General features: G+C 69.8%; 104 protein-coding genes, 6 tRNA genes and 1 other RNA gene (2 of these 111 running past the window's edge). 70 read left to right on the top strand and 41 right to left on the bottom strand.

The window, feature by feature from the left end; genetic code table 11:
- The 13 genes in view from BJ991_RS12725 to BJ991_RS12665 are tightly spaced (at most 21 nt apart) and all read left to right on the top strand, a layout consistent with a single transcriptional unit that may run on beyond the window.
- A protein-coding gene (locus tag BJ991_RS12725) for a hypothetical protein (protein ID WP_179490546.1) crosses the window boundary here: on the top strand, positions 1 to 192 show its final stretch. Its footprint begins 906 nt before the window's first position; only the last 192 of its 1,098 coding nucleotides appear in the window; its start codon lies off the left edge, out of view; it ends in the stop codon at positions 190 to 192.
- A gap of 2 nt (positions 193 to 194) precedes the next feature.
- Entirely contained in the window at positions 195 to 1,931 is a 1,737-nt protein-coding gene (locus BJ991_RS12720) for an HK97 family phage prohead protease (protein ID WP_179490544.1), read from the top strand.
- A gap of 21 nt (positions 1,932 to 1,952) precedes the next feature.
- On the top strand, positions 1,953 to 2,396 hold the full coding sequence (locus BJ991_RS12715) for a hypothetical protein (protein ID WP_179490542.1): 444 nt from the start codon (positions 1,953 to 1,955) through the stop codon (positions 2,394 to 2,396).
- Entirely contained in the window at positions 2,386 to 2,772 is a 387-nt protein-coding gene (locus BJ991_RS12710; protein WP_179490541.1) for a hypothetical protein, read from the top strand. Before BJ991_RS12715 ends, BJ991_RS12710 begins: the two co-directional genes overlap by 11 nt.
- Positions 2,765 to 3,166, top strand: coding sequence for a hypothetical protein (locus BJ991_RS12705; protein WP_179490539.1), 402 nt, complete (start codon positions 2,765 to 2,767; stop codon positions 3,164 to 3,166). Before BJ991_RS12710 ends, BJ991_RS12705 begins: the two co-directional genes overlap by 8 nt.
- A 2-nt stretch (positions 3,167 to 3,168) precedes the next feature.
- The gene (locus BJ991_RS12700; protein ID WP_179490537.1) at positions 3,169 to 3,690 is read left to right on the top strand and encodes a hypothetical protein; all 522 of its coding nucleotides are present in this window, start codon (positions 3,169 to 3,171) and stop codon (positions 3,688 to 3,690) included.
- A complete protein-coding gene (locus tag BJ991_RS12695; RefSeq protein ID WP_179490535.1) occupies positions 3,690 to 4,778 on the top strand; it encodes a hypothetical protein in 1,089 nt (362 codons plus the stop codon). The genes BJ991_RS12700 and BJ991_RS12695 overlap by 1 nt, the downstream gene beginning before the upstream one ends.
- The gene (locus BJ991_RS12690) at positions 4,775 to 5,140 is read left to right on the top strand and encodes a hypothetical protein (protein ID WP_179490533.1); all 366 of its coding nucleotides are present in this window, start codon (positions 4,775 to 4,777) and stop codon (positions 5,138 to 5,140) included. Before BJ991_RS12695 ends, BJ991_RS12690 begins: the two co-directional genes overlap by 4 nt.
- Positions 5,137 to 6,807, top strand: coding sequence for a hypothetical protein (locus BJ991_RS12685; RefSeq protein ID WP_179490531.1), 1,671 nt, complete (start codon positions 5,137 to 5,139; stop codon positions 6,805 to 6,807). The genes BJ991_RS12690 and BJ991_RS12685 overlap by 4 nt, the downstream gene beginning before the upstream one ends.
- Before the next feature lie 12 nt (positions 6,808 to 6,819).
- Entirely contained in the window at positions 6,820 to 7,629 is an 810-nt protein-coding gene (locus tag BJ991_RS12680; protein WP_179490529.1) for a hypothetical protein, read from the top strand.
- Positions 7,626 to 8,306 (top strand): M23 family metallopeptidase, encoded by a 681-nt coding sequence (locus BJ991_RS12675; protein ID WP_179490527.1) that lies wholly within the window; start codon positions 7,626 to 7,628, stop codon positions 8,304 to 8,306. The genes BJ991_RS12680 and BJ991_RS12675 overlap by 4 nt, the downstream gene beginning before the upstream one ends.
- Positions 8,303 to 8,641 (top strand): hypothetical protein, encoded by a 339-nt coding sequence (locus tag BJ991_RS12670; protein ID WP_179490524.1) that lies wholly within the window; start codon positions 8,303 to 8,305, stop codon positions 8,639 to 8,641. The genes BJ991_RS12675 and BJ991_RS12670 overlap by 4 nt, the downstream gene beginning before the upstream one ends.
- On the top strand, positions 8,638 to 8,925 hold the full coding sequence (locus BJ991_RS12665) for a hypothetical protein (RefSeq protein WP_179490522.1): 288 nt from the start codon (positions 8,638 to 8,640) through the stop codon (positions 8,923 to 8,925). Before BJ991_RS12670 ends, BJ991_RS12665 begins: the two co-directional genes overlap by 4 nt.
- Here BJ991_RS12665 and BJ991_RS12660 read toward each other — a convergent pair.
- Both BJ991_RS12660 and BJ991_RS12655 read right to left on the bottom strand, forming a co-directional pair.
- Positions 8,922 to 9,092 (bottom strand): hypothetical protein, encoded by a 171-nt coding sequence (locus BJ991_RS12660; RefSeq protein WP_179490520.1) that lies wholly within the window; start codon positions 9,090 to 9,092, stop codon positions 8,922 to 8,924. The two genes, BJ991_RS12665 and BJ991_RS12660, sit on opposite strands and share 4 nt — an antisense overlap.
- A gap of 9 nt (positions 9,093 to 9,101) precedes the next feature.
- A complete protein-coding gene (locus tag BJ991_RS12655; protein WP_179490518.1) occupies positions 9,102 to 9,917 on the bottom strand; it encodes a tyrosine-type recombinase/integrase in 816 nt (271 codons plus the stop codon).
- A gap of 231 nt (positions 9,918 to 10,148) precedes the next feature.
- On the opposite strand from BJ991_RS12655, the gene BJ991_RS12650 reads away from it, so the two are divergent.
- A complete protein-coding gene (locus BJ991_RS12650) occupies positions 10,149 to 10,754 on the top strand; it encodes a GyrI-like domain-containing protein (protein WP_179492776.1) in 606 nt (201 codons plus the stop codon).
- Positions 10,755 to 10,797: 43 nt separating this feature from the next.
- On the opposite strand, the gene def is transcribed toward BJ991_RS12650, so the two are convergent.
- Positions 10,798 to 11,364 carry a peptide deformylase gene (gene def, locus BJ991_RS12645; protein WP_179490516.1) on the bottom strand — a complete coding sequence of 189 codons (567 nt, stop codon included), beginning with the start codon at positions 11,362 to 11,364 and terminating at the stop codon, positions 10,798 to 10,800.
- A gap of 43 nt (positions 11,365 to 11,407) precedes the next feature.
- Between def and BJ991_RS12640 the strand changes: the two genes are divergently transcribed.
- Positions 11,408 to 12,484, top strand: coding sequence for a DMT family transporter (locus BJ991_RS12640; RefSeq protein WP_179490514.1), 1,077 nt, complete (start codon positions 11,408 to 11,410; stop codon positions 12,482 to 12,484).
- A gap of 1 nt (position 12,485) precedes the next feature.
- On the opposite strand, the gene BJ991_RS12635 is transcribed toward BJ991_RS12640, so the two are convergent.
- Entirely contained in the window at positions 12,486 to 12,782 is a 297-nt protein-coding gene (locus BJ991_RS12635; RefSeq protein ID WP_179490512.1) for a hypothetical protein, read from the bottom strand.
- A gap of 57 nt (positions 12,783 to 12,839) precedes the next feature.
- Here BJ991_RS12635 and BJ991_RS12630 point away from each other — a divergent pair.
- Positions 12,840 to 12,913: transfer RNA gene (locus BJ991_RS12630), tRNA-Ile, on the top strand.
- 111 nt (positions 12,914 to 13,024) lie between these two features.
- Here the strand turns inward: BJ991_RS12630 and BJ991_RS12625 are convergent.
- Together BJ991_RS12625 and BJ991_RS12620 are read right to left on the bottom strand one after the other, a co-directional pair.
- Positions 13,025 to 13,210, bottom strand: a complete 186-nt coding sequence (locus tag BJ991_RS12625) for a hypothetical protein (RefSeq protein WP_179490510.1) — start codon at positions 13,208 to 13,210, stop codon at positions 13,025 to 13,027.
- 128 nt (positions 13,211 to 13,338) lie between these two features.
- On the bottom strand, positions 13,339 to 15,342 hold the full coding sequence (locus BJ991_RS12620) for a DUF262 domain-containing protein (protein WP_179490508.1): 2,004 nt from the start codon (positions 15,340 to 15,342) through the stop codon (positions 13,339 to 13,341).
- Between the two features lie 213 nt (positions 15,343 to 15,555).
- Here BJ991_RS12620 and BJ991_RS12615 point away from each other — a divergent pair, with 213 nt between their 5' ends.
- Entirely contained in the window at positions 15,556 to 16,329 is a 774-nt protein-coding gene (locus tag BJ991_RS12615; RefSeq protein WP_179490506.1) for a hypothetical protein, read from the top strand.
- A gap of 212 nt (positions 16,330 to 16,541) precedes the next feature.
- On the top strand, positions 16,542 to 17,045 hold the full coding sequence (locus BJ991_RS12610; protein ID WP_179490504.1) for a DUF3145 domain-containing protein: 504 nt from the start codon (positions 16,542 to 16,544) through the stop codon (positions 17,043 to 17,045).
- Between the two features lie 177 nt (positions 17,046 to 17,222).
- On the opposite strand, the gene BJ991_RS12605 is transcribed toward BJ991_RS12610, so the two are convergent.
- The 6 genes from BJ991_RS12605 to aceE form a co-directional block, all read right to left on the bottom strand.
- Entirely contained in the window at positions 17,223 to 18,461 is a 1,239-nt protein-coding gene (locus BJ991_RS12605; protein ID WP_179490502.1) for a beta-ketoacyl-[acyl-carrier-protein] synthase family protein, read from the bottom strand.
- A gap of 76 nt (positions 18,462 to 18,537) precedes the next feature.
- On the bottom strand, positions 18,538 to 18,786 hold the full coding sequence (locus tag BJ991_RS12600) for an acyl carrier protein (protein WP_179490500.1): 249 nt from the start codon (positions 18,784 to 18,786) through the stop codon (positions 18,538 to 18,540).
- Positions 18,787 to 18,852: 66 nt separating this feature from the next.
- A complete protein-coding gene (locus BJ991_RS12595) occupies positions 18,853 to 19,854 on the bottom strand; it encodes a beta-ketoacyl-ACP synthase III (protein WP_179490499.1) in 1,002 nt (333 codons plus the stop codon).
- Positions 19,851 to 20,783: an acyltransferase domain-containing protein gene (locus BJ991_RS12590; RefSeq protein ID WP_179492774.1), complete on the bottom strand. Its 933-nt coding sequence runs from the start codon at positions 20,781 to 20,783 to the stop codon at positions 19,851 to 19,853. Before BJ991_RS12590 ends, BJ991_RS12595 begins: the two co-directional genes overlap by 4 nt.
- Positions 20,784 to 20,887: 104 nt before the next feature.
- Positions 20,888 to 22,105: a PucR family transcriptional regulator gene (locus tag BJ991_RS12585; protein ID WP_179490498.1), complete on the bottom strand. Its 1,218-nt coding sequence runs from the start codon at positions 22,103 to 22,105 to the stop codon at positions 20,888 to 20,890.
- An 8-nt stretch (positions 22,106 to 22,113) separates the two neighbouring features.
- Positions 22,114 to 24,843 carry a pyruvate dehydrogenase (acetyl-transferring), homodimeric type gene (gene aceE / locus BJ991_RS12580; RefSeq protein ID WP_179490497.1) on the bottom strand — a complete coding sequence of 910 codons (2,730 nt, stop codon included), beginning with the start codon at positions 24,841 to 24,843 and terminating at the stop codon, positions 22,114 to 22,116.
- 179 nt (positions 24,844 to 25,022) lie between these two features.
- Here aceE and BJ991_RS12575 point away from each other — a divergent pair.
- Positions 25,023 to 25,098 (top strand) — tRNA-Val (locus tag BJ991_RS12575).
- A 57-nt stretch (positions 25,099 to 25,155) separates the two neighbouring features.
- Here the strand turns inward: BJ991_RS12575 and BJ991_RS12570 are convergent.
- The gene (locus BJ991_RS12570; RefSeq protein ID WP_179490496.1) at positions 25,156 to 25,785 is read right to left on the bottom strand and encodes a hypothetical protein; all 630 of its coding nucleotides are present in this window, start codon (positions 25,783 to 25,785) and stop codon (positions 25,156 to 25,158) included.
- A gap of 193 nt (positions 25,786 to 25,978) precedes the next feature.
- Between BJ991_RS12570 and BJ991_RS12565 the strand changes: the two genes are divergently transcribed.
- The 5 genes from BJ991_RS12565 to BJ991_RS12545 all read left to right on the top strand — a co-directional run bounded on the left by BJ991_RS12565 (position 25,979) and on the right by BJ991_RS12545 (position 30,780).
- Complete coding sequence (locus tag BJ991_RS12565; RefSeq protein WP_179490495.1) at positions 25,979 to 27,148, top strand: sensor histidine kinase; 1,170 nt, start codon at positions 25,979 to 25,981, stop codon at positions 27,146 to 27,148.
- Entirely contained in the window at positions 27,141 to 27,818 is a 678-nt protein-coding gene (locus BJ991_RS12560; protein ID WP_179490494.1) for a response regulator, read from the top strand. Before BJ991_RS12565 ends, BJ991_RS12560 begins: the two co-directional genes overlap by 8 nt.
- A gap of 64 nt (positions 27,819 to 27,882) precedes the next feature.
- A complete protein-coding gene (locus BJ991_RS12555; RefSeq protein WP_179490492.1) occupies positions 27,883 to 28,614 on the top strand; it encodes a CT398-like coiled coil hairpin domain-containing protein in 732 nt (243 codons plus the stop codon).
- Positions 28,611 to 29,063, top strand: a complete 453-nt coding sequence (locus BJ991_RS12550; protein WP_179490490.1) for a reverse transcriptase-like protein — start codon at positions 28,611 to 28,613, stop codon at positions 29,061 to 29,063. Before BJ991_RS12555 ends, BJ991_RS12550 begins: the two co-directional genes overlap by 4 nt.
- Entirely contained in the window at positions 29,050 to 30,780 is a 1,731-nt protein-coding gene (locus BJ991_RS12545) for a bifunctional 3'-5' exonuclease/DNA polymerase (RefSeq protein WP_179490488.1), read from the top strand. The genes BJ991_RS12550 and BJ991_RS12545 overlap by 14 nt, the downstream gene beginning before the upstream one ends.
- Positions 30,781 to 30,786: 6 nt before the next feature.
- On the opposite strand, the gene BJ991_RS12540 is transcribed toward BJ991_RS12545, so the two are convergent.
- Complete coding sequence (locus tag BJ991_RS12540) at positions 30,787 to 32,517, bottom strand: DUF4012 domain-containing protein (RefSeq protein ID WP_179490486.1); 1,731 nt, start codon at positions 32,515 to 32,517, stop codon at positions 30,787 to 30,789.
- 56 nt (positions 32,518 to 32,573) lie between these two features.
- Positions 32,574 to 33,242: a cell wall protein gene (locus BJ991_RS12535; protein WP_179490484.1), complete on the bottom strand. Its 669-nt coding sequence runs from the start codon at positions 33,240 to 33,242 to the stop codon at positions 32,574 to 32,576.
- 157 nt (positions 33,243 to 33,399) lie between these two features.
- On the opposite strand from BJ991_RS12535, the gene rnpB reads away from it, so the two are divergent.
- An RNA gene (gene rnpB / locus BJ991_RS12530) (RNase P RNA component class A) lies at positions 33,400 to 33,769 on the top strand.
- Between the two features lie 38 nt (positions 33,770 to 33,807).
- Here the strand turns inward: rnpB and ppgK are convergent.
- Entirely contained in the window at positions 33,808 to 34,575 is a 768-nt protein-coding gene (gene ppgK, locus BJ991_RS12525; protein WP_179490482.1) for a polyphosphate--glucose phosphotransferase, read from the bottom strand.
- Positions 34,576 to 34,661: 86 nt separating this feature from the next.
- On the opposite strand from ppgK, the gene BJ991_RS12520 reads away from it, so the two are divergent.
- The 3 genes from BJ991_RS12520 to BJ991_RS12510 are packed head-to-tail and all read left to right on the top strand — an operon-like array spanning position 34,662 to position 39,291.
- Positions 34,662 to 34,907, top strand: coding sequence for an SPOR domain-containing protein (locus tag BJ991_RS12520; protein WP_179490480.1), 246 nt, complete (start codon positions 34,662 to 34,664; stop codon positions 34,905 to 34,907).
- Positions 34,908 to 34,943: 36 nt separating this feature from the next.
- Complete coding sequence (glnA, locus tag BJ991_RS12515; protein WP_179490478.1) at positions 34,944 to 36,281, top strand: type I glutamate--ammonia ligase; 1,338 nt, start codon at positions 34,944 to 34,946, stop codon at positions 36,279 to 36,281.
- Between the two features lie 10 nt (positions 36,282 to 36,291).
- Complete coding sequence (locus BJ991_RS12510) at positions 36,292 to 39,291, top strand: bifunctional [glutamine synthetase] adenylyltransferase/[glutamine synthetase]-adenylyl-L-tyrosine phosphorylase (RefSeq protein WP_179490476.1); 3,000 nt, start codon at positions 36,292 to 36,294, stop codon at positions 39,289 to 39,291.
- A 92-nt stretch (positions 39,292 to 39,383) separates the two neighbouring features.
- On the opposite strand, the gene glnA (BJ991_RS12505) is transcribed toward BJ991_RS12510, so the two are convergent.
- Entirely contained in the window at positions 39,384 to 40,808 is a 1,425-nt protein-coding gene (gene glnA / locus BJ991_RS12505; protein WP_179490474.1) for a type I glutamate--ammonia ligase, read from the bottom strand.
- 182 nt (positions 40,809 to 40,990) lie between these two features.
- On the opposite strand from glnA (BJ991_RS12505), the gene BJ991_RS12500 reads away from it, so the two are divergent.
- Complete coding sequence (locus BJ991_RS12500; protein ID WP_179490472.1) at positions 40,991 to 41,389, top strand: RDD family protein; 399 nt, start codon at positions 40,991 to 40,993, stop codon at positions 41,387 to 41,389.
- 29 nt (positions 41,390 to 41,418) lie between these two features.
- On the opposite strand, the gene BJ991_RS12495 is transcribed toward BJ991_RS12500, so the two are convergent.
- Positions 41,419 to 42,129, bottom strand: a complete 711-nt coding sequence (locus BJ991_RS12495) for a DUF4191 family protein (protein WP_179490470.1) — start codon at positions 42,127 to 42,129, stop codon at positions 41,419 to 41,421.
- A gap of 124 nt (positions 42,130 to 42,253) precedes the next feature.
- Between BJ991_RS12495 and BJ991_RS12490 the strand changes: the two genes are divergently transcribed.
- Entirely contained in the window at positions 42,254 to 43,663 is a 1,410-nt protein-coding gene (locus BJ991_RS12490) for a hypothetical protein (RefSeq protein WP_179490468.1), read from the top strand.
- A 46-nt stretch (positions 43,664 to 43,709) separates the two neighbouring features.
- Here the strand turns inward: BJ991_RS12490 and sucB are convergent, their stop codons facing one another.
- The 3 genes from sucB to BJ991_RS12475 all read right to left on the bottom strand — a co-directional run bounded on the left by sucB (position 43,710) and on the right by BJ991_RS12475 (position 48,514).
- Positions 43,710 to 45,605 (bottom strand): 2-oxoglutarate dehydrogenase, E2 component, dihydrolipoamide succinyltransferase, encoded by a 1,896-nt coding sequence (sucB, locus tag BJ991_RS12485; RefSeq protein WP_179490466.1) that lies wholly within the window; start codon positions 45,603 to 45,605, stop codon positions 43,710 to 43,712.
- Between the two features lie 63 nt (positions 45,606 to 45,668).
- A complete protein-coding gene (gene lpdA / locus BJ991_RS12480) occupies positions 45,669 to 47,042 on the bottom strand; it encodes a dihydrolipoyl dehydrogenase (protein WP_179490464.1) in 1,374 nt (457 codons plus the stop codon).
- Entirely contained in the window at positions 47,042 to 48,514 is a 1,473-nt protein-coding gene (locus BJ991_RS12475; protein WP_179490462.1) for a leucyl aminopeptidase, read from the bottom strand. Before BJ991_RS12475 ends, lpdA begins: the two co-directional genes overlap by 1 nt.
- Positions 48,515 to 48,619: 105 nt before the next feature.
- Here BJ991_RS12475 and BJ991_RS12470 point away from each other — a divergent pair, with 105 nt between their 5' ends.
- The 3 genes from BJ991_RS12470 to BJ991_RS12460 all read left to right on the top strand — a co-directional run bounded on the left by BJ991_RS12470 (position 48,620) and on the right by BJ991_RS12460 (position 51,978).
- Entirely contained in the window at positions 48,620 to 49,537 is a 918-nt protein-coding gene (locus BJ991_RS12470) for a proteasome assembly chaperone family protein (protein WP_179490460.1), read from the top strand.
- A 252-nt stretch (positions 49,538 to 49,789) separates the two neighbouring features.
- Positions 49,790 to 51,283 carry an RNA polymerase sigma factor gene (locus tag BJ991_RS12465; RefSeq protein WP_179490458.1) on the top strand — a complete coding sequence of 498 codons (1,494 nt, stop codon included), beginning with the start codon at positions 49,790 to 49,792 and terminating at the stop codon, positions 51,281 to 51,283.
- On the top strand, positions 51,280 to 51,978 hold the full coding sequence (locus BJ991_RS12460) for a coenzyme F420-0:L-glutamate ligase (RefSeq protein ID WP_179490456.1): 699 nt from the start codon (positions 51,280 to 51,282) through the stop codon (positions 51,976 to 51,978). Before BJ991_RS12465 ends, BJ991_RS12460 begins: the two co-directional genes overlap by 4 nt.
- A gap of 62 nt (positions 51,979 to 52,040) precedes the next feature.
- Here the strand turns inward: BJ991_RS12460 and BJ991_RS12455 are convergent, their stop codons facing one another.
- On the bottom strand, positions 52,041 to 53,063 hold the full coding sequence (locus tag BJ991_RS12455) for a sugar-transfer associated ATP-grasp domain-containing protein (RefSeq protein ID WP_179490454.1): 1,023 nt from the start codon (positions 53,061 to 53,063) through the stop codon (positions 52,041 to 52,043).
- 44 nt (positions 53,064 to 53,107) lie between these two features.
- On the opposite strand from BJ991_RS12455, the gene BJ991_RS18850 reads away from it, so the two are divergent.
- Together BJ991_RS18850 and BJ991_RS12445 are read left to right on the top strand one after the other, a co-directional pair.
- A complete protein-coding gene (locus tag BJ991_RS18850; protein WP_343048748.1) occupies positions 53,108 to 53,830 on the top strand; it encodes an alanine racemase C-terminal domain-containing protein in 723 nt (240 codons plus the stop codon).
- A complete protein-coding gene (locus BJ991_RS12445) occupies positions 53,827 to 54,861 on the top strand; it encodes an alanine racemase (RefSeq protein ID WP_343048747.1) in 1,035 nt (344 codons plus the stop codon). The genes BJ991_RS18850 and BJ991_RS12445 overlap by 4 nt, the downstream gene beginning before the upstream one ends.
- Position 54,862: 1 nt before the next feature.
- Here the strand turns inward: BJ991_RS12445 and BJ991_RS12440 are convergent, their stop codons facing one another.
- Positions 54,863 to 55,084, bottom strand: coding sequence for a DUF7455 domain-containing protein (locus tag BJ991_RS12440; RefSeq protein ID WP_179490452.1), 222 nt, complete (start codon positions 55,082 to 55,084; stop codon positions 54,863 to 54,865).
- A gap of 168 nt (positions 55,085 to 55,252) precedes the next feature.
- Here BJ991_RS12440 and BJ991_RS12435 point away from each other — a divergent pair, with 168 nt between their 5' ends.
- The gene (locus tag BJ991_RS12435) at positions 55,253 to 57,334 is read left to right on the top strand and encodes a DNA gyrase/topoisomerase IV subunit B (protein WP_484502630.1); all 2,082 of its coding nucleotides are present in this window, start codon (positions 55,253 to 55,255) and stop codon (positions 57,332 to 57,334) included.
- 4 nt (positions 57,335 to 57,338) lie between these two features.
- The gene (locus BJ991_RS12430; protein ID WP_179490448.1) at positions 57,339 to 58,211 is read left to right on the top strand and encodes an SAM-dependent methyltransferase; all 873 of its coding nucleotides are present in this window, start codon (positions 57,339 to 57,341) and stop codon (positions 58,209 to 58,211) included.
- Positions 58,212 to 58,246: 35 nt separating this feature from the next.
- Here the strand turns inward: BJ991_RS12430 and BJ991_RS12425 are convergent, their stop codons facing one another.
- Positions 58,247 to 60,715 carry a DNA gyrase/topoisomerase IV subunit A gene (locus BJ991_RS12425; protein ID WP_179490446.1) on the bottom strand — a complete coding sequence of 823 codons (2,469 nt, stop codon included), beginning with the start codon at positions 60,713 to 60,715 and terminating at the stop codon, positions 58,247 to 58,249.
- A gap of 62 nt (positions 60,716 to 60,777) precedes the next feature.
- Between BJ991_RS12425 and BJ991_RS12420 the strand changes: the two genes are divergently transcribed.
- Positions 60,778 to 61,950, top strand: a complete 1,173-nt coding sequence (locus BJ991_RS12420; RefSeq protein WP_179490444.1) for an alkaline phosphatase family protein — start codon at positions 60,778 to 60,780, stop codon at positions 61,948 to 61,950.
- A gap of 49 nt (positions 61,951 to 61,999) precedes the next feature.
- Here the strand turns inward: BJ991_RS12420 and sepH are convergent, their stop codons facing one another.
- Entirely contained in the window at positions 62,000 to 63,064 is a 1,065-nt protein-coding gene (sepH, locus tag BJ991_RS12415) for a septation protein SepH (RefSeq protein ID WP_179490442.1), read from the bottom strand.
- A gap of 201 nt (positions 63,065 to 63,265) precedes the next feature.
- Between sepH and BJ991_RS12410 the strand changes: the two genes are divergently transcribed.
- A complete protein-coding gene (locus BJ991_RS12410; RefSeq protein ID WP_179490440.1) occupies positions 63,266 to 63,559 on the top strand; it encodes a DUF4193 domain-containing protein in 294 nt (97 codons plus the stop codon).
- Here BJ991_RS12410 and BJ991_RS12405 read toward each other — a convergent pair.
- Entirely contained in the window at positions 63,534 to 64,034 is a 501-nt protein-coding gene (locus BJ991_RS12405; protein WP_179490438.1) for a DUF3093 domain-containing protein, read from the bottom strand. The two genes, BJ991_RS12410 and BJ991_RS12405, sit on opposite strands and share 26 nt — an antisense overlap.
- A gap of 12 nt (positions 64,035 to 64,046) precedes the next feature.
- On the opposite strand from BJ991_RS12405, the gene dut reads away from it, so the two are divergent.
- The 6 genes from dut (at position 64,047) to pepN (ending at position 73,708) form a co-directional block, all read left to right on the top strand.
- Positions 64,047 to 64,493, top strand: coding sequence for a dUTP diphosphatase (gene dut / locus BJ991_RS12400; protein ID WP_179490436.1), 447 nt, complete (start codon positions 64,047 to 64,049; stop codon positions 64,491 to 64,493).
- A gap of 72 nt (positions 64,494 to 64,565) precedes the next feature.
- The gene (locus tag BJ991_RS12395; protein WP_179490434.1) at positions 64,566 to 65,162 is read left to right on the top strand and encodes a DUF3710 domain-containing protein; all 597 of its coding nucleotides are present in this window, start codon (positions 64,566 to 64,568) and stop codon (positions 65,160 to 65,162) included.
- The gene (locus BJ991_RS12390) at positions 65,159 to 65,959 is read left to right on the top strand and encodes a DUF3159 domain-containing protein (protein ID WP_425487535.1); all 801 of its coding nucleotides are present in this window, start codon (positions 65,159 to 65,161) and stop codon (positions 65,957 to 65,959) included. The genes BJ991_RS12395 and BJ991_RS12390 overlap by 4 nt, the downstream gene beginning before the upstream one ends.
- Before the next feature lie 134 nt (positions 65,960 to 66,093).
- Positions 66,094 to 68,928 carry an aconitate hydratase AcnA gene (locus tag BJ991_RS12385; RefSeq protein ID WP_179490432.1) on the top strand — a complete coding sequence of 945 codons (2,835 nt, stop codon included), beginning with the start codon at positions 66,094 to 66,096 and terminating at the stop codon, positions 68,926 to 68,928.
- 236 nt (positions 68,929 to 69,164) lie between these two features.
- Positions 69,165 to 71,126 carry a 1-deoxy-D-xylulose-5-phosphate synthase gene (gene dxs / locus BJ991_RS12380; protein ID WP_179490430.1) on the top strand — a complete coding sequence of 654 codons (1,962 nt, stop codon included), beginning with the start codon at positions 69,165 to 69,167 and terminating at the stop codon, positions 71,124 to 71,126.
- A 65-nt stretch (positions 71,127 to 71,191) separates the two neighbouring features.
- A complete protein-coding gene (gene pepN / locus BJ991_RS12375; RefSeq protein WP_179490428.1) occupies positions 71,192 to 73,708 on the top strand; it encodes an aminopeptidase N in 2,517 nt (838 codons plus the stop codon).
- An 81-nt stretch (positions 73,709 to 73,789) separates the two neighbouring features.
- Here the strand turns inward: pepN and BJ991_RS12370 are convergent, their stop codons facing one another.
- The 4 genes from BJ991_RS12370 to BJ991_RS12355 form a co-directional block, all read right to left on the bottom strand.
- The gene (locus BJ991_RS12370; RefSeq protein ID WP_179490426.1) at positions 73,790 to 75,934 is read right to left on the bottom strand and encodes a 3-hydroxyacyl-CoA dehydrogenase NAD-binding domain-containing protein; all 2,145 of its coding nucleotides are present in this window, start codon (positions 75,932 to 75,934) and stop codon (positions 73,790 to 73,792) included.
- A gap of 18 nt (positions 75,935 to 75,952) precedes the next feature.
- On the bottom strand, positions 75,953 to 77,161 hold the full coding sequence (locus BJ991_RS12365; protein ID WP_179490424.1) for an acetyl-CoA C-acyltransferase: 1,209 nt from the start codon (positions 77,159 to 77,161) through the stop codon (positions 75,953 to 75,955).
- A gap of 71 nt (positions 77,162 to 77,232) precedes the next feature.
- Positions 77,233 to 78,432, bottom strand: a complete 1,200-nt coding sequence (locus BJ991_RS12360) for an HRDC domain-containing protein (RefSeq protein ID WP_179490422.1) — start codon at positions 78,430 to 78,432, stop codon at positions 77,233 to 77,235.
- Complete coding sequence (locus BJ991_RS12355) at positions 78,425 to 79,012, bottom strand: DUF3000 family protein (protein ID WP_179490420.1); 588 nt, start codon at positions 79,010 to 79,012, stop codon at positions 78,425 to 78,427. Before BJ991_RS12355 ends, BJ991_RS12360 begins: the two co-directional genes overlap by 8 nt.
- 25 nt (positions 79,013 to 79,037) lie before the next feature.
- Here BJ991_RS12355 and BJ991_RS12350 point away from each other — a divergent pair, with 25 nt between their 5' ends.
- Entirely contained in the window at positions 79,038 to 80,258 is a 1,221-nt protein-coding gene (locus BJ991_RS12350) for an alpha/beta hydrolase family protein (protein ID WP_179490417.1), read from the top strand.
- Here BJ991_RS12350 and BJ991_RS12345 read toward each other — a convergent pair.
- Genes BJ991_RS12345 through BJ991_RS12335 form a run of 3 tightly spaced genes read right to left on the bottom strand, consistent with a single transcriptional unit; the run spans position 80,227 to position 82,328 of the window.
- Positions 80,227 to 80,940 (bottom strand): dihydrofolate reductase family protein, encoded by a 714-nt coding sequence (locus BJ991_RS12345; RefSeq protein ID WP_179490415.1) that lies wholly within the window; start codon positions 80,938 to 80,940, stop codon positions 80,227 to 80,229. The two genes, BJ991_RS12350 and BJ991_RS12345, sit on opposite strands and share 32 nt — an antisense overlap.
- Positions 80,940 to 81,383, bottom strand: a complete 444-nt coding sequence (locus BJ991_RS12340) for a SufE family protein (RefSeq protein ID WP_179490413.1) — start codon at positions 81,381 to 81,383, stop codon at positions 80,940 to 80,942. Before BJ991_RS12340 ends, BJ991_RS12345 begins: the two co-directional genes overlap by 1 nt.
- Before the next feature lie 39 nt (positions 81,384 to 81,422).
- Positions 81,423 to 82,328, bottom strand: coding sequence for a rhodanese-like domain-containing protein (locus tag BJ991_RS12335; RefSeq protein WP_179490411.1), 906 nt, complete (start codon positions 82,326 to 82,328; stop codon positions 81,423 to 81,425).
- Positions 82,329 to 82,487: 159 nt separating this feature from the next.
- Between BJ991_RS12335 and zapE the strand changes: the two genes are divergently transcribed.
- The 3 genes from zapE to BJ991_RS12320 all read left to right on the top strand — a co-directional run bounded on the left by zapE (position 82,488) and on the right by BJ991_RS12320 (position 85,626).
- Positions 82,488 to 83,522 (top strand): cell division protein ZapE, encoded by a 1,035-nt coding sequence (gene zapE, locus BJ991_RS12330; protein WP_179490409.1) that lies wholly within the window; start codon positions 82,488 to 82,490, stop codon positions 83,520 to 83,522.
- A gap of 219 nt (positions 83,523 to 83,741) precedes the next feature.
- On the top strand, positions 83,742 to 84,968 hold the full coding sequence (locus BJ991_RS12325) for an ammonium transporter (protein ID WP_179490407.1): 1,227 nt from the start codon (positions 83,742 to 83,744) through the stop codon (positions 84,966 to 84,968).
- Between the two features lie 139 nt (positions 84,969 to 85,107).
- Positions 85,108 to 85,626, top strand: coding sequence for a type II toxin-antitoxin system PemK/MazF family toxin (locus BJ991_RS12320; RefSeq protein WP_343048746.1), 519 nt, complete (start codon positions 85,108 to 85,110; stop codon positions 85,624 to 85,626).
- Between the two features lie 600 nt (positions 85,627 to 86,226).
- Here BJ991_RS12320 and BJ991_RS12315 read toward each other — a convergent pair.
- Positions 86,227 to 86,302 (bottom strand) — tRNA-Val (locus BJ991_RS12315).
- A 157-nt stretch (positions 86,303 to 86,459) separates the two neighbouring features.
- Here BJ991_RS12315 and BJ991_RS12310 point away from each other — a divergent pair.
- From BJ991_RS12310 to BJ991_RS12300, 3 genes are all read left to right on the top strand, one after another.
- Positions 86,460 to 86,532, top strand: a tRNA-Gly gene (locus BJ991_RS12310).
- A 70-nt stretch (positions 86,533 to 86,602) separates the two neighbouring features.
- A tRNA-Cys gene (locus BJ991_RS12305) sits at positions 86,603 to 86,676 on the top strand.
- A 27-nt stretch (positions 86,677 to 86,703) separates the two neighbouring features.
- Positions 86,704 to 86,778 (top strand) — tRNA-Val (locus BJ991_RS12300).
- Positions 86,779 to 86,946: 168 nt separating this feature from the next.
- Here BJ991_RS12300 and BJ991_RS12295 read toward each other — a convergent pair.
- Positions 86,947 to 88,059, bottom strand: coding sequence for a Fic family protein (locus BJ991_RS12295; RefSeq protein WP_179490405.1), 1,113 nt, complete (start codon positions 88,057 to 88,059; stop codon positions 86,947 to 86,949).
- Positions 88,060 to 88,222: 163 nt separating this feature from the next.
- A complete protein-coding gene (locus tag BJ991_RS12290) occupies positions 88,223 to 88,435 on the bottom strand; it encodes a KTSC domain-containing protein (RefSeq protein WP_179490403.1) in 213 nt (70 codons plus the stop codon).
- 43 nt (positions 88,436 to 88,478) lie between these two features.
- Here BJ991_RS12290 and BJ991_RS12285 point away from each other — a divergent pair, with 43 nt between their 5' ends.
- Positions 88,479 to 89,135 (top strand): DNA alkylation repair protein, encoded by a 657-nt coding sequence (locus BJ991_RS12285; RefSeq protein ID WP_179490401.1) that lies wholly within the window; start codon positions 88,479 to 88,481, stop codon positions 89,133 to 89,135.
- 37 nt (positions 89,136 to 89,172) lie between these two features.
- On the opposite strand, the gene BJ991_RS12280 is transcribed toward BJ991_RS12285, so the two are convergent.
- A complete protein-coding gene (locus BJ991_RS12280) occupies positions 89,173 to 90,225 on the bottom strand; it encodes an alpha/beta fold hydrolase (protein ID WP_179490399.1) in 1,053 nt (350 codons plus the stop codon).
- Positions 90,222 to 92,657, bottom strand: a complete 2,436-nt coding sequence (locus tag BJ991_RS12275; RefSeq protein ID WP_179490397.1) for a GMC oxidoreductase — start codon at positions 92,655 to 92,657, stop codon at positions 90,222 to 90,224. The genes BJ991_RS12280 and BJ991_RS12275 overlap by 4 nt, the downstream gene beginning before the upstream one ends.
- A gap of 335 nt (positions 92,658 to 92,992) precedes the next feature.
- On the opposite strand from BJ991_RS12275, the gene BJ991_RS12270 reads away from it, so the two are divergent.
- From BJ991_RS12270 to BJ991_RS12260, 3 genes are read left to right on the top strand one after another with little or no spacing between them, the layout of a single operon-like run.
- Positions 92,993 to 94,873, top strand: coding sequence for a peroxidase family protein (locus tag BJ991_RS12270; RefSeq protein WP_179490395.1), 1,881 nt, complete (start codon positions 92,993 to 92,995; stop codon positions 94,871 to 94,873).
- A 51-nt stretch (positions 94,874 to 94,924) separates the two neighbouring features.
- On the top strand, positions 94,925 to 96,262 hold the full coding sequence (locus tag BJ991_RS12265) for a cytochrome P450 (protein ID WP_179490393.1): 1,338 nt from the start codon (positions 94,925 to 94,927) through the stop codon (positions 96,260 to 96,262).
- Positions 96,263 to 96,275: 13 nt separating this feature from the next.
- On the top strand, positions 96,276 to 97,142 hold the full coding sequence (locus tag BJ991_RS12260; protein WP_179490391.1) for an alpha/beta hydrolase: 867 nt from the start codon (positions 96,276 to 96,278) through the stop codon (positions 97,140 to 97,142).
- A 52-nt stretch (positions 97,143 to 97,194) separates the two neighbouring features.
- Here BJ991_RS12260 and BJ991_RS12255 read toward each other — a convergent pair whose 3' ends face one another.
- A complete protein-coding gene (locus BJ991_RS12255) occupies positions 97,195 to 98,658 on the bottom strand; it encodes a hypothetical protein (RefSeq protein WP_179490389.1) in 1,464 nt (487 codons plus the stop codon).
- Positions 98,659 to 98,679: 21 nt separating this feature from the next.
- Positions 98,680 to 99,753 (bottom strand): alpha/beta hydrolase, encoded by a 1,074-nt coding sequence (locus BJ991_RS12250; protein WP_179490386.1) that lies wholly within the window; start codon positions 99,751 to 99,753, stop codon positions 98,680 to 98,682.
- Positions 99,754 to 99,907: 154 nt separating this feature from the next.
- Between BJ991_RS12250 and thrS the strand changes: the two genes are divergently transcribed.
- Both thrS and BJ991_RS12240 read left to right on the top strand, forming a co-directional pair.
- The gene (gene thrS / locus BJ991_RS12245; protein WP_179490384.1) at positions 99,908 to 101,935 is read left to right on the top strand and encodes a threonine--tRNA ligase; all 2,028 of its coding nucleotides are present in this window, start codon (positions 99,908 to 99,910) and stop codon (positions 101,933 to 101,935) included.
- A 53-nt stretch (positions 101,936 to 101,988) separates the two neighbouring features.
- Positions 101,989 to 102,552: an HIT family protein gene (locus tag BJ991_RS12240; RefSeq protein ID WP_218853257.1), complete on the top strand. Its 564-nt coding sequence runs from the start codon at positions 101,989 to 101,991 to the stop codon at positions 102,550 to 102,552.
- 29 nt (positions 102,553 to 102,581) lie between these two features.
- Here the strand turns inward: BJ991_RS12240 and pdxY are convergent, their stop codons facing one another.
- Positions 102,582 to 103,433, bottom strand: a complete 852-nt coding sequence (gene pdxY, locus BJ991_RS12235) for a pyridoxal kinase PdxY (RefSeq protein ID WP_179490379.1) — start codon at positions 103,431 to 103,433, stop codon at positions 102,582 to 102,584.
- 104 nt (positions 103,434 to 103,537) lie between these two features.
- Between pdxY and pdxS the strand changes: the two genes are divergently transcribed.
- The 12 genes from pdxS to BJ991_RS12175 form a co-directional block, all read left to right on the top strand.
- Positions 103,538 to 104,434: a pyridoxal 5'-phosphate synthase lyase subunit PdxS gene (gene pdxS / locus BJ991_RS12230; RefSeq protein WP_179490377.1), complete on the top strand. Its 897-nt coding sequence runs from the start codon at positions 103,538 to 103,540 to the stop codon at positions 104,432 to 104,434.
- Positions 104,424 to 105,050 carry a pyridoxal 5'-phosphate synthase glutaminase subunit PdxT gene (pdxT, locus tag BJ991_RS12225; protein ID WP_179490376.1) on the top strand — a complete coding sequence of 209 codons (627 nt, stop codon included), beginning with the start codon at positions 104,424 to 104,426 and terminating at the stop codon, positions 105,048 to 105,050. Before pdxS ends, pdxT begins: the two co-directional genes overlap by 11 nt.
- 30 nt (positions 105,051 to 105,080) lie before the next feature.
- Positions 105,081 to 105,314, top strand: coding sequence for a hypothetical protein (locus tag BJ991_RS12220; RefSeq protein ID WP_179490374.1), 234 nt, complete (start codon positions 105,081 to 105,083; stop codon positions 105,312 to 105,314).
- Positions 105,315 to 105,323: 9 nt separating this feature from the next.
- Positions 105,324 to 105,875 (top strand): DUF1697 domain-containing protein, encoded by a 552-nt coding sequence (locus BJ991_RS12215; RefSeq protein WP_179490372.1) that lies wholly within the window; start codon positions 105,324 to 105,326, stop codon positions 105,873 to 105,875.
- Positions 105,876 to 105,921: 46 nt separating this feature from the next.
- Positions 105,922 to 106,680: a YebC/PmpR family DNA-binding transcriptional regulator gene (locus tag BJ991_RS12210; RefSeq protein WP_179490370.1), complete on the top strand. Its 759-nt coding sequence runs from the start codon at positions 105,922 to 105,924 to the stop codon at positions 106,678 to 106,680.
- A 56-nt stretch (positions 106,681 to 106,736) separates the two neighbouring features.
- On the top strand, positions 106,737 to 107,300 hold the full coding sequence (gene ruvC / locus BJ991_RS12205; protein WP_179490368.1) for a crossover junction endodeoxyribonuclease RuvC: 564 nt from the start codon (positions 106,737 to 106,739) through the stop codon (positions 107,298 to 107,300).
- A gap of 56 nt (positions 107,301 to 107,356) precedes the next feature.
- Positions 107,357 to 107,980 (top strand): Holliday junction branch migration protein RuvA, encoded by a 624-nt coding sequence (ruvA, locus tag BJ991_RS12200; RefSeq protein WP_179490366.1) that lies wholly within the window; start codon positions 107,357 to 107,359, stop codon positions 107,978 to 107,980.
- Positions 107,973 to 109,007, top strand: coding sequence for a Holliday junction branch migration DNA helicase RuvB (ruvB, locus tag BJ991_RS12195; protein ID WP_179490364.1), 1,035 nt, complete (start codon positions 107,973 to 107,975; stop codon positions 109,005 to 109,007). The genes ruvA and ruvB overlap by 8 nt, the downstream gene beginning before the upstream one ends.
- Before the next feature lie 82 nt (positions 109,008 to 109,089).
- Positions 109,090 to 109,554: a preprotein translocase subunit YajC gene (locus BJ991_RS12190; RefSeq protein WP_179490362.1), complete on the top strand. Its 465-nt coding sequence runs from the start codon at positions 109,090 to 109,092 to the stop codon at positions 109,552 to 109,554.
- Positions 109,555 to 109,593: 39 nt separating this feature from the next.
- Positions 109,594 to 111,330, top strand: coding sequence for a protein translocase subunit SecD (gene secD / locus BJ991_RS12185; RefSeq protein WP_179490360.1), 1,737 nt, complete (start codon positions 109,594 to 109,596; stop codon positions 111,328 to 111,330).
- Positions 111,330 to 112,319: a protein translocase subunit SecF gene (secF, locus tag BJ991_RS12180; protein WP_179490358.1), complete on the top strand. Its 990-nt coding sequence runs from the start codon at positions 111,330 to 111,332 to the stop codon at positions 112,317 to 112,319. Before secD ends, secF begins: the two co-directional genes overlap by 1 nt.
- A 66-nt stretch (positions 112,320 to 112,385) precedes the next feature.
- Positions 112,386 to 113,848, top strand: partial view of a RelA/SpoT family protein gene (locus BJ991_RS12175; RefSeq protein WP_179490356.1) — the 5' portion only. The gene runs 790 nt beyond the window's last position; the window shows 1,463 of its 2,253 coding nt (coding positions 1-1,463); its start codon is at positions 112,386 to 112,388; the stop codon falls past the right edge of the window.

Genomic DNA, 113,848 nt, shown 5'->3' with positions numbered 1-113,848 from the left:
CGCTACAGCGGCGTCGCGAACGGCGCGGGCCGCAACGAGCTGTGGGACTACGGGCTCGACAAGTACTCGAGCTCGTGGGAGGGGCGTCTGTCGCTCGACGATGTGTGCCCGCCCGGCGAATACATCCGCGTCGACACCTCCCGATTCCTGGCGGCTCCCAATCCGACCGACCCCGAGGCAAGCGAGGACTGATCATGGACCCCGATCTGATCGAATACGAAGGCGGCGAGGTTCTCGCGAACCTCGACGAGCGCACCGTGACCGGGCTGCTCGTACCGTTCAACGAGCTCGGGCACACCAACGCCGGCCGGTTCATGGTCGAGGCGGGCGCGCTGGCGCTCCCATCCGACCCGGCCGTGATCAGCCTGAACCTCGACCACGACCGCTCGCAGAACATCGGCCGGGCATCCCGCGTGTGGGAAGAGCCGGTCGGGATCATGGCCACCTTCGCGATCGCGAACACGCCCGAGGGCGACGCCTACCTCGCCGACGTCGCGAGCGCGACCCCCAAGCGCAAGTGCCTGTCGGGCGAGTTCCACACCGCGATCAAGGCGGGCAAGGCGGTCCCCGGCAGCGGACGACTGTGGGGCGCCGGGGCAGTCCCGGCCGGCGCGTTCCCGTCCGCGATGGTGCTCGCCGCTGACACCGACGAGTCGAAGAGCTCGAGCCGCTACGTCACCGAGTACACGGACGAGAACGGCGTGACGTGGCGGCGCGTCGAAGAGACGACGACCGCGACGACCGCGACCGAGAACGGCCGCGAGACGACCTCGACGACGACCGTCGTCGAGGAAACCGAAGGAGAACAGGAGGGGGCCATGCCCACCGAAGAGACGACCACCGTCGAGGCCGGGGCAGTCCCCGTGACCGAGGCCAACGCGCCGGCGCGCACGCTCGAGCGTGGACCGTCGCTCGCCACGATCTTCGCGTCGATCGCGACGATGAAGAACAAGATGACGCCGAAGGCCGACCGCGACGCGGCCGAGGCCGTGCTGGCCTCTCTGCCCGACGTGCACACCGTGCTCGCCGCGCTCGAGGACATCACGCCCGGCGGTGCGACCCCGCTCACGAGCGCCGGCGTGGTCCAGCCCAACTGGGTCGGACTCATCGCGCAGGGCGTGCCCTACTCGCGCGAGTACATCGGCCTCTGCAACCACGGCACCGACATCTCGCTCGGCGGCAAGAAGGGCTTCAAGGTCAAGCGAGGCACCGCGGGCGCGCCGGTCACCGGCAACTTCGACGGCACCTACACCGGCAACAAGAGCGAGGTGAAGAGCTACAAGGGCTTCACCACGACGCACGAGTCGGTGCTCGACCAGTTCGCGATCGCCGAGGACATCGCGCGCGCGTTCTACGACCTGCCCGGCGGCGCCGAGGCGGTCGCCGCGTTCCTCGCGCTGATCGTCGAGGACCACCTCGTCTGGTCCGACGAGACCGCGCTCGAGTACATCGTCGAGACGGCGGGCGCGCCGGTCGCGCCGAACACGGCCGCGTTCCCGACCAACTACCCCGACGCGCTCGGGCAGCTCATCCAGGGCATCCTGGCCGTGCGCAAGCGCAAGGCGGACGGTCGCCGCGACGTGCCCACGTTCGCGATCGCGAACGACGCCGCGTTCGAAGAGCTGATCTACGCCGCGGGCGGCGAGCAGAACCTGCCCGCGTTCGTCAACATCGCGCTCTCGACGAGCGGGCAGGGGACCGTCGACGGCGGAATCACCGTCGTCAACGGCGATGTCGGCATCGAGGACACCGCCGCGGTTCTCGTCGGCGCGAAGGGCGGCATCGACTTCGACGAGCCCGCCGGCGGGCCGCTGCTCATCGATGCGGTCGACATCGCGAAGGGCGGCATCGACAAGGCCGTGCACGGATACCTGCAGACGTTCGTGAAGCGTCCCGAGGCGTTCGTGCTCGTCGGCACCGCCGACGTCTGATCGGCCCAGGGAGCGTAGGCAATGACCGAGTGGTACACCACCACGGGGGGAACACCCGAGGAACAGGAGGCCGCCCAGGGTCGCCTGTTGGGCGAGTGGCCGGATGCGCCGCTCGACCGGCCCGAGACGTGCGAGATGCTGCTCGAGGTCGCCCGGGAACAGGTCGTTGTCTACGCTCCCGATCCGGGTACGGCCGAGGCCGCGGTCGCGGCCGTGCTCGAGCGGTTCGGGCTCACGCACAAGCTCGTCGACGTGCTCGCCGTGCTCGAGCTCGACGACCTGACGGACCCGCCGCGCCGCTACGTGTACGCGCAGCTGCAACAGGCCGTGAACCTGTGGAACGCGGGCCGCGTGTCCAGCGACGGGAACCTCGGCGACGGCGCTTTCACCTTCACACCGCGACCGCTCGACCGGACGATCAAGTCGATCATCCGCCCGATCGACGGGAAGCCCCATGTCCTCTAGCGTCCGCGCGCAGGTCGCCGCCATGCTCGCCCCGTTCGTCTCCGACGAGTGGACGGTGAAGCCACACACCGTGAAGCAGGTCGACACGCTCGCGCGGCCGACGCTGTTCATCGAGCACACGGGCATCGACCCGCTCGAGGTGTCGCCGTTCGGGCACGTGCAGAGCACGGTCGTCGTGACGGTGCTGTCTCACCTGACCGACTACTCGAAAGCCGAGGATGCGCTCGACGTGCCGGTGCTCGAGCTCATCACCGACCTCGACACCGACGACCGGCTCGAGTTCCGAAACGCACGCAAGACATCTGTTCACGACACCTACCTCGGGTGGGCTATCGAGCTCACCGTGATCACCGCAAAGGAGACCGGCGATGCCTGAGATCGCAGCAAACCCGCATCTGTTCAAGGCCACATTCACGCTCGGCGAGGACTCATTCACCGCGCATCTGAGCAAGGCCGAGTACGTGCCCACCCAGCCCACCGGGCAGTACGTCGACCTCAGCGGCAAGGCCGTGAACTTCGGCGGCGAATCGTCGTGGATCCTCGACCTTGCCGGATGCCAGGACTGGTCGACCGCCAACAGCCTCAGCGCGTACCTCGACGCGCACGAGGGCGAAGAGGTCGAGGCGACGATCACCGAGCCCTCGGGCGCGACCCACGTCGGAACCGTCGTGTGCGCGGCCGTCAACAAGGGCGGCACCGCGAACTCGCCGGCGCTGTGGGCGAAGCAGTTGCAGGCCAACGGCAAGCCCCAGACGACGTACCCGGTCTGATCATGGCCGGCGTCGGTCGCATCTCGCTGCTGATCGACTCCCCGCTGCGCACCGTCTGGCTCGCGTTCCGGGGGCTCGAGCCCGAGGTGCGCAAGCAGATCACGAGCCACACCAAGCGGATCGCCGAGCCGGTGTGGCAGGAGACGACCCGCGAGCACGCGCTCTCACGCCTCCAACAGCGCGTGCTCGCGGGAACCAGCCGCGTCGGCGTCTCCGGCCTGTCGGTCACGCTGCGCGCCGGCGGCGGCGGGCGGCTGTCGTCGGGCACCCCGACCTCGCAGCTCTCGCATGCTGTCGCGTTCGGCGCGTCGCCGAACAAGCAGCAGCGGGTTCCCGCGCACTCCCGCAAGGGGCACCCTGTGCGCGCGCACACTCGTCGTCTCGGCACCCGGTTCAACCCGCCCCGCCGCGGCGGCTACGTCGTATTCCCGGCCGCGCGTGAGGTGATCCCGCGCATGGCGTCGCTCGTCGTGCAGACCACGATTCGCACCGTGCACGAGCTCAGAGAGAAGGTGGGCAGGTAGTGGCCGCCGGCGACATCAGCATCGTCATCAACTCCGAGACGAAGGCGTTCAAGATGGGCGTCGAGCGGGGCATCATCGACCCGCTCGAGGACGCCGAGAAGGCGCTCGACGAGCTCGGCCGCTCACGCGGTCCCGATGAGCTCGAGCGCGAGCTGCGCACCGCGCAGCGCACAACGGAGAACCTCAAGGATGAGACGGAGCGCACGGCGCGCGCGATCGAGCGCGAGTATCGCGACTCGTACCGCTCGGCCGGTGACGCGGCGGGCCGGTTCAAGGTCGACGCGGGCGAGAACATGAAGGGCTTCCGCGACGAGGCCGTGCAGAACCTCTCAGAAGTGGCGTCGTCGTTCGACGGCGACCTCTCGCAAATGGCCGAGGGTGTGCAGGGTCTCACCGGCGGGCTCGCGTCCTCGCTCACACCCGGCATCGGCATTCCTGTCGCGATCCTCGGCGCGACGGCCGCGGCGTTCTTCGCGGCGTGGCATCAGGCGGCCGAGGACTCCGAGGCGCGCGTCAAGGCGATGTACGACGACTTCACCGAGAGCGGTCGCACGTTCGTCACCGAAGAGTTCGTCGGTGAGGCGATCCGCGAGATTCAGGGTGACGCCGGCAAGTGGGCGGATGCCCAGCAGCGCGTGAAGGACACCGGCGTCGAAATCGGCACGGTGCTGCGGGCCATGGCCGGCGACCAGCTGGCGATATCCGAGGTGCACGCCGCCTACGTCAAGCAGCGCGACGACGAACTCGAGAAGATCCGTGAGGCCGGCGGGAGCATCAGCGAGCAGGCGACCGCCGTCGATGCGGTCAACGCGAAGTTCGGGGAGCAGACGGAATGGATTGCGCAGATTCAGCGGGACACGGGCACCGCCGCGTCGAAGGCCGAAGCTTACCGTGACGCGATGGGCGATGCCGTCGACAACTCGGCGCGCGTGCGCGACATCGTGAACCAGATCAAGGACCGCACCATCACGATCGGCGTGCAGATGAACAACGCCGGCTTCGAGAACTGGTGGCGCACCGTGCAGAACCGCGCCGCGCAGGGCATCACCGTCAACATGCGACCGGGTCAGGGCAGGGCGTGGCAATGAGCAGCACGACGACGATCACGCACGACGCCGGCACGATCACTCCAGACTCGTTCGCCGAGTACCGCGCCGAGCGCACCGCCGGCACGATCGTGCACCCGATCAGCAACAGCGAGAACGTCGATTACACGTTGCGGCCGTTCGATCTGCGCGTCGGCTCGTTCCGGCTCGTGTTCGCGAGCGCGACGGACGCGGATGCCGCCATGGCGGCGCTGACCAAGCCTCAGGCGCTGACGCTCTCGTCGACCGCGCGGCCGGGCGTGGGCATGCAGTTCGTGATCCCCGAGGGCGAGCGGGTGTTGCTCGAGCCCGGCCTCGCCGGCGAGACGACCGTGTTTGTGCCGTTCCGCGAGGTCCAATCGTGACCGGATCAGCGCACGAGTACACCGCGACGCTCGTCGTCGGCGAGGACGAGTACCCGCTCGGCATCCGCCGCGCCGGCAGGATCGTGCTCGACGACGGCCGCGCGCCGCACGTCGAGGCGAACGTCGACATCGCTCTGCCCGACGAGGCTCTGCAGCTCGTGCTCGATCCGCGGCAAGCGGCTCGCGTGCGGCTCGACGTGACGGCGACGTTCCCGACGACGACGCAGACGCGCACGTTCGATCTGTCGCTCAGGTCGCGGCCGATCCGGCACGGCCGCGGCGCGTTCGGTCGCGTCACTCTCGCGTCCGACGAGGCGCTGCTCGAGACGTTCCGCGCCGGCGCCGATGTCGACCTGTTCGACCTCGCCGGCTCGCTCCGAGACGTGATCAACAATGTGCTCGCCGCGGTGATCCCTGGCGCCGCGCTCGAGGCGACTCCCGACGCCGACGCAGACGTTACGCCGTACTGGGAGGTCACCAACCTGATCACCAACCCCTCGGCCGAGGTCAATACGACCGGTTGGGGCGCCGGCACTGGCACGTCTGCCGTCTCGCGGATTACCGGCGCCGTCCCGCCGACCGTCTCGGGCGTGGCTACGTTCCGTTGGACGGCCTCGGCGGCGACCGCGTACATCTCGGGCACGACGAGCTATCCGGTGCGCGCCGGCGAACGGCACGTTTTCAGCGGGTGGGTGCTCGCCGGCAAGGGTGGGTTGAACAAGGACTACCAGCCGATGATTCGGTTCGTCGACGCCGGCGGCGCCACGATCCGCGATGTGTTCGGGCCCGTCGTCGGATCGACGACGGAATGGGAACGGTTCGAGCAGATCGCGGAGGCGCCCGCGGGTGCCCGCTCGGCGACCTTGCATATTCGCTCGTTCGGCAACGCCGTCGGCGAATTCTCATATTGCGATGCGCTCATGTTCCATGAAGGCGACCGGGCGGTGCCCTACTTCGACGGCGCGCAGCCCGACGACGCGAACTACTCGTACGAGTGGTCGGGGGACACCGCGCACGCCTCGCCGAGCGTCCGCGTGCCGTTCGTCGAGCGGCGACCCGAGGCGCTCGTGTGGCGCGCCGGCGACTCGGCTCTCGACTTCCTGCATCCGCTCGTGCAAGCCGCCGGCCTACGGCTCGTCTGTGACGGTGAGCGGCGCTGGACGTTGCGCGGCGAGAACTACAGCGCGCCCGGCACGCTCAGCGTCCGCGAGGGCGTGAACATGATCGAGGGCGAGGACGTGATCGACCTCGATCGCGGGCTATGGTGCGACGCACAGGCGACGATCTACCGCGACCCCGCCCGCGTCCTGCCCGATCAGGTCGACTACTACGAGCTCAACAGCCCGCCGACCGTCGTGAACCGCGTCGTCGTGGATGCCGCATACGTCGGCCCCGGCCGATCCGAATACGCCGTCAGACGGGCGCAAGGCCGCGGCCGAGAGGTCACCGTGACGCTCGTCGCCGACTGGCGCACGCACGCCGAGCAGCCCGCGCGGTTCACGCTCGAGGGCGCGCCGGTGCAGCTTGGCCGCACGTCGCGGGTCGCGTTCGACCTCGCAACTGACCGCATGGACGTGGCAAGCCGCACGTCAGATCTGATCGAGGGCAGCGTCGACGCTCTGCTCGGCACCGTCGACGCTCTCGTCGGCACCGTGAACGACCTGTAAAGGGGGACCAAAATGCCATTCGATCCCGACGATCCCAACATCGGAGTCGACGCCGCGCTTGCCGGCCTCGAGGTCATGACCGGCGGCGAGGCCGCGGCCGACCTCGATGCATGGATCAACTATGTGCTCGACGAGATCGCGCGCCGCACGGCCGCGGTTCTCGGCCTCGATCGTGGCGGCACCGGCGCGACCACCGCCGAGGGCGCACGCCTCAACCTCGGCCTCTCTCTGCCGCTCACCGTCGACAAGCTCGACACCTACACAGACCCGATCCTCGGCGCGAACAAACTGCCGCGCTACAACTCGACCGGCAAGCTCGCGTGCGTCGACCCGACCGCACCCCTGCATACCGCGAACAAGCAGTACGTCGACGGCGCCGTGAGCGCGCGTCTGCCGACGACCGGCGGCACGATCAACGGCAGTCTCGTCGTCTCGGGCGGTCACGTGTTCGTGCCGTCGTCGACGCCGGCGACCAGCGACTACACGGTTGGCTATATCAACAACGACGGCCGCGTCTCGCGCGGCGCATCGTCGGAACGGTACAAGCACGACATCGATCGCGAGCCGAACCTGCCCGACGTGCTCGAGGTTCCGATCGCGCGCTACGTGATGAACGGCGACGCGCGCGAGACGCCGCGCTACGGCCCGATCGCAGAGGACTTGGCAGCGAACCCGACGACCGAGGCGTTCGTCGTCTACGACGCCGAGGGGCGACCGGACTCGTTCGACGTGATCAGCTACCTCATGGCGGCAGTCGGGCGGCTGCACGCGCGCAACGCCGAGCTCGAGGCGCGCCTCGAGCGTCTCGAGGCCGCATCATGACTCGGTATCCTCACGGCGGCACCACCGCTCCCATCGTCGCCTCGCCCTACGGGCCACGGCGAGGCGGCGCGTTCTCGTTCCACTACGGCACCGATTTCGTCGGATACGACGAGCTCAAGTCCGTTCTGCCCGGCACCGTGACGCATGCCGGCTGGCTGAACAGCGCGGCCGGCAACGCGATCGTCGTCGACTCGCGCGACCCGCTATCGGGCCGCACCGTCACCGTCTGCCGATTCCACGTCGGCGCGATCGCCGTGCGCAAAGGTCAGACGGTGCTCGAGGGCCAGACACTCGGCCGGATGGGCTTCACCGGCAACGCGACCGGCCCCTGTGATCACGTCGAAATCCGCTACTGGGCGGGCGGCGCATACACGACCGAGAACCCGACCGAATGGTTCGCGGCGCGCGTCCGACCACCGTCGTCTGCCGGCGGCGGCGCCCAGCCGGTAGTGCCCACGCCCAAGCCACCAGAACAGGAGGACGACCCCATGGCTCGCATCTTCACCAAGCCCAAGGACGGCAGTACCGTCTACGAGCTCAAGGACGGCCGCAAGCGCGGCATCACCAATGTCGAGTGGACCGTGATCAAAGCGGCATATGCCGCGGCCGGTGAGAAGGTGCCTTACGCGCGCAACGTCGTGACCGCGGCCGACCTGGCGCGCATCCCCGACGCATGATCGGCGGCATCGATGTCACGAGCGAGGTCGCGCAGATCAGCGCGGCGCTCATCGCGGCCGTCGCGGCGATCGTCGCCGCGATCGTGACCGCGATCATCGCGCCCCGCATCCGCAGAGACACGCAGGCGACGCGCGCTCAGGTCGAGAACGACCACCCGCGGAACCTTCGCGAAGAGCTCGACGAGCGGCACCACGAAACTCGCGGATGGTTCCGCACGCTCTATCGCATCGTCGGGGGGCTCGCGGTTGCGGTCGCCGGCGTGATAGGCGCCGTGACGCTCAACCACACCCGGCTTGTACGAGTCGAAACCCACCTGAAAGGACACAGACGATGACCAATCCGAACACGCGCGCCGAGCGGCGCGCACGTCTGGCCGCGGCCGGGGCGATCCCCGACGATGCGAGCTCGCTCGAGCAGCCCATCACCGAGCTCGTCGCGGCATCTGACCCGAGCATCCTCCCGCTGTGGGCGCGTCGCATCGCCTACAGCGTGGGCGCGCTCGGCGGTGCCGCGGCGATCATCGTGCAGGGATACGACCCGACGCTCGGCGCGAACATCGCCGGCGCGTCGGCAGTGCTCGTCTCGACGCTCGCACTCGCAAACCCGACGCGCCTCTAGATCCCGTCCGCGTCCATGTGGCTCGGCACCGCCTCGGAGGGCCGAGCCCTAGGCGTGCGCTCGGCGAGCGCGTGGCGCACCGCGAGCCGAACGATCCAGTACAGCAGCACGATGCTCACGGCCGCGCCGACGACCCACACGATGAGCGAGAGCATGAATTCGTCCATGCGGCGATCCTAGGCCGCGATCCACACGCGCGCACGGATCACCGTCGCCTCGGCGATCCGTCGCCGCGCGTCGTCGTCCAGGTGCAGATACCGCTGTGTCGTCGCGAGCGAGGCGTGCCCGAGCATCTCCTGAACGCCTCGGAGGTCGCCGGTCGCGTTGTACGCGGCCGTCGCGCCCGCATGCCGCAGACTGTGCGGATTCCACCCTGTGACGCGCGTGATGATCTTGTTGACGCTCATCGGGTGCATATGCTCACCGGCTCGGCCGGGGAAGTAATAGCCCGGCCCCTGCTCCCGCTCGAGCGCATGCAGCGCGAACAGCAACGGCTCGTTCGCGTACACGATGCGTTCCTTGTCGCCCTTGCCTCTGATCCGCAACCGGTCACCCTCGCGAGCGCTCGTGTGCAGCGTCGTGAGCTCGGTCAGCCGGAGGCACCCGTACCGGGCGAGCATGACGAGCGCGCGGTCGCGCGTCGAGGCCGTGAGCAATGCGGCCTCGATGTCGTCGTCGGGCGCCACCCGCGGCACGCGCTGGCGGACTCGGATCGAGGGTAGGTCGGCGGTCGGGTCGTCCCTGCGGATGCCTCGCCGGTGAGCCCACCTGAACAGCAGGTGCCACGACGCGAGGATCGACTTCCGCGTCTCGGGCGCGAGGGTACGGCGGCGGGCGAGCTCTGCCTCGAGCTGCTCGGCGCTCACCGTGCGCAGGTGGACCGTGCGGGCCAGCTCGCGCGCGTGCCGCATCCGCAGCTGAATCGTGCCGTCGAGGCGGTCGGTTGAGAGCATCCAGAGTTCGAACTGTGAGAGTAGAGCGTCGTTGGTCATGGCACAGATTAAAGGACTCTCACATACCGCCGAAGTTCGCGTAGATCAATTCACCTGATTGGAAACCGATAGGTTCTTGGTTCGAGTCCAAGTGGGGGAGCCACCGACAAGTCCCTGCACCACGGTCGCGCAGTCGGCTGAGGTTGAGGCATCCGTCTCGCCCTCCTGCGAACCAGGGGAGAGGGACGGTGCCCCGCCCATGTCGGCGGTGTGGGCCAGGCTGGTGCGGTGGTGAAGTCCGATCCGAAGAAGGAGCTGCCGTCGTACCGTTCGCGCGCGGGCGTGTTCGACCTCGTCGAGGTTCCGCCGCTGCGTTACCTCATGATCGACGGCGCGGGCGATCCGAACACGTCGACCGAGTATCGCGACGCGCTGGCGACCCTCTACCCGGTGGCGTACAGGCTGAAGTTCCTGAGCAAGCGCGAGCTCGGCCGCGACTACGTCGTCCCGCCCCTCGAAGCGCTGTGGGACGCGGCCGACAAGGCGGCATTCACGTCCGCGCGCGACAAGTCGCAGTGGACCTGGACGGCGATGATCCTCGTCCCCGACGGCGTCGGCGACGAGCTCGTGTCACGCGCGAAGCAGCAGGCAGCCCAGGCCCCGCTGCTCGACCGGCTGCGGGTCGGGACGCTTGCCGAGGGGCTCTGCGTGCAGACGCTGCACATCGGGTCCTACGACGACGAGGGACCGGTTCTCGAGCGGATGCACGACGAGTTCATCCCGTCGCGCGGACTGCGGATGACGGGCATCCACCACGAGATCTACCTCAGCGACGCGCGCCGCGTGGAGCCGTCGAAGCTGCGCACGATCCTGCGGCAGCCGGTCGTGCCGGCGTGACGAGCCCTTCGCACGACCGGTCGACGGTGACGGATGCGCCGCCTCACGCCTCGAGGTCGTCGACGCCCGGCATCCACGACTGACCAGGACGACCCCACCCGCGCTTGCGCGCGACCTTCTGCGTGGTCTTCCAGTCACTGTCGCTCAAGCGGTCGACGTAGAGGATGCCGTCGAGGTGGTCGAACTCATGCTGCATGATGCGCGCCCGCCAGCCGTCGACCTCGATGCGGACAGGCTCGCCGTCGACGTCGATGCCGGTCACGAGGACTCGGTCGGAGCGCCGCAGCGGGAACCGCTCGCCGGGGAACGACAGGCATCCCTCCGACTCGTCGTCGGGATCGGGCTGCCCGGGCTCGAGCGGATGCATCCACAACTCGGGGTTGATGACGACGCCGCGCCACGCGTCACCCTCGTCGTCGGGATACGAGTACGTGTAGATGCGGAGCCCCACGCCCACCTGCGGGGCGGCGAGGCCGACGCCCGGCGCCGCGTCCATCGTCTCGAACATGTCGGCGACCAGCGTGCGGATCTCGTCGGTGATCTCTTCGACGGGCGCCGCGGGCGCGTGCAGAACAGGATCGCCCAAGATGCGAATCGGGAGAACGGCCACGCCAAGAGCCTAGCCGCGCGGACCTGCAAGGTAGTGTCGGAGGGTGCTCGTGGGCGACGTCGGACTCGAGAGCGTGGGCGACACGCTCCTCGGCGTGTTCCGCAACCCCGGGCTCCTGATCGGCATCCCGCTCGCGCTGCTCGGTGCGATCTTCATGTCGTTCGGCGCGCAGTATCAGCACCGCGGCGTGCTCAAGGTCGAGCGCTTGAGCGGTTCGGCCGCGACGCAGGGGCTCAACTCGAAGCAGCTCCTCCGCCTGCTGTCGCGTCCGTCGTGGGTGATCGGCACGGTCATGCTCGGCGTTGCGATCGTGTGCCAGCTCGCCGCTCTCTCGTTCGCGCCGCTGATCGTCGTGCAGCCGCTCGGCGCGATCGCGCTCGTGATCACGACGCTGCTCAACGCGCGCATCAGCGGTCACCGGCCCACGAGACGCTCGCTCATGGCGATCGGCGCGTGCACCGGCGGCATCTTCATCTTCGTCACGATCGCGGCTCTGTTCGCGACGGAGGAGCGCGTGACCAACGGGCAGGTGATCACGATCCTGCTACTCCTGCTCGGCGTCGTGGTCGCCTTCACCGCTCTGTGGATCTGGCTGCGGCACCGGATGCGCGCGCTGTTCTACATCGTCGGCGCAGGCGTGCTCTACGGATTCGTCGCGACGCTCGCGAAGGTGGTCATCAGCCGCATCCAGACCGGCGACTTCGAGTGGCTCACCGTCACGTCGCTCGTGGCGTTGATCGCGGCGGCCGCGATGGGGGCCTACTTCGTTCAGACCGCGTACTCGTCGGGACCACCCGATCTCGTCATCGCGGGGCTCACGGTCATAGACCCGATCGTCGCGATCCTCATCGGCCTGATCGTGCTCAACGAGGCGGCCCACGCGCCGCTCTGGGCGTACTTCGGCTTCGGCGTCGCCGGAGCCCTCGCGGTGTGGGGCGTCTTCCAGCTCTCGCGCTACCACCCGCAAGTCCTCAGCGACAGCCAGGAGCTGCCGATCCAGCGCGGAAGCTCCGGTTCTCTCGACTCCCCGCACCCCACGACGGGCTCGGTGCGCGTGACGGAGGCGGTCGCGAAGGTGTGGCCGGAACCGCCCGTTCGAGATCCCGAAGACGCGGAGTAGGTCAGTCCTGCGCGACCGGGCGGTCGACCGAGATCACGATGGTGCCGCCGTCGAGGTAGCCGTCGCCCGGCGTCGGCGCGGGAGCGGGCATCTCGACCTGCGCCTCCCACTGCGCGTGCGCCTCCTCGGCGGACGGACGCCACACGGCGTCGAGGCCGCCGCCGATCCCCGCGAGCGAGCCGCCGCCGCCCTCCAGCTGCCGGCGCAGGTTGTCGCGCTGGAGCCGCGGCGCGAGCGCGACCAGCGCGATCGCGCCGACGACCAGGCCCCCGAGCACGATCCAGCCGACGACATCCACGCTGCGATTCTCCCACGCGCGGTCTGTGGTGCACCGGGCGGTAGGCTCGATGGCCGAGGGGCGGTGGCCAAGCTGGTCAAGGCAGCGGGCTCATAACCCGACGATCGTGGGTTCAAGTCCCACCCGCCCCACATGTGAGGCGCCGTCCAAGGGCGGCGCCTTCACACGTCGTCCGGGTGTCTCGCGAACGAACTTGTGGGTGGGCCCACCCGTACTCGCGACCGCCGCGCGCCGGGTCGACCTCACGCGCGGGAAGGAAGGCGACGCACGCGCGCGAGCTTCTCGCGCATGACGGCGACGTGGGCGCGTTCGTCGCCCGGTGCGATGACGACAGGGTCGCTCCACCGCTCGGCGAGGGCGAGCGTATCGACACACACCCCTCCGATACGCTCGGGCCACAGCGCGTCCAGGACGCGCTCGCGGTGCATCAACGCCCCGGTGTGAGCGCGAGCAGCTTGATCAGTCCGGCCGCGTGGTGGGAGGGGGATCAAGGGATGCGACGTCGAGCCGGGCGTCCAGCTGCACACGGCCCCGGGGCGCGGCATCCGCTGATTCGTCACATCGCGTTGCCGATATACGAGTACTTGACGAAGACCTCGGGCGCGATGCCGGCCTCTTCGAGCACGCCCTGCACCGCGGTGAGCATGTAGCTGGAGTCCCAGCCCATGTAGAGGTAGTGGTCGTCGTCGAGGCGATCCCACTGGCCGTTCCACGACTGCGCCCCGTACACCGGACCGCCACGGCGTGCACAGTACGAGACGACGGCGTCGCGCGAGTCGGCCCACAGGCGTTTGAAGACGCGGTTGAAGAGGTACTTGACGTCGTGCACCTCCCAGTGCTCGCCGCGGTACTCGACGTAGTCCCACTCGCGCTGCCAGCCGCGCGGCCAGCCGCGCCGCCGCACGGCGTCGAGGATCGGGGTGAGGCCGTCGTCGTCGATGAGCCCGACCGCGGGCCGCTCCCACACCTCGACGAAGCGCTCGGCCAGGCGTGCCGATCGTGCCGTGATGGCCGCCGTGTTCCACGCGTCGATCTCGGCGAGCTCGGTGGTCGTCGCCACCGCGCTGCGCGCGAACACGCCCTTCTTCGCGCGGAACGACAGGTCGAACGCGCGGACGGCGAGGTCTTCCTCGAGGAGGGCGAGGTTGCCGATCGTCTGCGCGAGCGCGCGATGGCTGTTCTGCTCGTCCTCGGTGTGGTCCGCCCACTCGCGCTCGCCGTCGCCGCTCCAGTTGTCGGACGGTGCGAGGGGGAACACGTGTGCGACCTCGAGCCCGTCGGTGCCGTCGACACCCGACAGGCGGGCGAGCACGTAGGCGGGGTGGGGGAGTTCGGCGTACTTGAGCGCCGCGCGTACGCGCTCGTCGGAGGGCGTGATGCGCGAGATCGCCGCGAGCAGCGCGTGGGCGCCGTTCTCGCGGGCGCGACAGAGTCGCGCGACGAGCCGATCGTTGCTCACGCCGACGATGGCACGGCGCATCAGGAGCGACTGCACGTGCTCGAGGGTCCGGATGAGCTCGGCGGTGGTGATCTCGCCGTGGAGGTGCTCGCGGTACGCGCGCATGACGAGCGGATACATGCCGCTGCCGAAGGTGGTGAGGTATGCGAGCTGGCGGGCGACCGTGGCATCCGTCGCCTGTTCCGGATCGAGGAGCACCCGATACACCTCGGAGTACTCGCGCCACTGGGCCGCGTGCCCGCGCAGACTGTCGAGATCGAGCCGCGGGAAGACCTGCCGGAAGGTGTCGTAGACCCCGCGACCGCCCGTCACGACCACCTCGCGGCCGGTCTTCATGACGAGGTACTGCCGCCAGAACGCGGCGATCGCCTCGCCCGTGTTGCGTTCGATCGGAAGCCAGTACTCGCTCTCGATCTCGCGCTGCTCGGCGTGCGTGAGACCCATGAGCACGTAGTTGTGGATCAGCTCGTGGTCGCGCAGCGGCTCGCCCGTCGAGTTGAGGCTCTCGAAGATCTGCTGCGCGTTCGCGCCCGCGCCGAGCGTGATCGCGACATGCTCGAGCTTCTGCAGGCCGCGCCAGATCCTGGGAGCCTCGTCGGCGCTGATCTGGCTGCGGAAGAAGGCGTAGTTGTCGTCGAAGCGGGACTCGCGGGTCGCGTCGGCGGGAGCCCGCTGGTCGAGGACGACGCTCTCGAAGACGTCGGCCCACGCCGGATGCGGCCGCAGCTTCGTCTCGCCCGAGTCGAGCCGGACGATGACCCGCTCGAGCTGGGCTGCCAGCTCGGGGTCGTCGTCGCGCACGGTGTGGTGGAGCGCGGCGACGAGGAGCATGAGCGTTGTGATGCGCTGCTGCCCGTCGATGAGGACGAGGTCGCGGGATCCGTCGTGGGAGCTGATCGACGACAGGATCGAGCCGATGAAGTGCATGTGCCGGTCGTCGAAGTCGGCGACGGCGCGGATGTCGGACAGCAGCTGCTCGCAGCCGCCGATGTCCCATCGGTACTGGCGCTGATATACCGGCACGACGATGCGCCAGTCGCCCGCCGACAGCCATCCGATGGTGTTCACCGCGGTCGCGTCGACATTCGTGGCATTGACCATCGCCCGGATTGCTCCCTCGAAGTGCTCGGTGGCGCGGGCGCGAGGAGCGGCCGGACACGCCGTCATTCACTCTAGTCGACCGGGCTGAGCGGCATCCCGGGAACGGGTTTTCCACGGTCACGCCGCCAGGAGCGGTGGAGGAGGCGCGGGTAGGCTTGCCTCAGTCGGGCCTGTAAAAACGTGCTGGCCCGCTGACCGAAAGGCAATCCGTTCATGGGTTACATCAAGTGCGAGGCGCTCGAGGAGACCGGCTACGTCGTCCTCGACCGCTACAACCAGGAGCTCGATCCCAAGGAGTGGCTCGACATCGAGTACGTCGATTGGAAGTCCTCGGGAGACACCCGCTTCGCGCCGCTCGCGAGCGCCAAGGGCGAGATCGAGTGCAACGGGTTCTGGAACCACAAGCCGCCGCGTACCGACAAGGACGGCGTGTGGATCCCGTCGCAGGTCGAGAAGGCCCCGATCCTCACCCGCCGCGCGCAGGAGCCGGGCGCCAACGTCGGCCGCTGCCGCGTCATCGAGCTGCAGCCGACGCCGTACGGCGAGTGCCTCTACAACCTGCACCAGGACGACAACAACCGCCTCAATCCCGACGGCACCGGCTGGGTCGTGCGCGGGTTCTTCAACCTCACGGACGACAAGGACAGCTTCTTCGTCCTGCGTGAGAACCGCACCGACCCCGAGGGCGAGGTGCGCATCGCGCTTCCCGCCGGCGCGCAGCTCATCATCGACACGCAGCGCCTGTGGCACGCGGCGACCCACGTCGGCACCGACCCGCGCTACTGCCTCATCACGTCGTGGACGTCGGGCCCCGAGCTCGACGCCTACATCGAGAAGCACAACGGCGTGAACCGCGTCGAGAGCGTCCACGTCCCGCAGGACGTGCTCGAGGCGGGCTACGCCGAGCAGGCGCGCAAGGACGCTGCTCGTGCGGCCTACTACGCCGCCAAGGGCCAGGCCGAGGTCCGCGCCATGAGCGAGGCCTGATCTCACCCGATCATCCGTGTCGGCCCCGGTTCTCGGACCGGGGCCGACGTGCGTCCGGGCTGCGTCCGAGTTGCCTCCGGATTGCGCGACACGGAATGACATCCTTGTGATTCCGCCCGATCCGCGGGCATAATGGCCCCAGCACAACCGAATATCGCCGCACTCCGTGTCAGGACGTTGGGGAAGACGTACCTGGACGAAACGGAGACATCATGGCGACACCTCAGGCGCGTGGCGTGGTCTTCATCCACTCCGCGCCACGAGCGCTGTGCCCCCACCTCGAGTGGGCAGTCGGGCGTGTGCTCGGGCGTGCGGTGAGCTTCGACTGGACCGACCAGGCTGTGCTCAGCGGCAGCCGCCGGGCCGAGTTCTACTGGACCGGGCCCGCCGGCACGGGTGCCGCGCTGGCGACCGCGATCCGTGGCTGGGAGCACCTGCGCTTCGAGGTGACCGAAGACCCGACGCCGCGCAGCGACGGCGGCCGATGGCTCCACACACCCAGTCTCGGCATCCACTTCGCCCAGACCGACTCCGCGGGCAACGTCGTCATCGGTGAGGACCGCATCCGCTACGCCATGGAGCTCGCGGCGGGCGACCCGCGAGAGCTCGAACGCGAGCTCAAGGTCGCGCTCGGCTCCGCGTGGGACGACGAGCTCGAGCCGTTCCGTCACGCGAGCGACGACGCGCCCGTCGTGTGGCTGCACAAGGTGGGGTGACCGGCGAGCGCGCCCGACGGGTGCGCGAACAGACTCCCGGGGCGCGGCGAGGCGCGAATACCGGATGCCGGAGACAGCAGTCCCGGCGCTGGGAAGGCGAATCGCCGCCCCCGGAGCAGACGAAGATCCCCGGGCTTCCTGAACTGGACGCCCGGGGATCTCTGTCGAGTGCCGGAGTCAGGCGGAAGCGAACGCCGCGACGGCGTTATGCCCGCCGAACCCGAACGAGTTACTGATCGCGAGCTGGTCGCCCTCACCCAGGGGGGTGGCGGAGCCGGAGATGCGGAACGGCACCTCGGGGTCCTGCTCGGTCACGTTGATCGTCGGAGGAGCCTGCCGGTCGCGCAGCGCGAGCACGGTGAAGATCGCCTCGAGCGCGCCCGTTCCGCCGAGCAGGTGCCCGGTCGAGGACTTCGTCGCCGAAACCGGGATCTCTTCGACGCGGTCGCCGAACACGGTCTTGAGCGCGACGTACTCGTTCGGGTCGCCCACGGGGGTCGAGGTCGCGTGCGCGTTGATGTGCGTGACGTCATCGGGCGAGGCATCCGCCATCTCGAGCGCCATGCGAACCGCGCGCGATGCGCCCAGGCCCTCGGGGTCGTTCGCCGTGATGTGGTACGAGTCCGCGGTGACGCCGCCGCCGACGAGCTCGGCGTAGATCTTGGCGCCGCGGGCGCGCGCGTGCTCCTCGGTCTCGAGAATGAGCACGCCGGCGCCCTCGCCCATGACGAATCCGTCACGGTCGACGCTGCACGGGCGCGACGCGGTCTCGGGGGAGTCGTTGCGACGCGACAGCGCCTGCATCGACGAGAAAGCGGCCACCGTGATCGGGTGGATCGCCGACTCGGTGCCGCCCGCGATCACGACATCGGCGAGGCCCGACTGCAGGTGCTCGTACGCGTTCACGATCGACTCGGTGCTCGACGCGCACGCGCTGGCGACGGTCCGAGCGAACGCGCGCGCGTTGAAGTGCAGCGACAGGTTGCCCGCGGCCGCGTTCGGCATGAGCATGGGCACCGTCATCGGCATGACCCGGCGCGGGCCCTTCTCGCGCAGCGTGTCCCACGCGTCGAGCAGCGTCCACACGCCGCCGATGCCGGTCGCGAAGTCGACGCCGAGCCGCTCGGGCTCGACCTCGGGCGCGCCGGCGTCCGCCCATGCTTCGAGGGCTGCGACCATCGCGAACTGCGATGCGGGGTCGAGCCGCCTGGCCATAGGTCGCTCGAGCACGGTGTCGGGCCGCACCCTCGCCTCGGCGGCGAACGTGACGGGCAGCTCGTACTGCGAGACCCAGTCGTACTCGAGCGTGCGCGCTCCCGAGACGCCGTCGAGCAGGGCCGACCAGCTTTCGGGCGCGGTCCCTCCGAGAGGCGAGCTCGCTCCGATGCCGGTGACGACGATGCGCTTGGTGCTCATGAAGTGGTTCCTCGTGGTCGTGGGCAGAGGGCAGAAGGGGCGGGCGGGCGCAGAGTGCGCACCCGCCCGCGTGCCCTCAGGACTGGTTGTCCGTGATGTAGGTGACCGCGTCGCCGACGGTCTTGAGGTTCTTGACCTCGTCGTCGGGGATCGTCACGCCGAACTTCTCCTCGGCGTTGACGACGATCGTCATCATCGAGATCGAGTCGATGTCGAGGTCGTCGGTGAACGACTTCTCGAGCGCGACCTCGTCGGCCGAGATCCCCGTCTCGTCGGTGATGAGCTCGGCGAGTCCGGCGAGGACCTCTTCGTTGGTGAGTGCCATGGTTTCTCCTTCTTGGATGGTCGGGGCCCGTGGGGCCAGTTCAGTCTAGAGTCGGGCGCGGAGCGCTCACGGGAGCACGACGACCTGGGCCGCGAACACGAGTCCCGCCCCGAAGCCGATCTGCAGCGCGAGCCCGCCGCTGAGCTCGGGGTGCTCTTCGAGCAGCCGATGCGTCGCGAGCGGGATCGACGCGGCCGACGTGTTGCCGGTCGTCTCGATGTCGCGCGCGATCACGACGGTGTCGGGGAGCTTCAGCTGCTTCGCGAACTCGTCGATGATGCGCATGTTCGCCTGGTGGGGCACGAAGGCAGCGAGATCGGATGCCTCGACCCCCGCGGCCTCGAGGGCCTGCCGTGCGACCTTCACCATCTCCCACACCGCCCAGCGGAAGACCGTCGGGCCCTCCTGGCGCAGCGTGGGCCACGGCGCGGCTCCGTCGCGGAACTCCACGAGCGTGTGGTTCATGCCGACCGCGTCGGCCCTCGAGCCGTCGGAGCCCCACACGGTCGGACCGATGCCCGGGGTGTCGCTCGGGCCGATGACCACCGCGCCCGCGCCGTCGCCCAGCAGGAACGAGATGCTGCGGTCGGTGGGATCGACGACGTCGCTGAGCTTCTCGGCGCCGACGACGACGGCGTGCGTCGCCGCACCCGCGCGAATGAGGGCGTCGGCCTGCGCGACGCCGTACGCGAAGCCCGCGCACGCGGCGTTGAGGTCGTAGGCCGCGGCCGGGTTCGCGCCGATGCGGTCGGCCACGATCGCCGACACCGACGGCGTCTGCTTCGGGTTGCTGATCGTCGCGACGATGACGAGGTCGATGTCGGCTGGGTCGACGCCCGACTTCTGGACGGCCTCTGCCGCGGCATCCGTCGACAGGTCGATCGCGGTCGTCTCCTTCACCGCGCGCGTGCGCGTGACGATGCCCGTGCGCTGCCGGATCCACTCGTCGCTGGAGTCGATGGGGCCGACGAGGTCGTCGTTGGGCACGACGATCTCGCCACGTGCCGCTCCGTACGAGTAGATGCGCGTGTGCGCGGCCCCTTGAGGCTGGATGACGCCGGCGGTCATGCTTGTGCTCCATTCTCGGCGGCGCCGAGCAGGTCGGCGGCCGCGGTCAGGTCAGCGGGGGTCTTGACGGCGACGGCCGGGACGCCGCGCAGCGCGCGCTTGGCGAGCCCCACGAGCGTGCCGGCGGGCGCGAACTCGATGATGCCTGTCGCACCTGCGGCTGCGAAGGCCTCCATGCACCTGTCCCACCGCACGGGGGAGGCGACCTGCGCCACGAGGAGGTCGAGGGCGTCCTTGCCGCTCGAGACGACGGAGCCGTCGCGGTTGGTCCACACGGTGGCGGCGGGGTCGGATGCCGCGACCTCGGCCGCCGCCTCGCGGAGCGTCTCGACGGCGGGGGCCATGTAGCGCGTGTGGAAGGCGCCCGCGACCTGCAGCGGGATCACACGCGTGCCGGCGGGAGGGTTCTCGGCAAGGGCCGCCAGTGCGTCGAGAGCGCCCGCGGCCACGAGCTGACCGCCGCCGTTGTAGTTCGCCGGGGTCAGGTCGAGCTCGGTGAGGCGCCCGACGACCGCGTCCTGGTCTCCGCCGATCACGGCGCTCATACCCGTCTGCTCGGCGGCCGCGGCCTTCGCCATGGCCCGGCCGCGGATGCCGACGAGGCGCATGCCGTCCGTCGGCGTCAGCACGCCCGCCGCGATGAGCGACGCGATCTCCCCGACCGAGTGGCCGGCGAAGCCGTCGGGCTTCGTCTTGGACCGGTCGGCCAGCGCGGTCCACGACAGGATGCTCGCGGCGACGATGAGGGGCTGAGCGACTTGCGTGTCGCGGATGCGGTCGGCATCCCACTCGGTCCCGGCCGCGACGAGGTCGACGCCGGCGGCCTCGGAGGAGGCCTCCAGCTGCTCACGCGCCCCGTCGAGCTCGAGCCAGGGGGAGAGGAATCCGGGTGTCTGCGACCCCTGCCCGGGGAAGACGGCGATGATCACCATCCCATCCTGCCAAGGATCTCGCCTCTCATCTGGCGGCATCCACACAAGATCGGGGGAGTCCTTTGTGCGTGCCGCACAGGGGCGGAGTGCTCGCGGAGGGGTCAGTGCGACGGGCGTCGGGTCGGCGCGGGGCGGCGCCGCGTGGCATCCGTGCCGATCGATCCCAGGATCAGAGCCGTCTGCAGGATCAGCGCCTCCCGCGCCCCCGTGGCGTCCCATCCGATGACATCCGACACTCGCTTGAGGCGGTAGCGCACGGTGTTCGGATGCACGAACAGCTCGCGCGCAGTCGCCTCGAGCGAGCGGCCGTTGTCGAGGTAGCTCCACAGCGTCGTCACCAGATCCGCGCTGTGCGCCTGCAGGGGGCGGTAGATGCGCTCGACGAGCGTCTGCTTGGCGAGCGGATCTCCCGCGAGCGCGCGCTCCGGCAGCAGATCGTCGGCCTCGACGGGGCGCGGGGCGTTGCGCCACGCGCGGGCGACGGCGAAGCCCGCGAGCGCCGCTCGGGCGCTCTGTCCGGCGTCGACGAGCGCCGGAACGGTCGGCCCGAGCACGAGATGCCCGCTGCCGAACCCCGGTTCGAGTCGGTTCGCGATGTCGAGGAACGGCAGCTCCGTCGGGGTGTCATCGGAACGAGCGGATGCCTCGGCCCGCCCGATCACGAGGACGAGGCGCGACCCCTGCACGCCCACGAGCACGTCGACGCCGAGCTTGCGCGCGGTGCGACGCAGCTGATCGATGTCGAACTGCGGGGGTGTCGTGCCGACGAGCACCGAGACCTCGCCGTGGCCGTGCCAGCCGAGCGCGGCGATCCGACTCGGGAGCTCCTCGTCGGCCTCGCCCGTGAGGATCGAGTCGACGACGAGCGCCTCGAGCCGCGCGTCCCACAGCCCGCGGGCCTCTGCAGCGCGTGCGTAGACGTCGGCCGCGGCGAACGCCACCTCCCTCGAGTAGAGGAGGATCGCCTCGCGCAGGTGCTCGCCACGGTCGGCGACCCGCTCCTCGGTGACTTCGACCGTCACCCGGATGAGCTGGAGCGTCTGCTGCAGGCTCACGCTGCGCAGGAGCTCACGCGGGGCCGCGGCGAAGATGTCGGCGGCGATCCACGGCGTCGAGTTGGGCTCGTCGTACCACTGGATGAACGAGGTGATGCCCGCCTGCGCCACGAGCCCCACCGCGGAGCGTCGCGCCGGCGGCATCTCGGCGTACCACGGCAGCGTCTCCTCGAGACGCTTGATCGTCGCCGTGGCGAGGTCGCCCGAGATGCGGCGCAACCACGCGAGCGTCTCGGCCTTGCCGAGCGGCGTCGTCTCGGGCATCGCCCGGGTCAGCTCTCGCCGCCCGCGTTGCCGCTCGTGCCGGCCGACACGTCGTGCAGGCGGTACTTCTCGATCGCCCGCGTCGAAAGGCCGCGGTCGATCTTGCCTTCGGCGGCGAGCTCCTGCAGCGTCCGCACCACGATCGAGGGTCCGTCGATCTTGAAGAAGCGACGGGCCGCCGGACGCGTGTCGGAGAAGCCGAAGCCGTCCGCGCCGAGCGTCGCGAAGCGGTTCGGCACCCACGGGCGGATCTGGTCCTGCACGGCGTGCATGTAGTCGCTGACCGCGACGACCGGTCCGTCAGCGTCGCGCAGCTTCTCGGTGAGATACGCGGACTTGGGCTCGGCTTCCGGGTTGAGGAAGTTGTGCTCGTCGGCGGCGAGGCCGTCGCGACGCAGTTCGCTCCACGAGGTCACCGACCACACGTCGGCCACGACGCCCCAGTCCTCCTTGAGGAGCTGCTGCGCCTCGAGGGCCCACGGCACACCGACGCCCGACGCGAACAGCTGAGCGCGGGGTCCGTCGCCCTCGCCGACGGCGATGCGGTGGATGCCCCGCACGATGCCGTCGACATCGACTTCCTCCGGCTCGGCCGGCTGCACGAGCGGCTCGTTGTAGACCGTCAGGTAGTACATGACGTTCGGATCGGGGTGCTGCCCGCCGTACATGCGCTCGAGGCCCGCGCGCACGATGTGGGCGATCTCGTACCCGTACGCGGGGTCGTACGCGATCGTGGCGGGGTTCGTCGACGCGAGGAGCGGCGAGTGCCCGTCGGCGTGCTGCAGGCCCTCACCGGTCAGCGTCGTCCGGCCGGCGGTCGCGCCGATGATGAAGCCGCGGGTCATCTGGTCGCCGGCGGCCCAGAGGGCGTCTCCGGTGCGCTGATAGCCGAACATCGAGTAGAAGACGTACACCGGGATGAGCGGCTCGCCGTGTGTCGAGTACGACGTTCCCGTCGCGGTGAACGCGGCGGCGGCGCCGGCCTCGTTGATGCCGACGTGCATGATCTGTCCCTGCGGGCTCTCCTTGTAGGCGAGCAGCAGATCGCGGTCGACCGAGGTGTAGTTCTGCCCGTGCGGGTTGTAGATCTTCGCGGTCGGGAAGTACGCGTCCATGCCGAACGTGCGCGCCTCGTCGGGGATGATCGGCACGATGCGGTGACCGAAGTCCTTCGCCCGCAGCAGGTCCTTCAGCAGGCGGACGAACGCCATCGTCGTGGCGATCTCCTGCGTGCCCGAGCCCTTCTTCGGCAGCGCGTACGCCTCGTCGCCCGGAAGCTGGATGTCGACGTGGTGCGTGCGGCGCTCCGGAAGGAACCCGCCGAGCCCGCGACGGCGCTCCAGCATGTACTGGATCGTCTCGTCCTCGGGGCCGGGGTTGAAGTACGGCGGCTGGTACGGGTCCTCTTCGAGCTGCGCGTCGCTGATCGGGATGCGCATCGAGTCGCGGAAGTGCTTCAGGTCGTCGAGGGTCATCTTCTTCATCTGGTGGGTCGCGTTGCGTCCCTCGAAGTGGTGACCGAGACCGTAGCCCTTGATCGTCTTGGCGAGGATGACCGTCGGCTGCCCCTTGTGCTCGACCGCGGCCTTATAGGCGGCGTACACCTTGCGGTAGTCGAGACCGCCCCGGCGCAGCTTGCCCCAGATGTCGTCGTCCGACCAGTCCTTCACGAGCGCGGCGGTGCGCTCGTCGCGACCGAAGAAGTGCTCGCGGATGAACGCGCCGTCCTCGGCGCGGTAGGTCTGGAAGTCGCCGTCGGGCGTCGTGTTCATGAGGTGCACGAGCGCGCCGTCGAGGTCCTTCGCGAGCAGCTCGTCCCAGCCGGAGCCCCACACGACCTTGATGACGTTCCAGCCCGCACCGCGGAAGAAGCTCTCGAGCTCCTGGATGATCTTGCCGTTGCCGCGCACCGGTCCGTCCAGGCGCTGGAGGTTGCAGTTCACGACGAACGTGAGGTTGTCGAGGCCCTCGTTCGCGGCGATCTGCAGCTGGCCGCGGCTCTCGACCTCGTCCATCTCGCCGTCGCCCAGGAACGCCCACACGCGGGACTCGGAGAGGTCCTTGATGCCGCGGTTCGTGAGGTACTTGTTGGTCATCGCCTGGTAGATGGCGTTGATCGGTCCGAGACCCATCGACACAGTGGGGAACTGCCAGTAGTCGGGCATGAGACGCGGATGCGGGTACGAGGGCAGCCCGTCGGGGAACTTGGACTTCTCCTGGCGGAAGCCGTCGAGCTGCTGCTCGGTGAGGCGCCCCTCGAGGAACGACCGCGCGTAGATGCCGGGGGAGGCGTGGCCCTGGATGAAGACCTGGTCGCCGCCGGACTGGTAGTCGAGGCCCTTGAAGAAGTGGTTGAAGCCGACCTCGTACAGCGAGGCCGACGACGCGTAGGTCGAGATGTGACCGCCGACGCCGATGCCGGGGCGCTGCGCGCGGTGCACCGTGAGCGCGGCGTTCCAGCGGATCCAGCGGCGGTAGCGGCGCTCGAGCTCCTCATCGCCCGGGAACTCGGGCTCGTTCTCGGGCGCGATCGTGTTGATGTAGTCCGTCGTCGGGACCTGTGGCACGTTCAGCTGCAGCTCGCGCGACGTCTGCAGCAGGCTCAGCATGATCTCGCGACCACGCGAGCGCCCGTTCGCGTCGATGAGCTGCTGCAGGGACTCCTGCCACTCGGCGGTCTCCTCCGGGTCGCTGTCGAGCGGTTCCTGCGAGTACGGATCCTGGTCGTGGACAGTCACGGAAGAGACCTTTCGTCGTCTGGCAGATCATGCCAGTCCCTGCGGTACGAGGCGTGTCGGGCTTTGTTCGCATCTGACAACGCACCATCCTCCAGCCTAGCGAGTTCCGCGCCCTTCGGATCGATCCGCCCGGCCCTGCGGGGGGCTTCGCCCCGCCGGACTCGTAGACTTGCCACAAGGGGCCTTTAGCTCAGCTGGTAGAGCGCCACGTTTACACCGTGGATGTCGTCGGTTCGATCCCGGCAGGGCCCACCAGACCCCTCGCGGCCCGCGGCGCCCGGCCGCCGTGATCGGAGCCGGGCGCCGGAGGTCTCACTCGGAGGCGATCGCGGGCTCCGGATCGGCGACGCGGGCGGCGACGGTCCACTCGTGCACCGTCGACCAGTCGCGCAGCTCGCTACGGGCTGTGACGACGGCCAGGCCGATGAAGCCGACGATAAGCAGCGCGGCCGAAGCCAGCTGCGCCCAGACGCCGAGGCCTGAGAGGAAGAACTCGACGATCACCCAGCCGATCAGCACCACACCCAGCCACGCGATGCCGAGCTTCGCGCGGAAGAGTGCGACCGCAAGCACGATCGTCCCGCCGACGACGCCGATCATGGTCGGGATCGCCACGAGGTTGAGCGACCACGGAATCGACGCGGCATCCAGGTCGGGGGCGGCGAGCATCGCGCCGGCGGACGCGGCGTGCCCGATCGCGCTGACGAAGAGGAGGCCCGCGGCAGTCGGGGCGAGCACGGGGGTGCGGTCACGAAGCAGGTGACCGAGGCCGACCGCCGACACTCCGAGCGCGAGTTGGGCGCAGAGGAACGCGAACGTCGAGACGGTCGTGAAGGTGGGGTCGGGGATCGCGAGCGTGGCGATGTACAGGACGGACAGAGCCGACCAGAGTACGAGGGCGACCACGGTCACCAGTCGGTAGATGCGGGGGAGCTCGGTCATGAGCGGTTCCTTCCGGTCGATGTGCGGATTGCCCGCACCGGTGTCCTGTCGACGCTAGAGAGCCCTCGCCGCGCCGACATCGGCCCGCGGTCGCCTCGCGGTCGTCCACGGCGCCGGCGGCGATCGACCGCAGTCGATAGACCATCGACCCGAGGATGATCCCGCCCTCGGATCCGACCGATAGCGTGGGGCCATGATCTGGCGACGACGCCTCTGGGTCGGCGTGCAGGACGCGTTCCTCGCCGTCGTGGTCATCGTGCTGGGGCTCGCCGAACTCTGGATTCCGTTCGAGTCCGTCTACGGTGACGGCTCCCCGATCGTCAGTTCCATCGGCGTCGTGCTGTCCGGTGCCGCGATCGCGCTGAGGCGGCTGCGCACAGAAGCGTGCATCATCGTCTTCGTCGTGTGGCTCGCGATCGGAGTGGTCACGCTCGGCCACATGCACGCTCTGTTCTTCGGCCAGATAGTGCCGTTCATGGTCGCCCTGTATTCACTCGCGCGACACGGTCGGGGGCGCGTGCCGTGGATCGGCGCCGGTGTCGCCGCCGCGACCCTCCTGTTCGGCGACATCTTCCTCGACACCCTGCAGGGTCTGGATGAGATCGTCTTCCACTGGAGCATGTGCACCGTCGCGTTCGCCGTCGGATGGGGACTTCGGCTGTCCGAGCAGCGCGCGGTGGCAGCCGCCCTGCGACTCAGTGACGTCGAGCACCACGCGCGTGAGGAGACAATCGCAGCGGTCGCCGCCGAACGCACACGCATCGCGCGGGAGCTTCACGACATACTCGCCCATTCGGTCAGCGTCATGGTCGTGCAGGCCGGCGCCGCCGAGCAGGTCGTCGGCGACGACCCTGAATTCGTGCGTCGCGCCCTCGAGAGCATCCGATCGACGGGCACCGCATCGCTGGACGAAGTGCGGCGGGTCGTCGAGATGCTGCGCGATCCTGAGGATGCGGTCATGCTCGATCCGCAGCCCGGCCTCGCCGCCCTTCGCGATCTCGTCGAGGCATCCGAGTCCCACGGCCTGCACACCACCCTCGACACGCACGGGGATCTGGGGAGCGTGCCGGCGGGGCTCGGTCTCGCGGTCTACCGGATCGTGCAGGAGTCGCTCACAAACGTGCGCAAGCATTCGGATGCCTCGCACGCACGTGTGGTCGTGCGGGTGAGTGAAGCCGCGGTCGAGCTCGACGTCCACGACGACGGCACCGCCGTCGGCTCAGGGCACGAGGGGCGAGTCGGGCACGGGCTCATCGGCATACGTGAGCGAGCCGCGCTGTACGGCGGTGAGGTGACCGCCGGGCACAATGGCAGCGGTTTCCGCGTGAGCGCCGTGCTCCCGGCGGTGTCGCGCCATGGGTGACCGCGGAGCCGCACTGCGCGTGCTGGTCGCGGATGATCAGGAGCTCGTGCGCGCGGGCTTCCGCCTCATCCTCGAGCGCGCTGGGCTCGAGGTCGTGGGTGAAGCCGCCGACGGCATCGAGGCGGTTGAGCTCGTGCGCGAGTATCGCCCGGACGTCGTCCTGATGGACATCCGGATGCCGCAGATGGACGGAATCGAGGCCACCCGCAGCGTCGTGGCACTGCCTTCTCCACCCAAAGTGCTGGTCCTGACCACCTTCGACCTCGACGATCATGTCTACGGAGCGATCCGCGCCGGCGCTTCGGGATTCCTCCTCAAGGATGTCTCGCCTGCCGGTCTCGTACAGGGAGTGCACGTCGTCGCGGCAGGCGAGGCCATGCTGTCGCCGAGCGTGATCGCACGCCTCGTCGACCGTTTCGGCATGCTCGCGGTGGAGCCCGATCTGCCGCCCGCGATGCGGGCGCTGACGGAGCGCGAGACCCAGATCGCCAAGCTCGTCGCGCGCGGCCTGCCGAACGCCGAGATCGCATCGCGCCTCTACCTCAGCGAAGCGACCGTCAAGTCCTACGTCTCGAGATTGCTCTCGAAGCTCGACGTGCGGGACCGCGTGCAGATCGCGGTGCTCGCTTACGAGACCGGGTTCGTTCGGCCGGGCGACCGCGGGGACTGAGGGATCGGACGAAGGCGCCGGATGCCGCGTCCTCGCGTCCGCCGCCCACGATAGGTTGGTCAGCGTGAACGCCAGCCCTGCCGACCAGCGCCGTCTTCTCGACATCGCCGATCTCGACGCCCGTATCCGACAGGCCGAAGCGACGCGCAAGAACCCGCCCCAGGCGGCACGCGTCAACGAGCTCCTGACGCGCCGCCAGGAGCTCTCGCTGGAGCTCTCGACCCGCCTCGGCGCGCGCGACGACCTGCGCGCCGAGCTCGCGCGCATCGAGTCCGACGTCGCCGTCGTCGACGCGCGCCGCGCGCGCGACACCGAGCGGCTCGCGGCGACCAGCAACGTGAAAGAGGCGCAGGGCTACGAGAGCGAGCTGGCGTCCCTTGCACGCCGCAAGAGCGACCTCGAAGACGCCGAGCTCGAGGTGATGGAGCGTCTCGAGGAGGCCGACGCGGCGGTCGCCGAGCAGGAGGCGCTGATCGCCGAGACGAACAAGCTCGGCGCCGAGCTCAGCGCCGAAGGCAAGCGCGTGGTGGCCGAGGCATCCGCCGCCCTCGAATCCGCGACGCGCGACCGCGCCGCGATCTCAGCCACCGTTCCCCCCGACCTCGTCGCGCTGTACGAGCGGCTGGCGACGCGCAGCGCCGGCGCCGCGCTGCTGCGCCGCGGCACGTGCGAGGGCTGCCACATGGTGCTCGCCGGCACCGACCTTCAGGCGGTGCGCCAGGCGGCCGAGGACGCCGTCGTGACGTGTCCCGAGTGCGGGTGCATCCTCGTGCGCACCGAAGAGTCCGGCCTGTGAGCGCACACGGACGCCGCCTCATCGTCGAGGCCGACGGCGGCTCGCGCGGCAACCCCGGCACGGCGGCAGGCGGTGCGGTCGTGATCGACGCCGAGACCGGCGCCGTGCTCACCGAGATCGGCGCGTACGTCGGCATCGCGACGAACAACGTCGCAGAGTACACGGGCCTCATCGCCGGGCTCGAGGCCGCGTTCGAGCGCGACCCTGAGGCGGCGGTGCTCGTCCGCATGGACTCGAAGCTCGTCGTCGAGCAGATGACCGGCCGCTGGAAGGTCAAGCACCCCGACATGCAGGTGCTCGCGCGCCGTGCGCAGGCGCTCACAGTGGGGCGCGACGTGACCTTCGAGTGGGTGCCGCGGCTGTCGAACGCGAGGGCGGATGCCGCGGCCAACGCGTCCATGGATCTGCGCGAGTCCTTCCGCCGCGAGCTCGGCGATGGAAGCGCCTGAGGCGCTCGCTCCCGCGTGGATCGTGCTCGGCCGGACGGCCGGGGGAGTCGAGGCGCTCGAGCTCGACGCCGACGCCCGTGAGCTGCGCCGCACGACTGTGCCCCGGACGGAGCTTGCGGCGTGGGTCGCCGTTCGCGAGACTGTGCACCGGCCCCGGTGGGTGTGGAGTGACGCGCCCAGCTGGTACGGGCCGCTGCTCGACGCCGGAGTGCGCGTCGCGCGCTGCCACGACCTGCGGCTGTGCCACGCGATCCTGCGCGACTCGGTGTTCGTGGCGGATGACGCGGGCCTGAGGCGCGTCGTCGAGTGGGATGCGACGCCTCTCGCGGAGGCGGTGGACGACGATTCGGCGCTGTTCAGCTTCGACGAGGGGCCGGTGGGGCCGCCCGACGATCTCGCGGGCGTGGCCGCGGAGTTCGAACGTCAGCGGCTCGCGATCGCGCGTTCGTCCGAGGCCGGGCGTCTGCGCCTGCTCACCGCGGCCGAGTCGGCGGGAGCGCTCATCGCCGTCGAGCTGCGGGCGGCGGGGCTCCCCTGGGATGCGGCGACGCACGACGCGATCCTCGTCGAGACGCTCGGCGAACGGCCAGCCGGCGGCGGTCAGCCCGCGCGGATGGAGGAGCTCGCGCGCCAGGTGCGGCTCGCACTGGGCGACTCGGGCGCTTCGCTCGACTCGCAGCCGAAGCTCCTGCGTTCGCTTCACCGTGCGGGCATCCTCGTCGAGAGCACGAGCCGATGGGAGCTCGCTGAGCAGCGGCATCCGGCGATACCGCCCCTGCTCGAGTACAAGAAGCTCTCGCGGCTGCTGACCGCCAACGGGTGGACCTGGCTCGATGAGTGGGTGCGTGACGGGCGCTTCCGCCCCGTGTACGTGCCCGGTGGCGTCGTGACCGGCCGGTGGGCGTCGTCGGGCGGGGGAGCGCTGCAGCTTCCCCGGATGCTGAGGACGGCGGTGCGCGCCGACCCGGGGTGGCTGCTCGTGGTCGCCGACGTCGCCCAACTCGAGCCGCGCGTGCTCGCGGCGATGTCGTCGGATGCCGCGCTCGCCGACGCCGCGCGGGGGAGAGACCTCTACTCGGGGATCGTCGAGAGCGGGATCGTCGAGACGCGCCAGGAGGCGAAGATCGCGATCCTCGGTGCGATGTACGGCGCCACGACCGGCGACAGCGGGCGGCTCGTGCCGCGGCTGCGGCGCACGTTCCCGCGCGCGATGTCGCTCGTCGACGAGGCGGCCCGCGTGGGCGAGGACGGGGGAGTGGTGACGACGTGGCTCGGCCGCAGCTCACCGCCGCCGTCGGAGGGATGGCGCACGGCCCAGTCGCAGGCGACCGAGGCCGATGCCTCCGCCGCCGACCAGACGCGGGCGAGGCGGTGGGCGCGCGATCGCGGGAGATTCACGCGCAACTTCGTGGTGCAGGGGACCGCCGCCGAGTGGGCTCTGTCGTGGCTGGCCGACCTGCGCGGACGACTCGACCGCATGACCTTCCCGAGCGACGGCGCGGAGGCGCCGCGGTCCGGGCCGGTGTTCGCGCGGCATCCGCACCTCGCGTTCTTCCTGCACGACGAGGTGATCGTGCACACCCCCGCGGCGCTCGCCGAAGAGGTCGCGGTCGCCGTGCAGGAGTCCGCGGCGACCGCCGGTCGGCTGCTGTTCGGCGACTTCCCCGTGGACTTCCCGCTCGACGTGCGCATCTCGCGCACCGCCGACAAGAGCTGACCCGCGTCAGCGGCAGGCCGCGTCGATCTCGGTGATCGCGGGCACACGCAGCAGCGGAGTGTGGAGCAGGTCGGGGTTCACATCGCCTGTGCCGCTCGCGACGAACCGGAACTCGACGGTCTTCGACTCGCCGGGAGCGAGTATGACGCGTGCGACGCTCGACGGGAATCCGCTCTCGGTCGCGAGGCGCGTGCGACTCAGCTCGCCGTCGATCCGGACGCCGCCGACGAAAGACCCGGCCGGTCCGGCCGCGGTGATGTTCGTCGCGATCTGACCCCGGGGGATCCCGGCGAGGCCGGCGCCGGTCATCGTGTCGGAGAACCGCTCGCCCGCGTCCTCGGGCGCCTCGTTGGTGAGTGTCACCTCCACGACGAGGTCGTGGCGCCCGTCGGAGCGGCAGTCGAGCTCGGCGATGCCCATCTCGACCCCGAGGAACAGGTCGAGCTTGCCCGCCGTCGCATCGTTCAGGTAGATCGACACGGCAGGATCCGCGGATGCGTGGCGTGCGGCCGGTCCGGCGAGCTGCGTGCCGTCGAAGACGGCCTGCTCCTCGGGCCGCGCGTTCCAGACCGAGATGCGGCCCTCCTCGATCGGCTTCATGAGTGCCTCGCCCCACTTGAGCGGCGAGAGCGAAGCCGACATCGCGCTCGAGAAGACGGCTCGCGTGATCATCCGCTGGAAGGCCGTCTGCTCTTCGCCGTCCATGGTCAGGTACGGCTCCGTGAGCAGGATCTCGACGAGGTTCTCCGGACCGAGTGAGCGGCCGTCGTCGAGTGGAATGGGTCCGATCGCGCCGAGCATCGCGGCGAGCGCCGGTACGTCGAGCGACACCACCGTGTCGGGCGCCGCGTATCCCACGCTCGTCCACCACGCCGTCGCGAGCTCAGCGGTGAGCTCGAAGTCGGACGGCATCGTCGTGTTCTGCACCCACTCGCCGACGACCTCGCCGTACAGGTCGACCACCGGCTCGGGGATCTCGATGATCGACTCGCCCAGTACAGGGAACACCGCGGCATCGGCCTGGGCTGCGACCGAGATGCGTCCCTGTGTCGCTGTGAGGAGGATGAAGGAGCCGCTGATGCCGCCCCCTGTCCGCAGCTCGGCGCCGTTCTGCACCATCACGAGGATCTGGCGCGGTTCGTCGGAGCCGAGCATCGGGGGAAGCGCCTGGGCGGCACGGTCGAAGGCGTCGACGATCGGGGCGGCTTGCACGACGAATTCGGTCAGGCTCGTCACGCCCTCGGACACGGGGCCGAGCAGCTTCGAGGGGTCGATGGTGTTCAGCTCGGCGGCGGCCGTCGTGAACGTCCCCGCGGCTGCAGACAGCGGCTCCCGCGCCGCGGCCATGGTGTCGAGGTCGAACTCGCCGCCTGCCGAGGCGGACTCCTGAACCTGCCGGACGATCCCCGTCAGGGGGAGGACCGCCGTGTCGGTGAGCGCATCGAGGTTCTGCGACACGACGCGAACTGCCGAGAAGTTGGCGCCGACGATGGGCATCGCCTCGGCCATGGCCCACATCGGCTCGCTCGTCAACTCGGCGGCGCGGGCCGCGTGCTCGCTCGTCTCCCCTGCGACGGCCTCGAGTGCGTCGAGATCGCGCACCTCGGTCGCCGCCTTCGCCTGCTCGACGAGAGGGATGAGCGCCTCGAGCTCATCTTTCACGAGCCAGGCGCGCCAGCCGATCCAGACGAGGGTCAGGATGAACGCACCGAAGAGCACCCAGGAGACGACCAGCACCCCCCGCGTGCTCCCCAGCGCACGTCGCACTGAGGAGGACAAGAGCCGCCCCCGTCTCAGTTGCGGGGGCGCCGCCGCAGCACGAACAGGCTGAGGCCGGCCGCCAGCACGAGGCCGCCGATGATCGCGGTCGGCAGTACGAGCTGGCTCATGCCCGTCGACGACAGGAAGCCTGCGGTCGAAGGGTTGCGCGGGTTGGCGTTGCACTCGGGCGTCGCGGGCGGGTAGGCCAGCGCGACCGCGACCTCAGGGTTCACGCGGATGAACGCGGTGATGTCGCCGCGCGTCCACGCGAAGTTTCCGTCGATCTCGATCCACTCGCCGTTCTCGAACGCCCAGCCCGGCCAGCCGTCGGCGATCCCGTTCTCATCGACGGACGCACCGGGCCACAGCACGCGACCGCTCAACTCGCCGTTCACCAACGTGCCCAGGAAGATCTCGATGGTGTTCACGCCGTCGGTGATCACGAGGTACACCTCGTCGCTCGTCGACTGGTTGTCGGGGTCGGTGAGCGTCACGCTGTAGGAGATCCACGGAACGTCGCGCTCGCACTCGCCGACGGCGGTCGACCCGGCGAGCGTCGGCTCGTCAGGGTTGTCCGGCGTGTAGCTGGTGCTCGTCGGCGACGGGGCCGGCGGTTCAGGATCCATCGCCGCGGAGGCGCCGACGGGCGCCAGAAGCAACAGCGATGCCGACACAGCGGCAGCAACAAAGAATTTACGCATGTCGAAATCCCCAGTCAATCGACAATGACCTTCCCCAGATGAAGGTCTACGGAGCACGGTACTACAGATCGGCTTCCGAGAGCAGGGAATCGGTCACAATCTCATCTCAGGCGACCTCAAGTCAACTCAGCCCGGCCCGGTAGAATTCAGGTGCGAATGGGTCGGCCGGACGGTCGCGTCGCGCACGGGATTCCCGTGACGTGCCGAGGAACGTCCGGGCTCCACAGGGCAGGGCGGTGGGTAACACCCACCCGGAGCGATCCGCGAGACAGTGCCACAGAGAGCAGACCGCCCCGGTTCGACCGGGGTAAGGGTGAAAGGGTGGTGTAAGAGACCACCGGGGTCGCGGTGACGCGACTCGCACGGCAAACCTCGCCCGGAGCAAGGCCAGACAGGGGACTATGACGCGGCCCGCCGAGTCCCCGGGTAGGCCGCTGGAGCGGCACGGCAACGTGTCGCCGAGAGAGATGACCGTCGATGGGGCTTCGGCCCCGGAACAGAACCCGGCGTACAGGCCGGCCCATTCGCCTCTGATCAGTCGCGGGGTCTCCCCGCGAGCCGACGGCTAACGTTCGTCGCCGGCGAGAGCGGCCGCCCCGATGATCCCCGCGTTGTTCCGATGCACCGCGGGCACGATCGGCGTGTTGAGCTTCAGCAACGGCAGGAACTGGTCGGCGTGCTTCGACACTCCACCGCCCACGACGAAGAGGTCGGGGGTGAAGAGGAACTCGAGATGGCCGTAGTACCACTGGAGGCGCTTGGCCCACGCCTCCCACGTGAGACTGTCGCGCTCCATCGCCGAGTACGCGGCATACGCCTCGGCATCCTTGCCGTGCTTCGCCCGGTGCAGGTGACCGAGCTCGGTGTTCGGCACGAGCACCCCGTTGTAGATGAGCGCCGAGCCGATGCCGGTGCCGAGCGTGGTGAGCAGCGTGAGGCCCCGCTGACCCTTCGCGGCGCCGTACCGCACCTCGGCGACACCGGCGACGTCCGCGTCGTTCGCGAAGTGGATGTCGCGGCCGAGCCCGTCCTCGAAGAACTTCTCGGCCTCGAAGCCGATCCACCGCTCCGACACATTCGCCGCGGACAGTGTTCGTCCGTCCTTGACGATCGCCGGGAACGCGACACCCAACGGCGTGTCCGAGTCGTCGACGCCGAGCGTGGCGAGCACTTCGCGCACGGCCCCGAGGACGTCTTCGGGCTGCGCGCCCTTCGGGGTCGCGACCTTGATGCGGTCGCTCGTCAGCGCGCCGGATTCGAGGTCGACGATCGCCCCCTTGATCCCCGTGCCGCCGATGTCGACTCCGACCGCCTGACGCTTGTGCGCTGCCATGGGCCAAGCCTATCCAGGTGGGTCGGAGCGGTCAGTAGGATCGACCCCAGCGGCGCGGACGCGCCCGGCGACCGACGGAGGCTGACGTGACGAGCGGCGAAGAGAAGTACTGGTACGTGTTCGCGACCGGCAAGGTCGAGAAGGGCTTCGAGTCGCCGGCCGTCGATCGCGCGGGCCCGTTCGACACCTACGAGGAGGCTGCCGACGCGCCGCGGCTCCTCAAGGAGCGCTCGAAGGCCTGGGCCGAGGAGGAGGCCCGCGAGGACGGCTGGGGCGGATCGGCCCGCGGGGCGGGGGCCGACGACGCCGGACGCGGCGACGCGGACAAGTAGTCTGGCCGGGGGCCCAGCGGGCCGGGAGAGGATGCGATGGACAAGCAGCGGGACTTCGTGTTGCGCACGATCGAGGAGCGCGGCGTCAAGTTCGTGCGTCTGTGGTTCACGGACGTGATCGGAACGCTCAAGTCGGTGGCGATCGCCCCGGCCGAGGTCGAGGGCGCCTTCGCCGAGGGCCTCGGGTTCGACGGCTCCGCGATCGAAGGGCTCACCAGGTCGTACGAGTCCGACCTGCTTGCGCACCCGGATCCCACGACGTTCCAGATCCTCCCGTGGCGCGGCGAGATCGACCCGACCGCGCGCATGTTCTGCGACATCACGACTCCCGACGGGCAGCCCGCCGTCGCCGACCCGCGCCACGTGCTCAAGCGCGCGCTCGCGAAGGCCGCCGATGCGGGATTCACGTTCTACACGCACCCCGAGATCGAGTTCTACCTGCTCAAGTCGTCGTCGTTCGGACCCGACGGCCCGGAGCCCGTCGACTCCGCCGGTTATTTCGACAACGTGCCGGGAGGCACGGCTCACGACTTCCGCCGACGCTCGGTGCGGATGCTGGAAGACCTCGGCATCTCGGTCGAGTACAGCCACCACGAGGGCGGCCCCGGCCAGAACGAGATAGACCTGCGGTACGCGGACGCCCTCGCGACGGCCGACAACATCATGACGTTCCGCACCGTCATCAAAGAGGTCGCGATCGAGCAGGGCGTCTACGCCACGTTCATGCCGAAGCCCCTCGGCGGTCAGCCCGGCAGCGGCATGCACACGCACATGTCGCTGTTCGAGGGCGACGTCAACGCGTTCTATGAAGAGGGCGCGCAGTACCAGCTCTCGAAGATCGGCCGCCAGTTCATCGCCGGACTCCTTCGCCACGCGAACGAGATCTCGGCCGTCACGAATCAGTTCGTCAACTCCTACAAGCGCCTGTGGGGCGGCGACGAGGCGCCCAGCTTCATCTGCTGGGGCCACAACAACCGCTCGGCGCTCGTGCGGGTCCCGCTCTACAAGCCGAACAAGGGCCAGTCGTCGCGCGTCGAGTACCGCGCGCTGGACTCCGCCACGAACCCGTACCTCGCATTCGCCCTCATGCTGGCCGCGGGCCTCAAGGGCATCGAGGAGGGCTACGAGCTGCCGCCCGAGGCGGAGGACAACGTGTGGTCGCTGACGGATGCCGAACGCCGCGCCCTCGGCTACGCGCCGCTGCCCGCGAGCCTCGACCACGCCCTCGAGTACATGGAGGAGTCCGAGCTCGTCGCCGAGACGCTCGGCGAGCAGGTCTTCAACTACGTGCTGCTCAACAAGCGCAAGGAGTGGCAGGAGTACCGCTCGCAGGTCACCCACTTCGAGCTGAAGAGCAACCTCGAGATGCTCTGACCCGCACCGCATGTCGCTCGATCGGTCCGGACCCCTCACCGAACTCGCCCGCCTCGGCTTCAGTGAGCTGGGGAGCGCCGACGCCGAGCTGACCGAGCTCGGTGAACTCATCGGCGCGGCGAGGGAGGATCTGATCGACGGCGCGAGTCGGGCGGCCGATCCGGATGCCGCGGTCGCAGCCCTGCTGCGCATCGCGCGCCGCGACCCCGGGCCCATCCGCGGGTTGCGCCGTGACGGCCACGGCTGGGCGGCGCTATGGTCGCTCGTGGGGGCGTCGACCGGCTTCGCGGACTTCTTCCTGCGGCATCCGGATGAGGTGTCCGCGCTCGCGGGGCAGGGGCAGCGGCTCCCGACGGCCGACGAGCTGCGCACCGAACTGCTGGACGCGGTCGGCTCGGTGGACGGCTTCGCCGAGGCCGGGGGAGACGAGGCGTGGGTCGCGCTGCGCGTGCGGTACCGCCGCATGCTGGCCCGCATTGCCGCGTACGACCTGCTGAGCGCGTCGCCGGTCGACGAGGTGGCCGGGGCGGCGGCTGCGCTGGCGGATGCCGCGGGGGCCGCGCTGGAGGCTTCGCTGAGCGTTGCCCGGGTGCGCGTGTCGCGCGGAGTCGGCGCCGCCGGCCTGTTCCCACGCGAGCAGGTCGCGCGCACGTCGCTCGCCATCATCGGCATGGGCAAGGCGGGGGCGCGCGAGCTCAACTACGTGAGCGACGTCGACGTCATCTTCGTGGCCGGCGCCGACGACGCGCTGCTCGAGGAGATCGGCGAGAGCCGCGTCGTCGACATCGCGACGCGCCTCGCGGTGCAGACGATGCGCGGCATCTCGGGCATCGAGGTGGAGCCGCCGCTGTGGGAGGTCGACGCGAACCTGCGTCCGGAAGGCAAGCAGGGTGCGCTCGTGCGCACGCTCGACTCGCACCTCGCGTACTACGACCGGTGGGCGAAGAGCTGGGAGTTCCAGGCGCTGCTCAAGGCCCGGCCGCTCGCCGGCGACACCGCGCTGGGCGAGGAGTACGTGCGCGCCGTGCAGCCGAAGGTATGGACCAGCGCAGCGCGCGAGAACTTCGTCGACAGCGTGCAGCGCATGCGCGAACGGGTGACCGAGCACATCCCCGCGGCGGACGCGCCGTATCAGCTCAAGCTCGGGCCCGGCGGCATCCGCGACATCGAGTTCACCGTCCAGCTGCTGCAGCTCGTCCACGGCCTGAGCGACGACCGCATCCGCCAGCGCGGCACGCTCGAGGCGCTCGACGCACTCGTGGCGGAGGGTTACATCGGGCGGGCCGAGGCGGCCGCGTTCTCTCGCGACTACCGCGTGCTGCGTCTGCTCGAGCACCGCGTGCAGCTGCGCAATCTGCGTCGCACGCACCTCATGCCGTCGCGGCCTGAGGAGCTGCGCGTGCTCGCTCGCGCGACGGGCCTCGCCGAGACCGGCGACGCCGTGCGGGAGCAGTGGGAGGCGATCAAGCGCGAGGTGCGCGACATCCACGTGCGCCTCTTCTATCGCCCTCTACTGTCGGCGGTGGCCGCGCTCCCGGCCGAAGAGCGTGTGCTGTCGACCGAGCAGGCGCATGACCGTCTCGCGGCGATCGGCTTCACCGACCCGGCCGGCGCCCTCCGTCACATCGCGGCGCTCACCGCGGGTCTCAGCCGCAAGGCCACGATCCAGCGTCACCTCATGCCCGTCATGATCCGGTGGTTCGCCGACGGCGTCGACCCCGACTACGGACTGCTCGCGTTCCGCCGGATCAGCGAGCGCCTCGGCGACACGCATTGGTTCCTGCGGATGCTGCGCGACTCGTCCGGCGCGGCGGAGAGCCTCACGCGCGTGCTGTCGGGATCCCGTTACATCGGCGAGCTCATGGAGTGGATCCCCGAGTCGGCCGCGTGGCTGGCCGACGGAGAGCAGCTGCGGCCACGGACCGGTGTGGCGCTGCAGGAGGAAGCCCGTGCGATCCAGCGTCGTCATGCGACCGTCGACGACGCGATGCGATCCGTGCGGGCGCTGCGCCGCCGCGAGCTGCTCCGCACCGCGATGGGCGCCCTCCTGGACGTCCTGTCGATCGACGACATCGCCGCGGCGCTCACGACCATCACCGAGGTGACGATCCAGGCGATGCTGCGTGCGGTGCGGCGCGAGATCGTGCCGCCGGAAGACGAGGCGCTCGACTTCTCGATCATCGCGATGGGACGCTTCGGCGGAGGTGAGCTGGGTTTCGGGTCGGATGCCGACGTCATGTACGTGTACCGGCCGAACGGCGTCGACCCCCAGCGTGCCCACGAGCTGTCGCTGCAGCTCGTCGCCGCTCTGCGTCGGCACTCCGAGGACCACCGCGTGCCGCTCGACCTCGACGCGGATCTGCGCCCGGAAGGACGCAACGGGCCGCTCGTGCGGTCGATCGACTCCTACGCCGAGTACTACCGCCGCTGGTCGCTGTCCTGGGAGGCGCAGGCCCTTCTGCGCGCCCGCGGCATCGCGGGAAGCATCAAGCTCATCACCGCGTTCACCGAGCTCGCCGACGAGGTGCGCTACCCGGCGAACGTCGACCCGCACGGCCTGCGCGAGATCAAGCGCATCAAGGCGCGCGTCGAGGCGGAGCGCCTTCCACAGGGCGTCGACCCGACGCGCCACCTCAAGCTCGGGCCGGGCGGCCTCAGCGACGTCGAGTGGCTCGCGCAGCTGATCCAGCTCCAGCACGCCCACGCGATCCCCGAGCTGCGCACCGCGTCGACGACGGGGGCGTTGAAGGCCGCCGAGCGCGCGGAGCTCATCACCGACACCGCCGCAGATCGCCTCTCCGCTGCGTGGCGCCTGGCGAGCCGGCTCCGCTCGGCGAACACGCTCCTGTCCGGGCAGACGAGCGACGTGCTGCCCGTCGACCGCCAGAAGCTCGACGGCATCGGGCGTCTCCTCGGCTACCCCCCGCGCTCGGCGTCGCGCGTCGAGGAGGACTGGCTGGGCACGTCGCGCCGCGCGCGGCGCGTGTTCGAGAAGCTGTTCTACGGCTGACCTGGTGCGGGGGTGACGGATGCCGCGGCATCCGTCACCCCCGCGAAACGACGAAGGGACCCCGGTCTCCCGGGGCCCCTTCGGGCTGGAACTCAGACGCCGAAGTACAGCTCGTACTCGAACGGGTGCGGACGCTGGGCGAGCGGCTGGATCTCGTTCTCGATCTTGTACTCGATCCAGGTCTCGATCAGGTCCTCCGTGAACACTCCGCCCTCGGTGAGGAACGCATGGTCGGCGGCGAGGGCGTCGAGCGAGTCCTGCAGCGAGTTCGGCACCTGCGGGATGCCCTTGGCCTCCTCGGGCGGAAGCTCGTAGAGGTCCTTGTCGACCGGCTCGTGCGGCTCGATGCGGTTCTTGATTCCGTCGAGGCCGGCCATGAGCTGCGCGGCGAACGCGAGGTACGGGTTGCCCGAGGCATCCGGCGCGCGGAACTCGATGCGCTTGGCCTTGGGGTTCGACCCCGTGATCGGGATGCGGATGGCGGCCGAGCGGTTGCCCGCCGAGTAGACGAGGTTGACCGGCGCCTCGAAGCCCTTCACCAGGCGGTGGTAGCTGTTGAGGGTCGGGTTCGTGAACGCGAGCACCGCGGGGGCGTGGGCGAGGATGCCGCCGATGTACCAGCGGGCGATGTCGGACAGGCCGCCGTAGCCCTTCTCGTCGTAGAACAGAGGCTGGCCGTTGTTCCACAGCGACTGGTGCGTGTGCATGCCCGAGCCGTTGTCGCCGAAGAGCGGCTTCGGCATGAAGGTGGCGGTCTTGCCCCACTGCAGCGCGGTGTTCTTGACGATGTACTTGAACTTCAGGATGTCGTCGGCCGCGTGGACCATCGTGTCGAACTTGTAGTTGATCTCGGCTTGGCCGGCGGTGCCCACTTCGTGGTGGGCGCGCTCGACCTCGAGCCCGGCCTGGATCAGCTTGAGCACGATGTCGTCGCGCAGGTCGGCGTGCTTGTCGACCGGCGAGACGGGGAAGTAGCCGCCCTTGTAGGGGGTCTTGTAGGCGAGGTTGCCGCCCTCTTCGGCGCGGCCGGAGTTCCACGCGGCCTCTTCGGAGTCGACCTCGTAGTAGCTCTTGCCCTGGCGCACCTCGTAGCGGACGTCGTCGAAGACGTAGTACTCGGCCTCGGGGGCGAAGTACGCGGTGTCGGCGATGCCGGTCGAAGCGAGGTACTTCTCGGCCTTCTTGGCGACCTGACGCGGGTCCTTGCCGTAGATCTCGCCGTTACGCGGGTTGTAGATGTCGAAGACCATGATGAGGGTCTTCTCGTCGCGGAACGGGTCGACGTACGCGGTCGACACATCGGGGATGAGCTGCATGTCCGACTCATGGATGCTCGCGAAGCCCCGGATCGACGAGCCGTCGAACAGCTGTCCGACGGTGAAGAAGTCCTCGTCGACGGTCGAGGCCGGGATGTTGAAGTGCTGCTGCACGCCAGGAAGATCCGTGAACCGGATGTCGAGGAACTTGACGTCCTCGTCCTTGATGAACTTCAGCACCTCGGATGAATCACTGAACATGGAGACTCCAGAGGTAGGGCATTCGGGAACCGCGCCTGCCGGCGCACAACGACCGTATCGAGAGGGCATTGCCCGGCAGTGTCCCCCATGTTTCCGAGATGTTACGGCAGGCTGGGTGCGCATCGTCGGGGCCGGTCGGGCCCGCGAATCGGGGGCGCGTCGGCCCCGGGTAGGCTGGAAACGTGCCTGATGCCCCCGTCGAATCCTCGTATCCCGGCGAGAGGCTCGGGCTTCCCGCAGAGGGTCCCGGATCGATCGCGCGCCTCGGCCGACGCGTCGGCGCGCTGTTCATCGACTACGGCGCGGCCTACCTGATCTCCGGGTTCTTCGCCTGGGATCCGCTCGCGATCCTCGCGATCTTCGCCGCGATCCAGCTCGTCTTCCTTCCGACGATCCAGGGGAGTCCCGGCCACCGGATCTTCGGACTGCGGATCATGCGCGTCGACGGTGCGTGGGTCGGCCTGTGGCGCCCGATCATCCGCACGGCGCTGCTCATCATCGTCATCCCGGCAGTCATCTGGGACGCCGATCAGCGCGGACTCCACGACAAGGCCGCGGGTACGGTGCTCGTGCGCGCCTAGCGCGCGGCTGTGCGCTTAGCGCGCGGCGGTCAGCGCGGGCGCGGAGCGCGGACCTTCGTCGGGTCGATGCCCTTCGGGATCGGCAGCGACGTGAGGGACTGCGACACCGAGTCGATGCGCTTGATCACTGCGGCCATCGTCGCGCGGTCGATCTTCTTCGGAAGCGCCTTGATCGTCGACGCGAGCTTCGCGATCGGCACGTCATCGTCGCCGTGTCCGACGTAGAGGACGGTGACCGGCACGCCCGAGGCGACGCGCTGGACCTTGGAGCGCTCGTCGTTGACGAGACGCGTGAGGCGGCCACGCGAGCCCTCGCCGACGATGACGACGCCGCCGCGGCCGACGGCGCGGTAGACGGCCTCCTGCGTCTTGGGGTTGATGCCGACCGGCATGTCGCTCGCCTGCCATCTGCGGCCGAGCGACGTCGACAGGACGTGACCGGTCGCTCCGGGCATGCCGTCGATCTGGCGGTACATCGCGACCGTCGACAGGCGCGTCATCGTCATGAGCGACGCGAGCACACCCAGCATGAGGCCCGTGATCGTCCACAGGACAACGCTCCACCAGGCCACGGGCTGGACGAGGAAGCCGGCCAGGAGGCCGACGCCGACGCCCACGAGCAGGATGCCGATGAGAAGCCACGGGAGCCACGGGAACGCCTTGCGCGTGAACGTGAACAGCGAGCGCAGCTGGGTGAAGAATCCGGGACGCTTCTCGGGTGCGGTGGTGCGGGCGGCCATGACCTCAAGCCTACCTTTTCGCGCCCCCCGCCTCGGCTCCTCCCCAGCCTCTGTGCGGCCGCTCGCGTCCACAGCCCCGAGGGTGGTGAGCGGAGCGGCGACGGATGCGGCGCACCATCGAGACGTGGATGAGAAGGCCCTGCTCGATGACCGCCTCATGGCGGCCTACCGACCGATGCGGACGGTCTCGGGCGGCGACGAGTCGCCGTGGCCCGGCACGCTCGTGCGCGCGGCATCCGGTCACACCTGCGTGGTCGTCGAGTCGCGGCGCTTCGGTGCGGAGTGGCCCGGATGGTCGGCTGACCCCGAGGGGCACGTCCTGGGTGCGCTCGACCTCATCCGGCGCGTCGAGGGTCACGATGTCGTGGTCCCGGTGTGCGTCGAACGCGTGGATGCCTTCGTGCGCCGCCGTGAGGCGTCGGGGGCGCCGCTCTCTCTCGGCGAGACGGTGACGCTCGCCGTGAGCGTCGTCCGCGGGTTCGCGGAGCTCACCCCGGTCGGTGGCGCCGTCGGCCGCTGGTGGGTGACCGACACGGGTCGGCCGCTCTTCGCGTGCGGGGTCGCCGGCGACACGGTCGCGCAGGCGAGCGCCGAGCTGCTTCGCGCGCTCGAAGCGCCGAGAGCTGCCGCAGCACTCGACGAAGCCGTGCGGGCCGTGCTCGCGGAGCGGCCGTCGCGACAAGACCTCGACGCGGTCGAGCAGCGCCTCTTCGATCTGGCCCGACCCGAGCCCCTCGCCCTGACGGTGTTCGGCCCGCGCCGTGCGCGAGCGACGGCGACGACGGATGCTCCCGCCGACGCACCGTGGACACGACGACGCTCGGCGATCGCATCCTCCGAAGACGAGCCGCGCGGACTGCTGGCGACGATCCTGCGGCACATCGACGCCGACCTCGGCGACGCAGCGTCCCGCGTCGCCACCGACGTGTGGAGGAGACTGCGCTCGGTGGGGTCGGGTGGTCGGCGCAAGCCGTGGCTACTCGCTGGGGGACTCGCGGCCGCGATCGTCACGGGTGGGTTCGTGTGGCCCGCGGGGGCCGACGATGCTGGCGGCGGAGAGGTGCCCGCGGTCTCTGCCCCGAGCGAACGGGGCGAGGACGCGCCGCGCCCGCACGATGCGACATCGGAAGGCAACACCGATCCCGGGGTGGAAGACGGGTCGGAGGCTGTGACCGATGACGCAGACGAGGGTGCCGCATCGGACCGCGAATCGACGGATGCCGCCGCGGCCCCGGAGCCCGCCCCCGGTGATCTCGTGACGATCGCCAACGAGCTGTTGAGTGCGCGGTCGGCGTGCGCCGGCGGTGCGGACTGCCTTTCGAACGTGGTCGAGGATCCGTCGGCAGCGTTCCCGCCTGGGGTTGTCGATCTGCCGACCGACGCTCGGTCCCTCTCGCTCGTGGACGAGTTCGGGGGAGTGGCGGTGCTTCGCGTCGAGCGGGTCGATGGGGCATCCGCTGCGCAGCTCGTCGTGGTCGTCCGCGGAGGGGAGGGGTGGCTGCTGCGTGATGTCTACGACGTCGAGAGTGATTGAGCCGCGACGCGTGTGCGTCGCGGCTCAATCACTCGAGCGGGAGGGGTCAGACTCCGAGCTGGTCCTCGAACGCCGCCTCCTCGAGGCGGGCCTTGACCGCGCCGAGGAAGCGGGCCGCGTCCGCACCGTCGATAACGCGGTGGTCGTACGACAGCGCGAGGTAGACGTACGAGCGGATCGCGATCGCGTCCTTGCCGTCGACGGTCACGACACCCGGGCGCTTGACGACGACACCAGTGCCAAGGATCGCCGTCTGCGGCAGGAAGACGACGGGAGTGTCGAAGAGCGCGCCGCGCGAACCGGTGTTCGTCAGCGTGAACGTGCCGCCGGCGAGCTCGTCGGGCTTCAGCTTGTTCTCGCGCGTGCGCGTCGCGAGATCGGCGATCTCGTGAGCGATCTGCGCGATGTTCTTCGAACCCGCGTCGCGCAGCACCGGCGTCAGCAGGCCGCGCTCGGTGTCGACGGCGATCGACAGGTTCTCCGTCGCCGGGTAGACGATGTCGGTGCCGTCGACCGTCGAGTTGACGACGGGGTAGGCCTGGAGCGCCTCCGCGGCGGCGAGCGCGAAGAACGGGAGGAACGACAGCTTGTCGCCCGTCTTGGCCTGGAAGTCCGCCTTGACCGCGTCGCGGAAGTTCGCGAGCCTCGTCACGTCGACCTCGACCACCGTGGTCAGCTGCGCGGTCTGCTGCATCGACGCGACCGCGCGCTCGGCGAGCACCTTGCGCAGGCGCGACATCGGCTGGGTCGTGCCGCGCAGCGGCGACACCTCGAGCGGCTCGCGCTTCGCAACGGCCGGCGCGGCGGCGGCGGGAGCGGATGCCGCCTCCGCGGCCTTGAGCACGTCCTCCTTGCGGATGCGTCCGCCGACGCCCGTGCCCTTCACCGTCGCGAGGTCGACACCCTGCTGCTGGGCGAGGCGGCGGACGAGCGGAGTGACATACGGGATGCCGTCGTCGTCGCCACCACCGGGCGCGGGACGCGGCGCGGGAGCGGCCTGCGCGGCAGGCGCAGCCTGGGCGGGCGCGGGTGCCTGAGCGGCAGGCGCGGGCTGGGCAGCCGGAGCCGGTGCCTCAGCAGGCACGGCAGCCGGAGCGGCGGGCGCCTGCGAGGCCGGCTGGGCGGCCGGTGCGGGCTCGGCGGCGGGCGCCGGCGCCTCGGCAGGAGCGGGAGCGGCCTCGGCCGGCGCCGGAGCGGGCGCCGCGGGAGCGGCTGCCGCACCTTCGCCGATGCGGGCGAGCGGCGAGCCGACGGCGACGGTCTCGTCCTCCTGCACGTAGATCTGCTGTACGACACCGGCGACGGGCGAGGGGATCTCGGTGTCGACCTTGTCGGTCGAGATCTCGAGAAGCGCCTCGTCGACCGCGACCGAGTCGCCCACGTTCTTCAGCCACCGCGTGATGGTGCCCTCGGTGACACTCTCGCCGAGCTCGGGGAGAACGACGTCCTTGCCCTCGCCCGAAGGCGCGGGAGCGCCGGCGGCAGGTGCCTCGGCGGCGGGAGCCTCCGCGGCCGGAGCCGGTGCGGCCTCGGCCGGGGCGGGAGCAGCCTCCGCGGGCGCGGCAGCGGGAGCTGCCTCAGCGGCGGGTGCCTCAGCGGCGGGCGCGGGTGCGGCTTCGGCGGCCGGAGCCTCCTGGGCGGCGGGAGCCGCCTCGGCCTCGGGCTGCGCGGCGGCGGGGGCCGGGGCATCCGTCGAAGCGCCCGAGCCGTCGCCGATCTTCGCGAGGACCGCGCCGACCTCGACCGTCTCGTCCTCCTGGACGAGGATCTCTTCGAGGACGCCGCTGACGGGCGAGGGGATCTCGGTGTCGACCTTGTCGGTCGAGATCTCGAGGAGACCTTCGTCGGCCTGGACAGTGTCACCGACCTTCTTGAGCCAGCGGGTGACCGTTCCCTCGGTAACGCTCTCTCCGAGCGCGGGGAGGACCACGGAAGTGCTCATGAAACTGTCTCCTTCAGAACGTGGATGTCTCGTCTAGCTTAGTGACCGCACGCGCCGTCGATCTCAGAGCGCGTGGAGCGGCTTGCCCGCCAGCGCGAGGAACGCCTCACCCAGGGCCTCGCTCTGAGTGGGGTGCGCGTGGACGTACGGTGCGATGTCTTCCGGGTGGGCTTCCCACGCGACTGCGAGCTGACCCTCGGTGATGAGCTCGCCGACACGGTCGCCGATCAGGTGGACTCCCACGACGGGGCCGTCCTTCACCCGGACGACCTTCACGATGCCCGACGTTCCGAGGATCTCGCTGCGGCCGTTGCCCGCGAGGTTGTACTCGTACGAGATGATCGCGTCGGCACCGTGCGCCTCGACCGCCTGGGGCTCGCTGAGGCCGACGGAGGCCACCTCGGGGCTGCAGTAGGTGATGCGGGGGATCGTGCTCTCGGGCACCGCGACGGGCTTGAGGCCCGCGATCTCCTCCGCGACGAAGATGCCCTGCTGGAAGCCGCGGTGCGCGAGCTGGAGGCCGGGAACGATGTCGCCGACCGCCCAGACATGGGGTACGGATGTGCGCAGCCGGTCGTCGGTCGTGACGAACCCGCGATCGATCGCGACGCCGGCATCTTCGTAGCCGAGCCCCGCGGTCGCCGGCCCGCGGCCGACCGCCACCATCACGTAGTCGCCTTCGACGGTCGAGCCGTCCTCGAGGGTGACGACGGCCGCGGCATCCGTCTGCTCCACCGAGCTGAACTTCACGCCGGTCTTCGCGAGGATGCCCTTGCGACGGAACGCGCGCTCGAGCGCCTTGCTCAGCGCCGGGTCCTCGTTCGGGACGAGCCGGTCGAGCGCCTCGACGATCGTCACGTCGGCGCCGAACGAGTGCCAGATGCTCGCGAACTCGACGCCGATGACGCCGCCGCCGATGACGACGACCCTCGACGGGATCTCGCTCAGCTCGAGTGCCTCCTCGCTCGCGATCACGCGTCCGCCGAGCTCGAGACCCGGCAGCGTGCGGGTGTACGAACCGGTGGCGAGCACGACGTCGGTGCCCCGGTACAGGTCGTCGCCCACGCGGACCGCGGGACCGGCCTCCAGGCGGCCCTCTCCCTCCACGACCGTGATGCCGCGAGCCTTCACGAGCCCCTGCAGACCCTTGTACTTCTTCGCGACGATCCCTTCGCGGTACGCGCGCACGCCATCGGGGTCGATGCCCTCGAGGGTGGCGCGGATGCCGATCGTCGACGCGTCGCGCGCGATGTCAGCAACCTCGCCGGCGTGCAGGAGCGCCTTGGTGGGGATGCACCCGCGGTGCAGGCACGTTCCGCCCACCTTGTCCTTCTCGACGAGGGCCACGCGCTTGCCGAGCTCTGCCGCCCGCAGCGCCGCGGCGTATCCGCCGCTGCCGCCGCCCAGCACGACCAGGTCGAATGTGTGCTCGGCCATCAGGCCTCCTTCGCGGTCGTCGCCACGAACCGGATGAGCGACCGCACCGTCGCCCCCGTCGGGCCTTTGTCGGTGTATCCGTAGGGGCCGCCCTTGTTCATCCCGACGTTCGCGATGTCGAGGTGCACCCACGGGATGCGGGGGGCGTCGTCGTCATCGGACACGCGCCCGACGAAGTGCCGCAGGAAGAGCCCCGCGAACAGCGACCCGCCCGCCGTATCGCCGATCTTCGCGTTCTGCAGGTCGGCGATGGGGGAGTCGAGCTCTTCGACCATGTGGTCAGGCAGCGGGAGCTGCCACGCGAGCTCACCGACTTCGCGCGCGACGGCGAGGTACGCGGCGACGGTGTCGTCATCGCCCATCACGCCCACGTGGCGTGTGCCGAGCGCGATTGAGATCGCCCCGGTCAGCGTCGCGATGTCGACGAGGATGTCCGGATGCTCGCGGCTCGCCGCGGCGAGCCCGTCGGCGAGGACGAGGCGTCCTTCGGCGTCGGTGTTGAGCACCTCGACGGTCGTCCCGTCGGTCATGCGCAGCACGTCGCCGGGCCGTGTCGCGCGCCCCGACGGCATGTTGTCGGCGATGCACAGCCACGCGCTCACCCGCACGGGGAGAGCCTGGGTCGCGACCGCCCGCAGGACGCTGAGCGCCGTCGCGGCGCCCGCCATGTCGTACTTCATGCCGACCATGCCGGCCGCGGGCTTGAGCGAGAGGCCGCCCGTGTCGAACGTGATGCCCTTGCCGACGAGCGCCACGTGCGTGCTCGCGCCCTCGGGCGAGTAAGAGAGGTGCACGAGCCGGGGCGGACGGTCGGAGCCCTGCCCGACCCCGAGGATCCCGCCGAACCCGCCGTCTCGCAGCGCGTCCTCGTCGAACACCTCGACCGTGACCGGGAGACCCTCGACCGACTCGCTGGCACGCTCGGCGAAGTCGGCCGGACCGAGCCACTGCGCGGGGGTCGTCACGAGGTCTTTGACGAGGGCGACGGCATCCGCCTCTGCGGTCACGGCCGCCAGCTCGTCGTCGCCGACCTGGGATGCGCCGTGCACGACGACCTTGGACGCGCGCGCCTTCGGCGCCTCGGACTTGTAGCCGTCGAATCGGTAACCGCCGAGCGCGGCGCCCTCGGCGATCGGGCGCCACTGCGCGGCATCCGCGAAGGGGGCGGCGACGGCCACGCGCTCGAAGCCGGTGAGGGTGCGGATGCCGGCACCCACCGCGTCGCGGAGGGCCGAGTCATCCGGCGACGCTCCCGTGCCTACGACCGCGAGGGGCAGCGACGTCGCCTCGGGGGCCGACACGCGCTGGAAGGACGACGGGGCACCCGTGAAGCCGACGGCGAGAAGGGAGTCTCGCAGGCCGGGCCAGTCGTCCAGCTCGAGGTCGTCCAGTGGGGGGAGTGCCAGGAGGATCGCGTCGGCGTCGGAATCTCGGACAGGGTCGGTGCGGTACTCGAGGTCGGGAAACGACATGGCTCCCATCCTAGGTACGGGGCGGTTCGCTCTCGCGCGGCGCTGTTCGCTGTGAGCGGCATCGCGCGACGCCGGGGGTGTCGGGGCGACTCGTAGCATGGAGGCATGCCGTGGTCCGCGCCCCTCTTCGAACGCAGCGCATCGGCTCCGTCGGTTCCGCAGGGACTCCCGCTCGTGATCGCGCTGACGGGATTCACCGACGCGGGCGGCGCCGTGAGCGGGCTCATCTCGCATGTGCGCGAGGTGCTCGACCCGATTCCGCTCGCCGTCTTCTCGAACGACGTCCTCCTCGACTACCGGGCTCGCCGGCCGATCATCTCGTTCGAGGCCGACCACCTCACCGACTTCCAGCCGCCCCGGCTCGAGCTCTCGCTCGCGCACGACGCGCTCGGGCAGCCGTTCCTCGTGCTCGCCGGGTACGAGCCCGACTTCGCGTGGGAAGCGTTCACCGAGGCCGTGCTTCAGCTCGCGCACGCGTACTCGGTGGCGACCGTCACCTGGGTGCACGCGATCCCGATGCCCGTGCCGCACACGCGGCCTATCGGCACGACGGTGAGCGGGACGCGCACCGACCTCACCGAGGCGCATTCGGTGTGGAAGCCCCACACGCAGGTCCCCGCCACGGTCGGCCACCTGCTCGAATACCGGTTCGCCGAGTCCGGCGCCGCGGTGGCGGGGTTCGTGCTCCTCATTCCGCACTACCTCGGCGACACCGATTACCCGGCAGCGATCCTCGCGGCGCTCGACAGCCTGACCGTCGCGACCGGGCTCGTGTTCGCGGGCGACGACCTGCGCGACCAGAATCGCGACTACCTGTCGCGCGTCGAAGAGCAGGTCTCCGGCAACGACGAGCTCTCCCACATGCTTCAGGGCCTCGAGGAGCGCTACGACGCCTACATGGCGGGCTCGACCCTCGCGACGCCGATGATCCACACGGGCGATCTGCCGAGCGCCGACGAGTTGGCGGCCGAGCTCGAGCGCTTCCTCGCGTCGCGCCCGAGCGCCGACGACGACAAGGGCTGACGCCGTTCACACGCGTATTCGACGGATGCCGCGCTCCCGCCGAAAGGGAATGCGGGAGGCCTCCCGTGCGTTCTCTTGAGTGCGTCCATTGCGCGTCAGCACCGCACGCCAAGTGTGAGAGAATGGATGATCTGACCCATTGTCATCCCTCTCCGCGAGAGTTTCGCAGGCGCAGGGACTTGACAAGGGTCTTACTAGTGTCCGAAATCGACCGGGGGGCGACAGACACCCGCCGCCACTGAAAGGCGAACCGTGACCGCAGCCACCAACACGACCGCTCGCTCGCGCGCGAAGAGCGCCGAGACGGCCGCCGACGAAGAGAAGAAGGGCACGACGACGAAGCCGGGCTCGAAGACGGCCGGCGCCAAGAAGACCACCGCGGGCAAGACGACCGCCGCCAAGGCACCCGCGAAGTCCGCTTCCACCAAGACCGCGGCCAAGAAGTCCACCGCGAAGGCGTCTCCCAAGAAGGCCGCGCCCAAGGGCAAGGCCGCTGCCGACGAAGAGGTCGACGAGATCGAAGACGTCGAGCTCGACGATGTCGAACTGGACGACGTCGAGGCCGTGGTCGATGCCGATGTCGACGAGGCCGATGCCGAAGACGCCGAGGCCGACGAGACGGATGCGGCCGAACAGGCGCCCGCGGCCAAGACCACGCGCCGCCGCGCCAAGGCCGGCGAGCCCGAGACCGAGGCATCCGAGGCCTCCGACGATGACGACGACGAGGAGGAGAAGCCCGCACCGTTCCAGGAGCCGCTTCCCACCGGCGCGATCGTCATCTCGTCGACCGACGAGGACGACATCCCCGTCTACTCGACGCAGATCACCGGAGCGACCGCCGACCCCGTCAAGGACTACCTGAAGCAGATCGGCAAGGTCCCGCTGCTGAACGCGGCCGAAGAGGTCGAGCTCGCGATGCGCATCGAGGCGGGCCTCTTCGCCGAAGAGAAGCTGTCGAAGATGACCCCGGAAGAGAAGTCCAGCCAGCTGGGCCTCGACCTGCAGTGGGTCGCCCGCGACGGTCAGCGTGCGAAGTCCCACCTGCTGGGTGCGAACCTGCGTCTGGTCGTTTCGCTCGCGAAGCGCTACACGGGTCGCGGCATGCAGTTCCTGGACCTCATCCAGGAGGGCAACCTGGGCCTAATCCGTGCGGTCGAGAAGTTCGACTACACGAAGGGCTTCAAGTTCTCGACGTACGCGACGTGGTGGATCCGCCAGGCGATCACCCGTGCCATGGCCGACCAGGCCCGCACGATCCGCATCCCCGTCCACATGGTCGAGGTCATCAACAAGCTCGCGCGCGTGCAGCGCCAGATGCTCCAGGACCTCGGTCGTGAGCCCACGCCCGAGGAGCTCAGCCGTGAGCTCGACATGACCCCCGAGAAGGTCATCGAGGTGCAGAAGTACGGCCGTGAGCCGATCTCGCTTCACACGCCTCTCGGCGAGGACGGCGACAGCGAGTTCGGCGACCTGATCGAAGACACCGAGGCGGTCGTCCCCGCCGATGCGGTCGGATTCACGATGCTGCAGCGCCAGCTCGAGTCGCTCCTCGACTCGCTGAGCGAGCGCGAGGCGGGCGTGATCCGCATGCGCTTCGGTCTCGGCGACGGCCAGCCGAAGACGCTCGACCAGATCGGCGACACGTTCGGCGTGACGCGTGAGCGCATCCGCCAGATCGAGTCGAAGACGATGGCCAAGCTGCGGCACCCGTCGCGTTCGCAGTCGCTGCGGGACTACCTCGAGTGAGCGGCGAGGCGAACGCCGGCAAGGCGCTCATCGTCGCCGTCGACGGCTCGAGCTACGCGCGCATCCCCATCCGGACGCGTGTGGTGATGCCCGGAGACGATCTCGACGCGTTCGTGCGCGAGTACGCCGAGTCCGAGGTGCGCCCGGGCGACATCCTGTTCGTGACGGAGAAGATCGTCGCGATCACACAGGGCCGCTCGTACCTGGTCGAAGAGATCAAGCCGCGCAAGCTCGCGTACTTCCTGTCGAAGTACGTCACGCGCACGCCGTACGGCATCGGCCTGGGCATGCCCGAGACGATGGAGATGGCGCTGCGCGAGTGCGGTACGCCGCGCATCCTGCTCGCGGCGGCGGTCGCCGCCGTCACGAAGGCGTTCGGACGCAAGGGCGACTTCTACCGCATCGCGGGTGACAAGGCCAGGGCGATCGACGGCCCCACGAGCGGCACGATCCCGCCGTACAACAAGGCCGTCGTGCTCGGGCCGGAGCGCCCGCGCGAGGTCGCCGCGCACCTCAAGCAGCTGCTCGGCGGCGCATCCGAAGTCGCCGTCGTCGACATCAACGACCTCGGCGGCAACATCCTCGGATCGACGCTCGACAAGACCGGCGAGAAGCGGCTCCTCAGGATCCTGAAGGACAACCCGCTCGGTCAGGGGCACCAGTCGACGCCGCTCGGCATCGTCCGCGCCACCTGAACCCGCTGACGCAGAAGGCCCGGTCCCCGTCTCGGGGCCGGACCTTCTGCGTCAGCGCCGCGTCAGAACCCGATCGCCTCGCGATATCGGGGCTTGTGACCGGTGCGGATGCCGGTGACGCTCGGCTTGTTCTCGTACACCCCCGCGCCCCAGTTGCCCTCGACGAGCACGGGACCGTCGGGCGTCACGACGATGTCCCACCCGACGTACTGCACCTGGGGTACGACGCGCGCGACCCGGTCGACGAACGCCTTCACCTCGTCGACCATCGGCAGCTGGAAGTCCGCGATGCGGAACCCCGTGTCGGGATGGCTCTCGTGCACGTGGCCGTGCGAGTCGTAGCCGGGGCCCACTGCGTGTCCGGCATCGTCGAGCATCGTGTAGAAGCCGCCGAACGTCATCTGGTCGCTCACCGCGCCGCGCCCGAACTTCTGCGCCATCGCGAGGATGTGCGTCTTCTGGCCGTCGAAGAAGGCCGTGACGCGCGTTGTGTTGACGGTGCCGGGGCAGACGGCGGCGATATCCGGATGCTGCCGGATCACCTCTTCGATGAGCAGCTCTCCGCGCTCCAGCAGGCCGCGGTGGAACGCGTCCCAGTCCTCGATCTCGGCCGCGCGGTAGCGGTGCACGCCCGTGCCGGCCTGGCCCACGGGCTCTTTCGTCACGATCGTGCCCTGGCGCTGCGTGAACTCCCGGACCGCATCCGCGTTTCCCGCGTCGACGACCATCCACTCGCGCTCGAGGTGGTCGCTGAAGACCCGGTCGAACTCGACCTTGTCCTGGAAGATGTGGCGGTAGTCGGGGTGGTCGTACTTCTGCGACAGCTCGTTCGACACCGGGTGGGTCATGTAGGTCGCGCGCTCGGCCTTGCTGAGGATCGCGAAGTCGTAGTCCACGTAGTCCTGGAACCCGACCTGGCGGAATCCAGCGGACCACAGCATGTCGACGACGACGGCGGGGGTCCACTTGCCGTGCGTCTGCGACACCTCCTTGGCCCGCTCGAGCACCGATCCGACGTCGATGCGGCGGGCGCGTCCGGCGAGGTAGCGAAGGCGAGGCGCGAGGCTGAGGCCCTTGCGAGGCATGCGTGCTCCAGGGTCGGGAGTGGGGACCCGGATAGTCTAGAGGCGTGACCGCGGCCGATCCTGAGCATCCCTCGACGCGGACGGGCAGCGCGCCCCGGGCACGGATCTCGCACGCGGCTCTCGCGGCGAACGCGCGGGCGGGCGTGGCATCCGTCCCTTCCGGCGATCGCATCGCCGACCTCCGTTACGACGCTCTCGGCCACGGCGCGGCGGCGTGTGCGCGCACCCTCGCCGATGCGGGCGTCGACGCCGTGATCGCCGACGCCGACCTCGCCGACGCGGTGACGGATGCGGCGGCCGGCCGCCTGCGCGTGATGACGGACGGCGAGCCGACGCTCGCCACGGCCGCGCTGTACGGCCTGGACGGCGTCTGCGCTCCCGTCATGCGGCTGAGCGGCACGGTCCTCGGGATCAAGCCCCTGCGGGCGGGGGAGGGAGTCTCCTACGGCTACATCCACCGCGCCGCGCACGACACGCGCGTCGCGCTGGTGACGGGCGGGTACGCACAGGGGGTCGTTCGCGCGCTCGGAGAGCGGGCGAACGTGCGGGTCGGGGGCGCGCTGCATCCGATCATCGGTCGCGTCGCGATGGACGTGTGCGTCGTCGACGTCCAGGAGGCGGAGATCCGGCGCGGTGACCCGGTGGTCTTCTTCGGCGACCCCGCCAGCGGCGAGCCCTCGCTGCAGGAGTGGGTGCGCTCGACCGGCATGACCGCCGCGGAGCTCGTCGCCATGGTCGGGGCGCGTGTGCGGAGGGACCACGAGTGAGCGAGGCGACCCTGACGGTGGATCTCGACGCCTTCGCGGCCAACGTCGCGGCGGCGCGCTCACGCGTCGCGCCGGCCGACGTCATGCTCGTCGTGAAGGACGACGCGTACGCCCACGGCATCCCGCCCGTCGTCACGCGCGCGTGGGAGGAGGGGGTCCGGTGGTTCGGCGCCTTCGACGTGCCGACGGGCCGGGCCGTTCGGGAGGCGCTCGGCGACGAGCCGCGCATCTTCGTGTGGCTCGCGTTCGGTGAGGACGAGCTGCGCAGCGTCGCGGAGCTGGACCTCGATCTCGGGGTCGGCGACGCCGCGCTCCTCGAGGAGATCGCCGCCGTCGGCGGGAGGACTCGCGTGCACCTCAAGGTCGACTCGGGGCTGCATCGCAACGGCGTGCGGCCCGAGGAGTGGCCCGCGTTCGTGGAGCGTGCCGCGCAGCTGGAGCGCGTCGGCGCGATCGAGGTCGTGGGCGTGTGGAGCCACATCGCCGAGGCATCCGATGCCGACGACGACGCCGCGCGCGCCGCGTTCGACCTCGCCGTGCGAGAGGCCGAGGAAGCCGGGCTGCGTCCGACCCTCAGGCACCTGGCGGCGAGCGCGGCATCCTTCGCGCGCGGAGAGTTCCGCTACGACCTGTGCCGCATCGGGGCATTCTGCTATGGCATCCGTCCCGCCGGCGGGCCGAGCGATGCCGAGCTCGGCATCCGTCCGATCGCGACGCTGCGGGCGCCCGTCGTCGCCGTGGATGGGGACTCCGTGGTCATCGGCGTGGGCTCGCTCGACGGACTGCCGTCGACGCTCGCCGGTCGCTTCGACGTCGAGACACCCGCCGGCGCGCGTCGGGTGACGCGGATCGGCGGGCGTCGTTCATCGGTCGAGTCGTGGCCGGATGCCGCGCCCGGTCAGCTCGTGCAGGTGTTCGGGCGGGAAGCCGCCGCGAGCGCGACTGACCTCGCCGAACTCATCGGGACGATCGGCGAAGAGGTCGCGCTGCGGATGTCGCCGCGCGTTCCGCGCGAGTACCGGGGGAGCTGAGTCAGACCGTTTCGTTGAGCCGGGCGGTCTCGTCGTGCCACGTCGTGGCGACGGCGCGAAGCTTCTCTTCGTACTTGCGGCCGTGGTGCGCGCAGAACAGCAGTTCGCTGCCGTTGACCTCGGCGGCGATGTACGCCTGGGCGCCGCAGGAGTCGCAGCGGTCCATCGCGCTGAGACGGTACTCGAGGACGGCAGCGGCCTCAGTCGGTGTCGATGTGCTCATTTCTTGCCTCCTCGAATGCGTAGAACTTCCGTACCGGTCATGAGATACAACCACGGGTTTGTTTCGAGAATGCCGCGAACGGGTGACAGTTCGCTGACCGCGTACGGCCTTGCGCCTCGGCGCGTGTCTGGTCGGGAGCATCGGTGGCCCCGGTTACGCTTGAGGATTGTGACCACCGAGTACTCAGCCCATCATCTCCAGGTGCTCGAGGGTCTCGAGGCGGTTCGCAAGCGCCCCGGAATGTACATCGGCTCGACGGATTCGCGCGGTCTGATGCACTGCCTGTGGGAGATCATCGACAATGCCGTCGACGAGGCTCTCGGCGGCTACGGCACGCGCATCGACATCGTGCTCCACACCGACGGCAGCGTCGAGGTGCGCGACCGTGCGCGCGGAATCCCGGTCGACATCGAGCCGCGCACGGGCCTGTCCGGCGTCGAGGTCGTCTTCACGAAGCTGCACGCGGGCGGCAAGTTCGGCGGTGGGTCGTACGCAGCATCCGGCGGCCTGCACGGCGTCGGCGCCTCCGTCGTCAACGCACTGTCGGAGCGGCTCGACGTCGAGGTCGACCGCGACGGAAAGACGTGGGCGATGTCGTTCCACCGCGGCGAGCCCGGTATCTTCGCGAACGGCGCGCCCGACTCGGCGTTCACCCCGTTCGAAGACAGCAGCGAGCTGCGCGTGGTCGGCAAGGTCAGGAAGGGCGTGACCGGCAGCCGCATCCGCTATTGGGCCGACCGTCAGATCTTCACGAAAGACGCGGCGTTCAACCTCGAAGAGCTCGAGCAGCGCGCCCGCCAGACCGCCTTCCTCGTCCCGGGGCTCGAGATCGTCATCCGCGACGAGCGCCGCACCGCCGGCGGCGAGGAGCCCGTCGAGACGAGCTTCCGCTACGACGGCGGCATCTCGGAGTTCGTCGAGTTCCTCGCGCCCGACTCCGCCGTCACCGACACGTGGCGGCTCACGGGCGAGGGCACATTCACCGAGACAGTCCCCGTGCTCCAGCCGTCGGGCGCGATGGTCCCCACCGAGGTCCAGCGCGAGTGCCACGTCGACGTCGCGGTGCGCTGGGGCACAGGCTACGAGACCGTCCAGCGCTCGTTCGTCAACATCATCGCGACGCCCAAGGGCGGCACGCACCAGCAGGGGTTCGAGCAGGGTCTCATGAAGGTGCTGCGATCGCAGGTCGAGCAGAACGCGCGGCGCCTCAAGGTCGGCAACGACAAGCTCGAGAAGGACGACATGCTCGCGGGTCTCACCGTCGTGCTCACCGTGCGCGTGCCCGAGCCGCAGTTCGAGGGCCAGACCAAAGAGGTGCTGGGCACCCCCGCCGTGCGCCAGATCGTGTCGAACGTCGTCTCGCGCGAGCTCACCGCGCGGTTCACGTCGACGAAGCGCGACGACAAGGCCCAGACGGCCGCGCTGCTCGAGAAGGTGGTCTCCGAGATGAAGGCGCGCATCTCGGCGCGCGCCCACAAGGAGACGCAGCGGCGCAAGAACGCCCTCGAGTCGTCGTCGCTCCCGGCGAAGCTCGTCGACTGCCGCTCGAACGACGTCGGCGACTCGGAACTGTTCATCGTCGAGGGCGACTCGGCCCTGGGCACGGCGAAGCTCGCACGCAACAGCGAGTACCAGGCGCTGCTGCCGATCCGCGGCAAGATCCTCAACGTCCAGAAGGCGTCGATCAGCGACATGCTGTCGAACGCCGAGTGCGCGTCGATCATCCAGGTGATCGGCGCGGGGTCGGGCCGCACGTTCGATCTCGACGCGGCCCGCTACGGCAAGATCATCCTCATGAGCGACGCCGACGTAGACGGCGCCCACATCCGCACGCTGCTTCTCACGCTGTTCTTCCGCTACATGCGACCGCTCATCGAGGCGGGCCGCGTGTACGCCGCGGTGCCGCCGCTGCATCGCATCATCGTCGTGAACCCCGGCTCGAAGCCCAACGAGACGATCTACACCTACAGCGAGCAGGAGCTCCACGCGCTGCTGGCGAAGCTCACGAAGGCCGGCAAGCGGTGGCAGGAGCCCATCCAGCGCTACAAGGGTCTCGGCGAGATGGACGCCGAGCAGCTCGCGACGACGACGATGGATCGGGCGGGCCGTCTGCTGCGGCGCGTGAATCTGACGGATGCCGAGGCTGCGGCATCCGTGTTCGAACTGCTCATGGGCAACGAGGTCGCTCCGCGCCGCGAGTTCATCATCGACTCGAGCACGCGCCTCGACCGCGAGCGCATCGACGTCTGACGCCATGCCCGGTCCTCCGACGCGCAGCGACCGGCCAGGCTTCGACGCGGCGGCGATCCGCCGGTACTACGACCGCAACACCCGCGCGTTCCTGCGCTACGGTCACGGCGGTGGCGAGGGCGTGATCCACCGTGCCGTTTGGGGCACCGGCGTCGCCGAGCGGCGGGAGGCCCTGCACTACGTGGAGGACCGGATCGCCGACGTGATCCGAAGGTGCGCGGCCGAGGCTGAGACGCCACACGTCGTGGATCTCGGGTGCGGCGTGGGCGCGAGCCTCTGCTACCTCGCCGAGCGGCTTCCGATCCGCGGCACCGGGATCACGCTCAGCCCCGAGCAGGCGGAGCTCGGGCGGAAGCGGATCGCCGCGCTCGGTCTCGACGGTCGCGTCACGTGCCGGGAGGGCGACTTCACCGACCTGCCGCCCGACCTCGAGCGGGCGGACGTCGCGTTCGCGATCGAGTCATTCGTGCACGCCTCCGACCCGGAGCGCTTCTTCGCGGAGTGCGCCCGCCTCGTGAGACGCGGTGGGGCACTGGCGATCTGCGACGACATGAGGGGTGCGACCGACAGCGCAGCGGCGGAACGGACGCTCCGGCGATTCGTCCGAGGGTGGCACGCCAATACGCTCCTCACGCCCGAGGAGCTGCGTGCGATGGCGGCACGGGCCGGGTTCGTCCATGTATCCGCCGAGCGACTGACGCCGTATCTCGAGCTGCGCCGACCGCGGGACGTGGCGATCGCGGCGCTCATCGCCCCGCTCGGCGTCCTGCCGTGGAGGTCGACACGGCTTGACCCGCTGATCGGAGGCACGGCGCTGCAGACGGGTCTCGCCAAGGGCTGGATCGACTACGACCTCGCGGTGTTCCGTCGCGTGTGAGCGGCGAGGCGCGGGCCGCCCGAACCCCGCCTGCGTCAGCGGACGACGGTGCCGACCGCGGCGATGACCCCGTCGAGGGGCAGCCCCGAGGCGTCGCGCTTCGCGCCCGCCGACGGCAGCGCCCGAACGCCGCCGTCGGATCCCACGGCACGGGGTTCGTCGCCGATCCACGCGAGGGCGAGCGTGTCTTCGCCCTTGAGGAAGCGCTGCGCGCGCACGCCGCCCGTCGCGCGGCCCTTCGGCGGGAACTCGTCGAAGAGCGAGACCTTGGCGGTTCCGGCGTCCGTGCCCGCGAGCGCCTGCGTGCTGCCGGCGATCGTGACCACGACGGTGTCGGATGGCCCGGCCTGCACCGCGCCGAAGAACACGACCTTCTCGCCGGCGGCGACCCGGATGCCCGCCATGCCGCCCGCCGAGCGCCCCTGCGGCCGCACGGCGGACGCGTCGAACCGCAGCAGCTGCGCGTCGCTCGTGACGAAGACGAGCTCCGCGTCGTCGGGCGCGGGCGCGGCGCCGACGACCGTGTCGCCGTCCTTCAGGGCGATGATCTCGATGTCGTGCTTGTTGCCGAGCTCGGTCGCCGACACGCGCTTGACGACGCCCTGGCCCGTGCCGAGCGCGATCGGCGGCTCGCCGGCGAGCGGCACGAGCGCGACGACGTGCTCGCCGCCCGAGAGCCCGAGGTACTGGTCGGCCCGCGTCCCGGCGGCGGGCTGCACGGAGTTGCCCGGAACGGACGGCAGGTCGACGGGGGAGAAGCGGATGAGGCGCCCCGCGGTCGTGACGGCGCCGATGTCGCCGCGCGTCGTCGTGTCGACGGACGAGCGGATCGCGTCGTGCTTGTACCGCCGCGACGGCGTCACGATGCCGCTGCCGGCGTCCGCGGCGTCACCCTGGCGGAGGTCGGCGCGCACCATGCGGCCGGTCGCCGAGAGGAAGACCCGGCACGGGGCATCCGCGATCTGCAGATCTGCCGCGGAGGCGGCCGCACGCGACCGAGGCTGCACCGGCCCGCCGTTCATGAGCAGAGTCCGCCGCGGCGTGCCGTACGTCTCTGCCACGGCGTCGAGCTCGCGGGCGACCTGCTGCCGCACCAGCACGTCGCTGCCGAGCAGCTCTTCGAGGCGCGCGATCTCGGCCTGAAGCTCGTCGCGCTCGCGCTCGAGCTCGATGCGCGAGAACTTCGTGAGGCGACGCAGACGGAGCTCGAGGATGTACTCGGCCTGGGGCTCGGACAGGTCGAACACCGTCATGAGGCGCGAGCGTGCCTGATCGCCGTCGTCGGACGTGCGGATGACCTGGATGACCTCGTCGATGTCGAGGATCGCGATGAGGAGGCCCTCGACGAGGTGCAGGCGCTCGCGCCGACGCGCGAGACGGAAGCGGCTGCGGCGCGTCACGACCTCGATGCGGTGGTCGAGGTAGACGCGCAGCAGCTCCTTGAGCCCGAGCGTCTGCGGCTGCCCCTTCACGAGGGCGACGTTGTTGATGCCGAACGAGTCCTCGAGCGGCGTCAGGCGGTACAGGTGCTCGAGGACGGCCTGCGGGTCGAACCCGGTCTTGATGCCGATCACGAGGCGAAGGCCGTTGCGACGATCGGTCAGGTCGGTGACGTCGGCGATTCCCTGCAGCTTCTTGCTGTTGACCGCGTCCTTGATCTTCTCGATGATCCGCTCGGGACCCACGAGGTAGGGCAGCTCGGTGACGACGAGTCCCGTGCGGCGCGGTCCGAGCGGCTCGATCGAGACCTTCGCACGCGTGCGGAACGAGCCGCGGCCGCTCGTGTACGCGTCCTTGATGCCGTCGAGGCCGACGATGACGCCGCCGGAGGGCAGGTCGGGGCCGGGCACGAACTCCATGAGGTCTTCGACCGTGGCATCCGGGTTCTCGAGCAGATGGTTCGCTGCAGCGACCACCTCGACCAGGTTGTGCGGCGCCATGTTGGTCGCCATGCCGACCGCGATGCCGGATGCCCCGTTGACGAGGAGGTTCGGGAACGCCGCGGGCAGCACCTCGGGCTGCTGGAACTGGCCGTCGTAGTTGGGGATGAAGTCGACGACGTCTTCGTCGAGGTTCTCGGTGAGCGCGAGGGCCGCGGGGGCGAGCCGCGCCTCGGTGTAGCGCGGCGCGGCGGGGCCGTCGTCGAGCGAGCCGAAGTTGCCGTGACCGTCGACGAGCGGCACGCGCAGCGAGAACGGCTGCGCGAGCCGCACGAGCGCGTCGTAGATGGCCGCGTCGCCGTGGGGGTGGAGCTTTCCCATCACCTCACCGACGACGCGCGCGCTCTTGACGTGGCCGCGATCCGGCCGCAGGCCCATATCGGCCATCTGGAAGAGGATGCGCCTCTGGACGGGCTTCAGGCCGTCGCGCGCGTCGGGCAGGGCGCGCGAGTAGATCACCGAATACGCGTATTCGAGGAAGGACCCCTGCATCTCGGCCGAGACATCGACGTCTTCGATGCGGCCGTGGTCGGCAGGGGCGGACTCTGTGCGGGATGCGGGCATGGACGTTCTTCGGGCCTCAGGTTCGAAGGGGCCGTATGCGCGGGTGTGCGAGACTGGCCCCGATGTCCCTCAGCCTACCGGCGGACCCGCCGTCGGCCCGGAGCCTCACCGGGCTCGTGCCGCAACTGATCGACGCGCTGCGCCGTGGGGAGGGGTCGGCGCCGCAGGCGCAGCCGGGCGCGACGGATGCCCCGTGGTTCCCACCCGCGTCGAGCGTGATCCTCCTCGTGGTCGACGGTCTCGGCGTGCACAACCTCTCGTCGCGCTCCGGGCACGCGCGTTTCCTCACGTCCGTGCGCGCGAGGAAGGACGTCGCCCGGACGGTGTTCCCGTCGACGACCGCCTCGGCGCTGTCGAGCCTCCTCACGGGCGAGAGCCCCGGCCGGCACGGCATCGTCGGCTACCGCGCGCTCGAGCCCGAGACCGATCAGGTCCTGAACCAGCTCCGCGGGTGGGACAGCGACGGGCTCGACCCCTGGACGTGGCAGCGCATCGAGCCGCTCCTGCTGCGCGAGGCGAGCGCCGGGCGCCCGGTGTTCGTCGTGACGAAGTCCGAGTACGAGAACACCGGGTTCACCGTCGCCACGATGCGCGGCGCCACGTTCGTCGGAGAGAACGACTTCACGACGCGCATCGATCGCGCCGCCGAGCTGGCGGCGCGGCATCCGGGCGCCCTCATCTACCTCTACGTGCCCGATCTCGATGCGATCGGCCACCGCCGCGGGTGGGAGTCCGACGGCTGGGGTGCGGCGCTCGAGCGCGTCGACGCCGCCGCGCGGCGCCTCTCCGAGTCGCTGGTGCCGGGCGTCGGGCTCGTCGTGACTGCCGACCACGGCATGATCGACGTTCCGCGCCATCGTCACGTGCTGCTCGAAGAGGGCAGTCCGCTGGTCGAGGGCGTCCGCCACATCGGCGGGGAGCCGCGGATGCTCCACCTCTACGCCGAGCCCGGAGCGGCCGGCCACGTGCTGACCGCGTGGCGCGATGCCGAGGCCTCTCGGTCGTGGATCGTCTCCCGTGACGAGGCGATCGCGACGGGACTGTTCGGCGCGGTCGATGACGCCGTGCGGGCGCGCATCGGCGACGTGCTGGTCGCGGCGCGCGCCGGGATCGCGTACTACGACGACCGCCTCGCCGACAAGGCGCCGCAGCGGATGGTCGGGCAGCACGGATCGCTCACCGACGAGGAGCGGATCGTGCCGCTCATCCGCCTCGGCGCGTTCGCGCGTCAGTAGGTGACCCGAGCCGCCTCAACGCGCCTGCGGCGCATTGACCCGGCTCGCGTCAATCCTCGGTGCGCGCGCCGAAGACGATCTCGTCCCACGACGGCATCGCGGCACGGCCCTTGCGGCGACCCGACGACTCACCCACAGCGGACTGCGTGGGGAGGGACAGCGGCGCCGGCTCGTGCCGTTGCGGGGGAGCGGCATCCGGCTCTTCGTCCGTCGGCGTCTCGTCGTAACCCGGCTCGAGCGCGTCGAACAGCGCGACGGGGGCGTGCGTGCGGGCGGGCGCGGCCTCTTCGGCGACGGGCGCCGGCTCGCGCTGACCGCGGCGTCGGCGAAGCGCTTCGAGCAGGTCGGCCGTCTCGGCGGAGGTCACGACCGGCTCCTCGGCGCGCTTGATCGCGGCCTTCTGCACGGCGGGCGCGACCGGAGCGGGCAGCTCGGGCGACTCGAGGTCGGCCCCGGGCGGACGCCGCGGACCGAACGCGCCGCTGTCGAAGCGCGAGTCGTCCTTAGGCGGAGGCGTGTCGAGCGCGCGCAGGCGGGGGATGAGCCCTTCGGGGAGCGACCCCTGGCGCGAGAGCTGGATGGCGTCGGAGTTGAGCGGCGACAGCGTCGTCCGCCGGGGATCGAAGCCCCACCGCGCGTCGTGGTCGACGTCGTTCGCGGTGAACTCGAGCTTGACGATCCAGCCCGAGAGCTCCTTCCAGCTCGTCCACCGCTCGCCCGCTGCACCGGCCTCGCTGAGCTTCGCCCGCACGGCGGCGCCGAACGTCGGAAGCGCGTCGTGCTCGAGCTCGCCGCCGAGCAGCACCGGCACGGCGAGCGCCTGCCCGACGATGTGCTCGCGCTCGGCGAGGACCGGGCCCTCGTAGCGGGCGACGTCCTCGACGCGGATGCCGAGCAGACTCGCGACCTCCTCGGCCGAGAGCCCCGCCCGGACGTGGGCCTGGATCTCGCGCGGGCTCGCCTTGGGTGCGGACGCCTCGGCCGTGCGGTCGCGGCGCGCGCGCCGCAGCTCCATGTGCAGGGAATCGTCGACGGGAAGTGCGAAGCGCTCGCCCGACTCGGTGGCCAGGACGAGCACGTCGTCTTCGGTTCCGATGACTCTGAGCTGTTCCATGGGGGACGCCTCTCCGATCCGGCGGTGGTGACCATGCTGGCATAGGGCATCCCGGGCGGGGGGAATATCCGGCGCGTGCCGCGAGTTTAACCGCGGAGCGAATCGCGATCAGCATTTGCGAAAAGCACGGCAGTCGTGCAAACTATGGGCCGCCCGACGGGCATAGGCACGCTGCACAACCGGAAGTTGAGACGTTCACGCATGGCAACCGACTACGACGCCCCCCGCAAGACCGAGGACGACAGCGAGTCGATCGAAGCTCTCAAGGAGCGCGTGCCCGACAAGCTCTCGGGTTCGGTCGACGTCGAGGATGCCGACAACCCTTCGGGCTTCGAGCTCCCGGGCGCCGACCTTTCCGACATCGAGCTCGATGTGGTCGTCCTGCCTCCGCAGGAGGACGAGTTCACGTGCTCGAACTGCTTCCTCGTGAAGCACCGCTCGCAGCTCGACCACGAGGAGTCGAGCGGTCCTATCTGCGTGGAGTGCGCTGCCTGACCTGAGCGCGGCGCACTGCCGCAGCCAGCCGATCCGGCGTCCGCGAGGAGATGACCCACGACGGGGTCGGGTCCTCCGGATCGGCGACATCCACCACCACGATCCCGTCGATGCCGCCGCGGATGAGATGCCACGACCGCGGATGCAGTCCTGACCCGCGCGCGATACGCGCGTCCTCGCCCGCGAGCGCGCGAGGATTCTCGATCAGTGAGACGGGGATGTGGGCGCGCCCCGCCAGCAGCTCGCCGCCGCGCACCTCCACGACGGGCGACGCGAAGATCAGCGCGACGACCGCGAGCAGGCCGACGGCCAGCCCCGCGATGAGCGCGATCGTCGTGTCGATGGGTGCGAGCACGAGTGCGGCCATCGGCGCGCACACCGCCGCCGCGGCGAGCACCCACAGCGAAGGGCTCAGGCGTTCGCGGTAGGTCGGCTCGGCCGAGTCGCCGCCGACGTGACCTTCTGGCTTCTGCATTACCCTCGATGCGTGACTGAAACGGTGGACGTCCTCATTATCGCCCCCGAGGCTCCCGCCTACGCGCACCCCGGCGACGCCGGTGCCGACCTCTTCGCCGCCGAGTCGGTGCGCCTGGAGCCCGGTCAGCGCGCTCTGGTCGGCACGGGCGTGCGCATCGCGCTCCCCGAGGGTTACGCGGGCTTCGTCGTCCCGCGGAGCGGGCTCGCAGCCAAGCACGGGATCACGATCGTGAACGCCCCCGGCACAGTCGACGCCGGATACCGCGGCGAGATCAAGGTGTCGCTGCTGAACACCGACGCCGAGAACGCGTTCGACGTCAACGTCGGCGACCGCATCGCCCAGCTCATCGTCATGCCCGTGCCGCGGGCGCGATTCATCCCGGTCGAGGCGCTTCCCGAGAGCGTGCGAGGCGAAGGCGGCTTCGGCTCGACCGGATTCAGCGGGGGCGCGGCCTAGCCGCCGAGGCGCACCCAGCGAGCCCACGCGGAAACCTCCCCGCGACACACGAGAAGAAGACGGAGTCCCCGCATGACCGACGCAACGCCCCCCGACGCGCCGAAGAGCGCTCCCGCAGATCGGGCGACGTCCGGTCCGTTCGACGAGTCGGAGGCCAACCCGGTCCGCCCCTACATCGACCTCGGCGGCGTCAAGATCCTGCCGCGCGAGGGCCTGAACCTGCGCCTCGAGGTCGAGGAGCAGACCAAGCGCATCGTCGCGGTCGGCCTCGACTACGCGAACTCGACGCTCCAGGTGCAGCCGTTCGCCGCGCCGCGCAACGCGGGCCTGTGGGATGAGACGCGCGAGCAGATCCGCACCCAGATCCGCCAGCAGGGGGGTCGGGTCGAAGAGCGCGAGGGTCCCCTCGGCGCCGAACTGCTCGCCGAGGTGCCCGTCGTGGCGGGCGCCGACGGCCAGGCCGGCAAGCGCATCGCGCGCTTCGTCGGCGTGGACGGCCCGCGCTGGTTCCTGCGCGGCGTGATCGGGGGTGCGGCGGCGGTCGACGTCGAAGCCGCCGCGAAGGTCGAGGACCTCTTCCGCTCGATCGTCGTCGTCCGCGGCGGCTCGCCCATGCCTCCCCGGGACCTCATTCCGCTGCGCATGCCCGCGACCCCGGGATCGGCGTGAGCGACCCGACGGATGCCCCTGCCGGCGCCCCCGATCCGCAGGAGCCCGCGCCGCGCGAGCAGTCCGCGTCGGAGCTGATGGGAGCGGCGCTGGGCGCTGCCGCCCGCCGGGCGGGTCTCGACCCGTCGAAGGAGGCGCAGACGCACCACGTGGTGTGGGCTGCGATGGGCGGCTGGCGCGGCGTGCTGGAGTCGGTGCTCCCGGGCCTCGTCTTCATCGTCGTCTACACGCTCACGATGGAACCCGCGACGGACGACGGTAGGGCGCCGCAAGGCAATCTGTGGCTGTCGCTCGGACTGTCGGTCGGCGTCGCCGCAGCCTTCGCAATTGTTCGTCTCATACAGCGCTCGCCGGTGTCGGCGGCGCTCGGCGGACTCATCGCGGTGGCTGCCGCGGCGGCTCTTGCGCTGTTGACGGGGAGAGCCGAGACGAACTTCATCCCCGGCTTCATCACCAACGCGCTGTACGGCACGGCGTTCCTCGTGTCGGCCCTCATCGGCTGGTCGCTCATCGGCCTGGCATCCGGATTCCTCATGGGCGAAGGGACCGCGTGGCGACGCGACAAGCGCAAGCGGCGGGTCTTCCTCTGGCTGGCGATCGCGTGGGCGGCGCTGTTCTACGCGCGGCTCGCGGTGCAGTTCCCGCTGTACCTCGCGGGCGACGTGACCGCGCTCGGCACGCTGAAGCTCATCATGGGCCTGCCGCTGTTCGCGCCCCTCGTCGCGGTGACGTGGCTGGCGGTGCGCGCGGTGTACGCGAAGGCGCCGCGCGAGCCGGAGGCGGCGTCGGGGGAGTGATAACATTTATCTTGATATCAAGATAAATTGTCCCTTCGCGGAATTAGGACGACCTCACTGGCCGTCGCTTCTTGCGCGGGGGAAGATGGAAATGCGAGGCGCCCGCGCCCATCCCGCCGACAGAGGAGACTGACGTGTCCACGGTTGACAGCTTCGGTGCCAAGAGCACCCTGACGGTCGGCAGCACCGACTACGAGATCTTCCGAATCGACAAGGTCGCCGGCTACGAGAACCTCCCGTTCAGCCTCAAGGTGCTGCTCGAGAACCTGCTTCGCACCGAGGACGGCGCGAACGTGACCAAGGAGCAGATCCAGGCCCTCGGGTCTTGGGTGCCCGAGGCCGAGCCCGACACCGAGATCCAGTTCACGCCGGCTCGCGTCGTCATGCAGGACTTCACGGGTGTGCCGTGCATCGTCGACCTCGCCACGATGCGCGAGGCCGTGACGGCGCTCGGCGGCGACCCGAACAAGATCAACCCGCTCTCGCCGGCCGAGCTGGTCATCGACCACTCGGTCATCGCCGACCTCTTCGGGCGCGAGGACGCGCTCGAGCGCAACGTCGAGATCGAGTACGAGCGCAACGGCGAGCGCTACCAGTTCCTGCGCTGGGGTCAGACCGCGTTCGACGACTTCAAGGTCGTCCCGCCCGGCACCGGCATCGTGCACCAGGTCAACATCGAGCACCTCGCGAAGGTCGTCTACGACCGCACGGTGAACGGCGTGCTGCGGGCGTACCCCGACACGTGCGTCGGCACCGACTCGCACACGACGATGGTCAACGGCCTCGGTGTGCTCGGCTGGGGCGTCGGCGGCATCGAGGCCGAGGCGGCCATGCTCGGCCAGCCCGTCTCGATGCTCATCCCGCGTGTGGTCGGCTTCAAGCTCACGGGCGAGATCCCCGCCGGCGTGACCGCGACCGACGTTGTGCTCACGATCACCGACATGCTCCGCAAGCACGGCGTGGTGGGCAAGTTCGTCGAGTTCTACGGCGAGGGCGTGGCATCCGTCCCGCTCGCCAACCGCGCGACGATCGGCAACATGAGCCCCGAGTTCGGCTCGACCGCCGCGATCTTCCCGATCGACGACGTCACGCTCGACTATCTGCGCCTGACCGGTCGTCCCGACGAGACCGTCGCGCTCGTCGAGGCGTACGCCAAGGAGCAGTCGCTGTGGCACGACCCGGCCAACGAGCCGAACTTCAGCGAGTACATGGAGCTCGACCTGTCGACGGTCGTCCCGTCGATCGCCGGCCCCAAGCGCCCGCAGGACCGCATCCTCCTGTCCGAGGCGAAGGAGAAGTTCGAGGAGGACATCCTCAGCTACGCCGAGCCGTGCACGTCGGAGGACATCGTCGACCTCGAGTCGAAGCACTCGTTCCCGGCATCCGACCCCGGCGCCGTTCCGGGTGAGGAGGACCCGGTCACGCGCCCCGTGCACATCAACAGCGGCGGCCCCACCTCGGTGAGCAAGCCGATCACGATCGAGCCGAAGGGCGGCCAGCCTTACATCATCGACCACGGGGCGGTCACGCTCGCGGCGATCACGTCGTGCACGAACACGTCCAACCCGTCGGTCATGGTCGCCGCCGGCCTTCTCGCCCGCAAGGCGCTCGAGAAGGGCCTCAAGCAGAAGCCGTGGGTCAAGACGACGCTCGCACCCGGCTCCAAGGTCGTCACCGACTACTACGAGAAGTCGGGTCTGGACAAGGACCTCGAGGCGCTCGGGTTCTACACGGTCGGCTACGGCTGCACGATCTGCATCGGCAACTCGGGACCGCTCATCGACGAGGTGTCGTCGGCGGTCAACGAGCACGACCTCGCCGTCACGGCGGTGCTCTCGGGCAACCGCAACTTCGAGGGCCGCATCAGCCCCGACGTGAAGATGAACTACCTCGCTTCGCCGCCGCTCGTGGTCGCGTACGCGCTGGCCGGCTCGATGCACTTCGACTTCGAGACCGACCCGCTCGGCAAGGACGCGGACGGCAACGATGTCTTCCTCAAGGACATCTGGCCCGCGCCCGAAGAGGTGCAGGAGGTCGTCGATGCGTCGATCTCGCGCGAGCAGTTCATCACCCAGTACAAGACCGTCTTCGAAGGCGACGAGCGCTGGAAGAACCTGCCCACGCCGACCGGCCCCGTGTTCGAGTGGGACGACAGCTCGACGTACGTGCGCAAGGCGCCGTATTTCGACGGCATGACGATGGAGCTGACTCCGGTCACCGACATCACAGGCGCGCGCGTCATGGCGGCCCTCGGCGACTCGGTCACCACCGACCACATCAGCCCCGCGGGGGCGATCAAGGCGGGCACGCCCGCCGCGCAGTACCTGACCGAGCACGGCGTCGCGCAGAAGGACTTCAACTCGTTCGGCTCGCGTCGCGGCAACCACGAGGTGATGATTCGCGGCACGTTCGCGAACATCCGCCTCAAGAACGAGCTCGTCGCGGCGGTCAACAACGGCCAGATCGTCGAGGGCGGCTACACGCGCGACTTCACGCAGCCGGGCGGACCGCAGTCGTTCATCTACGACGCGTGCATGAACTACCAGGCGCAGGGAACCCCGCTCGTCGTCTTCGGCGGCAAGGAGTACGGCTCGGGCTCGTCGCGCGACTGGGCGGCGAAGGGCACGAGCCTGCTGGGCGTCAAGGCCGTCATCGCCGAGAGCTTCGAGCGCATCCACCGTTCGAACCTGATCGGCATGGGCGTCGTCCCGCTGCAGTTCCCCGCGGGGGAGAGCTGGAAGTCGCTCGGCCTCGACGGCACGGAGGTCATCTCGATCGAGGGCCTCGAGCAGCTCAACGAGGGCGTCACGCCGAAGACCGTGAAGGTGACCGCCGAGCCGAGCGAGTTCTCGCCCGAGGGCAAGCAGACCGTCACGTTCGACGCGGTCGTCCGCATCGACACGCCCGGCGAGGCGGACTACTTCCGCAACGGCGGCATTCTGCAGTTCGTGCTCCGCTCGCTCGTCTGAGCATCGCACGCCTCGCGCGTCAGGCCCCGGAACCCCGCGGTTCCGGGGCCTCTCGCATGCCCAGCGGGTCGAGCAGGATCGTGAGGCGCTCCTGGCCGTATCCGCCGTACTCGGCGAGCTCGGCATCCGTCGTTCCGTACGGCTTCTCAGACCGGCCGCACAGGACCCGCGGACTAAACTGGGTCGGGTCATCCGATCGTCGGGTGCGCCACGAGGCCGACTGCGAAGGGAGACGGATGCCGCTTCTTCCGTCGATCAAGGGTCCGCGCGACCTCGATGCGCTGAGCGTCCGCGAGCTCGAGCAGCTCGCCGCCGAGGTCCGCGCGTTCCTCATCGAGAACGTCGCCCGCACCGGCGGCCACCTCGGCCCGAACCTCGGCATCGTCGAGCTCACGATCGCGATCCATCGGGTCTTCGACTCGCCGGACGATCCCATCGTGTTCGACACGGGCCATCAGTCCTACGTCCACAAGCTCCTCACGGGCCGCCAGGACTTCTCCCAGCTTCGCGCGCGCGGCGGCCTGGCCGGCTATCCCCAGCGATCGGAGAGCCCGCACGACGTCGTCGAGTCGTCGCACGCGTCGAGCTCCCTGAGCTGGGCCGACGGCATCTCCCGCGCGCTCACGCGCACCGGCCGCCGCGACCGCCACGTCGTCGCCGTCGTCGGCGACGGGGCGCTCACGGGCGGCATGACGTGGGAGGCGCTCAACAACATCTCCGATGACAACGACCGCAACCTCGTGATCGTCGTCAACGACAATGGCCGCTCGTACGCGCCGACGATCGGCGGCATGGCGCGCTACCTCAACCGCGTGCGCACCGCCGAGGCCTACCGCAACCTGCACCGCAACTCAGACAACCTCTTCCGCAGGCTCGGCCCCGCTGCGCGCGCCGTGTATCGGGGCGTGCGCGGCGGCACGCACGGCTTCCTGTCGCGGTTCACGAACAACGCCGCGCTGTACTCGAACCTCGACATCAAGTACCTCGGACCCGTCGACGGGCACGACCTCCCGTCGCTCATCGAGACGCTCGAGCTCGCGAAGCAGTACGGGGCGCCGGTCATCGTGCACGCGATCACAGAGAAGGGCCGCGGCTATCAGCCGGCGCTCGACGACGAGGCCGACCAGTTCCACGCGGTCGGCAAGATCGACCCCGTCACGGGCCGGACGGTCGGCGTGAAGGCGGCCGCGGATGACTGGACTGACGTGTTCGCCGACGAGCTCGTGCGTGTCGGCGAGGCCCGCGACGACGTCATCGCGATGACGGCGGCGATGCTGAGGCCGACAGGACTCCTGCCCTTCGCGCAGCGCTTCCCCGACCGCGTGTACGACGTCGGCATCGCCGAGCAGCACGCGGTGGCCGCGGCGGCCGGGCTCGCGTACGGCGGGCTGCATCCGGTCGTCGCCATCTACGCCACCTTCATGAACCGCGCGTTCGACCAGGTGCTCATGGACGTCGCGCTGCACCGCGCGGGGGTGACATTCGTGCTCGACCGCGCCGGTGTCACCGGGCCCGACGGTCCGAGCCACCACGGCATCTGGGACCTGGCGATGCTCCAGCTCGTGCCGCACATCCGCATCGCGGTGCCCCGCGACGGCGAACGCCTGCGGGAAGAGCTGCGCGAGGCGGTGGCCGTGACGGATGCCCCGACCGTCGTCCGCTACCCGAAGGGCACGGCCGCACCCGAGCTTCCCGCGATCGAGCGCCTCTCAGACGGCGTCGATGTGCTCGTGCGCTCCGAGGCGCAGGATGTCCTCATCGTCGGCATCGGTCCGATGGCGCACGTCGCGGTCGACGTCGCCGGTCGCCTGCGCGCGCAGGGCATCGGAGCGACCGTCGTCGATCCGCGGTGGGTCATCCCCGTGCAGCCCTCGATCCTCGAGCTCGCGGCGGCGCACCGCCTCGTCATCACGATCGAGGACGGCATCCGCGTCGGCGGCATCGGCACGCGCGTTCGGCAGGTGCTGCGCGAGGCGGGCATCGACACCGCCGTCGACGAGCTGGGCGTCCCCGACGAGTTCATCGATCACGCGAGCCGTGAGCAGATCCTCGCCGACGCCGGTCTGACACCGGCGAAGATCGCTCACGACGTCGTGGCCCAGGTGCTCGGCACGCGCGTTCCCGTGGCGCGCGGCGCGGCGACGAGCGAGCTGCCGACGCTCAGGGCGTTCGCGCGCGCCGACGACGACCGCCGCTGACCGCGCCGACCGGTGCCGGCCCCCATCGAGCGAGGAACCGCGTCCGGCAGTGGAAGCATGGACGGGTGAGCACCGCCAACCTGACTCGGGAGGAGACCGCCGCGCGGTCGGCCTCCGTGACCGTCCGCACCGTCCGCGTCGAGCTCGACCTGACGACCGCTCCCGACCCCGAGAAGAGCGGGTTCGCGACGGCCAGCACGCTCGAGATCGAGACGGATTCCGCCGCCGGCGCCGCCGACGGCGGCGTCGACGCATGGGTGGACTTCATCGGCGAGGCCGTCGACGCTGTCGAGGTCGACGGCGTTCCGCGGCCCGTCGAGTGGGACGGTGCCCGCATCCGCCTCTCCGGCCTCCGCGGCCGCCAGACGGTGCGGATCGCGGCGCGCGGGGCGTACAGCCGCTCCGGTGAGGGGCTGCACCGCTTCGTCGATCCCGTCGACGCGCAGACCTACGTGTACACGCACTACGAGCCCGCCGACGCCCGCCGCGTGATGGCGTGCTTCGAACAGCCGGACATGAAGGCGCGGTACACGTTCGCCGTGACCGCGCCCGCGGGGTGGCTCGTGCTCTCGAACCAGGCGATCGCGTCGGCGCAGACCGAGGGTGACCTGCAGCGCGTCGAGTTCGCCCAGACGCTTCCGCTCTCCAGCTACATCACATCGGTCGCTGCCGGACCGTACCACCGGGTCGAGGGGGAGTGGCGCCGGGGCGAGCAGGCGATCGCGCTCGGGGTGCACTGCCGCGCATCGCTCGCGGAGCACCTCGACGCCGACGAAATCCTCGAGATCACGGGCCAAGGGCTCGATTTCTTCACGGATGCGTTCCGATACCCCTACCCGTGGGGCAAGTACGACCAGATCTTCGTGCCCGAGTACAACATCGGCGCGATGGAGAACCCGGGGCTGGTCACCTTCACCGAGTCCTATGTCTTCCGCGGCGCGTCGACCGTCGCGCAGCACGAGGCACGCGCGAACACGATCCTCCACGAGATGGCCCACATGTGGTTCGGCGATCTCGTCACGATGCGGTGGTGGGACGACCTGTGGCTCAAGGAGTCCTTCGCCGACTACATGGGCGCGCACGCCACCGCGGCGGTCACGCGCTTCCCGGACGCGTGGGTGACGTTCGCGACGCGCCGCAAGGCATGGGCGTATCAGCAGGATCAGCTGCCCACAACGCATCCGATCGTCGCCGACATCCCCGACCTCGAGGCCGCGAAGCTGAACTTCGACGGCATCACGTACGCCAAGGGCGCGTCGGTGCTGAAGCAGCTCGTGGCGTTCGTCGGCGAGGAGGCGTTCTTCGAGGGCGCACGGCGCTACTTCGCGGCGCATGCGTTCGGGAACACCACGCTCGACGATCTTCTCCGCCATCTCGAGGAGGCGTCCGGGCGCGACGTGCACGCCTGGTCGCGGGCGTGGCTCGAGACGACGGGCGTGTCCACGATCCGGGTGGAGCGCGACGACGAAGGCGCGGTCCTCGTGCAGACGGACCCGCGTCCGCACCGGCTGCGCATCGGGCTGTATGGGCTGCGCGACGGTCATCTGGTGCGTACGGATGCCGCCCACGCCGACGTGCATGCCGAGCGCACGCCGCTCGGCGTGCTCGCCCCCGCAGACCTCATCCTCCCCAACGACGGTGATCTCACGTATGCGAAGGTGCGCCTCGATGACGCGTCGCTCGAGTCCGTCGAGTCGGCGCTGTCGACGCTGGACGATGCTCTTGCGCGCGGGCTGGTGTGGTCTGCGCTGTGGGACGCGACGCGCGACGGCGAGCTGCCGGCCGCGCGGTACCTCGACATCGTCCGGCGTCACGCCGGAGCGGAGACACACTCGGCGCTGCGCGCTGACGTGCTCGCCAACGCGGCGTTCGCGGTCGGACACTACGTCGCGGAGAACGCCCGGCCGCGGGTGTGGGCCGCGTGGCTCGAGACGACGTGGCAGGGTATGCGAACGGCCGACGCCGGCAGCGACGCGCAGCTCGCGTGGGCGCGCGCCGTGGGCCTCGCCGCATCGCACGACGATGCGCGCGCGGAAGAGCTGCGCGGCATGCTCGCGGGCACGCTCGCGGGTCCGCACGGCCTGCAGCCGGATCCGGAACTGCGCTGGACGTGGCTCACGGCATTGTCGGTGACCGGGCACGCCGGCGTGGAGGACGCCGACGAGGAGCTCCGCCGCGACCCGACTGCGAAGGGCCGCACGGCGCATCGGACGGTGCTCGCTGCGCGACCCGACGCCGAGGTGCGCGCCGCCGCGTGGAACGCCGCGTGGGACGACACGACGCTCACGAACGACCACCTCAGCGCGACGATCGCCGGTGTGCGCGCGGGCGGACGGCGCGATCTGCTCGCGGCGTTCGACGAGGAGTACTTCACGCGCATCCGCGACGTCTGGGACGAGCGCAGCATCGAGATCGCCGCGCGCCTCGTACGCGGGCTGTTCCCCGAGCGCGACTCCCTCGATCTCGTGGATGCGTGGCTGACGACGAACGAGGATGCACCCGCGGCGCTGCGCCGCATCGTCGTGGAGCAGCGCGACCACCTCGCCCGGGACCTCCGGGTCCGCGCCGCACTGCCGCGCTGAAGCGCGGCGTGATCCTCGTACGCGGCGCACAAGAGAGGAGGACGGCCCCCGCGGGGACCGTCCTCCTCCTGCTGGAACAGGTCAGGCGCCGACGCCCTTGATGGGCGGGTGGTGGAACGTGTCGCCGAAGACGCGCTCGGACGCGCCCTCGCGATCGAGGTACGGTGACGCGCCGCCATCGATGAACGGCCAGCCGGCCCCGAGGATGAGGCACAGGTCGATGTCTTCGACCTCGGGGACGACGCCCTCGTCGAGCATGATCCTGATCTCCTGCGCGAGTCCGTCCTGCACGCGGCGCAGGATCTCGTCCTCGGTCGCGGGGGTCGAGCCGACCGCGCCCTTGAGCGTCTTCTCTGCGGCCTTCGTCCAGCCGGTGACCCTGCCGTTCTTGTCCTTCTCGACGACCTCCGGCAGCTCCGCGAGCGCGTGGAAGTTCTCGTTCGCGTAGAAGCGGTCGGGGAAGGCGCGCACCATGGTGTCCTGCACGTGTGCGGCGACCTTCCAGCCGACGAGGTCGATGAGCTGGAACGGGGTCATCGGGAGGCCAAGGGGGCCGAAGGCCTTCTCGACCGTCAGCAGGGATGTGCCCTGGTAGACGGCGCGGGCGGCCTCGCCCATGACCTTCGCGAGCAGGCGGTTGACGACGAAGCCGGGCGCGTCGGCGGTGAGGACCGCGTTCTTGCCGAGGTTCTTCGCGACGACGAACGCGGTCGAGAGCGCGGCATCCGCTGTCTGGGGCGTCTTCACGATCTCGATGAGCGGCATGACCGCGACGGGGTTGAAGAAGTGGAACCCGACCAGGCGCTCGGGGTGAGCGAGCTTCGCGCCGATCTCCTCGACCGAGAGCGACGACGTGTTGGTCGCGAGGATCGTGTCCTCCGCGACGATCTGCTCGATCTCGCCGAACACCTGCTGCTTGACGCCGACCTCTTCGAAGACCGCCTCGATGACGAAGTCGCAGTCGGCGTAGAGGCTCTTGTCGGTCGTGCCCGTCACGAGCGCGCGCAGCTTGTTGGCGGTGTCGCCGTCGAGGCGGCCCTTCGCCTCGAGCTTGCCGATCTCGTCGTGGATGTACGCGATGCCCTTGTCGACTCGCTCCTGGTCGAGGTCGGTGATGAGCACCGGAACCTGGAGCTTGCGCACGAAGAGCAGGGCGAACTGGCTCGCCATGAGGCCCGCGCCGATGATGCCGACCTTCGTGACCTTCTTCGCGAGGTCCTTGTCGGGGGCGCCGACCGGACGCTTCGCGCGCTTCTGCACCAGGTCGAACGCGTACATCGACGCGGCGAACTGGTCGCGCGCGACGAGGTCTGCGAGCGCCTCGTCCTCGCGCTCGAAGCCTTCGGCCTTCGTGCCGCCCTTGGCCTTCTCGAGGAGCTCGAGCGCGACGTACGGCGAGCGCGGCACGGTGCCGATCCTCGACTCGAGCATGCCGCGGGCGACCTTGATCGCGACCGGCCACTTCATGGTGCGCTCGAGCTTGCCCGGCTTGTTCTTGCGCTCGACCTTGATCGCGCCCGACAGCACGCCGTCGGCCCAGCGCAGCGAGTCCTCGAGGTAGTTCGCCGCGGGGAAGATCGCGTCGACGATCCCGAGCTCGAACGCCTGCTGCGGCTTGAGTGTGCGGTTCTGCTTGAGCGGGTTCGAGATGACGACCTCGAGCGCGTTCTCGATGCCGATGAGGTTCGGCAGCAGGTACGCCCCGCCCCATCCGGGGATGAGGCCGAGGAACACCTCGGGAAGCGCGATCGCCGCGGCCGACGCGTCGACGGTGCGGTACGTCGAGTTGAGGGCGATCTCGAGACCGCCTCCGAGCGCGAGGCCGTTCACGAACGCGAACGACGGCACGCCGAGCTCGTCGAGCTTGCCGAACACGTGGTGGCCGAGCTGCGCGATGAGGCGTGCGTTGTCCTTCGAGCCCAGGCGCGAGATGTCGGACAGGTCGGCGCCGGCGGCGAGGATGTACTGCTTGCCGGTCACCCCGACCGCCTGGATCTCGCCGGCCGCCGCGCGCGCCTTGAGCGCGTCGAGCTCCGCGCCGAACTCCTTGAGCGTGGTCGGCCCGAGGGTGTTGGGGCGCGTGTGGTCGCGGCCGTTGTCGAGCGTGATGAGCGCGAGCACCTTGCCGGACGGGAGACGGATGTCGCGCACGCGCGAATGCGTGACGACCTCGCCCTCAGCGAGGGCCTCCAGCGGAGAGAAGTCGACCTTTTCGTAGTCAGTCATCGATCGTGCTCCCGGTCCTCAGTGCTTCTTCTTCTTGCCGTCGTAGTGCGGGTTCTCCCAGATCACGGACCCGCCCTGCCCGAGGCCGACGCACATCGCGGTGAGTCCGTAGCGGACGTCGGGACGCTCGGCGAACTGTGCCGCGAGCTGGATCATGAGGCGAACACCGGATGCCGCGAGCGGGTGGCCGACGGCGATCGCGCCGCCCCACTGGTTGACACGCGGGTCGTCGTCGGCGATGCCGAAGTGGTCGAGCAGCGAGATGACCTGGATCGCGAACGCCTCGTTGAGCTCGAACAGGCCGATGTCGTCGATCGTGAGGCCGGCCTTCTTGAGCGCCTTCTCGGTCGAGGGGATGGGGCCGATGCCCATGATCTCCGGCTGCACGCCGGCGAACGCGAACGAGACGAGCTTCATCTTGGGCTGCAGGTCGAACTCCTTCACGGCGTCGCCGCCCGCGAGCAGCGACATCGTCGCGCCGTCGGTGAGCGGCGAGGACGTCCCGGCCGTGACGCGCCCGTGCGGGCGGAACGGCGTCTTCAGGCCCGCGAGGTCATCCATGGTGGTGCTGGGGCGGCGGCCCTCATCCTCGGTCGCGAGGCCCCACGCGCCGTCGGCGTCCTTGATCGCGACGGGGACGAGGTCGGGCTGGATCTTGCCCGCGTCGTAAGCGGCCTGCGCCTTGTGCTGGCTCAGCATGCCGAAGCGGTCGGAGCGCTCCTTCGTCAGGTGGGGGAAGCGGTCGAAGATGCGCTCCGCGGTCACGCCCATGTTGAGCGCACCCGGGTCGACCATGCGCTCGGCCACGAACCGCGGGTTCGGGTCGGCGTTCGAGCCGATCGGGTGGTGCCCCATGTGCTCGACGCCGCCGGCGAGCGCGAGGTCGTACATGCCGACGCCGATCGAGGCCGCCATCGTCGTGACGCTCGTCATGGCGCCCGCGCACATGCGGTCGATCGCGAAGCCGGGGACCGTCTGCGGGAGCCCCGCGAGGATCGCCACCGAGCGACCGAGGGTGAGCCCCTGGTCGCCGGTCTGCGACGTCGCCGCGATCGCGACGTCGTCGATGCGATCCTTCGGCACGTCGCCGTTGCGCTCCATGAGGCCGATCGTCGCCTTCACGGCGAGGTCATCGGCTCGTGTGTTCCAGTACATGCCCTTTTCGCCGGCGCGTCCGAACGGGGTGCGCATTCCATCGACGAAGAAGACGTCCGAGATCTCGGCCACTCTGCCTCCAAGTATTGGGATCGCGTCCAGCCTATGGTGAGACTGGGTATCACGAAATCGGTTGCGGCAACCTACGAAGCGGAATCCGCGCCGCTCGCCGCCGTTTGCGCGGAAGCCACAAACGCGTCGGCGATCACGTGTGCCGTCTGTTCAATCTGCCACGACCTCGCGCCCAGTTCAGCCAGCGCCCGGGAGATCGTCTGCGCAGTCACAGGTTCAGGCGGAGCCCACGCCACACGGCGGAGGAGGTCGGGCGTGAGCAGGTTCTCGACGGGCATCGAGAGCGCGGTCGCGACCTCTTCGACCGCGGGCCGCGCCGCCTTGAGCCGGGCGTCTGCCTCGGGGTTGCGATCGGGCCACGCGCGTGGGGGAGGGAGCGAGTCGCCACGCGCCCCGCGCTCGAGCGGAAGGTCCTTCTCGGCGCGACCGCGCTCGATCGCCGCCCACCAGCGGTCGAGCTGCGTGCGGCTCGCCCGGTCGGTGAACTCCTTCAGCGCCGCCAGCGCCTGCTTGCTCTGGGGGTCGGCCAGGACCGCGGCCACGAGCGCCCGATCGGGCACGAGCCGGCCAGGGGCGACGTCCTCAGCCTGCGCGAACTCCTCGCGCGCCGTCCACAGGGATCGCGCGACGGCGAGCGCCCTGCGACCGCGAACGGCGTGCAGCCCGCTCAGGCGCCGCCACGGCTCCTCGCGGGCAGGTTTCGGCTCCCGGTCGAGGACGGCGCGGAACTCCTCCTCGGCGAACCGTGTCTTGCCCTGCTCGGCGAGCTCGGCCGCGAGCACGTCGCGGACGTCGACGAGATGCTCGACGTCGAGCGCGGCGTACTCGAGCCATGACTGCGGGAGGGGCCGGGCGGACCAGTCCGAGGCCGAGTGAGCCTTCGCGAGGGAAATGCCGAGAGTGTCTTCGACGACGGCGCCCAACCCTACGCGGGCGCGGCCGAGAAGGCGCGCGGCGAGCTCGGTGTCGAAGATCGACGCGGGTTCGAGGCTGAGCTCGCGCAGCGAAGGGAGGTCCTGGCTCGCGGCGTGCAGGACCCACTCGGCGCCGCCGATCGCGTCCTGAAGCGGGGCGAAGTCGCCGATCTCGGGCGGGTCGAAAAGGTAGACGCCCGCGCCGCGCCGGAACACCTGCACGAGGTACGCGCGCTGGGAGTAGCGGAACCCGGACGCGCGCTCGACGTCGACGGCGACGGGACCCGTGCCCGCGGTGAGTGCGCGCGCGGCGGCGACCAGGCTCGCAGCATCCGCGAGCACGTCGTATTCACCCACGTGTCGTCCTTCGTATCCCGATCACCTCGATGCCCTCCGAGCCCGGCGGAAGGCCCGCGAGCATGCACACCAGCTCCGCCCAGGCCTCGACGTGGGGCGCCAGGGGCCCCGTCGGCGACCACGACGCTCGCAGTTCTATCTGCGATCCGTCGCCTTCGCCGCTCAGCGAGCCGAATCCCTTGGAGATCGTCTTCGTCGCCGTGCCGGACGCGGAGTGGTAACCGGCGCGATGCGCGTCGAGCGCGTCGACCAGCCAAGACCACGCTACATCCGCCAGCAGCGGATCCGCTCCGATGTCGGGTTCGAGGGGAGCCTGGGCGAAGCACACGATGCGCCACGGGCCGTTCCAGGGCGGCGGCTCGCCGGGGTCGTGCAGGAGCACGAAGCGGCCGGTGCCGTAGATCGAGTCACCGGTGTCGGCGTCGGGCCGCACATCGCCGGCCAGCGCGATGGCGTCGGGCGCGAGCCCCGCGGGCGCGGGAATCTCGCGGACGACCAGGTCGGCACGGAATCTCGTCGCCCGGACCTCGGCGGCCGCGTGCGCGAACGACGAGGATTCGGGAGGGCGAAGCTCGGCCACGCGGACAGACTAGAGTGATGGCTCGATGACTGGCCCCAGGCGCGCCGCGCGCAGCGGCGCCTCTCCCGCACTCGTCGCCGGCGTGAGGGTGGCGCTCACCGTTCTGAGCGCAGCGCTCGCCGGCATCCTCGGCGTGCTCGCGGTGCTCTCGACGCGCGTCGCACGCCGCGTCGTCACCCCGGCTGACCGCGTCGCCGACACGCGCATCCTGGCCCTCGACACCGCCGCCCAGACCATCACGCTCGAGCGCACCGACGACTCGGTGCTCCCGGGCCGCTACGGTCTGTTCACAAGCGGCACCGAGAACTACCTCAAGCTCGGGTCGGTGCTCGCGCAGGACGCCGCGAGCGTCAAGCGAAAGCTCCTCACCCATGTCGGTCCGCAGTCCCGCATATCGCGAGACGCCGCCTTCAGCGGCTGGTACTTCGACCGGCCCGAGGATCTGCAGCTGCCGTTCTCGTCCGAGCTGATCGGCTCGCCCCTCGGGCCGTGCCCCGCGTGGCTGTTCCCGGCCGGCGACGGCGACGTGTGGGTGATCGCCGTGCACGGCCGCGGAGCCACGCGCGCCGAGTGCCTCCGCGCCGTGCCGCTGTTCCACGGCCTCGGCATCACGAGCCTGCTGGTGTCGTACCGCAACGACGGCGAGGCGCCACGCAGCCGCGCGGGCACGTACGCGCTCGGGGCGACGGAGTGGCGCGATGTCGACGCGGCGGTGGGCTTCGCGCGCCGCCGCGGCGCCCGCAGGATCATCCTCATGGGGTGGTCGATGGGCGGGGCCATCGCGCTTCAGCTCGCACTCAGCTCCGCGCACCGCAGTGTCATCGCCGGGCTCGTGCTCGAGTCGCCGGTGATCGACTGGCGCATCGTCCTGGACTACCAGGCGCGGCTGATGAAGCTGCCGCCCGCCGTGAAGGACCTCGCCCTCGGCGCGCTCGGCTCCGAATGGGGGGCCACGATCACGCGCGCGGGCGGGCGCATCCCGTTCGAGCAGCTCGACGTCGTCGCCCGCGCCGACGAGCTGCGGCATCCGATCCTCATCCTGCACAGCGACGACGACGGCTTCGTCCCGTCCGACGCGTCGCACGACCTCGTCGTCGCGCGCCCCGACCTCGTGGAGATGCAGGTGTTCGAGGTCGCCCGCCACACGAAGCTGTGGAACTACGACCAGGAGCGTTGGACGGCGAGCATCCGCGACTGGCTCGACCGGCAGGGGCTCATCCCTGCGGGCGCAGGCGCAGATAGCTGAAGCCCGCCTCGTCGACGAGCATGCCCGCGACGCGTGCGTCCACGCGCGCCCGGACAGGGAGAAAGGGCGCGTCCGCGGGATCGATCGTCGGCGCGACCGTGACGCAGTACTCGTCGATGACGCCCGCCTCGGCGAACTGCCCCGCGAGCGACGGACCGCCTTCGCACACGATGCGGGGCAGGCCTTCGGCCGCCAGAGTGGCCACGATCGCCCGCGCGTCGAGGCGCTCGTCCGCGGCGACGGTGAGCACGCGCACGCCGGGAAGGCCCGCCCGCTCGGCGATGGCGTCGGCGCTCGCTTCGGGAACGACGAGCGTCACGCGTGCCGCAGCCTCGGCATCGAGCTCGAGGCGGTGTCCGTCGAGTCGCCCTGACGAGGTGACGACGGCGAGGTGCGCCGTCTTGGGCACGACGTATCCCTCGGTGCGGACGCTCTGCGCCCCGACGACCACGACGTCGGCGTCACGGCGGATGGCCCCGAGCACCGAGCGGTCGACGCGGCTCGTGAGCGTATCGCTCGTGCCGTCGGCGCCGGATGCGGCCCCCGTGAGGCTCGTGATCATGTTGAGCCGCACGTACGCGGGCTCGTCGCGACGGTAGCGCGTGCGGAGCCATTCGCGGCCGGCGTCGGTCGCGGCATCCGTCGTCTCCAGAGTGTGAGGGACGACCTCCGTGACGAGCATCAGGCAGTGTGGCGCTTGGCCCGGATCTGCCGCTTCGCCCGGGCGAGCATGCCCGTCATGCCGGAGAGGCGCAGCGGCGAGACCGCGCGACGCAGGCCGATCGAGTCGGGGAAGTCGTCGGGCACCGCGAGCGCCTCGGCGACCGTGAGACCAGAGAGCCCCTGCGCGAGGATGCTCGCGAAGCCGCGCGTCGTCGGAGCCTCCGGCGGGGCGGTCGCGAACATCGCCACGCGGTCGTCGTCGTCGACCTCGATCGCGATGAACACGGGCGACTGGCACTCGAGCACCTGCTCGAACAGCTCCTGATGGCCCTCGTATCGCGCGGGCACCGCCGGGAGCTCGTTCGAGTACTCGAGCAGCAGCTGGAGTCGTTCGGGTTCGGGCAGCTCGAGGAACTCGTCGCGGATCTCGGCGAGGCTCGCGGGCAGCGTGGTCTCGGTCATCCGCTCAATCATCCCACGGTGGTGCGCTGCCCGGCCCGCTCAGGAGCGGCCGGGCACCTCGCCGGGGGCGTCGCCGGTGACGATGGGCACGCGTACGGCAGAGCCCCACTCGGTCCACGAGCCGTCGTAGTTGCGGACGTCCTGGAACCCCAGGAGGTGCTTGAGGACGAACCAGGTGTGACTCGACCGCTCGCCGATGCGGCAGTACGCGATGATCGGGTCGCCCTCGGACAGGCCCGCCTCTTCCCGGTAGATCGCGTCGAGCTCCGCGCGCGGCTTGAAGCCGCCGTCCCCGGCGACCGCGCGCGCCCACGGGACGCTCTTCGCGGTCGGGATGTGGCCGGCGCGCAGCGCGCCCTCCTCGGGATACGCGGGAGCGGACGTGCGCGAGCCGTTGTACTCCTCGGGCGAGCGCACGTCGATGAGGGGGTTGCCGAGGTGCGCCAGGACGTCGTCCTTGTAGGCGCGCAGCACGCTGTCGTCGCGCTCCACGACGGGGTACTCGGTCCGCTCGCGGGCGGCGGGCTCGGTGGTGATCGGGCGGCCTTCGGCGATCCACTTGTCACGGCCGCCGTCGAGCAGTCGCACGTCCTCGTGTCCGAACAGCGAGAACACCCACAGCGCGTACGCCGCCCACCAGTTGTTCTTGTCGCCGTAGATGACGACGGTGTCGTCGCGGCCGATGCCCTTGCTGCTGAGCAGCTCGGCGAATCCGGCGCCGTCGACGTAGTCGCGCACAACCGGGTCGTTCAGCTCGGTGTGCCAGTCGACCTTGACCGCCCCCGGGATGTGACCGGTCTCGTACAGCAGCACGTCTTCGTCGGACTCGACCACGACCAGGCCGGGCTGTCCGAGGCGTGCTTCGAGCCACTCGCCGGTCACGAGCCGGCCGGGCTCGGCGTAATCGGCGAACTTGGGCGAAGACGTGTCGAACTCAACGGTCACCGGATGCTCCTCGGGTCTCGGCGTGCGGGAACGGCGTAGGGTGATTGCATCCCTCGCCGCGCTGCCTACGACGATAGGGTCCCGCGCGGGGGAGCGCACTCTTTCCGTAATCCTGTTACCGCGAGGCTTCCGCCTGCGGTCGAACCACGAGACGAGCACATGACAACGACTGCGGCACGCTCCGGCATCGTGCGCCTCGCTGAGCGGGCGCCCCAGCTGTCCGGCGCCGAGATGGTCGCTCAGCTCGTTCCGCCGCCGCAGTTCGACCAGGCGACGTTCGAGTCGTATCAGGCAGACCCGGCGTATCCGTCGCAGCAGGAGGCGAAGGACCTCCTCATCTCGTTCGCAGGCGGTGGAGCGGCGCCCGCGAAGGGCGGGTTCTTCAAGCGCGCGAAGAAGGGTCCGGAGCTCAAGCCCGGCGTCTACCTCGACGGCGGCTTCGGCGTCGGCAAGACCCACCTGCTCGCCGCGATCTATCACGCGATGCCCGTGCGACGGAAGTACTTCGGCTCGTTCATCGAGTACACGGCTCTCGTCGGCGCACTCGGGTACAAGAACACGGTCGACCTCTTCCGCGGCGCCGACCTCCTCTGCATCGACGAGTTCGAGCTGGACGACCCGGGCGACACGATGGTGATGACGCGCCTGCTCGGCGAGCTGGTCGCAGGCGGCACGCGCCTCGCGGCGACGAGCAACACCCCGCCCAACGCCCTCGGCGAGGGCCGCTTCGCAGCGCAGGACTTCCTGCGCGAGATCCACGCGATGGCCGCGAGCTTCCAGACCATCCGCATCGACGGCACGGACTATCGGCACCGCGCGGTCGACGGACACGCGGTCTCTCTCGACGCCGATGCATATGAGGCCGAGATCACGGATGCGGCGACTCGCGGCCTCGTCTCGGACGACGCGTTCTCCGACCTCATCTCCCACCTCGCGCGCGTGCACCCGTCGCGGTACATCCGCCTCATCGAGGGACTGTCCCTCGTCGGCCTCCGCGATGTCGCCGAATTCGACGACCAGTCCGCCGCCCTGCGGTTCGTCGCGTTCATCGACCGTGTCTACGACGCCCAGATCCCCATCCGCGCCACCGGCGTCACGCTCGACGGCGTCTTCCCCGCGGAGATGCTCGCGGGCGGCTACCGCAAGAAGTACCTGCGGGCCATCTCTCGCCTCGTCGCGTCCACCCTCGCGTGACACGCGCGCACGCGCTTCGCTGAGCGAACTCGCGGCGCGTTCCCGCCCCTCTGAAACGTGATGTTTACGTCAGAGCGGGTCGCGTAACGCGCGCGAAACAAGACACGCACGGCGTTGGAAACGGTGCGTCGCGAGACTGGGCCTCGCCCGGAGACAAGCAACCCGAAACCGCGTGACCTCCGGCGTCCCTCGAGTAACACGACATGGATGAGGATTCTCATGGACAGCGGTAACCTCGCCTGGTCCGTCGCAGCGACGGCCTTGGTGCTCTTCATGACGCCGGGAGTGGCGTTCTTCTACGGTGGGCTGGTCAAGGCGAAGAGCGTCGTCAGCATGATGATGATGAGCTTCGGCGCGCTCGCGCTCGTCGGCGTGCTGTGGGTTCTCTACGGGTTCAACATGAGCGCCGTCGAGAGTCCTTGGGCGTTCGCCGGCAACCCGTTCTCGGACTTCGGCCTCGCCAACGCCGACAGCGACACGCTCGTCGGCGCGACCTACGGTGCGACGTTCGCGATCATCACCGTCGCCCTGATCTCGGGCGCGATCGCCGACCGCGCGAAGTTCGGCGCATGGATGATCTTCGCCGGCATCTGGGCGACGCTCGTCTACTTCCCGGTCGCGGCCTGGGTCTGGGGCGGCGGCTGGGTCATGAGCCTCGGTGAGACCTTCGGGTTCTCGACGAGCGTCATCGACTATGCGGGTGGTACCGCCGTGCACATCAACGCCGGTGCCGCGGCCCTCGGCCTCGCGCTCGTGCTCGGCAAGCGCATCGGCTTCCAGAAGGGCATCCAGAAGCCGCACAACGTCCCGCTCGTGCTCCTCGGGGCCTCGATCCTGTGGTTCGGCTGGTTCGGCTTCAACGCGGGCGCGGAGGGCACCTTCGGCCTGCTGGGCACCCCGGACTCGAGCGTCGGCCTCATCGTCGTGAACACGCTCGGCGCCACCGCCGCCGCGATCATCGGCTGGCTCATCGTCGAGAAGTTCAAGGACGGCAAGGCCACGTCGGTCGGCGCCGCCTCGGGTGCGGTCGCGGGTCTCGTCGCGATCACCCCCTCGTGCGCCAACCTGACCCCCGGCTGGGCGCTCCTGCTCGGCGTCGTCGCCGGCGCCGTGTGCGCCCTCGCGGTCGAGCTCAAGTGGAAGCTCGGCTACGACGACTCGCTCGACGTGGTCGGCATCCACCTCGTCGGCGGCCTCATCGGCACGATCTACCTCGGCTTCTTCGCGACCGAGACGGGCCTCTTCCTCGGCGGTGGATGGGAGCAGCTCGTGCTGCAGGTCGTCGCGGCGATCGGCGTGCTCCTCTACTCCTTCGTGGCTGCGTGGGTCATCGGCTTCGCGGTCGAGAAGACGATCGGCTTCCGCATCAAGAACGAGGACGAGCTCGCGGGCGTCGACACCGTCGTGCACGGCGAAGAGGGCTACCTTCTGGCCGATCGGACCTGACCCCGGTACGAAACCCGGATCCCCCCACTGGGTCTCGCACTGCAGAGAGCAGGGGCGTCGCGGCATGAGCCGCGGCGCCCCTGTCGCGTGCGCAGGAGCCTGCCGGGAACGGGCGGGCGGCGGCGCTAGGGTTTCGGACGTGACCAAACACAAGGGCCTTCTCGCGATGCTGGGTGGGCTGCTCAGACCGTCCAAGCGCACCACCAGGATCGTCGGCGAAGAGGATCAGCCGGGACGCACCGGCGTTTCTGCGACGATAGAGCTCGCACCTCCCGCCTCCGGCGCTCTGCGGCTGCACTACGCACCGGCACCCGACGGAGACCCCGATGGGGGCGAAGTGGTGTGGACGTGGGTTCCCTACGCGGAGCGCGATGGTCGGGGCAAAGACCGCCCGGTGCTCGTGATCGGGCGGCAGGACGCCGAGCGCGTGTATGCGATCAAGCTCACGAGCCAGTCTCGCGACGGTGACCGCGACTTCCTCCACGTGGGATCCGGTGCGTGGGATTCGAAGGGCCGCCCGTCATGGGCGGACATCGACCAGCTCTACAGCGTCCACGTCGACGGCATGCGCCGCGAGGCATCCGCCCTCGATCCCGAGCGGTTCGCGCGCGTCGCGGACGCCCTGCAGCGCCGCTACGGCTGGAAGGTGGCGAGCTGATGCGCGCGTGGCCGAATCGAGCCGGATGCGCCGTGTTCGCCGCGCTCGCCGCGGCATGGGCCCTGTTCCTCCTGCCGCAGCAAGCGGTCGTGTGGTCGGGTACGGGGGCGCCCGGGTGGGCGATCGCCCTGACGCGGACGCCGTTGTACGTCGGCATCCGCGGCGCACTGTCGGGCGCCGGCCTTCTCGACCTCTACCTAATGTTCGGCGCCGCGGTCGGCCTGTCGTTCGTGCTGCTGTGGCTGGCGATGGGACCGACGCTCGCGCGCGTCGGATGGAGCGGGCGCGTCTACGGCGTCCTGTTCCTCGTGCTCGCGGTCGTGATCGTCTTGAGCTACGTGAATCACGCGCCGGGTGCGCCGCTGCATTTCCTGTGGGGGTGGGAGGGGCCGGTGCTCATCCTCCTGGGACTCTGGGGGATCGTCGCCGCCTTCGCACCCGGCGCGCCGCGCCTGCCCCTCTGGGAGTCGCTGACGCTCGGGCTCACGCTTCCGATCGCGGCATTGGCGACCCTGATCGGCTCGTATTACCCGCACGGCCCTGCCGTCGCGCTCGGGCTGGTCGCGTTCGCGTTCGCCCTGTGGGCTCCGCGAGTCGATGTGGTGGGCGATACCAGACTCGAACTGATGACCTCTTCCGTGTGAAGGAAGCGCGCTACCAACTGCGCCAATCGCCCGTGCTCCGTGGGGAACGAGTAATGATCCTACCGGATGCGACACGCGCGCTCGAACCATCGCGGAGATGACACGCGCGGGGTTCGTTCGGTTTTGCAGGATGACGAGGATCGGCTAAAGTCTTTCAAGTGCCCGGGGTGCGAATCCCGGACGCGAAATGCGGATGTAGCGCAGTTGGTAGCGCATCACCTTGCCAAGGTGAGGGTCGCGAGTTCGAGTCTCGTCATCCGCTCGAGTGCAGGGGTTTTCTGCCCGGAGCGATCCGGAACGGGGACCGCGGCACGTGGGGTCAAACCACACGCGGTGGCGTGGCCGAGCGGCTAGGCACCGGCCTGCAAAGCCGTTTACACGGGTTCGAATCCCGTCGCCACCTCCACTCCCGGTCCCGACCGGAGCATGACTCGGGCGATTGGCGCAGCGGTAGCGCGCTTCCCTGACACGGAAGAGGTCACTGGTTCGATCCCAGTATCGCCCACCACTCGAAACCCGCGGAATTCCGCGGGTTTTCTGCATGTCGGGGATCCTCGTCCAATGTGCGACCTCACCGCGGCATGATCAGAAAAGCTGACCCGCACGGCGTCGAGAGACTCCACGAACAAGCGGGACGCCGCCAGTTGCCGGGGGCCTTATCGTTGCCACCGCTTCGCTAGGCGCGCATGCCGGCCGCGATGCGACGATCGAGGTCGTCGAGCTCGTCCATGAGGTCGCTGGCGGCCCACACGCGGTCGCGCTTGCGTCCGGTGATTTCGTGGATGATGCCTTCCTCTTCCAGCCGTGCCAGCGCCGTGTACACCGCCTGACTCGTGGCTCCCGCTGCCCGCTCGACATCGTCGACGCCCATGACCGGGTTGTCGAAGAACGCGGGAATGAGCTTCGCGGCCGTCGAGCCGCGACGTGCATCGGTGCGCTCCGCCCACTCGCGCGGGAGACTCTTGATCCGCTGCACGGACACTCGACCCTCTTCGGCCGCGATGGCGGCGGCACGGCACATCAGCCGCAGCAGCGGCTCGACCTCGCCTTCCCGGTACGCGCCGAGTGCGTCGAAGTAGTCGTCCCGCCGGGCCAGGAGCCCGCTCGCGACCGGGACGACGGTGTTCCTGGTGACACCGCGGCGGCGGAGGATCGCGCCGATGAGGGCTCGGCCGATGCGGCCGTTCCCGTCGCCGAACGGATGGATGGACTCGAACTGGGCGTGCGCAATCGTCGCCTGGACCATCGTGGGGAGGTCATCCCGGTTCGTGAAGGCGACCAAGTCGGCGAGCAGCCCGTGGACGCGTGCGGGCGCGGGTGGGACATACAGCGCCCCCCGTGGGCTGTGGTCGCTTCCACCGATCCAGTTCTGGTCGTCTCGCACACGCCCCGCGTACGCGCCCTCCACGGGATCGTCGCTCATCAGCGCCGCATGCGCGTTCTCGATGTCAGTGCGCTCGATCCGGCCGTTCTGCCCGGCCGAGTCCACCATCGCGCTCAGCGCCTTGGTCGCGGCTACCATGCTCACCGCGGACGGGTTCGACCGGTTGCCGGCAATGGCGCGCGCGAAGTCCGCTGCGCTCGCGCTGATCCGCTCGATCTTGGACGACGCGACCGACTCGCTTCGGATCATGAACCTGGCCAGCGCTGTCGGCTGTCCGCTCGCCTCACCGTCCATTGCACCGAGCGCGACGAGTGCCCGCTCGCTCGCCGCCATCAGATGCGGGGGCAGCGGAAAGTCGAGCTCCGCGATGACCGGCGGCAACCGGGTCTCGACTTCGATGAGCATCCGATCCGCACGTGTGCCACCGCGTACCGACTGACGCCACGGCACGATCTCGCTACCGTGTGCCGGCCAATCCGCCACAACCATGAGCAATCCTCTCGTTATTCAAGGATAGCGCTGATAACCTTGAATTATTGGGCTGCTATTCGAGGTTGTCGGCTCGCATTCACCGCACCCGCTCGCTCGGATACACAGGCCGGATGTGCCGCGCGAAGTAGCGGCCGGCGCTGTCGGCGGACATGATCCCGCGGTGCACCGACGGGGGCACGGCGTAGTAGCGATAGAGGTCGCCCGACGTGAATGCGATCTCGAGCACCGCCGTCGACGCATCGTAGCCGACCGCGGCGATGACGGTGGACTCCACGGACACACGTTTCATCCTCTCGACGATAAGCACGCCGGAGCCCCGATACCGTGGTGCCATGCCGCTCGCCGACCGCATCCGCGCAGGGCTCCACGCGATCGCGGATCCCGCCCGGGCGGTGGGGCAGCAGGCCTACATGAAGTCGGCGATGCCGTTCCACGGCGTGCCTGTGCCCGAGGCGCGTCGCATCGCGCGCGCCGTCGCGAAGAGCGAGACCGACCGCGACGTGCTTCTCGAGGCCGCGCTCGAACTCTGGAACGACGCAGCGCACCGTGAGGAGCGCTACGCCGCGATGACGCTGCTCGGACTGCGGCCGCTCCGTGCCGACCCGCGACTCATGCCCGTCGTCGAGCACATGGTGCGCACGGGCCGGTGGTGGGACATCACCGACGAGCTGGCGCATCGCCTCGCGGACGCGCACGACGCCCGACCCGCCGTGACGGCCGCTCTCGTCCGCCGCTGGAGCATCGACGAAGACGTCTGGGTGCGCCGCATCGCGATCCTCTCGCAGCTCGGGCGGCGCGACCGCGTCGACCGAGACCTCCTCGCCGACGTGATCGAACCCAACATCCCCGAGCGCGAGTTCTTCATCCGCAAGGCCATCGGCTGGGCGCTCCGCGAGTACGCGCGCGTCGACCCCGAGTGGGTCCGGCGCTTCGTCGCCGAGCACGAGCTCAGCCCGCTCAGCGTCCGCGAGGCGCTCAAGCACCTGTGACCCTTGCGCCCGGATGCGACCGGGCGAGGCATCCGTCTCAGCGTTCGAGCTCGGCGAGCATGAGCGGGAAGACGTCGACGTGCGCGCGCTTGCCGATGAACAGGTCGGTGTAGCGGTAGCCCGGGATCACGTGCAGCGCGTTGCGCCCGGGATGGTGGCGCTCGAGGTGGTCGAACGTCGCCTTCTGCGCTTCCGGCAGGAACGCGCGACTCTCCGCGCCCGCGAACAGCGCGAAGCGCGCGTCGGTCTTCGGCGGCGCGTCGGCGAAGCGCCGGGGGAGCCCGTTCGCCGGATGCACCGCGACGAACTGGCCCGCGCGATCCGACGCCGCGAGCTGGGCGTAGAAGCTGAAGGGGATCTTGCCGAACTCGGTGCGCAGCCAGTCGTGCGTGGCATCCGTCAGATTCTCGTGCTTCCACAGGGCCGGATGCCCCGACCCCAGCGCGAAACTCGCCATGTTGCACCCGGGGTTGCGGCACTCCGTGTGCCACAGCCGCACCGCGTTGCGCGTGAGGAGGGCGACTCCGCGCTCGGGACCGTCGCCCCACGCGACGTCGATGTAGGGCGAGCGGTGGTGCAGCACGCGCCGCAGCACGTGCAGCTTCGCCTTCGTGGCGCGGGGGAGGACCGGGTGCAGCGACGCCCCGCTCGCGACCACGACATCGACCTCGGGGATGAGCCCCGCCACGGCGGCCATGCTCGACGCCGCGGCGCCCTGGCAGTGCGCCACGATCTTCACCGAGCCGGCGCCCGTGCGGGCGACCACTTCGCGGACGGCCGACGGGATGTCGTGGCCGGCGACGTCGTCGAGCGTCCACGGGAGAGGGTCGAGGTCGAGCGAGCCGCGCCAGTTGAGCATCCACACGTCCCACCCGGCCGCCACGAGCTCGTCCACGATCGAGCGTACGCCGGGTGGTCGGAACATCTCGGCGCGCATGCCGGCACCGTGGACGAGAAGCACCGGCCCCTTGGCCGGCTCGCTCTCGCCGCGCACGTGGATCAGGGTGAGCGGCGTGCCGTCATCCGCGGTGAAGAAATGGACTTCGTTGCGGTAGCGCACCGCCGGCGTCACGGTCGTCGGCGCGGTCACGCGGTCACCTCCTCGGTGTGTCGCGTGCGGGCGTCCGCGTTCGGGTCGTCGAGGTGCCGCTCGGGCGACGCGTCGACGGGCGCGCGGCGTGCGGGCGACAGGTACGCGTCGACCACGGACTTCATGAAGAAGCCGCCGAACCGCGCGATGGACCCGACCGAGCCCGAGCCCGCCCCGCGGAACGTCGTGATCTGCCGTGCGAAGTCGAGCGGCAGGATGCGCAGCACGCCCGCGCCGATCACCTCGCTGGTCTGCCCGGGCGGGATGTGACCCTGCATGAGCGTGACGTAGAGCGTCGACGTGTCGCGCCAAAGGTCGAAGCCGGGGTCGTCGCGAACGGTCTTGAACCCGTACATCGTGAGCGGCGCACCCGACAGGTCGTTGAACCACAGCCGGTACTGCATCTCACGCGTGCCGTCGGCGTCGCCCGCGACGAAGAGGTTCGCCCACCCGCGCTTCACCGGGAGCTCGCCGCCGAGCACGTCGCACCGCACGAAGCCCTCAGCGGTGGCCGTGTGGTCGGGCTCGTTCGCGAACGTCTCGACATCGGGCGCCGTGATCGTGAGCTGGAACATGAATCGATGCGTGAGCTGCCGTCCGATCCTGTATCCGGTGACGGGGTCGGTCTCGCCCAGCGTCACGTACCCCTTCATCTGCTCGGTGAACTCCATGCCCGCGCCCTCCGCGGGTGCGGGAGGGGCGGTCTCGGATGCCGCGGCTGCCGTCGCGCGCGCCGCGCGGCGGCGCTTCGGCCGCGGCTTCTCGAGCGCGCGTTCGACTGCCCGGTCGGCCATCGCCGCGATGGTGAGGGAGGGGTTGGGTCCGACCGGCCCGGGCACGGCCGCGCCGTCGACGACGTAGAGGTCCGGATGCCCGAACGACTCGTTCCAGCTGTCGACGACGCCCTCGTGCACGTGCCGTCCCATCGGCGATCCGCCGAGCGGATGCACCGTCACGACGCGCTTCGTCCACCACAGCGGATTGTCGCGGAAGCGCCCGTCGAGCTTCTCCGTGATGTCGCGCATGGTCTCGCGCATCGCCTCGAAGTAGGCCGCGCTGGTCGCGGTGGTCCAGTCGACGTCGAGCTCGCCGTCGCGCAGCGTGATGCGGCCGTCGGGCGTGTCGCGGCCCATCCCGAGCAGGGGGAGCGACGTCGCCGTGAGGCGCCCTTCGCCGATGAGCTTGGCGATCTCGGCGGAGATCGTCGACTCGTTCTTCTTCGCCAGGCGCAGCGCCATGATCTTCGACACGACGTTCGCGGCGCGCTTGACCGACGAAGTCACCTGCGCTGCCTCGATGAGCCAGTTCGCGAAGTCCGGGAAGCCCGCCTCCTGCACGTAGTAGCCACGGCCGGCGCCCTCCTCGTCGACGCCGTCGGGTCGGCGGATCGAGGTCGTGATGACCGGCCCGCGGTTCGGGTCGATGACGCGCAGCTGTCCGCCGGGCCGCGTCGTCGTTCCGCCGACGCAGAACGTGAGCAGGTCGCCGTTGCCGCTGAACCGCATGCCGACCGCGCGGCCGATCGCGGGCAGATTGACACGGTTGCGCAGCAGGAGCGAGGTCGTTCCGAACGTGCCGGCGCCGAGGAACAGCTGGCTGCACCGGATCACGCGCTCGGTGCGTTCGTAGTGGCCGTTCTCGTCGGGATCTGCGGCGTACTGCCGATAGCGCACCTCGTAGCCGCCGGAGGGGAGGGGCACGACGCCGTAGACGTCGGAGAGGGTGCGGATGTCGGCGCCCTGGTGCGCCGCAGCGGAGAGGTACGTGTGGTCGAGCGTGTTCTTGGAGCCCTCGTTGCACCCGAGGTCGCATTCTCCGCACAGGCGGCACGTGAGGCGGGTGACGCCGTGGATGTTGCCGTACGGAGCCTCTTCGACGATCTGCTTCTGACCCGCCGGAGCGCCCGGACGCGGCGCGAACGAGATCGCCAGCGGCGGAGAGAACGCCTCGAGGCCGAGCGCCTCGGCGGCCTCGCGGAGCGCCTTCGCCTTCGGAAGGTCGGGGTACGGGTTCGGGGTCGGGGTCATCATCGTCTCGACGGCGTCGTAATGCCGATCGAGGTCGGCGCGCCCGATCGGCCAGTTCTCGTAGCCTCCGCCGGGCAGCGGCGAGTCGTGCACGAACCAGCGCTCGTCCTTGCGCAGGAGCACGTTCGCGTAGATGAGGGATCCGCCGCCGAGGCCCGCCGACACGATGGACTCGAGCTTGCGGAACGACCGGATGTCGAAGAGCCCGAGCAGCTCGTCCTTCGGCTCCCAGAAGTTGCGGCTCATCTCGTAGGGCGTCCGCGCGAACGTGCCGGGCGCATACGCGCGGCCGCGCTCGAGAAGGACGACCGAACGACCGGCCTCGGCGAGACGGAACGCGCAGACCGAGCCGCCGAAGCCCGACCCCACGACGACGGCATCGACGCACTCGATCGCAGCGGCCATGTCAGATCTCCCGAAGGCCGCACGAGCGGGCAGCCCGTAGTCGGATGGCGGACATCGTCGATACCTCCCAGCGGGTGGACAGCGGCTCACGGCGGAGTACGGGCCGGCGACCCGCCGTCGAGCGGCGCGATCTCCCCATTCATCGGCCCGCTGCAACTCACCGTAGTGAGCGGGGTCACCGCCTGCAATGTATTTGGAGCCCGCGGCGCCGCTCTTGATACGGGAGCGGCGGGCGGCGCATCCGTCACTCCGCAGAAGGTGATGGTCGCCGGACCGTCGCATCACTATGATTCGGGCAAGGACGACTGGGGATTCCTCCACGAACGGAGCTTGCATTGAGCGAACCGTCATTCTTCGACCGCGCGCTCGGGAGGTTCTACGCGCGGGTCAACCGCAAGACGCCGTGGCATCGGCTCCCGTTCCTGCTGGGGCTGTTCAACCTCATCGCCCTGCGCGATCAGCTTCGCGAGGAGAACCTCCACGACACGCGCACTCCCGCCGATCCGAGGCTCGCCCCGGGCGTCACGCTCCAGACCGTGCCCGAGGCCGAGCGGCGGTTCCGCTCGGCGGACGGCTCGTTCAACGATCTGTCCGACCCCGACATGGGCAAGGCCGGCACGCGCTTCGCGCGGAACATCCCGCTCGACAAGGCGTGGCCCGAGGAGGGGGACGCCCTCATGTCGCCGAGCCCGAGGCTCGTGAGCCAGAGACTCATGCGGCGAGAGCGGTTCACGCCTGCGACCTCGCTCAACCTCGTGGCCGCGTCGTGGATCCAGTTCCAGACGCACGACTGGTTCGCGCACACGCGTGAAAACGACAAGCACCTCGAGGTCCCGGTCGAGGACGAGGACACGTGGTTCGAGCGGCCCATGCGCATCCCGCGCACGAAGGCCGACGACACGCGCGTCGAGGCCGACGCGAAGCTGCCGCCGACGTACATCAACAGCCAGTCGCACTGGTGGGACGCGTCGGCGATCTACGGCAGCTCGAAGGAGCGCCGCGACCAGGTGCGCAGCGGCGTCGACGGCAAGCTCGTGCTCAAGGACGGGCACCTTCCGCTCGACCCCGCGACCGGCGTCGCCCTCACGGGGTTCAGCGAGAACTGGTGGGCGGGGCTCGGCATGCTCCACACGCTGTTCACGCTCGAGCACAACGCCGTGTGCGACGAGCTCAAGAAGAACTACCCCGACATGACCGAGGACGAGCTGTTCGGCACCTCGCACCTCGTCGTGTCGGCGCTCATCGCGAAGATCCACACGGTCGAGTGGACTCCCGCGATCATCTCGCACCCCGTCCTGAAGGTCGCCATGCGCGCGAACTGGTGGGGCCTCGCAGGCGAGCGCATCCACCGCCGGTTCGGCCGTATCAGCAAGAGCGAGGTCATCAGCGGGATCCCGGGGTCGGGGGCCGACCATCACGGCGCGCCGTACCAGCTCACGGAGGAGTTCGCGGCGGTGTACCGCCTGCATCCGCTGCTGCCCGACCGCCTCGACGTGCGGGCGATCGCCGACGACAGCCTGCTCGACACGATGGAATTCCAGGAGATCATCCTCCTGAACGCGCACCGCGTCCTCACCGAGGGCGTGCGCACCGACGACCTGTGGTACTCATTCGGCATCCAGCATCCGGGGGCCGTGCAGCTGCACAACTTCCCGAGCTGGATGCAGGACATCACGCTGCCCGACGGCGTGCGCCTCGACCTCGCCGCACTCGACATCGCGCGCGACCGCGAGCGGGGTGTGCCTCGCTACAACGAGTTCCGGCGACTGCTGCACCTCAAGGCGCCCGAGACCTTCGAGGAGCTCACCGACGACCCGCAGTGGGCGCAGGAGCTGCGCGAGCTGTACGACGGAGACATCGAGCGCGTCGACCTGCAGGTCGGCATGCACGCCGAGACGCCCCCGAAGGGGTTCGGTTTCAGCGACACCGCCTTCCGCGTGTTCATCCTCATGGCGAGCCGCCGACTCAAGAGCGACCGGTTCATCACCGACTGCTTCACCGAGGAGTACTACACGAAGGCGGGCCTGAAGTGGATCGCCGACAACACGATGAAGACGGTCCTGCTGAGGCACTACCCGAGCCTCGCTCCCGCCCTCGACGGTGTCGAGAACGCGTTCGCGCCGTGGAAGGCGGTGCCGGCCGCTGCGGCGGGCGGCCGAGCCGGTGAATCGCGAGCAGCACGAGACGGGGAGTCGACACCATCCGTCGCCGCGTGATCTCACGCGGCACCCGCGCACGACCCGACGTCCGCGTCCTGAGGAGTTGACATGAGGCGAGAGAACCCGCTGCCGCCCGGACGGTTCGGCTTGCCCTGGGTGGGGGAGTCGCTCGCGATCGTGCGCAGCAACCACGGCTTCTACACCGATCGGTTCGCCAAGTACGGACCCGTGTTCAAGACACGGCTGTTCGGCATCAACTTCGTCGTGTTCTCAGGCCACGAGGCGTTCCACACGTTCGCGACCGACCCGCGAATCGAGCGCGGGGGAGCCGATCCGATCTCGGTGGAGCAGCTGTTCCTGAACTCGCTCGCGCTTCTCGACGGCTCCGACCACCGCCTCCGCAAAGCGGTCATGCTCCGCGCGGTCGGATACCGGTCGGCGATCGAGGCGTACCTGCCCCGTATGCAGGCGCTCATGCAATCGATGATCGACGGATGGGTGGACCGGGGGACCGAGACCGTGCTGCCCGAGCTGCAGATGTTCGCCGCCCGCCTGTCCGGCGCGCTGTACACGGGCGACGAGAGCGAGGAGGCGGCCGAGGAGCTCAACCGGGTCGTGGCCGACATGCGGGGCGGTTTCCAGACCATCCCGTTCCCGATCCCGGGCACGCCGTACGCGCGCGCGATCCGGGCGCGCAACCGGCTCATCCAGATCGTCGACGATGCCCTCGCGCGCCACCAGACGTCCGACAACTACGACGACATCGTCTCGCGCATGCTCCACGCGGCGTCGGAGTCGGGAGTCGACGCGGAGGAGCTCAAAGGCGACATCCGGCATCTCGTCTTCGCGAGCCAGGGCGGCTACTTCGTGCCGCTGACCCTGCTCACGATGGCGCTCGGCCAGCATCCGGAGATCGTCGAGAAGGCGCGGGCCGAGATCGATCGGATCGCTCCATCGGGGCAGCTCACGATGGACCAGATCGAGGAGCTGGAGTACCTGGAGCAGATCACGAAGGAAGTGCGCCGCTACTTCGCGATGAACTCGGCGACGTTCTTCGGGCGCGTCAAGAAGTCCATGGAGGTCGCCGGCCACCGCATCCCCGCGGGGTGGGGCGCGATCGGCGCGATCCACATCAACATGCGCAACGAGGACGTCTTCGAGGATCCCGAGCGGTTCGACCCCGATCGCTTCGAGGCGGATGCCGAGGCGGCGCTTCCGCAGGGAAGCTACGTGCCGCACGGCGGAGGCCTCGCGACGCACCACCGCTGCCCGGGCGAGAACATCGTCACGGTCGCGATGAAGATGTACCTCGTGCTGCTGCTGCGCCGCGCCACGTGGACGCTTCCGCCGCAGGATCTCGAGCTCACGAACGAGCTGTTCCCGCTGCCCGAGAGCGGACTCGTCGTGACCTTCCACGCGCACGCGCCCGTGACCGCGACGGCCTGAAGGAGCGGATGCCATGCCCAAGCTGTTCCGGCTCGCGAGCGTCATGATGTCGGGGCTGCGTCAGCCGGTCGACCGGACCCCTGCCGAGGTGGGCCTCGACTTCGAGGATGTGACCTTCCCGTCGACGGACGGCGTGACACTGCGCGGGTGGTTCATCCCGGCCGGGCCGGACAGTGGACCGACGGTCGTGTGGGTGCACGGCTGGCCGTGGAACCGGCTCGGCAACGTCGGAGGTCGCGTCCCGTGGCCGGACCGAAGCGTCGATCACCTGCCGGCGACGAGGGCGCTGCACGACGCGGGATTCCACGTGCTCATGTTCGACCTCGCGAGTCACGGCGAGAGCGGCGAGCGGCTGCCGCTGACCTACGGCATGCGAGAGAAGCGCGACTACGTCGGCGCCGTGCGCTACCTGCGCACACGTGCGGATGTCGACTCCGACCGCATCGGCGCGATCGGCATGTCGGCGGGAGGAAGCACCGTGCTCTACGGCACGGCCGAGTGTCAGCCCATCCGCGCGCTCGTCGCAATCCAGCCCACGAAAGTGTCCATCTTCAGCCGCAACATGGCGCGCAGCGAGGCAGGGCCGTTCGGGCCGGCGTTCGCGCGCATGCTCGACGTCGTCTACTGGTTCCGTCGCGCCCCGCTGCCCAGCAGCCACGACCCGTCCGTGCCCGCCGCGGGGCTCGGCGACACCGTCGTGCAGTACGTGCAGGGCACCGGCGACCAGTGGGGCGAGATGTCCGACGTCGAGCACATGTCGGCTGTGACCCCGAACTCGGCCGGAGTCATCGCGTACCCGTCCGACGAGCGGTACGGCGGCTACCAGTACATCAACACGAACACGAAGGACCTGGTCGACTTCTTCACGAAGCACCTGTGACGAGGGGCGGATGCCGCGGCATCCGCCCCTCGTCACGAACCGCGCCGCGCGATCAGCCGTGCCACAGCGTGTCGTGCGCGGCCTGGCGCGTGTACTGCGCGGGATCGAAGAACCGGTCGTAGTACTCGAGCTCGAGGTGCGAGAACTGCAGCCACATGCCCGGGGTGTAGAACGCGTCGACGTGCGCGGGGAAGCGTCCGTACGTGTCCCAGATGTAGTTGCAGATCTCCTTCGTGTACGCGATCTCGTCGGGTCCGAACCTTGTGCCGGCCTCGAGGAACGCGCGTGCGTCGTCGCGGTTGCGGTACGAGCGCGCGAACACGTCCTCGTTGCCGTACGCGGCGCCGTCCGCGGCGTACTTCGCCTCGACGACTCGGTCGACCGCCTCGTCCATCGACGACACGTAGGGCGGCGTGAGGCTCTCGAGGATCCCGTCGATGCCGACGGGGTTCGGCTGCGACGCGGGGACGGGCGGCCACTTCCGGTGCTTCTTCGGCTCCTGCATCCGGAACCCGAGGCCGTGCCACCCCTTCGCGTCGTCCTGCTGCCAGATGTAGGGCGGGAAGACCGCGCCGTGGATCCAGCCGCCCAGGCCCATCGCCTGTCCGAGGAGCATGAGATTCTGGAAGTAGAAGTGCGCCTCGTAGTCGGTGCGCATCGTGTGGGCGAAGCCGAGCGGCGCCTGGCTGTCGGCGCTCACGTATCCGCTGCGCACGCGGTCCAGGCCGCCGATCGGGTGGTACGGGATCTTCGGAGTGATCCCGAGGCCGCCGCCGACCTTGGCGATCCACTCGACGAAGTTCTTCGGATGGAACGTGCGCCAGTCGTCGAGGAACAGCGGCCGCAATCCACCGGGCTCCGTGAGGAGGATGAGGATCGCGTTGATGTACTGCGTCGTGCAGTCGACGACCGGGAAGAACACAGTCGTGCCGGCGACGTTCGACGCCTGGTTGTTCCAGCCGAGGTAGTATGGCCACTCGCGCGGGAAGTCGAGACGCCGGTCCGAAACGCGCACGAGACACTCGTCGGCGTACGCGATCCAGTCCGCCTCGCTCCAGTCGCCCCACCTCGGCGGCAGGTCGCGCAGCAGCTCGAGCGCTCGTGCGCCCCTCGGCGCTCGGAGCAGGAAGATGCCGTCGTCGTTGATCATGAAGAAGTGCGTCGCCTGCGCGTTGTCGGCGCTCGACCCCGTGCGGGCCATGATGTTGAGGAACGGCGTGCCGAGCTCGGGCAGGCCGTTGGTCTCGACGAGCGGGCCGTCGTGGGTGGTGACGCCCGTGATGCCCGTGACGCACGTCACGAGGATCGCCTCCTCGAGCCTGCTCAGCGGCGCGGGGTCGTTGCCGCTCTCGTGGCTGAGAGGGCCGGCGTTGACCGAGAACCCGTGCGGGATGCGCCTCGTGCGACGCTCCGTGAGCGCAGAGAGGAACGGATAGCGCGCGAGATCCGCGAGAGCCGGATGCTCCTGCGCACCGCCCGTGGCTGCATCCGTGCGTTCGTCGACGCGTCCGCTCATCACATCTCCTCGATCGATCGGTCAGTTGTAGCGGTCTAGCTGCTCGGTCACCAGCGGATAGACGTCGCGTGCGGCGTCCTTGCCGATGAAGCAGTCCATGTGGGCGTAGCCGGGCACGACGTGGCGCGAGTACAGCTCGGGCCCGTTCTGCTCGCGCAGCCACTCGTACGTGAGCGCGCTGCCCTCGGGCAGGAAGAGCCGGTTCTCCTCGCCGTGGAGGAACGCGATCGGGACGCGCATGTCGTGCGCGCCGTCGAGGTAGTCGTGCTCGCCGTCCATGCTCACGGCGTGGTTCGCGCGGAGGATGCGCGTGATGTGCCGCAGCGTCGTCATGTTGGCGACGCCGAAGGCCTCCTCGATGTGGTCGTGCGTCGCCTCGTTGAGGTTGTCGTGCTCGTACACCTCGCCGTACATGAACATCACGCGCCGGCAGAACGGGCGCTCGCACGGCTCGTCGCCGGCCGGGTAGATCGCGAGAGCCTTGTCGTACAGGCGCTCGAAGAATGACGGGGTGTCGTCGGGCTCGGTCGTGAGCGTGTCGACGCCGAGGGCCTTGATGAGGTCGCCGGCGTAGATGCCGGCGCGCAGCTCGTTGAGCGTGCCCGCACGCGGATGCAGCGTCAGCTGCGACGCGACCGCCGACCGGACGCCCTCCAGCCCGTTGCTCAGCGCCATGAGCATCGTGAGCGACCCGACGCAGTGCGCCACGATCTGCACATCGTCGGCGCCCGTCGCCTCCCGCACGGTCGCGACCGCGGCGGGGTAGTCGTACCGTGCGATGTCGTCGAGCGTGAACTGCGTCGACGCCGATGGGAGAGCGGGACTGGCCCGGTAGTCGAGCACCCACACGTCGTACTCGTGCTCGTAGAGGTACTCGGGGAAGTTCGTGTCGGTCGTGTCGATCGTGAACGCGAGCGCCGACGTGCCGAAGCCGGGGGAGAGGATCACCGGGCCCTTCGGGCCGCCGTTGAAGCGCGTGAGGCGGAGGCCGACCCCGTCCTCGGTGGTGAACTCGTGGATCTCGGGATCGCCGCAGCGCAGCGGCCGCCGCGGCCGGTGCGCCGTCGTGATCGCGCCATCATCGGTCTGCGTCATCGAACCCCCCGAGTTCAGCGGTGCGTTCCGCCTCGCGCCATGGGCCCCAGCTCGCGCGGCGACGATTCAGCATATTGCCGAGGAGGCCCGGAGGGAACGGCTGATACCTGCACGACCGGTAGCCTTGGTCCCGAGCCACCTCTGGAGAGTTCCCTTGACTGACGTCGCCATCCCGTCGGACGTTTCCTACCCCGCCGACGGATTCGCCCTCTTCCCCGACCGCTCCGTCATCGCCCTGCGCGTGAACGGCGAGCTGAAAGACCTCGCCACGACGGTCGAGGAGTCGGATGCCGTCGAGCCGGTCGCCATAGAAAGCCCCGACGGCCTCGACATCCTGCGCCACTCCGCGGCACACGTGCTCGCGCAGGCCGTGCAGCGCATCAACCCGCAGGCGAACCTCGGAATCGGCCCGCCCATCCAAGACGGGTTCTACTACGACTTCGGGGTCGCCGAGCCGTTCACGCCGGAGGATCTCAAGGCCGTCGAGAAGGAGATGCAGCGCATCATCCGCGAGGGCCAGCGCTTCGTGCGTCGCGTCGTGACCGACGACGAGGCGCGCACCGAGCTCGTCGACGAGCCGTTCAAGCTCGAGCTCATCGGTCTGAAGGGCCCGTCGTCGAGCTCAGGGACCGAGTTGTCGAAGACCGAGGGCGCGTCGGTCGAGGTGGGCGCGGGCGAGCTGACGATCTACGACAACGTCGACCGCGATGGCCAGACCGTGTGGAAGGATCTGTGCCGCGGGCCGCATCTGCCGAACACGCGCCTCATCGGCAACGGCTGGGCACTCCAGCGCGTCGCCGGCGCGTACTGGCGGGGGAGTGAGAAGAACCCGCAGTTGCAACGCATCTACGGCACCGCGTGGCCGAGCAAGGACGAGCTGCGCGCGTACCGGGCGCGCCTCGAAGAGGCCGCGAAGCGCGATCACCGCCGCCTCGGCAAGGATCTCGACCTGTTCTCGTTTCCCGACGAGATCGGCTCGGGCCTGTCGGTGTGGCACCCCAAGGGCGGCATCATCCGCCAGGAGATGGAGCAGCACGCCCTCCAGCGCCACCGTGAGGGCGGCTACACCTACGTGTACACGCCGCACATCACCAAGAAGGACCTCTTCATCGAGTCCAACCACCTCGTCACCTACAAGGAGGGCATGTTCCCGCCCATCCACCTCGACGAGGAGCGCGACGAGAGCGGCGAGGTGACCAAGCCGGGCGTCGACTACTACCTCAAGCCGATGAACTGCCCGATGCACATCCTGATCTACCGGGAACGCGCCCGCAGTTACCGGGATCTGCCGATGCGACTGTACGAGAACGGCACCGTCTACCGGTACGAGCTCTCGGGCGCACTGCACGGGCTCACCCGCGTGCGTGGCTTCACCCAGGACGATTCGCACCTGTTCGTCACGCCCGAGCAGCTCGAGTCCGAGGCGACCCGCGTACTCGACTTCGTCCTGTCGATGCTGCGCGACTTCGGGCTCACTGAGTTCGAACTGGAGCTGTCGCTGCGCGACGACGAGAAGGGCAAGTGGATCGGCGACGAGGAGCACTGGGCGATGGCCAGTGACGCCCTGCGGCGCGTCGCCGAGGCATCCGGTCTCAAGCTCACCGAAGTCCCGGGCGAGGCAGCCTTCTACGGTCCGAAGATCGACCTCAAGACCAAGGACGCGATCGGCCGCACATGGCAGCTGTCGACCGTGCAGATCGACTTCAACCTGCCCGAGCGCTTCCACCTCGAGTACACCGGCCCCGACGGCGAGAAGCACCGTCCGGTCATGATCCACCGCGCGCTGTTCGGCTCGGCGGAGCGGTTCTTCGCGATCCTGCTCGAGCACTACGCGGGTGCGTTCCCCGTGTGGCTGTCGCCGGTGCAGGTCGTCGGCATCCCGGTGGCCGAGGAGTACGCCGACTACCTCGCCGACGTCGTCGACCAGCTGAAGACCCAGGGCGTGCGTGCCGAGCTCGACCACAGCGACGACCGCATGCAGAAGAAGATCCGCAACCACACGACGCAGAAGGTGCCGATCATGCTCATCGCGGGCGAGCAGGACCGCGCCGCGGGCGCCGTCTCGTTCCGCTTCCGCGACGGCTCGCAGCTCAACGGCATCCCGCTCGACGACGCCGTGCGCCGCATCCGCGCCGCGATCGACACGAAGGCGCTCGTGAACACCGCCGAGGATCTGCCGTGAGCGACGCGGGTCGGCCCGGTGACGAGACGGATGCCGCGACCCCCGCGGCCGAGCTGATCGACGGGCCCGACTCGAAGCTCATCGACGCCGCGCACCTGCCGGGCGTGCCGGACGAGTTCCAGAGGCTGTGGACGCCGCACCGCATGGCGTACATCACGGCCGGCCCGGAGCCGCTCCGGCACACGTGCCCTTTCTGCGCCGCGCCCACGATGACCGACGAGGAGGGGCTCATCGTCGTGCGCGGGCGCACCGCCTACGCGCTGCTGAACCTCTTCCCGTACAACTCGGGCCACCTGCTCGTGTGCCCGTACCGCCACATCGCGACGTACGACGAGGCCACGGCCGAAGAGGTCGCCGAGATCGGTCTGCTGACCCAGCAGGGCATGCGCGTGCTGCGGAAGGTCTCCAACTGCGACGGCTTCAACCTCGGCATGAACCAGGGGCGCGTGGCCGGCGCGGGCGTCGACGAGCACCTGCACCAGCACATCGTGCCGCGGTGGGCGACCGACGCGAACTTCTTCCCGATCATCGCGAAGACGAAGGCGCTGCCGCAGCTGCTGGGCGAGGTGCGCACTGCCGTCGCGGGCGCGTGGCCGGAGCATCCGGTCGCCGACTGAGCGATCGCGACCCGGCGGTGCAGCGCCGCTCAGCGCACCTGCCGGACGTCGAACTGCAGGCGCGGATGCGCGTAGAACTCCTGCGCCTCGACGAGCTGGAGCTCGCGGTGGCCGGACTCGTGCGTGAGCGAGAGCAGGTCGAACACGCTCGACGTCGTGCGCGCGAGAGCCGTCGCAGCCTCGCCGGTCGCGCGATAGTGCGCCGTGAAGAGCGCGGCGGTGACGTCGCCCGATCCGTTCGCCTTCATCGGCAGGAGCGGCGTCTGCACGATCCACGCGCCGGCGTCATCGACCGCGAGCATCTCGATCGTGCCCTCCTCGCGGTCGGGTCGCTCGACGCTCGTGACGAGCACCGTGCGCGGCCCCGTCTCGCGCACGAGGTCGACCGATTCGAGCGTCGACTCGAGCGTGTCGGGCTCGGTGCGCGTGAGGTAGCCGAGCTCGAACTGGTTCGGCGTGACGATGTCGGCCGCCGGCACCACGCGGTCGCGCAGCAGATCGGGGATCGCCGGCGCGACGAAGCATCCGGACTTCGCGTTCCCCATCACCGGGTCGCACGCGTACACCGCGTCGGGGTTCGCGGCCTTCACGCGCGCGACGGCGTCGAGGATCACGTCCGCGATGCCCTCACCGCCCTGGTAGCCCGACAGGACGACGTCGATCTCGGGGAACACGCCGCGGTCCTCGACCCCCGCGAGCACCTCGCGCACGTCGGCGGGGTCGATGAGCGGACCGCGCCACGCGCCGTAGCCGGTGTGGTTCGAGAAGTTCACGGTGTACACCGGAAGCACCTCGACGCCGATGCGCTGCAGCGGGAACACCGCCGCGGAGTTGCCCACGTGCCCGTAGGCGACGGCGGACTGGATCGAGAGGATCTTCACCGGTCGATCTTCGCATCTCACGGCGGTGGGACGGCGGACGGGCGGTCCACAGGCCTGGGTGCGGTGCGGTTCGGGGCATCCGCGGCGAACTAGAATCGGTCCTTATGACTGAGAGCACCAACCAGGTCGGCACGGGGCGCGTCAAGCGCGGCCTCGCAGAGATGCTGAAGGGCGGCGTCATCATGGACGTCGTCACCGCCGACCAGGCGAAGATCGCCGAAGACGCAGGCGCCGTCGCCGTCATGGCGCTGGAGCGCGTTCCCGCCGACATCCGCGCGCAAGGCGGCGTCGCGCGCATGAGCGACCCCGACCTCATCGACGACATCATCGCGTCGGTGTCGATCCCCGTCATGGCGAAGGCGCGCATCGGCCACTTCGTCGAGGCGCAGGTGCTGCAGGAGCTCGGCGTCGACTACATCGACGAGTCCGAGGTGCTCTCGCCGGCCGACTACGTCAACCACATCGACAAGTGGGGCTTCACGGTGCCGTTCGTGTGCGGCGCCACCAACCTCGGCGAGGCGCTGCGCCGCATCAACGAGGGCGCCGCGATGATCCGCTCGAAGGGCGAGGCCGGCACCGGCGACGTGTCCGAGGCGACCAAGCACATCCGCAAGATCACAAGCGAGATCAACGTCCTGCGCTCGATGACGAAGGACGAGCTGTACGTCGCCGCCAAGGAACTCCAGGCCCCCTACGAGCTCGTCGCCGAGGTGGCCGAGACGGGCAAGCTGCCGGTCGTCCTGTTCGTCGCCGGCGGTGTCGCGACTCCCGCGGATGCCGCGATGATGATGCAGCTCGGCGCCGATGGCGTCTTCGTCGGCTCGGGCATCTTCAAGTCCGGCAACCCCGCCGAGCGCGCGGCCGCGATCGTCAAGGCGACGACGTTCTACGACGACCCGAAGGTCATCGCCGACGTGTCGCGCGGCCTCGGCGAGGCGATGGTGGGCATCAACGTCGCCGACCTTGCCGCGCCGCACCGGCTCGCCGAGCGTGGCTGGTAGTCACGCGGACGCGACCCCGCGCCTGCGTGTCGGAGTCCTCGCGCTGCAGGGCGACGTACGCGAGCACGTGCGCGTGCTCACGTCGCTTGGCGCCGACGTCGACCTCGTGCGTCGGCCCGAGGAACTGAGCCGTGTCGAGGGGCTCGTGATCCCCGGAGGCGAGTCCAGCGTGATCGACAAGCTCTCGCGCGCGTTCGGCATGCAGCATCCGATCCGCGAAGCGATCCGCTCGGGCCTGCCGGTCTACGGCACGTGCGCCGGACTCATCCTGCTCGCCGACCGCATCACCGACGGGATCGAGGGACAGGAGACGTTCGGCGGCCTCGACGTGACGGTCAGGCGGAACGCGTTCGGCAGCCAGGTCGAGTCGTTCGAGACCGATCTCGACGTGCCCGCACTGGGCGAGCCGCCTGTGCACGCGGTGTTCATCCGCGCGCCGCTCGTCGAAGAAGTGGGCCAGGGGGTCGAGCCGCTCGCGACGCTCGACGACGGCCGTGTCGTGGCTGTGCGATCGGGCAGCCTGCTCGGCACGTCCTTCCACCCCGAGGTCACGGGAGAGCTGCGCTTCCACGAGCTGTTCCTCGACACGGTGCGCGCCGCTGCCGGGCGTAACTGACGGGCTCGGAGCGCGGGTTAGATTTCTGCCATGACGATCAACGCCTGGTGGCGCGACAGACCCGAGGAGCGCTACTGGATGATCGCGCCCTCGGGCGGGGTCGTCGGCGACGCGCTGATCGCACCGAAGGCCGACGACGACCGCCGGTTCGAGTTCATCGGAGCACCCGACACGCTCGCTCCGGCCCCCGCCTACATCGCCAAGATGCCCCGCGACCTCGTCGCTCTGCTGTCGTCGCGCTTCGGGTTCGAGTTCGCGCTGTAGCCTCTCCGCGTGACGGTATGGATCGCGCTCCTGCGCGGGGTCAACGTCGGCGGCATCACGATCCGAAGCGCCGACCTCGCCGATCTGTTCCGCTCCCTCGGGTTCGAGGGCGTGCGGACGGTGCTCGCGAGCGGCAACGTGCGCTTCGAGACCGCCGACCGAGACTCCGCCCGTGCGGCGGTCAAGGGCCGCATCGAGCGGGCGCTTCGCGAGCGCTTCGGCTACGACGCGTGGATCGTGCTCATCACGGCGGACGAGCTCGCGAAGGCGGTCGACCGCTTCCCGTTCGATGCGAACGACGCGTCACGGCAGCCGTGGGTCGTGTTCTGCTCCGACCGCGACGCCGCGAGCGAGCTCGCGGATGCCGCGGCATCCGTCGACGATCCCGAGGCCGACCCGATCGCCCTGGTGAAGGTCTCGCCGCAGCTCTCGGTCGTGTACTGGAACCCCGTGAAGGGCACCACGACCGACACCGCCTTCGCGAAGGTGCTCGCCAGGGCGCGGTACAAGGCGACCACGACCAATCGCAATCTGCGCACGCTCGCCAAGCTCGTCGACTGAGGGCGCGCGCGGAGGCGCGGCATCCTGGTCAACTAGAATCGATCGCATGTCCGGCCACTCCAAGTGGGCGACGACGAAGCACAAAAAGGCCGTCATCGACGCGCGTCGTGCCAAGTCGTTCGCCAAGCTCATCAAGAACATCGAGGTCGCCGCGAAGCTCGGCGGTCCCGATCTCACAGGCAACCCGACGCTGTACGACGCCGTGCAGAAGGCGAAGAAGACGTCGGTCCCGAACGACAACATCGACCGGGCGATCAAGCGCGGCGCGGGCATCTCGGGCGACGCCGTCGAGTACCAGAACATCATGTACGAGGGCTACGGTCCCAACGGCGTCGCGCTCATGATCGAGTGCCTCACCGACAACAAGAACCGTGCGGCGGCCGAGGTCCGCACGGCCCTCACGCGCAACGGCGGCTCGCTGGCCGATCCCGGCAGCGTCGCGTACAACTTCTCGCGCAAGGGCGTCATCGTCGTGTCGGGCGAGGGCACGACCGAAGACGACGTCATGGAGGCCGTCCTCGAGGCGGGCGCCGAAGAGGTCGAGCCGCACGCGCAGGGCTTCGAGGTGATCACCGAGGCATCCGACCTCGTGACCGTCCGCACGGCGCTGCAGGACGCTGGCGTCGACTACGAGTCCGCCGACGTCGAGTTCGTGCCGAACCTCAAGGTCGAGATCGACGCCGACACGGCCCGCAAGGTCTTCCGCCTCATCGACGCGCTCGAAGACAGCGATGACGTGCAGAACGTCTACAGCAACTTCGACCTGACGCCCGAGGTCCAGGCGGAGCTCGAAGAGGACGACTGAGCCGGCGCCGGGCGCGCCTGGCGGATGCCGTCGACCGACGCACATAGCGTGGGGGAGTGGCATCCCTTCGCGTCCTCGGGGTCGACCCCGGCCTGACCCGGTGCGGGCTGGGCGTCGTGGACGTCCTGCCCGACAGGTCGGCGACGCTCGTGCACGTCGGCGTCGTGAGATCCGATGCGGGTGCCCCGATCGAGGCGCGCCTCGCGATCATCGCCGCCGGCATCCGCGCGGTCATCCGCGACCACTCGCCGCACGTCGTGGCCGTCGAGCGCGTGTTCGCGCAGAGCAACCGGCACTCGGTCATGGGCACCGCGCAGGCGAGCGGCGTCGCGCTGCTCGCGGCGGCCGAGGCGGGCCTCGCGGCGGCGACCCACACACCGAGCGAGGTGAAGGCCGCGATCACCGGCTACGGCTCGGCCGACAAGCGTCAGGTGCAGACGATGGTGGCGCGAGTGCTGCGCCTCGACGAGCTGCCGAAGCCGGCGGATGCGGCGGACGCCCTCGCCCTCGCGCTGTGCCACGCGTGGCGGGGTTCGGCGCCCACGGCCGGCGCCGCGTCGCACCGCACGCTGACCCCGGCGCAGCGCGCGTGGCGGCAGGCCGAGCGCGTGCGTCGATGACGCGCCGCTCGCGTGTCGCTCGAACATACGTCCGAACCGCTCCGTAGGGTGAAGTCATGATCTCATCGCTGCACGGTCGCGTCGCCTACGCCGACGCCGACCACGTCGTCGTCGAAGTCGGCGGTGTCGGCTACGCGGTCGCCGTGCCGCCGCAGGTCTCGCGCGCCGCGCGCATCGGGGAGGAGCTGCGGCTGCACACGAACCTCGTCGTGCGCGAGGACGCACTGTCGCTGTTCGGGTTCGAGACGCGCGAGGAGCTGGTGGTCTTCACACAGCTCCTCGGGGTGACCGGCGTCGGGCCGAAGTCCGCCCTCGGCGTGCTGTCGGCTCTGTCGGTCGAGCAGATCGCCGAAGCGGTCGCGGCGGACGACGAGGGCCCGTTCCGACGCGTCTCGGGCATCGGCCCGAAGACGGCGAAGCTCATCGTCGTGCAGCTCGCCGGCAAGATCACCCCCTCCCGACCCGTCGGCACGCCCACGCAGGCGGCGCCCGCCGATGCCGTGTTCGCCCAGGTCGCCCAGGCGCTCGTGGGGCTCGGCTGGTCCGAGCGCGTCGCGGCCGAGGCCGTGGCATCCGTCGCCTCCGAGGCACCGGACGCCGATCGCGCCTCCGTGCAGGCCCTCCTGCGCATGACCCTGTCCGTGTTGGGCCCGGCACGGAAGGAGCCCGCCGGTGGATGACCTCCGCGACGCGACCGAGCCCGTCGACGAGACCGAGCTCGCGATCGAGGGCGCGCTTCGCCCGACGTCGCTCGCCGAGTTCGTGGGGCAGCCGAAGGTGCGCGGCCAGCTGCAGCTGCTGCTCGACGCGGCGCGCATCCAGCAGCGGCCGCCCGACCACATCCTGCTCGCCGGCCCTCCTGGCCTCGGCAAGACGACCCTCGCCATGATCGTCGCGCACGAGAGCGGGCGGCCGCTGCGGCTCTCGAGCGGGCCCGCGATCCAGCACGCGGGCGACCTCGCCGCGCTTCTGTCGAGCTTGACGCCGGGCGAGGTCCTCTTCATCGACGAGGTGCACCGCATGGCGCGCACCGCCGAAGAGATGCTGTACCTCGCGATGGAGGACTTCCGCATCGACATCATGGTCGGAAAGGGCGCCGGCGCCACGAGCATCCCGCTCGATCTCGCCCCATTCACGCTCGTCGGGGCGACGACGCGGTCGGGATTGCTGCCCAATCCTCTGCGCGACCGGTTCGGCTTCACCGCCCACCTCGAGTACTACGACCCCGAAGACCTCGAGCGCGTCATCTCGCGCTCCGCCGGCATGCTCGGCGTCGACCTGCCCCCCGAGTCGTTCGCCGAGATCGCACGCCGTTCGCGGGGCACGCCGCGCATCGCCAACCGGCTGCTGCGTCGTGTGCGCGACTACCTGATCGTGCACGGTGGCGAGAAGGGTGCGGCGGATGCGGCGGTGGGCGCAGCCCTCGAGCTGTACGACGTCGACGCGATCGGTCTCGACCGTCTCGACCGGGCCGTGCTCGACGCGATCGTCCACCGATTCCGCGGCGGTCCGGTCGGCCTGTCCACTCTCGCGGTCACGGTGGGGGAGGAGGCCGAGACGATCGAATCGGTCGTCGAGCCTTACCTCGTCCGCATCGGATTCATGGGGCGCACTCCGCGCGGGCGCATCGCGACGCCCGCCGCGTACGAGCACCTGGGCATGCGGCATCCGGATCACGCACAGGCGCTGAGACTCGATGACCTATAATCGCTGAAGGCTTTCGCCCGAACCCCCTTGCATGGCACCGCCGCCCTGATGTGTGCCTGATTCGAAAGGTGCCCACACCTCCATGGACTTCGCGAGATTCTTCGCCGACTACGGCCTGATCATCCTCCTGGTCGCACTCCTGATCTTCATGTTCTGGAGCTCCCGCCGCCGGATGCAGAAGCAGAAGGCCGAGCAGGCGGCGAAGGCGCGCCAGACCGTTCCGGGCGCCGAGGTGCTCCTGCAGGGCGGTCTCTACGGAACGATCGTCTCGTACGACCCCGACAACCTCGACCAGCCTGCCATCGTCGAGCTCGCGCCGGGCGTGCAAATCAAGGTGCACAGCCAGGCCATCCTGCGCGTGGTGAGCCCGACCGAGGGCGTCGTCTCCGAAGACGAGTACCTCGCGGCCGAAGAGAGCCACGCCGAGTACGCCGAGGGTGTCGCCGACGGCGAGATCACCTCGATCAGCGACGACCAGAAGCGCGCCGCCGCGGAGGGCTCGGCCGACGAGCCCGACAACGACGCCGGCACGAAGCCGCAGGCCTGATCCGCAGCCCCTCGCGGGCACCCGAGAAAGCTCACCCCTGTGGCCACACCGACCCCCGTCCGGCACGCCTGGCGCGCACTGACCGGTCTGCTCATCGTCATCGCCGTCCTGTTCGGCATCAACGCGCTCGGCGTGTACGTCTTCAAAGCCAGCTCGTGGACGCCCGAGCTCGCGCTCGACCTCCAGGGCGGTACGCAGATCGTCCTGCAGGCGCAGTCGGTCGACGGTTCCGAGCCGACCACCGAGCAGATGAACCAGGCGGCCACGATCATCCGCCAGCGCGTCGACGCCTCGGGCGTCGGCGAGGCCGACATCGCGACGCAGGCCGGCAACCAGATCGTGGTCCAGATCCCGGGTCAGGCCGACGAAGAGACGCGCAATCGCATCGAGGCGTCCGCCCAGCTCCAGCTCCGCGCCGTGCTGCAGGCCTCCGCGCCGACCAACGACTTCGTGGGCGCCGACGGTGAGCGCACGCCGTTCCCGACCCCCGACCCGACTCTGCCGAACACTCCGTCGCCCGAGCCGACCAACGGCAGCGACCCGGCGTGGGTCACTCCGTACCTCCAGGCGGAGTTCGCGGCGTACGACTGCGCGAACCCGACGAACGATCCCGCGAACGCGCCGGCCGACCAGCCCCTCATCACGTGTGAGGCCGATGGATCGGTGAAGTACATCCTCGGGCCCGTCGAGCTCGACGGGTCTTCGATCGACGACGCGACCTTCGGCATGCAGCAGAACGACGGCCGCTGGGCGGTCAGCCTGCGGTTCGACGGCGAGGGCACGCGCATCTTCGGCGAGATCAGCCAGCGTCTGTACGGCGCCACCCCGCCGCTGAACCAGTTCGCGTTCGTGCTGGACGGTCTCGTGCTCACCGCGCCCCAGATGAACCAGGTGATTCTGGGCGGCGACCCGAGCATCACGGGCAACTTCACGCAGGAGTCCGCCAAGACGCTCGCCGACCAGCTTCGCTACGGCGCTCTGCCGCTCAGCTTCGAGGTGGTCAGCTCCGACACGATCTCCGCCACACTGGGCTCGCAGCAGCTGCAGATCGGCCTCATCGCGGGCCTCATCGGCCTTGCGCTCGTCGCGGTCTACTCGCTCATCGTCTACCGCGCGCTCGGGTTCGTCATCATCGCGTCGCTCGCGGTCATGGGTGTCATCACGTACCTCGCCATCTGCATCCTCGCGTGGCGCATGGGCTTCCGCCTGTCGCTCGCGGGCGTCGCGGGTCTGATCGTGTCGATCGGCTTCACCGCCGACTCGTTCATCGTGTACTTCGAGCGCATACGCGACGAGCTGCGCGACGGAAAGTCGATCACGGGCGCCGTCGAGGACGGCTGGAGCCGCGCGAAGCGGACGATCTACATCTCGAAGTCGATCAACGTGCTCGCCGCCGTCGTGCTGTACGTCCTGGCGGACGCCACGGTGAAGGGCTTCGCGTTCACGCTCGGGCTCACGACCGTGATCGACGTGCTGATCTTCATCCTCTTCACGCACCCGGTCATGCAGCTGCTGGCCCGCACGCGGTTCTTCGGCGAGGGGCATCCGCTCTCGGGCATGGATCCCGAGGCGCTCGGCGCGGTGTACCGCGGCCGCGCCCAATTCCGCTCGCCCGTCATCGCGCCCAAGTCGAGCGCCGACAGGCGTGCCGCGCGGTCGCGCGGTGAAGCCGCTCGGCGTCAGACGATCGCCGAGCGCAAGCAGGCCGAGCTCGCGGCAGCAGCCGCGCAGGACGCGAAGCGAACTCCCGGCAGCACGAAGGGAGGAGACGACTGATGCGCTCCATGAGCCAGTTCGGCAACGATCTCTACACCGGCAAGACCTCATTCCCGTTCGTCGGCCGCCGGCGCCTGTGGTTCATCATCGCGGCGATCCTCGTCATCGGTTCGGCGCTCGTTCCCCTCGTGCGGCCGATCCAGTTCTCGATCGAGTTCACGGGCGGCTCGCAGTTCACCGTCTCGGGGCTGACGAGTCCCGACCAGCTGATCGCGACCGAGGCCGTCCAGTCCGTCGTCCCGGATGCCACCACCAAGGTCACGACGGTGGGCGACACCGCCGTCCGGGTGCAGACCGACCAGATGACCAGCGACGAGACGCGCGACGTCACGGCTGCACTCGGCGAGGCCTACGGCGTACCCGAGAGCGAGGTCACCTCGTCGTTCATCGGGCCGACGTGGGGTGCTGACGTCACTCGTCAGTCGCTGTGGGGCCTCGCGATCTTCCTCGCGCTGACCTTCCTGATCCTCGCGCTGTACTTCCGCACCTGGAAGATGTCGGTCGCCGCGATCATCGGCCTCGTGGACGTGCTCATCATCACGATCGGCGTCTACGCACTGTTCGGCTTCGAGATCTCGCCCGCGGCGGTCATCGGCTTCCTCACGATCCTGTCGTACGCCCTGTACGACACGACGGTGGTCTTCGACAAGATACGTGAGAATACGAGCGAAGACGGCGAAGTGTCCGGCCGCACGTTCGGCGAGTCGGTAAACCTCGCGGTCAACCAGACCCTGGTGCGCTCGATCAACACGACCGTCGTGGCGATCCTGCCGACGGGTGCGATCCTGTTCATCGGCGCACTGTGGCTCGGTGCGCAGACGCTGACCGACATCTCGCTGTCGATCTTCGTGGGCACGATCGTGGCGGCCTACTCGACGATCTTCGTCGCTGCGCCGCTGTACTCGCTGTTCCGCGAGAACGAGCCGGCGATCAAGGCCCGCGACGAGCGCACGCTCGCGTCCCGCGCACAGGCCCGAGTGACGGCCTGACCGCTCCCGCGAGAGTGGTCCCTTACAGCGGCGTAGGATTGTGAGGTCCGGCGGAGGGGAGGAATCGTGACCGAAACCGTCCCCTCCGCCGCCCAGACGTCATCGCTGCGGCGCCTCGTGCCCCGCATCTTCTCGCGTTCCGCGCGCCGCGACGATGTCGAGCAGCTCCTGCGCACGGTGCGCACGCACCACCCCAAGGGCGACCTCTCGATCATCGAACGGGCCTACACGGTCGCCGCAAAGGCTCACGAGGGGCAGACCCGACGCAGCGGCGAGCCATATATCACGCATCCGCTCGCGGTCGGCCAGATCCTCGCCGACCTCGGCCTCGGGCCGAAGGCGATCGCCGCCGCGCTGCTGCACGACACCGTCGAAGACACGGGCTACCCGCTCGAGGCGATCGCCTCCGAGTTCGGCGACGAGGTCGCGATGCTCGTCGACGGCGTGACGAAACTCGACAAGGTCAAGTACGGCGAGAGCGCGCAGGCCGAGACCGTCCGCAAGATGATCGTCGCGATGTCGAAAGACATCCGCGTGCTCGTGATCAAGCTAGCCGACCGCCTGCACAACGCCCGCACGTGGGGGTTCGTGCCGCCCGAGAAAGCGCAGAAGAAGGCGACCGAGACACTCGAGATCTACGCGCCGCTCGCGCATCGCCTCGGCATCCAGGCAATCAAGTCAGAGCTCGAGGACCTGTCCTTCGCGGTGCTGCATCCGAAGCTCTACGCCGAGATCGACAGCCTCGTGAAGCAGCGCACGCCGCAGCGCGAGCAGTACGTGCAGAGCGTGATCGAGGCCGTCGACGCCGACCTTCGCGAGCTCCGCATCCGCGGGCGCGTCATGGGCCGGCCGAAGCAGCTGTACTCGGTGTACCAGAAGATGGTCGTGCGCGGACGTGAGTTCGACGATATCTACGACCTCATCGGCATCCGCGTGCTCGTGGGCAGCGTGCGCGACTGCTACGCGGTGCTCGGTGCGATCCACGCGCGGTGGACGCCGCTTCCCGGCCGGTTCAAGGACTACATCGCCACGCCGAAGTTCAACCTGTACCAGTCGCTGCACACGACGGTGATCGGGCCCGGTGGCCGCACGGTCGAGATCCAGATCCGCACCAACGAGATGCACCAGCAGGCCGAGTACGGCGTCGCCGCGCACTGGAAGTACAAGGAGCGCATGAACGGCGGCAAGGCCGACCCGAAGGCGCTCGACACCGACATGGCGTGGCTCGCGCACATCTCGGACTGGCAGGCCGAGACGGCCGACCCCGGCGAGTTCCTCGACTCGCTGCGCTTCGAGATCGGCGCGAAAGAGGTCTACGTCTTCACGCCGAAGGGGCGGGTGATCGGCCTGCCCGCGGGTGCGACTCCGGTCGACTTCGCGTACGCGGTGCACACCGAGATCGGCCACCGCACGATGGGCGCGAAGGTGAACGGCCGCCTTGTGCCGCTCGAGTCCGAGCTCAAGAGCGGTGACGTCGTCGAGGTGTTCACGTCGAAGAACCCGGATGCCGGGCCGAGCCAGGACTGGCT

This window comes from Microbacterium immunditiarum (assembly GCF_013409785.1).
In the GTDB taxonomy this organism is placed as follows: Bacteria; Actinomycetota; Actinomycetes; order Actinomycetales; family Microbacteriaceae; genus Microbacterium; species Microbacterium immunditiarum.
The sequence above is the reverse complement of the archived record's forward strand: the minus strand, read 5'-3'. Positions and strand labels throughout refer to the sequence as shown.

Excerpts from the sequence above, each read along its gene's own strand:
- BJ991_RS12720 (WP_179490544.1), top strand. The coding sequence starts at position 195 with ATGGACCCCGATCTGATCGAATACGAAGGCGGCGAGGTTCTCGCGAAC.
- BJ991_RS12715 (WP_179490542.1), top strand. The coding sequence starts at position 1,953 with ATGACCGAGTGGTACACCACCACGGGGGGAACACCCGAGGAACAGGAG.
- BJ991_RS12710 (WP_179490541.1), top strand. The coding sequence starts at position 2,386 with ATGTCCTCTAGCGTCCGCGCGCAGGTCGCCGCCATGCTCGCCCCGTTC.
- BJ991_RS12705 (WP_179490539.1), top strand. The coding sequence starts at position 2,765 with ATGCCTGAGATCGCAGCAAACCCGCATCTGTTCAAGGCCACATTCACG.
- BJ991_RS12700 (WP_179490537.1), top strand. The coding sequence starts at position 3,169 with ATGGCCGGCGTCGGTCGCATCTCGCTGCTGATCGACTCCCCGCTGCGC.
- BJ991_RS12690 (WP_179490533.1), top strand. The coding sequence starts at position 4,775 with ATGAGCAGCACGACGACGATCACGCACGACGCCGGCACGATCACTCCA.
- BJ991_RS12680 (WP_179490529.1), top strand. The coding sequence starts at position 6,820 with ATGCCATTCGATCCCGACGATCCCAACATCGGAGTCGACGCCGCGCTT.
- BJ991_RS12675 (WP_179490527.1), top strand. The coding sequence starts at position 7,626 with ATGACTCGGTATCCTCACGGCGGCACCACCGCTCCCATCGTCGCCTCG.
- BJ991_RS12670 (WP_179490524.1), top strand. The coding sequence starts at position 8,303 with ATGATCGGCGGCATCGATGTCACGAGCGAGGTCGCGCAGATCAGCGCG.
- BJ991_RS12665 (WP_179490522.1), top strand. The coding sequence starts at position 8,638 with ATGACCAATCCGAACACGCGCGCCGAGCGGCGCGCACGTCTGGCCGCG.
- BJ991_RS12660 (WP_179490520.1), bottom strand. The coding sequence starts at position 9,092 with ATGGACGAATTCATGCTCTCGCTCATCGTGTGGGTCGTCGGCGCGGCC.
- BJ991_RS12655 (WP_179490518.1), bottom strand. The coding sequence starts at position 9,917 with ATGACCAACGACGCTCTACTCTCACAGTTCGAACTCTGGATGCTCTCA.
- BJ991_RS12625 (WP_179490510.1), bottom strand. The coding sequence starts at position 13,210 with ATGCACCGCGAGCGCGTCCTGGACGCGCTGTGGCCCGAGCGTATCGGA.
- BJ991_RS12620 (WP_179490508.1), bottom strand. The coding sequence starts at position 15,342 with ATGGTCAATGCCACGAATGTCGACGCGACCGCGGTGAACACCATCGGA.
- BJ991_RS12615 (WP_179490506.1), top strand. The coding sequence starts at position 15,556 with ATGGGTTACATCAAGTGCGAGGCGCTCGAGGAGACCGGCTACGTCGTC.
- BJ991_RS12610 (WP_179490504.1), top strand. The coding sequence starts at position 16,542 with ATGGCGACACCTCAGGCGCGTGGCGTGGTCTTCATCCACTCCGCGCCA.
- BJ991_RS12605 (WP_179490502.1), bottom strand. The coding sequence starts at position 18,461 with ATGAGCACCAAGCGCATCGTCGTCACCGGCATCGGAGCGAGCTCGCCT.
- BJ991_RS12600 (WP_179490500.1), bottom strand. The coding sequence starts at position 18,786 with ATGGCACTCACCAACGAAGAGGTCCTCGCCGGACTCGCCGAGCTCATC.
- BJ991_RS12595 (WP_179490499.1), bottom strand. The coding sequence starts at position 19,854 with ATGACCGCCGGCGTCATCCAGCCTCAAGGGGCCGCGCACACGCGCATC.
- BJ991_RS12585 (WP_179490498.1), bottom strand. The coding sequence starts at position 22,105 with ATGCCCGAGACGACGCCGCTCGGCAAGGCCGAGACGCTCGCGTGGTTG.
- BJ991_RS12570 (WP_179490496.1), bottom strand. The coding sequence starts at position 25,785 with ATGACCGAGCTCCCCCGCATCTACCGACTGGTGACCGTGGTCGCCCTC.
- BJ991_RS12565 (WP_179490495.1), top strand. The coding sequence starts at position 25,979 with ATGATCTGGCGACGACGCCTCTGGGTCGGCGTGCAGGACGCGTTCCTC.
- BJ991_RS12560 (WP_179490494.1), top strand. The coding sequence starts at position 27,141 with ATGGGTGACCGCGGAGCCGCACTGCGCGTGCTGGTCGCGGATGATCAG.
- BJ991_RS12545 (WP_179490488.1), top strand. The coding sequence starts at position 29,050 with ATGGAAGCGCCTGAGGCGCTCGCTCCCGCGTGGATCGTGCTCGGCCGG.
- BJ991_RS12535 (WP_179490484.1), bottom strand. The coding sequence starts at position 33,242 with ATGCGTAAATTCTTTGTTGCTGCCGCTGTGTCGGCATCGCTGTTGCTT.
- ppgK (WP_179490482.1), bottom strand. The coding sequence starts at position 34,575 with ATGGCAGCGCACAAGCGTCAGGCGGTCGGAGTCGACATCGGCGGCACG.
- glnA (WP_179490478.1), top strand. The coding sequence starts at position 34,944 with ATGGACAAGCAGCGGGACTTCGTGTTGCGCACGATCGAGGAGCGCGGC.
- BJ991_RS12510 (WP_179490476.1), top strand. The coding sequence starts at position 36,292 with ATGTCGCTCGATCGGTCCGGACCCCTCACCGAACTCGCCCGCCTCGGC.
- glnA (WP_179490474.1), bottom strand. The coding sequence starts at position 40,808 with ATGTTCAGTGATTCATCCGAGGTGCTGAAGTTCATCAAGGACGAGGAC.
- BJ991_RS12495 (WP_179490470.1), bottom strand. The coding sequence starts at position 42,129 with ATGGCCGCCCGCACCACCGCACCCGAGAAGCGTCCCGGATTCTTCACC.
- sucB (WP_179490466.1), bottom strand. The coding sequence starts at position 45,605 with ATGAGCACTTCCGTGGTCCTCCCCGCGCTCGGAGAGAGCGTTACCGAG.
- lpdA (WP_179490464.1), bottom strand. The coding sequence starts at position 47,042 with ATGGCCGAGCACACATTCGACCTGGTCGTGCTGGGCGGCGGCAGCGGC.
- BJ991_RS12475 (WP_179490462.1), bottom strand. The coding sequence starts at position 48,514 with ATGTCGTTTCCCGACCTCGAGTACCGCACCGACCCTGTCCGAGATTCC.
- BJ991_RS12470 (WP_179490460.1), top strand. The coding sequence starts at position 48,620 with ATGCCGTGGTCCGCGCCCCTCTTCGAACGCAGCGCATCGGCTCCGTCG.
- BJ991_RS12455 (WP_179490454.1), bottom strand. The coding sequence starts at position 53,063 with ATGCCTCGCAAGGGCCTCAGCCTCGCGCCTCGCCTTCGCTACCTCGCC.
- BJ991_RS12440 (WP_179490452.1), bottom strand. The coding sequence starts at position 55,084 with ATGAGCACATCGACACCGACTGAGGCCGCTGCCGTCCTCGAGTACCGT.
- BJ991_RS12430 (WP_179490448.1), top strand. The coding sequence starts at position 57,339 with ATGCCCGGTCCTCCGACGCGCAGCGACCGGCCAGGCTTCGACGCGGCG.
- BJ991_RS12425 (WP_179490446.1), bottom strand. The coding sequence starts at position 60,715 with ATGCCCGCATCCCGCACAGAGTCCGCCCCTGCCGACCACGGCCGCATC.
- BJ991_RS12420 (WP_179490444.1), top strand. The coding sequence starts at position 60,778 with ATGTCCCTCAGCCTACCGGCGGACCCGCCGTCGGCCCGGAGCCTCACC.
- sepH (WP_179490442.1), bottom strand. The coding sequence starts at position 63,064 with ATGGAACAGCTCAGAGTCATCGGAACCGAAGACGACGTGCTCGTCCTG.
- BJ991_RS12410 (WP_179490440.1), top strand. The coding sequence starts at position 63,266 with ATGGCAACCGACTACGACGCCCCCCGCAAGACCGAGGACGACAGCGAG.
- BJ991_RS12405 (WP_179490438.1), bottom strand. The coding sequence starts at position 64,034 with ATGCAGAAGCCAGAAGGTCACGTCGGCGGCGACTCGGCCGAGCCGACC.
- BJ991_RS12395 (WP_179490434.1), top strand. The coding sequence starts at position 64,566 with ATGACCGACGCAACGCCCCCCGACGCGCCGAAGAGCGCTCCCGCAGAT.
- dxs (WP_179490430.1), top strand. The coding sequence starts at position 69,165 with ATGCCGCTTCTTCCGTCGATCAAGGGTCCGCGCGACCTCGATGCGCTG.
- BJ991_RS12370 (WP_179490426.1), bottom strand. The coding sequence starts at position 75,934 with ATGACTGACTACGAAAAGGTCGACTTCTCTCCGCTGGAGGCCCTCGCT.
- BJ991_RS12350 (WP_179490417.1), top strand. The coding sequence starts at position 79,038 with ATGACTGGCCCCAGGCGCGCCGCGCGCAGCGGCGCCTCTCCCGCACTC.
- BJ991_RS12345 (WP_179490415.1), bottom strand. The coding sequence starts at position 80,940 with ATGCTCGTCACGGAGGTCGTCCCTCACACTCTGGAGACGACGGATGCC.
- BJ991_RS12340 (WP_179490413.1), bottom strand. The coding sequence starts at position 81,383 with ATGACCGAGACCACGCTGCCCGCGAGCCTCGCCGAGATCCGCGACGAG.
- zapE (WP_179490409.1), top strand. The coding sequence starts at position 82,488 with ATGACAACGACTGCGGCACGCTCCGGCATCGTGCGCCTCGCTGAGCGG.
- BJ991_RS12325 (WP_179490407.1), top strand. The coding sequence starts at position 83,742 with ATGGACAGCGGTAACCTCGCCTGGTCCGTCGCAGCGACGGCCTTGGTG.
- BJ991_RS12295 (WP_179490405.1), bottom strand. The coding sequence starts at position 88,059 with ATGCTCATCGAAGTCGAGACCCGGTTGCCGCCGGTCATCGCGGAGCTC.
- BJ991_RS12290 (WP_179490403.1), bottom strand. The coding sequence starts at position 88,435 with ATGAAACGTGTGTCCGTGGAGTCCACCGTCATCGCCGCGGTCGGCTAC.
- BJ991_RS12285 (WP_179490401.1), top strand. The coding sequence starts at position 88,479 with ATGCCGCTCGCCGACCGCATCCGCGCAGGGCTCCACGCGATCGCGGAT.
- BJ991_RS12275 (WP_179490397.1), bottom strand. The coding sequence starts at position 92,657 with ATGGCCGCTGCGATCGAGTGCGTCGATGCCGTCGTCGTGGGGTCGGGC.
- BJ991_RS12265 (WP_179490393.1), top strand. The coding sequence starts at position 94,925 with ATGAGGCGAGAGAACCCGCTGCCGCCCGGACGGTTCGGCTTGCCCTGG.
- BJ991_RS12260 (WP_179490391.1), top strand. The coding sequence starts at position 96,276 with ATGCCCAAGCTGTTCCGGCTCGCGAGCGTCATGATGTCGGGGCTGCGT.
- BJ991_RS12255 (WP_179490389.1), bottom strand. The coding sequence starts at position 98,658 with ATGAGCGGACGCGTCGACGAACGCACGGATGCAGCCACGGGCGGTGCG.
- BJ991_RS12250 (WP_179490386.1), bottom strand. The coding sequence starts at position 99,753 with ATGACGCAGACCGATGATGGCGCGATCACGACGGCGCACCGGCCGCGG.
- pdxS (WP_179490377.1), top strand. The coding sequence starts at position 103,538 with ATGACTGAGAGCACCAACCAGGTCGGCACGGGGCGCGTCAAGCGCGGC.
- BJ991_RS12220 (WP_179490374.1), top strand. The coding sequence starts at position 105,081 with ATGACGATCAACGCCTGGTGGCGCGACAGACCCGAGGAGCGCTACTGG.
- BJ991_RS12210 (WP_179490370.1), top strand. The coding sequence starts at position 105,922 with ATGTCCGGCCACTCCAAGTGGGCGACGACGAAGCACAAAAAGGCCGTC.
- ruvA (WP_179490366.1), top strand. The coding sequence starts at position 107,357 with ATGATCTCATCGCTGCACGGTCGCGTCGCCTACGCCGACGCCGACCAC.
- BJ991_RS12190 (WP_179490362.1), top strand. The coding sequence starts at position 109,090 with ATGGACTTCGCGAGATTCTTCGCCGACTACGGCCTGATCATCCTCCTG.
- secF (WP_179490358.1), top strand. The coding sequence starts at position 111,330 with ATGCGCTCCATGAGCCAGTTCGGCAACGATCTCTACACCGGCAAGACC.